At 43.6% G+C, this 90587-nt stretch carries 78 protein-coding genes and 1 pseudogene (1 of these 79 only partly in view); 30 read left to right on the top strand and 49 right to left on the bottom strand.

The features are described from left to right. Positions 1–94: 94 nt before the first annotated feature. The gene (locus R7093_RS03065) at positions 95–1831 is read right to left on the bottom strand and encodes a BCCT family transporter (RefSeq protein ID WP_047102574.1); all 1737 of its coding nucleotides are present in this window, start codon (positions 1829–1831) and stop codon (positions 95–97) included. 319 nt (positions 1832–2150) lie between these two features. On the opposite strand from R7093_RS03065, the gene R7093_RS03060 reads away from it, so the two are divergent. The 6 genes and pseudogenes from R7093_RS03060 to R7093_RS03035 all read left to right on the top strand — a co-directional run bounded on the left by R7093_RS03060 (position 2151) and on the right by R7093_RS03035 (position 8028). Continuing rightward, positions 2151–3338, top strand: coding sequence for an aromatic ring-hydroxylating oxygenase subunit alpha (locus tag R7093_RS03060; RefSeq protein ID WP_017635305.1), 1188 nt, complete (start codon positions 2151–2153; stop codon positions 3336–3338). Position 3339: 1 nt separating this feature from the next. Next, on the top strand, positions 3340–4776 hold the full coding sequence (locus R7093_RS03055) for an aldehyde dehydrogenase family protein (RefSeq protein ID WP_005385881.1): 1437 nt from the start codon (positions 3340–3342) through the stop codon (positions 4774–4776). Between the two features lie 142 nt (positions 4777–4918). Next, a pseudogene (locus R7093_RS03050) lies at positions 4919–5080 on the top strand (rubredoxin); the annotation flags it as partial. Beyond that, positions 5069–6352 carry an NAD(P)/FAD-dependent oxidoreductase gene (locus tag R7093_RS03045; protein ID WP_235429206.1) on the top strand — a complete coding sequence of 428 codons (1284 nt, stop codon included), beginning with the start codon at positions 5069–5071 and terminating at the stop codon, positions 6350–6352. The pseudogene R7093_RS03050 and the gene R7093_RS03045, both read left to right, overlap by 12 nt. Before the next feature lie 12 nt (positions 6353–6364). Beyond that, positions 6365–7681, top strand: a complete 1317-nt coding sequence (locus tag R7093_RS03040) for an NAD(P)/FAD-dependent oxidoreductase (protein ID WP_005385877.1) — start codon at positions 6365–6367, stop codon at positions 7679–7681. Then, entirely contained in the window at positions 7678–8028 is a 351-nt protein-coding gene (locus R7093_RS03035; RefSeq protein WP_017635301.1) for an ethanolamine utilization protein EutQ, read from the top strand. The genes R7093_RS03040 and R7093_RS03035 overlap by 4 nt, the downstream gene beginning before the upstream one ends. Before the next feature lie 226 nt (positions 8029–8254). On the opposite strand, the gene azu is transcribed toward R7093_RS03035, so the two are convergent. The 3 genes from azu to norR form a co-directional block, all read right to left on the bottom strand. Continuing rightward, positions 8255–8707, bottom strand: a complete 453-nt coding sequence (gene azu, locus R7093_RS03030) for an azurin (RefSeq protein ID WP_005375211.1) — start codon at positions 8705–8707, stop codon at positions 8255–8257. A gap of 335 nt (positions 8708–9042) precedes the next feature. Then, positions 9043–9693 carry an HAD family phosphatase gene (locus R7093_RS03025; protein ID WP_318146496.1) on the bottom strand — a complete coding sequence of 217 codons (651 nt, stop codon included), beginning with the start codon at positions 9691–9693 and terminating at the stop codon, positions 9043–9045. A gap of 97 nt (positions 9694–9790) precedes the next feature. Further along, positions 9791–11323, bottom strand: a complete 1533-nt coding sequence (gene norR / locus R7093_RS03020; protein ID WP_047102578.1) for a nitric oxide reductase transcriptional regulator NorR — start codon at positions 11321–11323, stop codon at positions 9791–9793. Between the two features lie 190 nt (positions 11324–11513). Here norR and norV point away from each other — a divergent pair, with 190 nt between their 5' ends. The 4 genes from norV to R7093_RS03000 all read left to right on the top strand — a co-directional run bounded on the left by norV (position 11514) and on the right by R7093_RS03000 (position 15619). Continuing rightward, positions 11514–13016, top strand: a complete 1503-nt coding sequence (norV, locus tag R7093_RS03015) for an anaerobic nitric oxide reductase flavorubredoxin (protein WP_047102579.1) — start codon at positions 11514–11516, stop codon at positions 13014–13016. Between the two features lie 10 nt (positions 13017–13026). Continuing rightward, positions 13027–14175 carry an NADH:flavorubredoxin reductase NorW gene (gene norW / locus R7093_RS03010; RefSeq protein ID WP_047102580.1) on the top strand — a complete coding sequence of 383 codons (1149 nt, stop codon included), beginning with the start codon at positions 13027–13029 and terminating at the stop codon, positions 14173–14175. Between the two features lie 42 nt (positions 14176–14217). Continuing rightward, positions 14218–14556: a DUF1971 domain-containing protein gene (locus R7093_RS03005; protein ID WP_005375231.1), complete on the top strand. Its 339-nt coding sequence runs from the start codon at positions 14218–14220 to the stop codon at positions 14554–14556. A 184-nt stretch (positions 14557–14740) separates the two neighbouring features. After that, positions 14741–15619, top strand: coding sequence for an NAD(P)-dependent oxidoreductase (locus R7093_RS03000; protein ID WP_005375233.1), 879 nt, complete (start codon positions 14741–14743; stop codon positions 15617–15619). A gap of 195 nt (positions 15620–15814) precedes the next feature. Here the strand turns inward: R7093_RS03000 and R7093_RS02995 are convergent, their stop codons facing one another. From R7093_RS02995 to malK, 17 genes are all read right to left on the bottom strand, one after another. Beyond that, the gene (locus tag R7093_RS02995; protein ID WP_033906756.1) at positions 15815–17254 is read right to left on the bottom strand and encodes a catalase; all 1440 of its coding nucleotides are present in this window, start codon (positions 17252–17254) and stop codon (positions 15815–15817) included. 281 nt (positions 17255–17535) lie between these two features. Continuing rightward, entirely contained in the window at positions 17536–18153 is a 618-nt protein-coding gene (locus R7093_RS02990; protein ID WP_005375238.1) for a glutathione S-transferase family protein, read from the bottom strand. A gap of 14 nt (positions 18154–18167) precedes the next feature. Next, a complete protein-coding gene (locus R7093_RS02985) occupies positions 18168–19202 on the bottom strand; it encodes an NADP-dependent oxidoreductase (protein ID WP_005375239.1) in 1035 nt (344 codons plus the stop codon). Positions 19203–19353: 151 nt separating this feature from the next. After that, positions 19354–19953 (bottom strand): TetR/AcrR family transcriptional regulator, encoded by a 600-nt coding sequence (locus R7093_RS02980; RefSeq protein WP_005385858.1) that lies wholly within the window; start codon positions 19951–19953, stop codon positions 19354–19356. A gap of 50 nt (positions 19954–20003) precedes the next feature. After that, positions 20004–20324 carry a N(4)-acetylcytidine aminohydrolase gene (yqfB, locus tag R7093_RS02975; protein WP_005385855.1) on the bottom strand — a complete coding sequence of 107 codons (321 nt, stop codon included), beginning with the start codon at positions 20322–20324 and terminating at the stop codon, positions 20004–20006. A 67-nt stretch (positions 20325–20391) separates the two neighbouring features. Next, on the bottom strand, positions 20392–20787 hold the full coding sequence (locus R7093_RS02970; protein ID WP_053350073.1) for a VanZ family protein: 396 nt from the start codon (positions 20785–20787) through the stop codon (positions 20392–20394). 2 nt (positions 20788–20789) lie between these two features. After that, positions 20790–22097: an oligosaccharide flippase family protein gene (locus R7093_RS02965; protein WP_021707644.1), complete on the bottom strand. Its 1308-nt coding sequence runs from the start codon at positions 22095–22097 to the stop codon at positions 20790–20792. A gap of 8 nt (positions 22098–22105) precedes the next feature. After that, the gene (locus R7093_RS02960) at positions 22106–23137 is read right to left on the bottom strand and encodes a glycosyltransferase family 4 protein (RefSeq protein ID WP_258477454.1); all 1032 of its coding nucleotides are present in this window, start codon (positions 23135–23137) and stop codon (positions 22106–22108) included. After that, a complete protein-coding gene (locus R7093_RS02955) occupies positions 23134–23967 on the bottom strand; it encodes a putative capsular polysaccharide synthesis family protein (RefSeq protein WP_005375258.1) in 834 nt (277 codons plus the stop codon). Before R7093_RS02955 ends, R7093_RS02960 begins: the two co-directional genes overlap by 4 nt. Positions 23968–23982: 15 nt before the next feature. Beyond that, entirely contained in the window at positions 23983–25230 is a 1248-nt protein-coding gene (locus R7093_RS02950; RefSeq protein ID WP_258477456.1) for an O-antigen ligase family protein, read from the bottom strand. Beyond that, positions 25196–26248 carry a glycosyltransferase gene (locus tag R7093_RS02945; RefSeq protein WP_258477457.1) on the bottom strand — a complete coding sequence of 351 codons (1053 nt, stop codon included), beginning with the start codon at positions 26246–26248 and terminating at the stop codon, positions 25196–25198. The genes R7093_RS02950 and R7093_RS02945 overlap by 35 nt, the downstream gene beginning before the upstream one ends. A 2-nt stretch (positions 26249–26250) precedes the next feature. Beyond that, positions 26251–27060, bottom strand: coding sequence for a putative capsular polysaccharide synthesis family protein (locus tag R7093_RS02940; RefSeq protein ID WP_053303826.1), 810 nt, complete (start codon positions 27058–27060; stop codon positions 26251–26253). Then, positions 27038–29218: a GumC family protein gene (locus R7093_RS02935; RefSeq protein WP_171053541.1), complete on the bottom strand. Its 2181-nt coding sequence runs from the start codon at positions 29216–29218 to the stop codon at positions 27038–27040. Before R7093_RS02935 ends, R7093_RS02940 begins: the two co-directional genes overlap by 23 nt. A gap of 15 nt (positions 29219–29233) precedes the next feature. Then, the gene (locus R7093_RS02930) at positions 29234–29767 is read right to left on the bottom strand and encodes a polysaccharide biosynthesis/export family protein (protein ID WP_005375265.1); all 534 of its coding nucleotides are present in this window, start codon (positions 29765–29767) and stop codon (positions 29234–29236) included. Positions 29768–29779: 12 nt separating this feature from the next. Further along, on the bottom strand, positions 29780–30985 hold the full coding sequence (locus R7093_RS02925) for an outer membrane beta-barrel protein (protein WP_017635284.1): 1206 nt from the start codon (positions 30983–30985) through the stop codon (positions 29780–29782). Positions 30986–30995: 10 nt separating this feature from the next. Next, a complete protein-coding gene (locus tag R7093_RS02920; protein ID WP_213907579.1) occupies positions 30996–32396 on the bottom strand; it encodes an undecaprenyl-phosphate glucose phosphotransferase in 1401 nt (466 codons plus the stop codon). 422 nt (positions 32397–32818) lie between these two features. Next, positions 32819–33937 (bottom strand): maltose/maltodextrin ABC transporter ATP-binding protein MalK, encoded by a 1119-nt coding sequence (gene malK, locus R7093_RS02915; RefSeq protein ID WP_005375271.1) that lies wholly within the window; start codon positions 33935–33937, stop codon positions 32819–32821. A 672-nt stretch (positions 33938–34609) separates the two neighbouring features. Between malK and malE the strand changes: the two genes are divergently transcribed. The 3 genes from malE to malG all read left to right on the top strand — a co-directional run bounded on the left by malE (position 34610) and on the right by malG (position 38345). Continuing rightward, positions 34610–35788 (top strand): maltose/maltodextrin ABC transporter substrate-binding protein MalE, encoded by a 1179-nt coding sequence (malE, locus tag R7093_RS02910; RefSeq protein ID WP_005375272.1) that lies wholly within the window; start codon positions 34610–34612, stop codon positions 35786–35788. Between the two features lie 79 nt (positions 35789–35867). Beyond that, positions 35868–37442, top strand: coding sequence for a maltose ABC transporter permease MalF (gene malF, locus R7093_RS02905; protein ID WP_318146495.1), 1575 nt, complete (start codon positions 35868–35870; stop codon positions 37440–37442). Positions 37443–37454: 12 nt separating this feature from the next. Beyond that, positions 37455–38345: a maltose ABC transporter permease MalG gene (gene malG / locus R7093_RS02900; protein ID WP_005375275.1), complete on the top strand. Its 891-nt coding sequence runs from the start codon at positions 37455–37457 to the stop codon at positions 38343–38345. Positions 38346–38712: 367 nt separating this feature from the next. On the opposite strand, the gene R7093_RS02895 is transcribed toward malG, so the two are convergent. From R7093_RS02895 to R7093_RS02885, 3 genes are all read right to left on the bottom strand, one after another. Then, positions 38713–38958, bottom strand: coding sequence for a hypothetical protein (locus R7093_RS02895; RefSeq protein WP_005375277.1), 246 nt, complete (start codon positions 38956–38958; stop codon positions 38713–38715). Between the two features lie 171 nt (positions 38959–39129). Further along, positions 39130–39615: an acyl-CoA thioesterase gene (locus R7093_RS02890; protein ID WP_005375279.1), complete on the bottom strand. Its 486-nt coding sequence runs from the start codon at positions 39613–39615 to the stop codon at positions 39130–39132. Positions 39616–39760: 145 nt separating this feature from the next. After that, positions 39761–40666, bottom strand: a complete 906-nt coding sequence (locus R7093_RS02885; protein ID WP_047101784.1) for a DMT family transporter — start codon at positions 40664–40666, stop codon at positions 39761–39763. A 98-nt stretch (positions 40667–40764) separates the two neighbouring features. On the opposite strand from R7093_RS02885, the gene R7093_RS02880 reads away from it, so the two are divergent. From R7093_RS02880 to R7093_RS02865, 4 genes are all read left to right on the top strand, one after another. After that, positions 40765–41553: an AraC family transcriptional regulator gene (locus R7093_RS02880; RefSeq protein WP_047101782.1), complete on the top strand. Its 789-nt coding sequence runs from the start codon at positions 40765–40767 to the stop codon at positions 41551–41553. 956 nt (positions 41554–42509) lie between these two features. Then, the gene (locus tag R7093_RS02875; protein WP_139831998.1) at positions 42510–42716 is read left to right on the top strand and encodes an MFS transporter; all 207 of its coding nucleotides are present in this window, start codon (positions 42510–42512) and stop codon (positions 42714–42716) included. Positions 42717–42840: 124 nt separating this feature from the next. Beyond that, positions 42841–43182, top strand: coding sequence for an MFS transporter (locus tag R7093_RS02870; protein WP_139831997.1), 342 nt, complete (start codon positions 42841–42843; stop codon positions 43180–43182). Positions 43183–43883: 701 nt separating this feature from the next. Further along, positions 43884–44771 (top strand): isochorismatase family protein, encoded by an 888-nt coding sequence (locus R7093_RS02865; RefSeq protein WP_047101780.1) that lies wholly within the window; start codon positions 43884–43886, stop codon positions 44769–44771. 35 nt (positions 44772–44806) lie between these two features. Here the strand turns inward: R7093_RS02865 and R7093_RS02860 are convergent, their stop codons facing one another. The 6 genes from R7093_RS02860 to R7093_RS02835 form a co-directional block, all read right to left on the bottom strand. Further along, positions 44807–46411 (bottom strand): (2,3-dihydroxybenzoyl)adenylate synthase, encoded by a 1605-nt coding sequence (locus R7093_RS02860; protein ID WP_047101857.1) that lies wholly within the window; start codon positions 46409–46411, stop codon positions 44807–44809. An 18-nt stretch (positions 46412–46429) separates the two neighbouring features. Beyond that, positions 46430–47617, bottom strand: coding sequence for an isochorismate synthase (locus R7093_RS02855; protein WP_171345589.1), 1188 nt, complete (start codon positions 47615–47617; stop codon positions 46430–46432). 395 nt (positions 47618–48012) lie between these two features. Then, complete coding sequence (locus R7093_RS02850) at positions 48013–49089, bottom strand: 3-deoxy-7-phosphoheptulonate synthase (protein ID WP_047101776.1); 1077 nt, start codon at positions 49087–49089, stop codon at positions 48013–48015. Positions 49090–49245: 156 nt separating this feature from the next. Beyond that, on the bottom strand, positions 49246–50919 hold the full coding sequence (locus tag R7093_RS02845) for an ATP-binding cassette domain-containing protein (RefSeq protein WP_047101774.1): 1674 nt from the start codon (positions 50917–50919) through the stop codon (positions 49246–49248). Further along, positions 50916–52526, bottom strand: coding sequence for an ATP-binding cassette domain-containing protein (locus R7093_RS02840; protein WP_047101772.1), 1611 nt, complete (start codon positions 52524–52526; stop codon positions 50916–50918). Before R7093_RS02840 ends, R7093_RS02845 begins: the two co-directional genes overlap by 4 nt. Before the next feature lie 119 nt (positions 52527–52645). Then, complete coding sequence (locus R7093_RS02835) at positions 52646–53806, bottom strand: histidine decarboxylase (protein WP_047101770.1); 1161 nt, start codon at positions 53804–53806, stop codon at positions 52646–52648. 668 nt (positions 53807–54474) lie between these two features. Here R7093_RS02835 and R7093_RS02830 point away from each other — a divergent pair. Continuing rightward, on the top strand, positions 54475–57339 hold the full coding sequence (locus tag R7093_RS02830; RefSeq protein WP_047101768.1) for a condensation domain-containing protein: 2865 nt from the start codon (positions 54475–54477) through the stop codon (positions 57337–57339). Between the two features lie 145 nt (positions 57340–57484). Beyond that, complete coding sequence (gene angU / locus R7093_RS02825) at positions 57485–58810, top strand: anguibactin biosynthesis histamine N-monooxygenase AngU (RefSeq protein WP_047101766.1); 1326 nt, start codon at positions 57485–57487, stop codon at positions 58808–58810. A gap of 89 nt (positions 58811–58899) precedes the next feature. Here angU and R7093_RS02820 read toward each other — a convergent pair whose 3' ends face one another. From R7093_RS02820 to R7093_RS02795, 6 genes are all read right to left on the bottom strand, one after another. Next, complete coding sequence (locus R7093_RS02820) at positions 58900–59658, bottom strand: thioesterase II family protein (RefSeq protein ID WP_235429172.1); 759 nt, start codon at positions 59656–59658, stop codon at positions 58900–58902. Further along, a complete protein-coding gene (locus tag R7093_RS02815; protein WP_047101763.1) occupies positions 59655–62783 on the bottom strand; it encodes a non-ribosomal peptide synthetase in 3129 nt (1042 codons plus the stop codon). The genes R7093_RS02820 and R7093_RS02815 overlap by 4 nt, the downstream gene beginning before the upstream one ends. A gap of 74 nt (positions 62784–62857) precedes the next feature. Further along, positions 62858–65038 carry a TonB-dependent receptor gene (locus R7093_RS02810; protein ID WP_005375288.1) on the bottom strand — a complete coding sequence of 727 codons (2181 nt, stop codon included), beginning with the start codon at positions 65036–65038 and terminating at the stop codon, positions 62858–62860. Between the two features lie 94 nt (positions 65039–65132). After that, positions 65133–66101, bottom strand: a complete 969-nt coding sequence (locus R7093_RS02805) for a siderophore ABC transporter substrate-binding protein (protein WP_031778891.1) — start codon at positions 66099–66101, stop codon at positions 65133–65135. Between the two features lie 53 nt (positions 66102–66154). Then, positions 66155–67108, bottom strand: coding sequence for an iron chelate uptake ABC transporter family permease subunit (locus R7093_RS02800; protein ID WP_047101760.1), 954 nt, complete (start codon positions 67106–67108; stop codon positions 66155–66157). After that, the gene (locus tag R7093_RS02795; RefSeq protein ID WP_047101759.1) at positions 67105–68049 is read right to left on the bottom strand and encodes an iron ABC transporter permease; all 945 of its coding nucleotides are present in this window, start codon (positions 68047–68049) and stop codon (positions 67105–67107) included. Before R7093_RS02795 ends, R7093_RS02800 begins: the two co-directional genes overlap by 4 nt. A gap of 412 nt (positions 68050–68461) precedes the next feature. On the opposite strand from R7093_RS02795, the gene R7093_RS02790 reads away from it, so the two are divergent. From R7093_RS02790 to R7093_RS02780, 3 genes are all read left to right on the top strand, one after another. Continuing rightward, the gene (locus tag R7093_RS02790) at positions 68462–70597 is read left to right on the top strand and encodes a condensation domain-containing protein (RefSeq protein WP_047101757.1); all 2136 of its coding nucleotides are present in this window, start codon (positions 68462–68464) and stop codon (positions 70595–70597) included. A gap of 135 nt (positions 70598–70732) precedes the next feature. Beyond that, positions 70733–71509: a 2,3-dihydro-2,3-dihydroxybenzoate dehydrogenase gene (locus R7093_RS02785; RefSeq protein WP_115386762.1), complete on the top strand. Its 777-nt coding sequence runs from the start codon at positions 70733–70735 to the stop codon at positions 71507–71509. Between the two features lie 99 nt (positions 71510–71608). Beyond that, complete coding sequence (locus tag R7093_RS02780) at positions 71609–72319, top strand: 4'-phosphopantetheinyl transferase (protein WP_052767693.1); 711 nt, start codon at positions 71609–71611, stop codon at positions 72317–72319. A gap of 398 nt (positions 72320–72717) precedes the next feature. Here the strand turns inward: R7093_RS02780 and R7093_RS02775 are convergent, their stop codons facing one another. After that, the gene (locus R7093_RS02775; RefSeq protein WP_047101755.1) at positions 72718–73638 is read right to left on the bottom strand and encodes a M14 family metallocarboxypeptidase; all 921 of its coding nucleotides are present in this window, start codon (positions 73636–73638) and stop codon (positions 72718–72720) included. A gap of 172 nt (positions 73639–73810) precedes the next feature. On the opposite strand from R7093_RS02775, the gene R7093_RS02770 reads away from it, so the two are divergent. Next, positions 73811–74716: a DUF808 domain-containing protein gene (locus tag R7093_RS02770; RefSeq protein WP_047101753.1), complete on the top strand. Its 906-nt coding sequence runs from the start codon at positions 73811–73813 to the stop codon at positions 74714–74716. Between the two features lie 96 nt (positions 74717–74812). Here R7093_RS02770 and pyrC read toward each other — a convergent pair whose 3' ends face one another. Continuing rightward, positions 74813–75841 carry a dihydroorotase gene (gene pyrC / locus R7093_RS02765; RefSeq protein WP_047101751.1) on the bottom strand — a complete coding sequence of 343 codons (1029 nt, stop codon included), beginning with the start codon at positions 75839–75841 and terminating at the stop codon, positions 74813–74815. A gap of 155 nt (positions 75842–75996) precedes the next feature. Then, positions 75997–76161 carry a YqaE/Pmp3 family membrane protein gene (locus R7093_RS02760; RefSeq protein ID WP_005375297.1) on the bottom strand — a complete coding sequence of 55 codons (165 nt, stop codon included), beginning with the start codon at positions 76159–76161 and terminating at the stop codon, positions 75997–75999. Between the two features lie 267 nt (positions 76162–76428). Here R7093_RS02760 and R7093_RS02755 point away from each other — a divergent pair, with 267 nt between their 5' ends. Beyond that, on the top strand, positions 76429–78246 hold the full coding sequence (locus R7093_RS02755; protein WP_047101750.1) for a hybrid-cluster NAD(P)-dependent oxidoreductase: 1818 nt from the start codon (positions 76429–76431) through the stop codon (positions 78244–78246). A gap of 100 nt (positions 78247–78346) precedes the next feature. Here R7093_RS02755 and nadE read toward each other — a convergent pair whose 3' ends face one another. Beyond that, positions 78347–79177 carry an ammonia-dependent NAD(+) synthetase gene (gene nadE, locus R7093_RS02750; RefSeq protein WP_005375299.1) on the bottom strand — a complete coding sequence of 277 codons (831 nt, stop codon included), beginning with the start codon at positions 79175–79177 and terminating at the stop codon, positions 78347–78349. A 178-nt stretch (positions 79178–79355) separates the two neighbouring features. Here nadE and R7093_RS02745 point away from each other — a divergent pair, with 178 nt between their 5' ends. Together R7093_RS02745 and R7093_RS02740 are read left to right on the top strand one after the other, a co-directional pair. Then, entirely contained in the window at positions 79356–79889 is a 534-nt protein-coding gene (locus R7093_RS02745) for a nicotinate-nicotinamide nucleotide adenylyltransferase (protein WP_005375300.1), read from the top strand. Between the two features lie 14 nt (positions 79890–79903). Next, positions 79904–80386: a hypothetical protein gene (locus tag R7093_RS02740; protein ID WP_017635276.1), complete on the top strand. Its 483-nt coding sequence runs from the start codon at positions 79904–79906 to the stop codon at positions 80384–80386. A gap of 127 nt (positions 80387–80513) precedes the next feature. Here the strand turns inward: R7093_RS02740 and R7093_RS02735 are convergent, their stop codons facing one another. Further along, complete coding sequence (locus R7093_RS02735; protein ID WP_005375302.1) at positions 80514–81122, bottom strand: hypothetical protein; 609 nt, start codon at positions 81120–81122, stop codon at positions 80514–80516. Between the two features lie 191 nt (positions 81123–81313). Between R7093_RS02735 and R7093_RS02730 the strand changes: the two genes are divergently transcribed. Next, on the top strand, positions 81314–82423 hold the full coding sequence (locus R7093_RS02730) for a 1-acyl-sn-glycerol-3-phosphate acyltransferase (RefSeq protein ID WP_047101747.1): 1110 nt from the start codon (positions 81314–81316) through the stop codon (positions 82421–82423). Between the two features lie 73 nt (positions 82424–82496). Here the strand turns inward: R7093_RS02730 and R7093_RS02725 are convergent, their stop codons facing one another. Then, positions 82497–83096, bottom strand: coding sequence for a hypothetical protein (locus R7093_RS02725; protein ID WP_047101745.1), 600 nt, complete (start codon positions 83094–83096; stop codon positions 82497–82499). 319 nt (positions 83097–83415) lie between these two features. Between R7093_RS02725 and R7093_RS02720 the strand changes: the two genes are divergently transcribed. Then, on the top strand, positions 83416–83688 hold the full coding sequence (locus R7093_RS02720) for a YnjH family protein (RefSeq protein WP_047101743.1): 273 nt from the start codon (positions 83416–83418) through the stop codon (positions 83686–83688). Between the two features lie 88 nt (positions 83689–83776). Here R7093_RS02720 and R7093_RS02715 read toward each other — a convergent pair whose 3' ends face one another. Then, complete coding sequence (locus tag R7093_RS02715) at positions 83777–84076, bottom strand: YfcZ/YiiS family protein (protein WP_042521564.1); 300 nt, start codon at positions 84074–84076, stop codon at positions 83777–83779. Between the two features lie 607 nt (positions 84077–84683). Here R7093_RS02715 and R7093_RS02710 point away from each other — a divergent pair. After that, complete coding sequence (locus R7093_RS02710; protein ID WP_005385033.1) at positions 84684–85145, top strand: TetR/AcrR family transcriptional regulator; 462 nt, start codon at positions 84684–84686, stop codon at positions 85143–85145. 112 nt (positions 85146–85257) lie between these two features. On the opposite strand, the gene R7093_RS02705 is transcribed toward R7093_RS02710, so the two are convergent. Genes R7093_RS02705 through R7093_RS02680 form a run of 6 tightly spaced genes read right to left on the bottom strand, consistent with a single transcriptional unit; the run spans position 85258 to position 89839 of the window. After that, positions 85258–86040: a heme ABC transporter ATP-binding protein gene (locus R7093_RS02705; RefSeq protein ID WP_005385036.1), complete on the bottom strand. Its 783-nt coding sequence runs from the start codon at positions 86038–86040 to the stop codon at positions 85258–85260. After that, a complete protein-coding gene (locus R7093_RS02700; RefSeq protein ID WP_047101741.1) occupies positions 86040–87077 on the bottom strand; it encodes a FecCD family ABC transporter permease in 1038 nt (345 codons plus the stop codon). Before R7093_RS02700 ends, R7093_RS02705 begins: the two co-directional genes overlap by 1 nt. A 9-nt stretch (positions 87078–87086) precedes the next feature. Beyond that, positions 87087–87956 (bottom strand): hemin ABC transporter substrate-binding protein, encoded by an 870-nt coding sequence (locus tag R7093_RS02695; protein WP_047101739.1) that lies wholly within the window; start codon positions 87954–87956, stop codon positions 87087–87089. 28 nt (positions 87957–87984) lie between these two features. After that, positions 87985–88398: an ExbD/TolR family protein gene (locus R7093_RS02690; protein WP_047101737.1), complete on the bottom strand. Its 414-nt coding sequence runs from the start codon at positions 88396–88398 to the stop codon at positions 87985–87987. Further along, positions 88395–89093 carry a MotA/TolQ/ExbB proton channel family protein gene (locus R7093_RS02685; RefSeq protein WP_005385044.1) on the bottom strand — a complete coding sequence of 233 codons (699 nt, stop codon included), beginning with the start codon at positions 89091–89093 and terminating at the stop codon, positions 88395–88397. Before R7093_RS02685 ends, R7093_RS02690 begins: the two co-directional genes overlap by 4 nt. Next, positions 89093–89839, bottom strand: coding sequence for an energy transducer TonB (locus tag R7093_RS02680; RefSeq protein WP_080960079.1), 747 nt, complete (start codon positions 89837–89839; stop codon positions 89093–89095). Before R7093_RS02680 ends, R7093_RS02685 begins: the two co-directional genes overlap by 1 nt. 160 nt (positions 89840–89999) lie before the next feature. Between R7093_RS02680 and hutW the strand changes: the two genes are divergently transcribed. Continuing rightward, on the top strand, positions 90000–90587 hold the beginning of the coding sequence (gene hutW, locus R7093_RS02675; protein WP_047101735.1) for a heme anaerobic degradation radical SAM methyltransferase ChuW/HutW. 783 nt of this gene lie beyond the right edge of the window; 588 of the gene's 1371 nt are visible here — the first part of the coding sequence; its start codon is at positions 90000–90002; its stop codon lies off the right edge, out of view.

The following is a 90587-nucleotide window of genomic DNA, read 5'->3' as shown; positions in this document are numbered from 1 at the left end:
TTTAAAATACAAAACGCCCGATGAAGTACATCGAGCGTTTTAGTTAAAAAGTGTCAACCCATATCAGGACGGGTCAGATTGATGAAACGACGCACTAACTTAGTACTGGTCCCTGATTGAGTGTGGAATCATCTTTCAGCGAGGATCTTGAAGCGATAGGCTCGGAAGCCACAGTTTTGCTTTCAACAAGCGGTTCAACAGGACCATCAAGTTTCTCTTGTTCTGGGTGAACATGTTCAGGAAGCATTGCCCATGGCTTAGGTTCGCGTCGAATACTATGGAACAGCGTTAAGCTCATCACCGCGATAAAAATCGCGATAGGGAAACCGGCAATAATGGAGGCCGTTTGCATTGCTTTTAACCCTCCTGCGTATAGAAGTACTCCCGCAATGGCTGCGATCATGATCCCCCACAATACGCGTATAGAGGTAGGAGGCTCACTGTGCCCAGCGGCATCGAGGGTACATAGAACTAAGGTACCTGAGTCAGCGGAGGTAATGAAATAAGTACCGAGTAATAAACACGCAAGCACGCTAAGGAGTTTACCAAACATACCTGTATCTAGGTTGTCGAATAGCGTAAACAAAGCGCGTGTCGTATCAGCTTTAGTCGCTTCAAGAATCGGGCCGCCAGAAAAATCCGCAGGTGGTGTCTGTTTGGCTTCTTGTGCCGCAGTGACTTGCTCTTGATGAGCAACACGAGCGTCTTGCTCTACCTTCAACGCTGCACCACCAAATACTGAAATCCATAAAAACGTGATTAGCGTAGGTACGATTAATGCGCCACCGATAAGTTCACGTATTGTGCGTCCTTTAGAGATACGAGCCACAAACATGCCAACGAAAGGTGCCCAAGTCATCCACCAAGGCCAGTAATAAGCCGTCCACCAGTTTTGCCAGCCAGAGTCATTCTGTGCATCGCTCCATAAGCTCATACCGACAATGTTTTGTGCATAAAGCCCCGTACTTTCGAGTAGCGTATTTAAGATATAGCGAGTTGGACCAATGTAAAGTACGACTAGCACGAGTGCGAGTGAGAGCAGCATGTTCCATTCTGATAAACGGCGAATACCTTTTCCTACACCAGATAGCACCGACGCAACCGCACAAGTACAAAGGGAAACGATAATAAAGAGTTGAATCCCCAAACTAATATCTAGACCAAAGGCTTGATTCAAACCAGAGTTTATTTGGATAACTCCCATCCCCAAGGTTTGAGAGATACCGAAAGCAGTCACCGCGACTGTTAGGATATCAACCGTGTGTCCGATAGGCCCATAAATACGATCACCAATCAAAGGGTACAAGATAGAGCGTAGGGTAAAAGGCAGATCTTTACGGTAGGAAAAGTAAGCTAATGCGAGTGCAACAATGATAAAGACAGACCAAGGATGTAGACCCCAGTGAAAGAATGTCAGTTTCATTGATGTTGTTGCGGCTTCATTGGTCAGGCCTTGAGTAAATGGGTTGTCAGCGTAATGCCACATCGGTTCGGCGACCGACCAGAAAATTAAGCCTATCCCCATGCCTCCGGAAAAAAGCATGGATACCCAAGACAAATAACTAAACTCTGGTTTTTCGTTATCTTTACTCAAACGAATATGCCCATATCGACTAACCATAAGGTAAAGAAGAAAACCGACAACGAGTGAAACAAGTCCGATGTAAAACCACTTCATATTCTGTAGCAAAATGCCGGAAATCGTTTCGAAGTATTGGCCCGCTTGATTGGCGAGAATTGCGCAGAAAAGTACAAAACCGATAACGACGATCTTTGATGCGATTGTCACAGTCGGATTGAGTCCTTTCAATATCCCAGATGTTGCTCTCATAGGCATCCCTCACAGTGCGTTTGTTTTAACGTTATTGTTTGTTGCGTTATTGTTAATTTTTGAAAGAGAGTAGAGAGAGGGCTTTTGTGTTTCAACTGATTAATACTCATCGGTTAATGAGTATTAATCATGACAAGAAGATCATTGTTAATTAAAAGGTTATTTTTTTGTTCGAGATCAATGCATGAATGACAAAAACTCATCCAAGCCCGGCGAAAAAGTCGTTTGTTTGTTGCCGGGTTGTTAATCAAAATTATCTCCACTAACACAACACGATGTTGTACGCACTGGATGCAACTCGACTCTCGGAGATAAGAATATGAGCAATGTCAACCAAACCATTATTCCTGTTGAACTTGTTGATAATGTACTGAACCCAATCAGTGAAGCAACAGGAATGCCGAATCAGGCCTACACCAGCGAAGAGTATTTTACTTTTGAGCGTGATCAGGTGTTTGGTAACACTTGGGTATGTATTGGTTTTGCATCAGACCTGCTTAAAAATGGTTATGTAATGCCACTTGATTTCATGAATCTTCCACTACTCATGATGAGAAATCGTCAAGGTGAAGTCCAAGTCTTCCACAACGTGTGTAGCCACCGAGGTATGAAGCTGGTTCATGAGGCAGGCGAAGTTCAAGGCATGATTCGCTGTCCTTACCATTCATGGACGTACGATCTTGACGGCAATCTAAAAGGCACACCACACATCGGTGGTATCGCAAAACACAAAGATGACCGATTTAAGTGTGAAAAGCATGGCCTTAAGCCACTTCGTTCAGCCGTTTGGATGGACATGGTATTCGTCAACTTATCGGGCAAAGCAGAAAGCTTTGAAGAGCATATCGCGCCGCTAGAGCAACGTTGGCAGCAATTCTTAGGTGAAGAAGGATTAGGGCTTCTTCGCCGCGTGAACATGGGTGGCAACTTAGAGATAGAAGTGAAAAGTAACTGGAAGCTTGCCGTAGAAAACTATTGTGAAGCTTACCACTTACCTTGGGTGCATCCGAGTTTGAACAGTTATTCTCGCCTAGAGGATCACTACAACATCATGTTTGCAGAGCGTTTTGCTGGCCAAGGTAGTCTCGCATACAACCTCTCTGATACTGCAGGAACACACTTACCTAAATTTCCAAGCTGGCCAGAAGATAAACTGCGTCATGCAGAATATGTTGCACTCTTTCCAAACGTGTTGCTTGGTATTCAAGCCGATCATGCCTTTGCAATGATGATTGAACCAATCACTGCGAATAAAAGTGTTGAGCACCTACGTGTTTTCTATGTGGGTGATGAAGCAACGAAAGATGAGTTCGCTGCGTGCCGTACTGCTACCGTTGAGTCATGGCGAGTCGTATTCGGCGAAGATATTGGAGCGGTCGAGGGCATGCAGGAAGGTCGTTACTCACCTGGCTTTGGTGGTGGTGTGTTCTCACCAGAAATGGATGTTCCGACGCATTTCTTTCAAACCTGGTTGGCAAAGCAAGTGAAAGCGGCACTGGAGCAGTAATATGATGCATTACCTTAATTATATTGATGGTGAGTGGTGCGATTCAGAGCAAGCGCTGACCGTCATGAACCCTGGCACAGCCGAAGCGTATGCGACGGTTGCAGAAGCCACTATCACCGATGCAGATCGCGCAATGGCAGCGGCACGTCGAGTAGTCAATCAAGGCGTTCTTTCGGACGTTCGTCCAGCCGTCAGAACCGAGTGGATGTTAAAAGCCGCCGCGGCTATTCGTGAAATGGTTGATGAAGGTGGGTTAGTTGCCTGCCGTGAAAATGGGAAATCTTTGCAAGATGCCAAAGATGAGTTTTTAGAATCGGCACGTTACTTCGAATACTACGCTGGCATGGCCGACAAGCTGGAAGGCACGTCAATTCCGTTGGGTAAAGATTATGTCGATTTCACCCAATATGTGCCGTTTGGTGTGTCAGTGCAGATTGTGCCGTGGAATTTCCCAGTTTCTATTTGTGCACGCTCATTAGCACCTGCATTAGCTGCTGGTAACGCAGTGGTGATCAAATCGCCAGAGATTTCCCCACTCGCTATGACGTTGTTGATTAAAGCGATTGAAAAAGCGGGTTTCCCAAAAGGCGCGATTAACTTGCTATGTGGCAAAGGCTCCGTAGTTGGCAGCCACTTGGTGCAGCATCAAGACGTTGATCAAATTGTCTTTACAGGTTCTGTGCCGACCGGCCAACGCATACTGAAAGATTCAGCGCAACGCGCCACACCATCTGTGATGGAGCTGGGTGGTAAATCGGCCGCTATCGCACTGAAAGATGTGAGTCTCGAAACGCTTTTACAAAGCGTTCAAGTCGGTATTTTCTTTAACGCTGGTCAAGTTTGTTCGGCAATGTCTCGTTTGCTAATTCAAAAAGAGCGTTATGAAGAAGTAAAAGCGGCGGTAGTGAAAATGGCGCAAGACCTAACCATTGGTCAAGGTGAAAGCCAGCCGGATATAACACCGTTGGTATCGGCTGATCAACAAGCGCGCGTGCTTGAAATGATAGAACAAGCAAAAGCCGACGGCGCGAACATCCTAACGGGTGGATACGCCCCTGATTTGTCGGGTTACTTTGTGGCACCGACGGTGATTGAAGCCTCACCAGATATGCGTATTGCTCAAGAAGAAGTGTTTGGTCCTGTACTGGTAATTACACCGTTTGAAACCGAGCAAGAGGCCGTTGAAATCGCGAATGGCACCGATTTTGGCCTGGTCGCTGGTGTCTTTGGTGAAAGCCTAAACCAAACATTGCGTGTGGCACAGCAACTGCGTGGTGGACAAGTGTTCATCAATGAATGGTTTGCTGGTGGCATCGAAACACCATTTGGTGGCGTGGGCTTGTCCGGGTTTGGGCGAGAAAAAGGACAAGAAGCGATTTATAGCTACGTCCAGACACGCAATATTGCCATTCGTTTGCAGCAAGACAGCAACGTATAGCTACCGTGTAACTGTATTTTCATCACCTCGTACCGGCTTGGATTTCAGACCACAAGCTAGGGCGAGGTTGATGGAATCACAACAAATCTGACAGCGGTTTGTAAACACGGAAATTCTGAACAAGGTAGTTGGAGTATAAGTGATGAGAAAGTGGCTCTGTATTATTTGCGGCTTAATCTATGATGAAGCACAAGGTTGGCCATCCGATGGCATTGCACCAGGAACAGCATGGGAAGATGTACCGGATGACTGGTTATGTCCTGACTGTTTAGTGGGTAAGGCCGATTTTGAAATGATCGAAATTACCGACGACGCGCCACTAGAAGAGGTTGCAGCGGTGTCTTCGGTGTCGGTAGAAGCGTCTGTTCAGCCAAATACTGCTCAGCCTCTTCCATCTGAAGTTACTCAACCTGTATTCTCAAATGACCCTATCGTTATCATCGGTAGTGGCCACAGTGGTTACCAGTTGGCGGCGGCACTTAGAGCGCAATCTGAGAAGGTTCCGATCACTGTCTTTACCGCTGATGATGGCGCTTTGTACAGCAAACCAGCATTGTCTAATGCACTGGTCATGAATAAAGACGGCGACGCGCTACAAAGTGAGAGCGCGTTGGAGTGGGAAAGCCGTCTCAATATCCGAGTTTACCCGCATACCCGTGTTGAACAGATCGATCGTGCCAATTCAACGTTACATACCTCCATCGGTAAATACGCCTACAGCCGCTTGGTACTGGCAACAGGTGCATCACCGATTGAAATCCCAATTGAGGGCGATCGCTCTTGGGTTATGAGTGTGAACGACTTAGTTGATTACCGCCGTTTCAGAGCGGAGCTGCAAGACAAAAAGCGCATCGCGATCCTAGGTGATGGCTTAATTGGCTGTGAGTTCGCAAATGATCTGATCGAAAGCGGTTATGAAGTAACAGTTATCGGGTTGGGTCAATGGCCAATGGAGCGTTTGATCCCGCAACAGTTGGGTGAATCATTACAAAGCGCACTTGCCGATCGAGGCGTGCAATGGGCTCTACAAGACAGTATCACCAGAATCGAACCAAGGTCGGAATCTAGTGCGGTTTTACATCTAAACAGTGGCAAGCAGATTGAAGCAGATCTAGTGCTGAGCGCGGTTGGACTCAAGCCAAATGTTTCTCTGGCTGAGCGCGCGGGGCTTGAAGTTGGCCGGGGCATTAAAGTGAATCAATTCGGCCAGACGAGTGATGAGAATATTTACTCGCTAGGTGACTGTGTTGAAACTGAGCAAGGTTGGCAGCCCTATATTGCACCGATTAATCAAATGATCCCTTCTGTAGCGAAAAGCTTGCTAGGCGATGTCGCCCCTATCTCGTTAACACCAACTCCAGTGATTGTAAAAACGCCGATTCTTCCACTCACGATTTTCCCGGTAGCCGCTGAAGAACAGGGACAATGGTACATCGAGACCCAAGCAGATGAATTGACCGCTGCGTTTTATTCACCAGAAGGAGCAATGCTCGGTTTTGCGTTGCTAGGAAGAAAAGTACAGTCATTACGCGGCCCTTGGCTAGATCAATTGTCATTGAAACTGTCAGCAGCGTAGCGGAGAAAAAAGATGATTCATTTACCCAATGATGACGTGACGTGTGGTTGGTACCATGCGTTGCCAAGTATTCCAGAAAAATCGGCGTTAAAAGGTAAACAAAGTGCTGACTATGCCGTGTTAGGTGCCGGTTTCGCAGGCCTAGCTATGGCAAGACGTTTAGCTGAACTTATGCCTAATGCACGAATTATACTGATTGATGCGCAACGTATCGGCCAAGGGGCTTCAGGAAGAAATTCGGGCTTTGTTATCGATTTGCCTCATAAGTTTTCACTTGAGCATCCCGACCCTGAGCACAAACAAAAGTTATTGTCGCTCAACCGTTCTGCGATTGCTCAGCTAAACACTTTAGTGTCGAAGCACAGTATTTCTTGTCAGTGGTCAGCAAAGGGCAAATATCAAGGAGCCGTAGGGGCGCGCGGTGAAGCGTATCTCGATCACTTTGAGCACCTAATGAAAGACCTTGGCGAACCATACTTCCATGTTAATGGCAGTGAGCTGGCGAAAGTCTTGGGAACCAACTACTACAGCCGCGCAATTTACACGCCAGGTGGTTATTTAATGCAACCTGCTGCTTTGGTGCGTGGGCTAGGGGAAAGCCTTCCAGAGAACGTCGAGGTGTTAGAGAACTCGCCAATCCGCAAGCTCAGTAAAGAAAACGGTTGCTGGGTATTACATGGAGATAGTGGCTCTGTTGAAACCCCTGAACTGCTGCTTGGGACCAGCATTTTTACTCGGGAGTTTGGTTATCTTAAAAACAGACTACTTCCAGTGATGACGTTTGCAAGCTGGACGCGTCCATTAACCGACGCAGAAATGCAACGATACGGAGGTGAGCTGAATTGGGGGTTAACTCCAGCTGATCATGCGGGAACGACGTTACGTATGACCGCCGATCGACGTATTTTGATCCGCAATACTTACAAACACGTGCCGAAATATGGCTCAAGCATGAACGATAAAGTCAGAGAACAAATTCGCGACGATCATCGTCAGGTCTTTCTGGCGCGTTATCCCGAGCTGGCCGACGTACCATTTACTCACACATGGGGTGGGGTGTATGCAATCTCTCGTAACTTTACTAACTTTTTCGGTCAATTAGATGAAGGTGTTTATGCCAGCGCTTGTGACAATGGTGTTGGTGCTGCGTGGGGAACCATTTCTGGAACACTGTTAGCTGACTATGTCGTTGGTGCGACATCTAAATCATTGGATGACATACAGCAAGTGACAGGAATGCCTTGTTTGAATCCGCCAGAGCCTTTTTTAGGTTTGGGAGTAAAAACGCGTATCCAATTAGCAAAATGGCAAAGCCGGAGTGAATTATGAAGCCAGTCAAACTTGTTGATAGTAAAAGTCTAGATTTCAATGTTCGTGGTGATACGCCAGGAATGGCGTATGTTGCCAGGGCGTTAAGCCCAGAAATTTCACCAAACATAGGCGTAGGCTTTGCTAAATGGGAAGGCGCTAAAGTGGCTTGGACAGTGCTTTATGATGAGGTTATTTTCGTGATTGAAGGCTGTTTCGAGCTGACCGCAAATGGTGAAACACATTTTGTGCACCCAGGTCAGATGCTGTGGATACCGGAAGGGACTGAATTGGTTTATGGTGGGCATGCTCTGTTCGGCTATGTGGTTCATCCAGGAAACTGGAAAGAGTTACATGGTATTGAATGACTTTTATCATTTAGTTGTGTTTCGGAAAGGCAAAATAAAAATCTGATTTTTAACCATAACTTTTCGCAAAAGAACTTAATCTCAATGGAGCAAGGGTTTCATACTTGCTATGTTTCTTGGTCACGTTTCCAGACGTGTTAGACCTTTCTCAATTGCTATTTTATCTATCAAAAAGGGAAGCCTTGGCTTCCCTATAATGAGTCTTCTTTTGGCTTGGCTAAAGCTTTTATTTTAGCTCAAATTTACCCTGCATGATTGCCCAGTGACCCGGGAACGAACAGAAGAATGAATAGTCACCGCCGGCTTTCATTTTCTCAGTACTGAACGTAATGCTGGTGCTTTCACCGCCACCAATTACTTTTGTGTGAGCGTAGACGCGATCATCATTTGGTTTTACGTAGTTATTTTCTGCTCCAGCTGCCATGCCATCAGTACCGACTGCTTGTAGGTTGGCTGTGTCAGAGATGACCACGTTGTGACCCATCGATTGCGCTGGCATCTTACCTGTGTGATTCAGCGTTAGTTTTACCTCTTTACAAGTGGCTGGTACGCTCAATGTTTTAGTAGAAAACTGCATCATATCGTTAGCATCTAATGACACTTCACACTCGGCACTGGCTTGGGCACCAAAGCTCATTCCTACTAATGCGAAGGTTGTTGCTAATAAACGTAAAGACATATAACACTCTCCATTTTGTATTTTAGGCTGACTTGGATTGATCTTATCCAATAGTTCTCATTATCAGCCAATTTTCACTCCAAAAACGTGCTTCAATCGGTATATTGACGTTTTGTTGCAAGCTTGTACTGGTCAGTTCCGCTATTTGATCACTCAAATGCCTTATTTCATGCGATTGCGTGAGTTAAATCAAAAGTCGTGATTAGCCAGAGTTAAGGTGAAAATAATCTCTCTAAACGGGTGGCAGAATTGTTTGGTTTTACGGTATTGGAGAGGTTTCAAGAAAGAAGCTCAGCTAAATTGCTGAGCTTCTAGAGAACAGACGACAAGTAGGCCTAGCGAGTTTGCTTTAACGTGTGCAACACATCATGCAGTGAAGGTGCGACAGTATGGCCTAATTGCTTTATTTCGTCACAAGGCTCAACCAAATCAGGAATTTGATAAGTGATCATGTTCGCTGCTACCGCAGCACGCACGCCATTATTTGAATCTTCAAAGGAGAGACATTTGGTTGGATCTACGCTTAGACGACTTGCTGCAAGCAGGTAGATCTCTGGATCAGGTTTGCCGTGTGACACTTCACAGCCCGTCGTTAAGTTGTCGAAATACTTGCTTAGGCCCGCTAACTCCAACTTCTTCTGTGCCACTTCTTTTGCTGTAGAAGTGGCGACTGCAATTGGCAACCCTTGGCTTTTCAACCACTCAAGCAGCTCAATCACCCCTTCTTTTACTGGTATCGCTTGGTGCTTAACCACAGCGTCGTAACGGTCGCGCCACTCTTCGTGTAAGCGGTCAAGATCATCCCCATAAGCTTTACGAAAAATCACTTCAATGCCCGCTGCATTGCGACCAATGATTGAAAGGTAAACATCTTTATAGAAGGGTAGGTTCTGGGCTTCACATGCCTCTTTGAAGATACGCATACAAACGCGTTCGGTGTCGAGGAGTAACCCATCCATGTCGAAAATAGCTGCTTGATAATTCATTACTTTATGATTTGTCGATTGAGATGGCGCATTTTGACACAAGCAACATCGTTTTTCCTGCGGAATTCCACCATCTCACACGCTTTTTACCCAATCCTTATTTTATCCCTAGGCGTTTTGCCAAGCGGTGTAAGTTGCCGTTGTCCAGTTCCAACTGACGTGCCGTTGCTGCCCAGTTGCCTTGGTTTTCTTCCAGTGCTCGAACAATCATCGCTTTTTGGAAGGCGTCTGTGGCTGGTTTTAATCCGCCTTCTGGTAGATCAAGCCGAGAGTTTTGTTCCCCTTCTTCAGCGTTCTTGATGTTCTGATGCGGCGTTCGGATGTCAAAATCTTGCTCAACTAACTCAATGTCCATGGCGTGGGTACGCGCTTTTGCCAAAACACCAGCACGTTTAATGACATGTTCAAGCTCTCGCACGTTGCCTGGCCATGAATAGTCTTTGAGTGCCTGCACCAAAGTGGGGGACAAACGAATGCTGTTCAATCCCAATTTGCTTCTTAAACGTTCGGCAAAAAAGCCTGCGAGTAACACCACATCGTCTTCACGTTCACGAAGAGGTGGAACATGAAGCGGGAAGACGCTTAGGCGGTGATATAAGTCGGCTCGGAAGCGACCAGCAGTCACTTCTTCATGCAATATACGGTTGGTGGCGGCGACAATGCGTGTATTGACTCGAATATGGCGGTCATCACCCACACGTTGAATGTCGCCGTATTGTAGAGCTCGAAGTAACTTAGCTTGCAGTTCTAACGACAGTTCGCCGACTTCATCTAAAAACAGTGTGCCGCCATCGGCTTGTTCAAACTTACCCTTACGATTGCTGATTGCGCCTGTGAATGCGCCTTTGATATGGCCGAACAACTCGCTTTCCGCGACTGATTCTGGCAGCGCCGCACAGTTGAGGTAAACCAAAGTATTGTTCGATCGGCTAGAACGATGGTGAATAGCGCTGGCAACCAACTCTTTACCTACGCCTGTTTCTCCCATGACCAACACAGACAATTCCGTATCGGCGACGGCATCAATCTGCTCTTGAAGATTCCTCATGCCCTGAGAGTTGCCAATGATTTCGTTACTCAACGTGCGTTTCTCAGCGTAAGAGTCACGTGGCAGGCTCGCTTGAGTTTCTAGTTGCTCTAGCAGAAGTGCAGTGTGCAAGCCACCTGCTGCCAACGCGCTGACAAAACGTAACTCTTGGTTGCGCAGCCCATCAAATTGGTTGGGGTCGAAGGCGTCAATCGTAATGGCACCAATCAGTTGATCGTCGATCAGCAAAGGTAAACCAATGCAGGAATGGACATGCAGTTTGTCATCGTGGTTTGGAATCAAGCCATCGTATGGATCAGGTAAGTCGCTGTCAGAGGGAAAGCGCACGATATCGCCTGCTCGGGCAATGGCTTCTAATCTTGGGTGCTGCTCAATGGAGAAACGGCGTCCAAGCACTTCTTTCGCCAATCCATTGATCGCTAAAGGTTTAAAGTGTTGGTCTTCATACAAAAGAAGGGCAGAAGAGTCACACTTCAATACCTCTCGAATCGTGGTTAACAACGTATCGAAGCGAGCCTGTTGAGTGAGGGCCGAGTTAAGGTCTTGCGTGATGTGTAGCCATTGCGCGATTAAAGAAGTCATAGCCAATACCGATTGTGTCAATATGACTATTGTAGTGTCTTAATGACAATTTTCAACTGTGTCTAAATGACACTCATTAAAGTTGAGTTTTAATTAAGGTGTTGAAATATATAGTAATTAAAAGTTGGCACACCCAGTGCAATACAAGAAGAAATTATTTTTGTTTATCCCGTCATTCAAGGTAGTAATTATGACAATTCACGTAAAAAACAACATTCACTGGGTAGGTCAACGCGATTGGGAAGTTCAAGACTTCCACGGTACAGAATACAAAATGACAAAAGGTACCAGCTACAACAGTTATCTAATTCGTGAAGAGAAAACCGTATTGATTGATACGGTCGATCATCGATTCAGTCAACAATTCATCCAAAATTTAGAAATGGAAATCGACCTTAAGTCTATCGACTTTATCGTAGTAAACCATGCTGAAGAAGATCACTCAGGCGCATTGTCGGCATTGATGGAGAAGATTCCGAACACGCCAATTTACTGTACAGAAGCGGCGATTGATTCGATTGTGGGTCATCATCACCATCCTGAGTGGAACTTCAAAACCGTAAAAACGGGCGACAGCATCGATATTGGTAACGGTAAGCAATTGGTGTTCGTGGAAGCGCCGATGCTGCATTGGCCAGACAGCATGATGACTTACCTAACTGGCGATGCAGTGTTATTCAGTAACGACGCATTTGGTCAGCACTACTGCGATGAACGTCTGTTCAATGATGAAGTGGATCAAAATGAGTTGATGGAACAGTGTTTGCGTTACTACTCAAACATCCTAACGCCATTCAGCAGCTTGGTAACCGCAAAAATCAAAGAAGTGCTGAGTTTCAATTTGCCTGTCGACATGATCGCAACGTCACACGGTATTGTATGGCGCGATAATCCGGTTCAAATCATCGAGCAATACTTGGCGTGGGCAGACAATTATCAAGAAGATCGCATTACGATTTTCTACGATTCTATGTCAAATAACACCCGAATGATGGCCGATGCAATCGCGCAAGGCATTCACGATGTCGATCCTGGTGTGGCGGTTAAAGTCTTTAATGTCTCTAAGCATGATAAGAATGAAATTCTCGCCAATGTATTCCGCTCAAAAGGCATCTTGGTTGGTTCTTCTACCATGAACAACGTCATGATGCCGAAGATCGCAGGCATGCTAGAAGAAATTACCGGTCTGCGCTTTAAGGCGAAGAAAGCCGCTGCATTCGGTAGCTACGGGTGGAACGGTGGCGCGGTGGATCGTATCCATGCTCGATTGACCGACGCAGGTTTTGAAACCGCAGTGAGCTTGAAAACCAAATGGCGACCAGATGGTAAAGCGATGCGTGAATGTCGCGAACATGGTCAAAACATCGCGAAATTGTGGGCAAAGCATGACCTGACTAGTCCTGTTATTTCTCCGGCGATTGCTGCGTCTGCACCACAAGTTCAATCACAACCCGTTGCGCCAGTGACAACACAAGCGGCAGTAGATGCTGCTCCTAGTAACCCTAGTACCGAGGCACATCCCGCAGATTGTCAATGCATGGTTTGTACGGTTTGCAATTGGGTGTACGACCCAGCTAAAGGTGAGCCTAATCAAGGCGTTGAACCGGGTACGGTATGGTCTGAAGTGCCAGATTACTTCTTGTGCCCAGAATGCCACTTGGGTAAAGGCGTCTTTGTCGAATACAACGGGTAAGGGGGCGAATATGCAAGCACCTATTGTGATTATTGGTAGCGGCTTTGCGGCTTACCAATTGGTGAAAACAGTGCGTCGAATGGACGCACATATTCCGCTGCAAGTGTTTACTGCTGATGACGGCGCGGAATACAACAAGCCTGATTTGAGTCATGTATTCAGCAACAAGCAAACCGCCCAAGACTTAGTGGTTAAAAGTGGTGAGGCGTTCGCACAGGAACACAACATCGAACTGTTCGCCCATACCATGATTGAGCATGTCGACGTGCAAGCCCAGCAAGTGGTAGCCAACGGCCAAACCTATTCTTACTCCAAACTGGTGTTTGCGACAGGCGCGAAAGCCTTTGTGCCGCCAATATCTGGCGATGCAGCACCTGAGGTGATAACGCTGAACTCGCTACAAGAATATCAATTAGCGGAAGAGCAAATTAGCCGCGCGGAACGAATTCTAGTAATGGGTGGTGGTTTGATCGGCGTCGAGATCGCCATGGATCTCGCAACCAGTGGTAAAGCCGTTACGGTGGTTGAGCCAAATCCCCGTTTGCTCGCTAACTTGATTCCTGAATTTGTTGCATTGCCGCTGGAGAATCAACTTAAGCAGCAAGGTATTCAACTTGCCTTAGAGACTGGAGTTGTCGCGATCAATCACTCGGATGATTCGCTGGTGGCAAGCTTGAGCAAAGGTAAAGCAATCGAAGCCGATGTAGTGATTTCAGCTGCGGGTTTACGTGCTAACACTTGGTTAGCGAAGGCTTGTGGGTTGAGTGTCAATAAAGGCATCGAGGTGGACGCTCGATTACAGACATCAGCAGCCAATGTGTTCGCATTAGGCGATTGTGCTGAGATCCAAGGTCGAATGATGCCGTACCTCCAACCGATCGTGCTAAGTGCCAATGCTTTGGGCAAACAACTACTGGGGCAAGAAGCAGAGTTGAAACTACCGCCTATGATGGTAAAGGTCAAAACGCCGAGCTACCCAATTCAATTGGCAGGCGATTTTAGTTCGGTGACGAACTGGAGCGTGCAGATTTCTCAAACTGGCATTGCCGCGAAAGCAGAAGATGAAAATAGCCGACTCATGGGCTTCGTCGTGACGGGAGAACAAGTTACGCAAGCATTTCCATTGCTTCGAGAGTTGTCTCAAGCCGGTCAGGCTTAACCGATTTAAACGAAAAGAATTGTAATTAGAGAGGGTATTATTATGTCGCATCTACGAATTCCTAAAGACTGGACTGTTCAACGTTCAACGCCTTTCTTCACTAAAGACAATGTGCCACCAGCGCTACTGACTCATCACAATACCGCTGAGGGTGTGTTTGGGCAGCTGTGCGTCATGGAAGGGCAAGTGACTTACTACGGCTTTGCTGATGAAAATGCCACAGAAGCAGAAGTAGTGGTGGTGATTAATGCAGGCCAGTTTGCTACAAGTCCACCGCAGTACTGGCACCGCATTGAGATGAGCGATGATGCTCAGTTCAACATCAATTTCTGGTCGAACAAGGACAAGAGTGGGCAAGCGATGTTCCACGCTAAGCAGTAGTGAACCTTTGTAAGTGCTTTGACTGTTACGCTAATCGTCAAGTAAAGGGGTGTAGAAGGCGCAATAAACGGACTGCAATGCAGGATCATCGAGACCGAGGAAAGAGAAATCACGAGTAATGATTTCAATTCTTTAGTAGCATGTTACGAAACATTTCAGTCAGGTGAACTAAGGGAAGCGTGCAATGGAAAAACAACGAGTAGCATTTATTGGTCTGGGTGTGATGGGATACCCAATGGCTGGTTACCTAAGTAAAGCGGGCTTTGAAACCAAAGTATACAACCGCACAAAAGCGAAAGCCGACAAATGGGCTGAAGAATACCAAGGCGTAGCTTGTGAAACACCACGTGAAGCGGCAGAAGGCTGTGACATCGTTTTTACCTGTGTGGGTAATGATGATGACGTTCGTAGCGTTGTTTACGGTGAAGAAGGCATTCTGGTCGGTTTGAAAGCAGATGCAGTGTTAGTCGATCACACGACGACTTCTGCAGACCTAGCGGTTGAGCTGGCTGAAGCGTGTGCTAAGTATGGTAATCACTTCATTGATGCGCCAGTTTCTGGTGGTCAAGCGGGCGCAGAAAATGGTGTTCTAACCATCATGTGTGGTGGTGAACAAAGCATTTTTGACCGTGTGTCTCCGGCGATGGATGTGTACGCGAAGCAGATGACGCTACTGGGTGAAAACGGTCAGGGTCAACGCTGTAAGATGGTAAACCAAATCTGTATTGGAGGCGTTTTACAAGGTCTGAGTGAAGCTTTGTTGCTGGCACAAAAATCAGGCTTGGACATCGCTCAAGTTGTAGAAACGCTTAAGCATGGCGCTGCAGGTTCTTGGCAGATGGAAAACCGCGCAAATACAATGGCTGAAGACAAGTTCGATTTTGGCTTCGCTATTGATTGGATGCGCAAAGACTTAGGTTTCTGTCTGCAAGAAGCTGAGCGAGTGGGTCTAGAACTTCCACTGACTAAGAAAGTGGATGAGCAATACGCAGACCTTCAACGTGATGGTTTAGGTCGCATGGATACATCAGTACTGATCAAAGCGGTCGCTAAAAATCAGTAGTTGATGAATCAGTAATAGATAAACAGTTCTTTGGTATTAAAGAGCTTAAAGAAATCTAAGTTAATCATAATGAACCTCCTTGAGCATGGTTTATGACTTGTGATTAAGGATTAGTGATTTGAAATCAGGAGGTGCTGTAGAGCACCTCCTTTTTTTCGTCTTTAAATCACACAGTGTAATGATTACAGCGTTCGCTTACTTGTTTAAGCCTAGTGCAATTTCAAGACCTTTGCCGTACGCTTCGTCCGCTTGGTATGCGTGTTGAACGTGGCGCTGTTGGATGAACTCTGGTACACCGTCCATTGCGCGAGCTGTGTTATCGAGCAGAGTTTGACGTTGCTCTTCGCTCATCAGACGGAATAGGTCACCCGCTTGGCTGAAGTAGTCTTCGTCTACACGATGATCGTAGTGATCAGCGTTGCCGTTGATGCGTAGAGGTGGCTCAGAGTAATCTGGTTGCTCTGCCCATTCTTGTTTGTAGTTTGGTTCGTAACCTAGTGTTGAACCAAAGTTGCCATCAACGCGCATTGCGCCATCGCGGTGGTAGCTGTGAACAGGGCAACGAGGTGCGTTCACTGGGATTTGATGATGGTTCACACCTAGACGGTAACGCTGAGCATCGCCGTAAGCGAACAGACGACCTTGTAGCATCTTATCTGGAGAGAAGCCGATACCAGGTACGACTGCTGCTGGGTTGAACGCTGATTGCTCAACTTCTGCGTAGAAGTTTTCTGGGTTACGGTTCAGTTCGAACTCACCAACAGGGATCAGTGGGTAGTCTTTTTGAGACCATACACGTGTTAGGTCGAATGGGTTGAAGTTGACTTCATCCGCTTCTAGCTCAGGCATGATCTGTACGTACATCTTCCATTTAGGGAAGTCTTGACGTTCAATCGCTTCGTAAAGGTCACGGTGATGGCTTTCGCGGTCTTTACCTACGATTGCTTCTGCTTCTTGGTCAGTCAGGTTCTTGATGCCTTGCTGAGTTTTGAAGTGGAATTTCACCCAGTAACGCTCGTTTTCTGCGTTGATGAAGCTGAATGTGTGGCTACCAAAACCATGCATATGACGGTAAGAAGCGGGGATACCACGGTCACTCATTACGATAGTCACTTGGTGGAATGCTTCTGGTAGTGATGTCCAGAAATCCCAGTTGTTGGTAGAGCTACGCATGTTAGTGCGAGGGTCGCGTTTTACTGCGTGGTTTAGGTCTGGGAATTTTAGTGGGTCACGTAGGAAGAATACTGGTGTGTTGTTACCAACCAAGTCCCAGTTACCTTCTTCAGTGTAGAATTTTAGTGCGAAACCACGGATGTCACGTTCTGCGTCTGCTGCACCGCGCTCACCAGCTACGGTAGTGAAGCGAGCGAATAGTTCTGTTTTTTTGCCGATGTCAGAGAAGATCTTAGCGCGAGTGTATTTTGTGATGTCGTGCGTTACTGTGAACGTACCGTAAGCACCAGAACCTTTTGCGTGCATACGACGCTCAGGGATCACTTCGCGGTCAAAGTGTGCCAATTTTTCAAGGAACCAAACGTCTTGTAATAGTTGAGGGCCACGAGGACCTGCAGTCATAACGTTTTGGTTATGTGCGACAGGGCAACCTGCTGCTGTAGTCAATTTCTTGTTTGTCATTTTTCTTCCCCCTCCAGGGCTCAATACCTTAGAAACTGTAGAGGAGGTTATTACGGAAAAGCTGGGGGAGAAAACTGATATTGCTTATCAATTCAATAGATGGTGACTATGGTCGAAACTATATTAGAATCAGAAATTTACTACATTAGCTTGATTGACATAACAATCGACGTTCTCGAATGCGATTGACTGGGGGGAGCGCTATCCAGTTAGCGTGTCTGCGATGCTAGTAATATCGCCCCTTAAATGAAGTTTTACGTGTCATCAAAGGGGCGAAGTAATTAAGAGTACTTCACTTCAAGTTGTTCAGCTTTTGCAAATGCTGGGTGTGTCGCGAGCTGTTTCCCATAACGTTCAATATTAGGGAAGTGATTAACTAAACCAAACTTTTGAACCAATTCGACAATGAAAGACATCATGATGTCAGCGCCAGTCAGACGCTCTTCTACTAGGTAAGTTTTGCCTTCTAAGGATTGCTCGAAGTAGCCTAGTACATTCATTGCTTCCTTGTCGGCATAGCCTGATAAAAACTGAGTTTCATTTGGCTCTTTGCTTACGAAGATTTTTAGCAGCATAGGTAAAATTGCGGAGCTTTCTGCAAAGTGCATCCATTGCAAATATTCTGTGTGTGCTTTTGTACCGCGCTCAGGAGCAAAGGCTCCGTCACTGTATTTCTCAATCAAATATTCGGTCATTGCACCTGACTCAATGATAATCTCGCCGTTATCTTCAAGAACAGGTGACTTTCCTAATGGGTGAACACTTTTTAGTTCTGGCGGTGCCATGAAGGTCACGGAATCACGGACATAGGGTACAATCTCGTAATTTACATCTAGCTCTTCAAGTAACCAAATGATGCGCTTTGAACGAGACTGATTGAGGTGGTGAAGTTTAATCATTTACATATCCCTTTTTACAATGGGTCGTTAATCTGTACTACAAGCTTGCCGAAATTCTTACCTTCCAACAGACCGATGAATGCTTCTGGCGCATTATCCAGTCCTTGTACTAGATGTTCGCGGTATTGGATCTTTCCTTCTGCCAACCATTGATTAATATCTTGCGCAAATTCACCGTAGCGATGTCCGTAATCATCAAAAATGATGAAGCCTTGCACCTTGATTCGTTTGGTCAGGAGCTTACCCATTAGTAATGGAAGATGGTCGGTACCTTCAGGCAGCTCTGTCGCGTTGTACTGAGAAATCAAACCACAAAGTGGGATACGCGCATTTGTATTCAGAAGTGGCATTACAGCCTCGAATACTTTGCCACCTACGTTTTCGAAGTAAACATCGATACCTTTGTCACAGGCATTTTTCAGTTGTTCTGCAAAGTCTTCAGCTTTGTGATCAATACACTCATCGAAACCAAGCACCTCTTTAGCGTAACGGCATTTTTCTTCTCCGCCTGCTATACCAACAACTCGGCAACCTTTGATTTTACCAATTTGACCAACTGTTGCGCCTACAGGCCCCGTAGCAGCTGCTACCACGATGGTTTCCCCTGGTTTTGGCTGACCAATGTCGAGTAAACCCATGTACGCGGTAAATCCTGGCATACCTGCAACGCCTAACGCGTAAGAAGGGTTTTGCGGTTCTTTACCAAGTTTAATGACCATCTCACCAGTTGAGATAGCGTAGTCTTGCCAGCCAACAGTGTAGGCAAGAACCCATTCACCCGCTTCGTAATCTGGGTGGTTTGATGTTTCTACCTGACAAACTGTACCACCGACCATTACGTCATCAATTGCAACAGGGTCAGCGTATGATTCGGCATCACTCATGCGACCACGCATGTATGGATCTAGAGATAAATAAACCGTTCTCAATAGCATTTCACCCTCTTTCGGAGTCGGTTTCGTTACCTCTTCTAAACGAAAGTTTTCTTGTGTCGGTGCACCATGGGGACGTGACGCGAGTACGATTCTGCGATTTGTTGCGTTAGTCATATCTATCTCACTTGTTGATTAGACCGGTCGTCTAGTATTTATTTCAAAATATCCCGCTTATTTAAAGCGGGAAGGTTTACTGTGTTAACACTGACGCTTTTTCTGACAGTGAAACGTGTGTAGGGTGTTCATTCTGCTTCCACGCCGCCCGTTATGGGCAAGTGCGCGTATTCTGCAGTAAGTGTTGAGTATAGGTCAGACTTTGCGTCAATGCTGCCTGATCTTGATAAAGTTTGTTCAGCAAGCTAGCGCCATTCCAAAGGTAGTATATCTGCCTTGCTAATAACGCACTGTCACCATTGGGGATTGAGCCATCTTGAATGCCGATGTCAATGCAATCCGCTATCGCTTGAATGGTTTTGTCTGCTCCTTGGCGTAATGCCAAGCGCATTGACTCAGAGAGATCGGAGACTTCTGCACTTAACTTAACCAATAAACATTTGTTCGCATTACACACGTCGTCTTCTACTTTGACCATTTCTTCGAAATAGCTCATTAGGCGTTGGTAGCCACTCAGTTCAGTATTGGTAAAGCGTGCGTTTAAACGCTCAAAATACTTAGTAAAGTAGTCTTGAATCATCGCTTCACCAAATTGTTCTTTGGATTTGAAGTAATGATAAAACGAACCTTTTGGCACTGCGGCCTTTTTTAATAGCTCTGAAAGACCAACACTCGTGAACCCTCGGTTTACGATCAACTCGTATCCGACGTCGAGAATATGTTGGCGTGTGTCATTCGTCTTTGCGTTCATGAAGTGTACTATAGGATGAATTAGACCAGTCGTCTAGTATTTGTTGTGGGTTATTTAATCAGCTCATACTCAATAACAAAGAGCGTGTCGGTATTTGGGTAGATTTCTCGAATTAACTGCTTGAGTTTTGGTAGTTCGATGGCTTCTTGTTCTGCATGAAACTCATTAATATCTTCAAAGTGAAGTGGTTCTACAGAACGTATCTTGATATCGCAGACTTTACGATCCGTTTCTAAGGTAAAAACTTCGACTTCTGTATTGGGAACGTAATGGCTTTCTGATTCATCTCGAATCGTTATCGTCTTTTTGCCTGACGTGATCAACGGGGTTAAGAATTCAAAAAAAGTAATCTTGGTTGGATGAGATGGCATGATGTACTCGTTAGTCTGGTTGTTTGGCGTAATTATATACCCAAATCCCCCAGAGATTCCTGTATTACTAGAACGATCGAGTGCGGATGAAGCGAATTAACTTGGCACTAAAGTAACCTGAGATAACGCCTATCCAGTTGGTGCTGAGATCATCAAAACTAAATGATCGATTTGGAATAAAAAGTTGGCTTATTTCTTCCATTGAAACGATAGCCAACAGCAGTAGCAAAAGACGAATCCCAAAAACGTCGGTTTTATTCGAGCTCACCAGAGAAGGGAACGTGAAGACCGATAAAAAGCCGATCAATAAACTGAAAGTAAAGTGAAGCGTACTTGATCCGCCTAAGTAGGTTTCCATTTGCAGGTAAGCAGTATGGTGTAGGTCAGAGCTTTTCCATAAAGAGAGTGAAGCGGTTAGCATCAGGACTAAAACAAAACTCGTGCGTGCCAGTATTAAAGCCATAATTAACCTATTGGAAAGAAGCCTAAGTAACGTTTTACAAAGTACAGTGCAGCTAAATTCTGGATAGCCATGCCAATTGCCATTGCCCACGCTGCACCAATCACCCCAAACATTTGGCAAAGCGTAACAAGTAGGCAGATGGACACCGTACCGGAGGAAATTGTAATGTATTTCATGGTTCTCTCATGACCACTCATTAATAATAAAAAACCTACTGAACCAGTCGCAACATTGACTAACTGCCCCAGAGAAAGGACGACTAATAGTGGCGCCGCGGCGAGAAACTCCTCACCAAAAAACTGCATTACAAACTCGGGGAAGAGGGTGCAAATAATTACGGGTACAATCGCTAAACCAACATTAGCTCGGCACGCCAAGCGGCTCAGGTTCTGCAGTTTGCGCATTTGACGCTCTTTGTAGAGAGAGGCAAACATCGGGGCGACCACAAAGTTAATGGTAATCAGCACGAAGCCAATCAGTAGTGATGTACGTTGGGCTGCGGCTAACAAACCGAGTTCCGCTGTTGAGATAAAAAAGCCCGTAATAACAAGGCTTCCCCATTGAAGAACATTCGTGAAGATACTGCCAACCCAGACTTGCTTGGCAGAAGAGACCATTTTTTTGTTTGGTACGAAAGCCGATGTTTGATATTGATCTGAGCCAAGCCAATTGGCACTAGATATGACCGCGACACCTATGCTCGCTAAAAGCAGTGCGGTCATTAGATTGTTGATATTTTGCTGACCGATATAGTCTAGGGCAAAGACAAAAATGACCATCAACATACTTACCCCAAGCTGCAACGCAAACAGAGATGATACAACTTTTCTACATGCTTGAAGCACCCGACTGTTGGTTTGCGCAAGCACCAAGAAAGGTATGCAAAGCAAGCATAAAGTAATCGCATACATTGGTGATTGAGTCTGGTTTAGCTGTTCTGGAAACAGATTAAACCCTGCCAACAAAACGCCTATGGCGAGCAAGCAAAATGCCATACTTCGATAAAGTGCGGTTTTATAGTTTTGGCTTTGTTCAAGCTTCTCTTTGTTATTAAAAGCGATCGCATTGTAACGAACTAACGAGACATCAAAACCTAGCTGAGAAACGATAGCGAGTAGCGAGACTAGGTTGAATAAAAAGAAAAATTGACCGGCCGTCGAAGCGTCACTGGTCTTCGATACAATCAGAGTCAGTAAAAAAGCAAATAGCGCACTCAACACACGCGTGATTGCGGTTTTTAATCCGGTAGATAACAAGCTTTTTTTACCGCTGGGCATCAACAGTAATTTTTGTTGAACAGTGTGAAACATAGGAGCATTTAACCGTATAGTTTATTGAGTGCTAGGCGCTGTTTTTCTTCACTGAAGGCATCGTTTAATTCTGCTGTATATTGGCGAAAATCGATCTCTTCATAATAATTGACACAATGCGCGATCTGCTTGGCCATTTCTTCAGGTGTGAGCGCTAAAAACGGGTAGTTGAGATCTTTGGTTGCGCCGATGGTCCGAATAACCATAGGAAGATGTAACTTGGATGCTTCTAGAATGGTTAACGGCATCCCTTCCCATGCTGCAGTGTGTAGATAAAGGTCTGAACCCTTGAGCTTTTCAACTACCTCATCGCGAGGCAGCATACCCGTTACATCCACATTTTCAGTACGTAATTTCTGTTCGAGTACTTGGTCACCGCCACCTATCCATGTGATCTCTATCGGGCGGTTAAGCGCATACCGATTAAGGAACTGCAATGTGCTGATAAGAAACTGAGGATCTTTTTGGGGCGCGACACGACCAAGTACAACGAGCTTCAGCGCTTCTTGCTTGTTTCGCTCTATACGATCTTCACTTTGATAAGACACGTAGTTGTTGAGCAGTTCGGCACGTTTCGCACCAATGCTAATGGCTAGGTCACACTCTCGTTGGCTACAGCCTGCAACCACATCAATTTTGCTCAGTTTTACTTTCTCTAGTGCTTTATAGATCTGGCGTGCAAGCTCTGAGATATCTTCACGTTCGAAGGCATAACAGTGCGGTGTGTAAACCAAGCGTGCCTTGCCAAGCTTTAGAAATCGGCCGAGAAATCCTGCTTTACTCGAGTGCAAATGCACGACGTCGGGACCAAGTGATGCAATCATGTGGTTTGCATCGCGAATAAATTGAAGCAAGCCGCCTTCTACCCACTTTGTCTGTACGAAAATGTGGTGGTTGTTCTCATTGGTCAAGTCGTTTTCTCGGGCTCTGGCTAGCAAGAAATGCTGATAAGGCTCGTCTCTGGATGAGTGAACATAACTATAGAGAGCAGTTTGAACGCCACCTCCAAATGCTTCTGTAACATGGAGCACTTTCTTCATGATGATTTTGTCCCTGGTGTTTGCATCCATTTGTGTTTAAAAGCATCACGCTCTTGCTCTGAATAAACGTGGCGATACAAGGGAAGATCGTACATATAGAACAGTTTTGAGAAGTCGTAGTGATTCTTAAAGTGTTGGTGGATATTGGAGTACCACTTGTTTTTCGCTTCGTTGCTGTTTTTCAGCACGAAGTCTTGCAACTCAAGAAACTCACCGATTTCTTTATCAAGAGAACTGAGCTGTTCGCATTTGATTAGCATGACGTTGGCCTGATCGTTCTGGAATGTGAAGAAAGGTTGAGTGTTGTCCAGCTCTTGGCGCATCACATCGATATTGAAATTACGCTTTAACTCGTTGTCGAACCAGTCCGCAAAATAGTTGAGATTGATATAGTTATCAAAACAATGCTCGAGGTGCTGATACGTGACTTCCATATCTCGGTGAATTGCATCGTTCTTTTTGCCTTCGATAAATTGCAAATGGAGATCTTGAAAGAAGCGAGAAAAGACAGTTGCGATTGGATCGCGGACCAGCGTAACGATTTTAATCTGTTCTCGTTTTTGTAAGATACGTTTTCGCTGCTTGAGCACTAAGCGATAGAGTGCGCGGTTTCGGAAGTCGAAGAATTTACTCACGTCTTTTTTATTGTGATACATGTGAAATTCTTCGTGATCATCAAAGGTGTGGATGTGATAGCTCGGGATATTTTTCTCCCCTAGCGTGTGCTCAATTGATGAGGAGCCAACTTTGCCCATTTGGTAAACTAAAACAAAATTATCAGCTTGGAGTTCTCGGTTCTTTTCAAATTGTCGAGAGATTGAATACTTCATCTATCCTATCCTTGATTATTCATATTCGTGGTGATGGTTTACCGGAAAAGTATGAGCAATGGCCCGTGAGTCGTTGCTCATGCTGATCATGACGGGTAACAAGAGTATTAAAATTATGGTGGTGTTTACCGCAACGAAAAACACCATGATGAGGGCGTATATCGCAAGTAATAGGCTTTTTCTGTTTTCATTAAGGCTGCGGAAGCAAAAGCGAATAAAAAGAAAATAACCACCAAACAGCAGACCGATACCAAGCAATCCGTATTCAATTGCGGTATCTAACACAAAGTTGTGGGTGTAGATCGCCAGCTCATCATAGTTAAAGTAACTGATCATAAAGTTGGGTAACATTTTCGCGCCGACACCTAACACCGGGTGTTGAAGTAAAATATCTAGCCCATTGGCAAGTAAAAGTTTTCTATGAAGATTCGATACCCAGCGGGCTTCACTTTGGTTGGCAAATAAGACGTCTTCTTGGGTTATTTCCAATGTGTCTGCTAGCGTTTCAAACCCAACGTAGAGTGTGGTTGTGACGGCAGTAAACACAATGAAGCTCAAGGCTAATAAAATTGTCCACGTGTACGTTTCGCTGAGCGATTTTCTCATTAAGTTTTTTACGAGCAGTTGGTCAAAGAAGAAAAGCAGACAAAAACCAAGTAGCGCTTTTCTTTCTTGTGACAACACCAGTAATACTAAAGCTACGAGCATCAAAAGGTGGAAAGCGCGAATTTTATCTCGATAAAGGTACAGTAGCGAGCACAGTACACCGAACCCGTATTTACTTACCCCGAGTAACTTAAACCCGCTTTGATAGCCCTGAGCAAAGTGCCATAAGGCAACGAGCGTACAGATGAAAAACAACAGATACGTGAAATAAACCATTACCCGTTCGTCATCAAACACGCCATAGGCGTACATTAGGCTCAGTAGGCACAAAATCGCTAACCATTGCACAGTTTCTATAACTAGCGGCATTAAAGGGACGCGATTTAGCAGACCATTTATGAACACATACCCAGTGAACAATAGGAGGAACCCCATACAGGGATGCATGAGTTTTTCAGCTTTTCCTTCCAATACCACTAATGCAGTAAAACCAATAGACAAAAGGCTTGCGATGTCAGATGGGGCTAGCGCTATTCCTCCAGCACGAAACTTCATTGGAATAAAGAACAATACTAATAGGCATGCTGCAAGCAATGAGGCGCGATGGCTCGATGGCGCGGAACTATTTGTTGGCGCAAAGCTGCTGGTAGATTCCATAGTAACCTTCACGAAATTTATCGATGGTGTAGAGAGAGGCCCTATTGACTGAGTATTGACTTGCAGCGTCATACCGCTTAACACTTTCACACAGCTGGAGCACTTTTTGGCTCAGTTCAGTGGCGTTACCAACCTGAAATAAATATTCGGCACGTCCGGTGACGTCATCCAAACCAGGTACGTCCGATGATAATACGGGTAAGCCTGCTGCCATGGCCTCAACCGCCGCCAAGCCAAAGCCTTCGACGTGCGACGATTGCACGTAAATATCCATGTCGTTCAAAAAGGCAGGAATGTCAGAAACTACGCCATGAAAGTGAACACGTTGCGCGACGTTGATTTTTGTTGCCAATGCTTGCAGTGACGATTTTTTTTCTCCATCTCCCGCAAGGTGGAGTTCGTATCGTCTTGGTAAATGGATAAGTGCTTGGATAAGCGTTTCATGATCTTTATGTTGGTGAAGTCGGCCCACCATTCCAATCTTGATAACTGGTTTGTCGATTAGGTGGCTGGCGAATCTTGGCGTCATAGAAAACCTTTTTAAATCAACGCCATTGTGCACCACGTGATATTTGTGTTGGTAGCGAGGCATGAACTTCACCAGTTCATCTTGTACTTTTTCACTAATACTGACCGTCAAGTCGTGGCCCCAATATAAGACGTATTCCATGAACTTAAACAGCGGATAGTCACGTCGACGGTTATAAGAACAGTGCTCAGTCTGGATTCGTTTTTTACCTACCGCCAATAGCGCTAGGTAAATGGAAGGGTAGAGGTGCCCGTGAACGACATCCGGCCAACGCAGCAAAGAGAATTTCTCACTCAATGACAATGTGCGCCAGTTAAAACACTCTACCCCTTGGGCGGATAGCATTGGTAAGTAATCATTTTCATCACACAAGACCAAAATTTTGATTTCGTATTCAGGCTTATGTTCTAAAACAAGGTCGACTAAGAACTTCTGAGCACCGCCGTTCTGAGAAAGATCATTGATAATATGTAGAATCTTGGTTTTCATGATTAATTGGTCAGATATTGCTGTTTAAGGTCGGTGATTTCTGTATTTGAGAAAAAGTGCTTCGTCAATTTAGAATTCAGCATTTCTTCAACGTACTCGGGTGTAGGTTGAAATTGCGTTTTGAATTCTTTCATTAGTGGCGAGTACCATTTGTTGTCTGATTGATTTTCATAAACAACATCCACGGGGTAACCTAAAAAGTCTTCAACTGCGGAGTTAGCCTTCGTTAGCTTGTCACTTCGAATGACCAACAGTGAGAAGTTATTGTTATGGTATGTTTGATAGCCTACTTCGTGATTAAAAGACTCGTTAAACACATCAATCCCTGTTAGTTGTTTGATCTCGTTGTCAAACCACTGCAGCGCATATTGATGATTCATGTGCTTATCAAATGCTTCTTGGAGTAATTGCGGTCGTTCGGTACGTATTGCGCTGTCATCCTTTAGATATTTGTCCGCCATCCAAAAAGGAAGTGCTTGAAAGAACATTGAGACATTTCGTCCGATCGGTTCACGCACCAGCGAGATAATTCGAACTTTTTTCTTACGCTTTAACATGCGGCTCATCGTTATGCGCTTTAGTCGTCGCTTTAACGCATTGATCTGAGGCTTATGCAATTGCGCTCTAACGGGGGATATTTGTTTTTGCGCATCGACGGTCATAAGGTCGTGCAAGTGAATCGAGTCAGGAATGGAATGCTCTAATGCACTCGAACCTACTTTGCCCATTTGATAGATCAATACCGGCTGTTCTTGGCTTTTCAACGTTTGGTACCAAGATAGGTTTACGTTAGTAGGCGTATTTCTGGACATAAAGCGTCTCTCCTTCCTTGGCCTTGGCTTGTGTGATTAAGACGCCAAGAGATGGAACTGAGTGTTGTATTTGTTTAGATAACGCAAGGTTAACCAGTGATGATTTTGTTGATTCTGAGCGAATGACGGTGATCAGACCATTGGCATACTGACCAAGAATAAGTGCGTCACTCACTGACAGTAGGGGTGGTGTATCGATAATGATCCGGTCATACTTATTTTGAAAATGTTCGAGCAACTTTTTAAAGCGATCAGAAGCCAGTAATTCCTGTGGGTTTGGCGGAATTAGGCCGGCCGGTAATACATCTAAGTTGGCTTCTTTTATATGTGTAACACAATCTTTGATTGGCGTATCCATAGTCAGGATATGCGTTAAGCCAGGGCTTGATTCAGCAATACCGAATCGCTTTGCGATGGAAGGTCGACGTAAATCGCAGTCGATGATCAACACCTTTTCCATTTTTGAAAACGACACCGCCATATTGATACTGGTCGATGTTTTTCCTTCTTCTGGAATAGCAGAGGTAAAGGGCAATATCTTTTGCTTCGTGTTGGTTAATCTGAGCAGAAGCGAGGTTCTGACCGAGCGGCAAGCTTCACTAAATAGTTTTTCTTCATCATCTAAATACGCGGTATAACTGACGCCGTTTTTACGCAAATTGCGTTTTTTGACCATAGGAATCACACCTAAACACGTAACACCAAGTTTTTCCTGCACATCGGCTGCGCTTCGGATAACTTCTCGCATCGTTTCTAAGATGATGACTAGAGCGCAAGCAATGGCAAAGCCAAAAAAGGTGGCAATTAGTACCAGTTTGATTCGTTGTGGTGCCACCGGGAATAGAGGAATGATGGCTTTATCAGTAAAGCGAGCAGTGACATTCTTGTAGTCGCTGGTGGCGTTGGTCTCTTTCTCACGATTTAAGAACGCTTCATAGAGTGCCTTATTGGATTCAACCTCGCGTTTTAACTGTTCGTAACGCGCTTTTTGTGACCCTAACGATTGAAAGTCTGACTTTTTGTTATCGAGTTCTGCTCGAAGCATGTCCTCTTGCGCTTTTGCAGCAAGAAGGTCTTGTTGCTTACTGAAGGAAATGTCACGGATGAGTTGCTGGGTTCTTGATTGAATTTCAGCAAGCTGTGCTTTCGCCTGAATCATTCGATCATGCTTAGGTCCGTAGCGCTGTGCCAGTTCAGAGAGATTTTTGGCTGCCTGTGCTTCCGACAATTTTAGATCGCGGATTTGCGCTTGATTAGCGAATTCATCAATTGACAACAAGCTGTCTAAACTTTGCGAAGATTTACGTCGTAACAGTTGGATTAACGTCTGCGCTTCAATACGCTTATTAACAGCGATATTCAGCTTGCGAGTGAGTTCTTCTAGCTCATTTGCGTAAATTTCATCAATACCGTTTATATCGATCAACCCTTCTTTTAACAAGAATTCTTGCAGCGCTTGCTCCGAGTTACGTAATCGCTCCTCCAATTTTTGAGAGTTATTTGTCAACCAAGTAGCCGCATTTTGTGTAACGACCAATTTGGCTTCAAAATTTGCGTCAATATAGGCTTGGCCGACCGCGTTGGCGATTGTCGTAGCAAGCTTAGGATCGGTAGAACGAAAGCGAATTCTGACTAATTGGGTGTTACGTACTGGCTCAATATCGAGTTTACTTCTGAAAGCTTGAAGTGCCTGATAATAGGACTCTGAAAACTGCGCGGTTTCTTTTGGGCTTGGTGCCACATTCAGTAGGTCTTGAACAAAAGGAATCGACTTTATTTGGTCGATTTTTTTATTTAACCCCCCTGAGCTTGTGAATTCAGGTAATTGGGTGAGGTTCAGCTCTCTAATGACCTTATCTGCAATATGATTCGATTTTAAAATGGCGATTTGCGTTTGAAAGTACTCTTTCTTTGTCGTGTCGACGCCATATACTTCCTCGATTGAAAGGGCGCTTTTTTGCTCCTCTTGGATGAGTAGCGTAGCTGTAGCTTGGTATATCGATGCTTTGGAGTAGATATACCAAGTACAAGTTAATGAGAACAGAAGCGTGAATGCTGCGATGCTTAGCCAATTCTTTTTAATCGCTTTGAAGTGATGGCCAAAACGAATCAGTTCTACTTTGTTCATCTGGAGATTATTTGGATGAGTCCCGTTCATTTGATTCCCTGTCACTTAAAAGAAGCTCTGGTCAATAAATACAATGTCACCAGGTTCAACGTTGCGGTGCATACTGACCCCCTCCATCGTTTGACCTGTTTTATGCTTGGTGAGGTTAATGCCTTTGCGTGAGGCTCTGTCGGTCAAGCCACCTGCTAGAGCGATGGCCTTCTCTATGGTTAACCCTGGACGGTACTCAAATCCACCAGGTTTCCTGACTTCTCCATTAACGTAAAACAGACGAAAGTTATTGATGGTGACCATCACTTTTGGATTGATGAGATAATCGCCTTTTAAGCCCGTTTCTATTTCGTACTTGAGTTGTTTTGGTGTTTTTTTGATTGCTTTAATTCGGCCAAGGTAGGGGTAATCAAAGTAGCCATCTGACGTTATTAGAATATTTTTAATCGTAAGATCTTCTTCACCATAGACCTGCACGGAAATGGTATCGCCAGTATCGAGTAAGTAATCTTCCTCGTTTGAGTCAGCGTTGACCAAAGTGCTAAATAGCAACAACGCTACACTCATGAATTTGATGAATGCCTTCATTAATAATCCTTTTTACAGAGAAAACTGTGCGCTTAAAGTCCAAATATTTTGTTCGAAGCTATAATCCGATCGGCTAGAGTTTTTATCTTGGTATTGCCAATCGGCTTGCAGCTGTATCCAACGTTTGATCTGATAATCGATACCAAAAGATAGAGTGTACCGATCGTCGTTTCTGGAGATTCCCGTGTAATCATCTTGTTGATAAACAGCACCTAAGCGAGTTGCAAGGTAACTATTCCAATCGTGCTTCAGGTTCAGTCGGTAACGAGTTTGTAGGTTGTAATCGCCATCTTGATCGGGGTTAACCGCCGCTTGAGTGGTTTTCACGCTGACTAGAGTTTGTTCTTGAGGCAACCATTCAAAGCCGATATCCCAACTAAAGCCTTTAAATGTCTCTCGTTGAGCGCTGTCAAAATCTTTGATTTGATAACCGAGTCGAGCGATGCCTTTGGTTTTTCCTGTGACTTCCCATTCGGCACCGGTGTAATAGAAACTGGTGTTGTTATCTTTCGATGGCTGCGCAGAATTTCGGTGCTGATACTCGGTTACGATTTGGTTTGTTCCGACTAACCAATAGGTTCTTGGCGTCGCTCTTAAATAGAACTCCAAATGTGCATTGGGAGCTCGAAAATCGTTGTATTTAGTTTTAGCGTTTGGGCGCCCAGGCAAGCCGTCACGATAGTTTTGATAGGTTTTATCACTATAGCCTAAACCGAATTCGAGTCTGCCTTTGGCACCGTTAGATCCAAAGACATAATTGGTTTTTACATCGTTACGGTTGAACTCTATTGGTGAGTCGATTGCGCTACCATTACCTTCGGTAATATCTTCTCCTCGAACTTCATGCTGGGCGCGAAAACGGTAATCAACCACTAAACGATGACGATGATTAAATTCGAAAAAGTTGGAAAACTGAAAAGTGTGGTCGTCGAAGTCGTTGCGATCGTCAGATGAAAAGCCCGCTTTTAACTTATATAAAATATCTGCGCGATAGCGATTCCGTTCTATACGTGCTAGTAAGCTTGGTTCTATACCCCAAATATTGACCGATTCTACATTGCCGGATTTTTCCGCTTTATTGATGTTGTCATCTCCCTCGTAGAAAGTTTTTACGAGGGGAATCAACTCTATACCAGACTCGGTTTGGTAAGCCATCGGTTCTGCGAGCAAGTCAGTAGAAAACAGACTCAATGCTATTGCCATTGTCAGTTTCTTCATAATCTCAACCTTAGTAAGCGTTAGCACCAGTGAAGCCTTTGAAAACGGTCATAAAGATGATTTTGATGTCCATCCAAACCGACCAATGGTGGATGTAATCCAAATCAAACTCGACTCTCTTTTCCATTTTTTCTAAGGTGTCGGTTTCGCCGCGATAACCATTAATCTGTGCCCAGCCAGTAATGCCTGGTTTTACTTTGTGACGTAGCATGTAGCGATCCACGATCTGACGGTATTCTTCATTGTGTGCCACGGCATGAGGGCGTGGGCCGACAATAGACATGGTCCCTTGCAGTACATTGATAAATTGAGGTAGTTCGTCCAAAGAGGTGCGACGTAGAAATCCGCCAAAAGGCGTAATACGAGGATCGTTCTTTGTCGCCTGTTTCACGTTCGAACCTTGATCCATGGTTGTCATTGAACGGAACTTCCAGACTTCAATCTTGCGTCCATCAAGACCGTACCGATGTTGTTTAAAGATGACAGGGCCTTTAGACGTTGCCTTAATGCCAATCGCAATGACGAATAGAATAGGGGCGATTAAGACCAAAATAATGCTCGAAAACAAGATGTCTTCAAACCGTTTTACCCAAGAAGAAATTCCAGCAAAAGGTGTATCAAAGACACTTAGTGTTTGAACTTGGCCGATCTGCGCCCAACGAGAATGTAAAAGGTTATAAGTGAAGAAGTCGGGAATCAGATACGTATTTGCGGTGGTATCTGAGAATTGGTTAAGAAGTGACGCAATGCGCTCTTTTGCGTGCATTGGCATCGCGATATAGACGTAATCTACTTCCCCTTTTTTAGCTCGCTCAAGGGCGTGGTCAACAGCTCCTTTAATAGGATAATTAGAATTTGGCAATCTGTCGGAAGATCGTTCGTCGTAAAAGCCATCAAAAAGCACGCCGTGTTCTGTGTGGTTTTGAATTTCGTTAGCTAGGGTAATGCCGTGAGGAGTTTGGCCGATGATGATCGCAGTGCGAGTGTTGAATCCTTTTTTTCTCAAATAGGCTAATCCGGTACGGAATGTTACTCGCCATGCTAAGAGCAGAGCGGGCGTAATCGCAAACCACAGCACTAAAATTGTGTTATCAAATAAGGTATGGACTTCAGAAAAATACAGCACAATAAAGATAAGTGCAGAAGTCACCGCCCAAGAAACACAGACAATAAACATCTGCTCTTTAAACGAACTGGTTCGCCAAGAGCGATACAGATTGCCGCTTTCTGCCATAAATAGAAAAGAGATGCCTCCAACGAAAGCCAATATGACGTAATCTTTCCCCATCGCAGTATTCATGTCTTTGAACACTAAAAGCAGCATAAAAGAGACGATGACAGCAAGATCTGAGATGCGATATAAAAAAGCGAACTCCATCTCATGAGAGCGGATAAGTCCTTTTTGTTTCATGACTCAGTTTCCCTTCTGACACGCTACCGCCCTTGGGTGTCTTCCCCAATTGCCGTGTCGTGAACGTTATTAGTAGTTAGTGCACAGAGCATTCTGTGGAATGCTGCTGAGTTTTTTGTCACGTGTAATTTCGTTGATAAGTGTAAAAATTTGCTTTGTTGAGGTAAGTGGAAATAAGAATGATATTTAGCCCTTTGGCTAAGTTTGGCGGGTTAGGAAAAAGCTGGTACTTACTTATGAGGAATGAGGAAAAGTATTAAAAATGAAGTATCAGTACAAAGACAATGGTTTATGTGAGGGTAGAAGAAACGGGTGATTTGATTCGTTCACGATTAATGATTTAGTATCGAATTGCTGATATTTATTAAGATAAAAAAATCCCTCTCACTTGAGAGGGATTTTTTTGAGTAAGGACGAATGAATTATTCGACTTCTACGCCGTTTTCTTTGTATAGGCGGCGGCATGCGCGACCATCACTGTGGAACAGGTGACAACGATGAGCTGGAATACCGATCTCGATTTTATCGCCAGTGTCGACTGCAAGCGTGTCCGGCTGACGGAAAATAACGTCGGCGTCCGCACCTTCTAGGTTTAGGTATACTTGAGTTTCGTTACCTAGCTTCTCAACAATCATCACTTCACCGTGAATACTTGCATCAGCTTCAGAAGCGGATAATAGGTGCTCAGGGCGAATGCCTAAAGACATTCGGTCGCCGCGGTTAACTGTTGTACCATCCACCGGAATCCAGAAAGATACGCCGTTAGATAGTTGAACTTTGACGCGCTCTGCTTCTACTTCATCAATGAATACGCTCATGAAGTTCATTTTCGGAGAACCGATAAAGCCAGCTACAAAGCGGTTTTGTGGGTAATGGTAAAGCTCAAGCGGCTTACCAACTTGCGATACATAACCGCCGTCTAGTACAACGATTTTATCTGCCATTGTCATCGCTTCTACCTGATCGTGCGTTACGTAGATCATGGTACAACCAAGTTGGCGTTGTAGCTTAGTAATTTGTGCACGCATGTTTACACGCAGTGCCGCATCCAAGTTTGATAGTGGCTCGTCTAGAAGGAATACATTTGGCTGCGATACCAATGTTCGGCCAATCGCCACACGTTGACGCTGTCCACCAGAAAGTGCTTTTGGTTGGCGCTCAAGCAAGTGGCCTAGTTGTAGGATTTCTGCTGCTTGTTCAACACGCTTGTCGATTTCTGCTTTGTCTGCTTTTGCTAGTTTCAAGCCAAATGACATGTTGTCATATAAGTTAAGGTGCGGGTAAAGAGCGTAAGACTGGAATACCATACCAACACCACGTTTGGATGGTTCGACGTCATTCATGCGCTGGTCACCAATATACAAATCACCTGAAGTAATGTCTTCAAGACCGGCAATACAACGTAAAAGGGTAGATTTACCACAACCTGATGGACCTACAAAAACAACAAATTCACCTTCGTTGATTGTTAGGTCTACGTTCTTAGAAATCAGTACGTCGCCATACGCTTTACAAACATTTTTTAACGTGACACTCGCCATGTAGCTCGTCCTCGATCAATTTTTTATTATTCACCGCTCATCATTATATGAATTATCTAGCGAGCAGTAACAGTAGGAATCGGTAAGTTCTTGCGGTTGGTAAGAAAAGTAGGGTAGCACTTCAATAAAATGTCCTGAATAGAAGTGCTACCCATCATAGCCAAGTACGAGTTTCTCTCCCCCACATTATTCGTATTGTCTCCCCCGTGAAATAATTACCACAAACAACACTAATAATGACATTCCACTCGTCTGGCAATGCAAAACCAGCAAATCTTTTTCCTAATACGTAGGCACTGCTGGGAAAGGGTTCTTACCATCCACTCTTGGATGACTGCAGTTTCTAAGATTGTGCGTAGTGCGACATCCTCCTAATAGAAATAATTGTAGGGGGAGTAGAAAGGGAGGAGTAAAAAAGGAGGAGGAAGAAAGCAGTTGGTCGGAAATCACATTATTGCACCACCTAAAGTTGAAACCGATCACAGGAACTATCCATTTTGTGATTTGAGTCTCTTACCCTTGGCGATTTAGATCACGAAAATACGTCATAATTGTAAGGGCGTAGGGATTAGGAGGATGAGACATATTGGATTATTTCAGATGATATATGTCGAAATACGGCTGAACCTCAATGGACTAGCCCTACATCAAAAATATAAAAAGGATACGAACATGAAAAAGTTAAGCGCTGTAGCACTAGGTACTCTTGTTGCTTTGGGTTCTTTTGGTGCTAATGCTGCCATCGAAGAAGGACAACTTACTATCTGGATCAACGGTGATAAAGGCTACAACGGCCTTGCTGAAGTTGGTAAGAAATTTGAAGAAGACACCGGCATTAAAGTGACTGTGGCTCACCCAGATGGCCTTCAAGACAAATTCCCTCAAACTGCAGCGACTGGCGACGGTCCTGATATCGTATTCTGGGCTCACGACCGTTTCGGTGGTTACGCAGAAGCTGGCCTGCTAGCAGAAATTAAACCTTCTAAGAATATTCAAGAAGGTATCGTTGATTTCGCTTGGGATGCAGTACGTTACGACGGCAAATTGATCGGCTATCCAGTTGCGGTTGAGTCTCTATCTCTAATCTACAACAAAGACCTAGTTCCAAACCCACCAAAGTCTTGGGAAGAGGTTGCAGCATTAGATGCAAAACTTAAAAAAGACGGCAAGTCTGCAATCATGTGGAACCTAAAAGAACCGTACTTCACTTGGCCACTAATGGCGGCTGATGGCGGCTACGCGTTTAAATACACTTCTGAAGGTTACGATGTTAAAGACGCAGGTATCGCGAAAGAAGGCGTTAAAGACGCAATGAGCTTCGTAAAAGGCTTAGTTGATAAAGGCGTAATCTCTGCGGATATGGATTACTCCGTGTCTGAGTCTGCGTTCAACCAAGGCAAAACAGCGATGACGATCAACGGTCCATGGTCTTGGGGCAACATTGAGAAGTCTGGCGTTAACTACGGCGTGACTACGCTACCTAAGTTCCAAGGTCAATCTTCTAAGCCATTCGTTGGTGTTCTAACGGCTGGTATCAGCACTGCGTCTCCAAACAAAGACCTAGCAGTTGAGTTCATTGAGAACTATCTACTAACAAACGACGGCCTACGTATGGTTAACAACGATAAGCCTCTAGGTGCGGTAGCACTTAACTCGTTCCAACGTGAGCTAGATTCAGATACTCGTATCGCTGCGACTATGGATAACGCGATGAACGGCGAAATCATGCCAAATATCCCTCAAATGAACGCATTCTGGGGTGCGGCTAAGAACGCAATCATCAACGTAGTTGACGGTCGTCAAACTGTCGATGCAGCTCTTGCAGATGCAGAAAAACAAATGACTAAATAATTAAGTAAGACCTTTTTAAGGAGGAGGCAACTCCTCCTTACTTTTCTATATTTATTCTATATTCGCTAGCAGGTTCCCTATGCAGTCAGTTCAAGGTACAAATGCTATGACAGCACCAGAAGCCAGCCTTCCGAGCAGCAAAAAAGTGTTCATGAAATGGTCACTTTTAGGCACAGTCGGCATCATCAATGGCTACGCAACAATCCTTATGTATTCTCGCGGTGAGATTGCGTTTGCACTACTTACGCTCATTCTTACCGCTTTAGCGTTGTTCATCTTTGGTAGCAAAAAGACGTACGCACACCGTTACATCTACCCTGGTATAGCAGGGATGATCCTTTTCATTCTTTTTCCTTTGGCGTACACCATAGGTTTGGCGTTTACCAACTATAGCGCGAAGAACCAACTCTCTTTTGATCGCGCTCAGAACGTACTTTTGGACCGAACTTACCAAAGTGGTGATAGCTACCCGTTCACTTTGTATAAAACGGATCAAGGCCATCAACTTGTGGTTGAAAAAGATGGTGAGCTACTTGCAAGCCCGACTTTTCAGCTTGATAACCTTTCAGCATCGGAGTTTGATCTTTCACCAATTGAAGAAGTAACGGGTGAAAAAGAATCAATCAAGGCGATTGTTAAGAACCGCAGTGCGTTGAGCAGTGTCGATTTACATTTGCCAAGTGGTGATGATATCCGCATGAGTGGGCTGCGCAAATTTGCTGCAGTTGTGCCTTTGTACACATTACAAGAAGATGGTGAAACGCTTTACAACAACCGGACTGAAGAAACGCTACGTCCAAATATGGAAGTAGGTTACTACCAGCCTGTCGATGAAAACGGTCAATTTGTTGGCAGCACAGTGTCACCAGGTTTCGTGGTGAACATTGGTACCCACAACTTTGAGCGTGTTTGGAAAGATGATGGTATCAAAGAGCCGTTTATCAGTATCTTTATCTGGACCATTGTTTTCTCTGCGCTAACCGTATTGTTTACGCTTGTTATTGGTCTTGTCCTTGCCAGTGTGGTTCAGTGGGAAGCACTTAAAGGTCGCTCAGTTTACCGTTTGTTGCTAATCCTGCCTTATGCAGTTCCGGCGTTTATTTCTATCTTGATCTTTAAAGGTTTGTTTAACCAAAGCTTTGGTGAGATCAACATGTTGTTGGAAGGCTTATTCGGCATTAGCCCGGCTTGGTTCTCAGACCCGTTCATGGCGAAAACCATGATCTTAATTGTTAACACTTGGCTTGGTTTCCCTTACATGATGATTTTGTGTATGGGCTTACTAAAAGCGATTCCAGACGATTTATATGAAGCATCAGCAATTGATGGTGCGAACTTTGTCACGAACTTCACACGTATCACACTACCAATGATGTTGAAGCCGTTAACACCATTGTTGATCGCGAGTTTTGCATTTAACTTCAACAACTTCGTACTTATCCAGTTGTTGACTGGCGGTGGTCCAAACATGATTGGTACATCAGAGCCTGCGGGTTACACCGACCTGCTAGTAAGTTACACCTACCGAATCGCATTCGAAGGTGCTGGTGGTCAAGACTTCGGTCTAGCAAGTGCAGTAGCAACGCTTATCTTCCTATTGGTTGGCGCATTGGCACTTATCAACCTACGCGTAACTAAAGTAGCTCAGGACTAAGGAGAAATTACAATGGCAATGGTACAAGGTAAGTCATTAAAGTATCGTGTTTGGGCTACTCATATTGCAATGTGGGCATTTTTGGCACTGATTATTTTCCCTTTACTGATGATCATCGCGATTTCATTCCGTGAAGGTAACTTTGCAACGGGTAGCCTGATCCCAGACAACCCAACACTTGATCACTGGAAATTGGCATTAGGTTTCTCGGTGACTAATCCAGACGGTACAGTTACACCGCCGCCATTCCCAGTAATGACATGGTTGTGGAACTCGGTAAAAGTGGGTGGTATTTCTGCAATCCTAATCGTGGCGCTATCAACCACATCGGCTTACGCGTTTGCTCGTATGAAGTTCAAAGGTAAGAACACCATTCTTAAAGCGATGATGATCTTCCAGATGTTCCCTGCGGTGTTGGCATTGGTTGCTCTGTACGCGTTGTTCGACAAACTGGGTCAGTACATTCCTTTCCTTGGCCTGAACACGCATGGCGGTCTGATCTTCGCTTACTTAGGTGGTATCGCACTGCACGTTTGGACCATTAAAGGCTACTTCGAAAGTATTGACTCGTCTCTAGAAGAAGCGGCGGCTCTTGATGGTGCTACACCATGGCAAGCATTCCGTTTGGTATTGCTGCCACTGTCTGTGCCAATCCTAGCGGTAGTCTTCATCTTGTCGTTCATCATGGTAATTGGTGAAGTTCCTGTAGCGTCACTACTGCTTTCTGATGTAGACTCGTACACACTTGCAGTGGGTATGCAGCAATACCTATATCCACAAAACTACTTGTGGGGTGACTTTGCCGCAGCTGCTGTACTTTCAGCAGTGCCAATCACTGCCGTATTCTTACTTGCGCAGCGCTGGTTGGTTGGTGGTCTAACCGCTGGTGGTGTGAAAGGATAATCTCTTGTGGTCTGAGATTGATAAGAATAACTAGAAAAGGGCGACCACATGGTCGCCCTTATACTTAGCACGGATATTACAATTTTGGTTTGGCCGCCGATCAGTAATATCTTGGCTTTTATTGGCGTTACGCATAGCTGGCTGTTAGCTTAGTTCCTTACGATTCAATCACTAACAGTTTTTGTAACCATAACCTGAGTTTAGACTCAGGTTTTTTTATGCCTGTTAAAGGCAATTGTGCAATAAGTTGATAGAGATTAGCGGCTTTGCAATGGATTACACAGGGCTTGAATAATGCCCTGCGTAGCACTTCACATAAATAACTAGAGCTTAGTAAAAAGCTAAATTGAGGTAGGGAAGGAAGAGATTAAAACTCTCGGCTGGAAGGTGCGCATCCAACGTATTGAAGCAGCGTGTACAAACTTTCTTGCTGCAGTGCGACGCGACGAAATAAATTAGCAAAGGTAACGTCACCGCCAAAGCAAGTTTGAATGTAATGATTAATTTCTGTTTCGTTATACCCCTCGACGTACATGGTTCTCACCCACTGGTACTCGACCGCTTTTAAATTGGTCAACGTCTCTTCACTTAAGGTCGTTTCTTTTAGTCTCAAGATCCAAACTCTATCCAACTCTAAAATAATGGATGGATTTAAGCAAAGCTAGGTGAAGGATTTATGACAGAGAAGGGCGAGCGTGAAACAAATGGCAAAACCATGATGTTGCTCCACACTCTGGGTCTGGGTAACGTTGAGGTACTTAATAGCGTTCTTAACGGATGCCAGTTACTTGAGATATTTAACGTGTGCTTCCATTTCTTCCCCAATCTCTTTACGCATGTTCATAAGACGGATAGCGGATTGCTCTAAGGCTTTGTCTTCATCTGACTCTGGAATCCATTTCGGTACATCGGTTGGTTTTCCGTTTTCATCTACAGCAACCATGATAACGATACAGTGAGTGGTGAGTCTGTTTTTCATTTGCTTTGGATCACTAGCTTGCACGTCAATCGCAATGTGCATTGAGCTTCGTCCGGTATAAATGACTTTCGCGCTAACTTCGACTAAGTTGCCGACATGAATCGGAGCAACAAACCGAATGCCGCCAGCATATGCGGTAATGCAATATTTACCACTCCACGCTGCAGAACAGGCGTACGCTGCCAAGTCGATCCATTTCATTACGGCGCCGCCGTGCACTTTTCCGCCAAAATTTACGTCGCTGGGTTCTGCTAAAAAGCGAAGGGTAATGTCTCTTTGACCACTGCTCATCTGTCTTTCCTTGATGGGTTATTGTTTTCCCAATTTAGCAGCAAGATGAATTTTCGGGAATAGCGAATGAAACAAAATATTAACTTTTATTCGAACGCTGGAAGTGACAAGCCACAGCGTAGTTCTGTGGCTTGAGGTGTAGATGTTAATTGGCGGTAGAGGCAATCTCAGAATTGGACAATAGTTTTCTCTGTCTTACTTTTATTTGCGACAGGATAACGCCAGAGATGACTAACAACCCACCAATAATATGGTAAGCGTAAATTTTCTCACCAATTAGTGTTGAAGCAAGTATGACGGAAACCACAGGCATTAGGTTCATGAACATAGCACTTGAATCAGCACCAATTGAATCAATCGCTTTGACCCACATCAGCGGCGCGAAAATGGAAGCAGCAATACCAGCATAAGCGATTAATGGTAGCGCGTCTTGGCTTGGTAACAGTTGCTCACTAGAGAGCCAAAGTGGTGTGAGCATCAAAACAGAAAAGAAGCCCTGCATGTAAACCAGAGTCAAACTACTGAATGGCATTTTCCAGCGTTTTAGCAGAACACAATAAGCCGCGTATACCATGGCAGCAACGAGCATTAAGCTGTCACCTTGCGTTAAGTCTTGATGTAAAAAGTAAGTGATATCACCGTGACCAAGCATAAATGCCAAGCCGCCGAGCGAAATGACACCACCGACGATACTTAACATTGATATAGATTTACCGAGCAATGGGACACTTAAAAACACACTGATCAAAGGAACTAAAGAGGTGATCAGGGCCATATTAGAGGCCGTTGTTGTTAAACCGGCATAGTATCCAAGTGACTGGTTGAGAACCATACCAAGTAACGCAAGAAACGCCAACTTAGCTAAGTAAGGTCGAATAATGTGTCGTTGTTTGATGATTGCAGGCAGGCAAAATGGCGTTAGGAGTACCATTGCGACAAACCAACGGTAGAAACTCATCGCACTTGGTTCAATGGCGCTCGCAGCCATCTTGTTCACAATTGAGTTACCACCCCAAATCATAACGGTGAAAAACGGAAGTAAATAAATCATGAGAACCCTATAGCACAATTATTGATGGCGCTAGTCTGGCAGGTCTTTATAATAAAAAGTATCTCTTAAAAGACATCGTAAGCGATAGGAAGACAATTTTGAAAAAGAGCGCCAGAAATCTTCACCCCTCCTTATCAATCGATCGTGCGCCATCAGATGTATTTATGAATTTCGAAGCGTTTCTCTCTAATACAGAAACACGAATTCATAGCCACCCTTGGGGGCAAGTGCAACTGATCAGCGGTGGGATTCTGGAGATGGATGCAGAAGACACAAGATTTCTAGCACCTCCACATCTTGCTATTTGGGTTCCCGCCGGAGTTCGTCACACTAGCTACAACCGTAAGCCAATCGAATATTGTTCTTTGAACATTGCCCCTGAATTGACGGCGCATTTTCCAACTAAAACGAGCTTGATCAAAGTGACTCCAATCGTGTCATCTATTATTGAGGACTTTCGTCAGCGAGACATTAACGTGGCGCAAACTGATGAAGACAAGCGCTTGGTACAAGTGTTATTGGACCAGCTTGCAAAGCAAGAAGTCGAACATCACTTTTTACCGACTACCGACAATAAGTATCTTGAACCGATTTTAAAAGCAGTAGAAGAATCGCCGACGGATGAGATCAGTTTGGCGGAGTGGGCGGCAAAAGTGCATACCACAGAACGCACGTTAGCGAGACATTGCCAGAGTGAGTTAGGAATGAGCTTTACTGAGTGGCGCTTACGTGTGCGATATTTACATTCTATGGAGTTGCTGCGTAAAGGGCAGACCGTAAAAGAAGTCGCTCTGACGTTAGGTTATAACCAAGCTAGCCCTTTTATCGCGATGTTCAAGAAATACTCCGGCATGACACCGGAGCAATACAAGAATCGATTGTTATAGCTGAGCGATTATGTAATTTAAGCCGATACATCAACTGAAATCTAGAGTGATTTTACAATGTTCGACTAAGCTAAGAAATCATCTCGCGAACGCAACAGGGCAAGTTCATGAGTTGGAAAACGATATCATGAATTTTGAGCTATTTAATCTATCTTTCACTTCAAAGATGTTATTTCTCCATCTTTCACTACTTGTTTAACAATGGAAGGCTGACGCTCTCATGATTTGGGTAACAGAACAAAATAACCAGCCTACATTTTTTGAAAATTTATTTACCCCATTCGATGGGACTAATTTAGTGCGTGAAGCTTGGAGCGAATACATTCACTGGTGAACTTAGTTTTATGCCGAAGAGGTCTTAGCCCAGGGCATAAACCTATTACTTAAGTACGCTTAAAGAGGATATAGATATTAGATTATGGTACTTATGACAGAGCAGAGTCTTTAAAGTGTGCTACGACGCTCAGTGATGTGAAGAGAAGGGATAGTCTTTTAGGAAAGTATATATTAATGGCTAATTGTCAAGAATTCTTTAGTTCAAACAAGTACTGGCATAAAGGAGACTTCTACAAAAATTTTTTCAGAGGCCGTTCCATATTGAATTAAAGGCACTAAGTCTGAAAGGTCTAGGCTAAATAAAGGTAGCGAAAATTACGCGATGATAAGGGAATTGAATAAAATCTCGAGATAGATATCGCCTGAAGCTTAATGTGTTGTTTAAGAATCCACTTCGGCTATACAGTTGTGTCCTTTAACTAAATGAAGTTGCAATATACACAATGAAACAACACATAAACTTGATTAAAGATCAACTAAGGGAGGGGGAGTATATACGAATTTATCATCACGGAAATAGATATGATGGATGAACGTGAGGTTGAAAAGACCAGAAAGCTTAATTGAGGTCACTGTTTCCTATTCTTCTTTTTCGCAACATATCTCTGGCCGTAGCAAACGTGGCTTCTTTCGCGTTAGGATTTTCGGCCTATGCAAGTCTTTTCTTTCTGTCACTGTATCTACAACAAGCGCAAGGCGATACGCCACTGGAAGCTGGGTGGCATCTGATGCCTCAATTTGTGGTAATGGGGGTAACATCATTGATCTTCGGCCACATGACACAACGTATTTCACTAGAAAACTATTGGTTGGCGGATACGCTTTAATTGGTATTTCTCTATGCTCAATGTCACTGTTTACTGCCTACACGCCTTACCTTATTGTCGGTAGTATTCTGACTGCTCTTGGCCTCGGGATAGGATCTCTGTTCTTGCGACGGGTATGATGGTCATGGGGTATGCTCCCGCAGAATGTGCCGGGATTGCATCGGCAACCATGAACGCTTTGCGTCAGATAGGCACGACACTGGGTATTACGGTATTAGGTAGTATCATGAGCATCTATGCAATTCAACAGATGTCGGAGGTAGTCAGTTCCAACAATATGCTAAATGCTGTTGGGACTGCTCAAAGTGCAATAGTCAGAAATGAGCTTCCTTCAAATCAAGAAGGGTGGCTCTTAGCTTATCGGAACGTGATGGCAGCTGGATTTGGAATTGTGATGTTCTGTGCTGGTGTGCTCAGTGTGGCAACTACTGTGTTGTTAGTTGTTTTCACGCCAAGTGGTCGCTAGAAGTATCCCTATATAGACAGTCATTACTAGAGTATGAGGTATCTAGCTCACCGTTTATGAGTTTGATAGGTGGAAGTCTATTACTGAGGTTCTTAATTAATGATTATTAATCAACAGGTTATCTGAGTTTAGATACCTTAAATACTTATTGTGTTATACTCGGAATTCTACGTTTATCATTGATGTTTTGGGTCTTTCAGTATCTCCTTCCTTTTAAATCAGCAACTTTTAGCCGCGCATCTTCTTCCAATACTTTGAGTGTATTATCTGGCTAGCCCATATCACTGGACATTTTTCGCCATGTGTAAAATATCACGCCGAAGATACTGTATTATTTATGGCTGACCCTTTAAACGGAATACTAGCATCTTCTGCTTTGAGAATGGCTGTCGGTCACTATTTCCAAAATTACTTTTCTATGTTCATCTTTCTCACTAAACGATGAACATCATTAAGTTAACACTTGATTAGAAGGTGAGGTGGGAGCCTCTTTGCATAATTTTGGTGGAAATGACAACGCAATAACGTTAGCAAAGCTCTTTTTATTGATATAGCTATTCCAAAGAACAGCAACAATCAATTGATTTCATATTCTCATTTGTTTATATTAAATGTTAATGATTTTCATTTTCAATAGATGTTTGAGCTAATATGTAAATGCTCATGGGTTTAATGTGATAATTCTTAATAAGGATAGTGAGATGGCCATTCCCAAGATCGCCCCATACCAAGTACTTCAACCAGAATCATTTCCCGTCAATAAAGTGGATTGGGTGATAGAGCCTAAGAAGTCGGTTGTCTTAGTTCATGATTTACAGGCTTACTTCCTCAACTTTTTTGATACAAGATTGTCTCCTATTCCTGAACTTATACAAAATGTTAAAAAAGTTACAGAGAATGCTAGAGCCGCAGGCATCCCTGTTGTTTATACGGCTCAGCCTGCTAATCAAGACCCAAAAGAAAGGGCACTCCTAACGGATTTTTGGGGCTCAGGCCTAACTCAAGATACGGAGATAGTGCCAGAAGTATCGCCGCAATCTGGTGATATTCAATACACCAAGTGGCGCTATAGCGCGTTTAAGAAAACGCCATTACTTCAATGGATGAGAGAGGAGCAAAGAGACCAACTTATTATTGTTGGGGTTTATGGCCATATCGGAGTCCTCTCAACAGCACTCGATGCCTTTATGCTAGATGTCAAACCATTTGTTATTGGTAACGCGATTGCAGACTTTTCGAAAGAAGATCATATGTACACGCTTAAATACATTTCTGGTCGAAGTGGCTGTATTAAATCTGTCGATGACTTTGTCACAAGCGTCAGTTCAGACATCTCTTTGCCTTCTAGCGCTCTCAGTCTTGAAATAATGAGAAAGGAGGTTGCGGATATTCTTGAAGTTGATTTAGATGAAGTAGATGTAGACGAAAATCTTATCTTTCTCGGGTTAGACTCCATTCGTGTAATGACGTTGCATAGTCGTTGGAAAAAGCAAGGTTTAGATATCGCGCTTTCTGAAATGGTGGCAAAAAATACCATTAGAGACTGGTGGGAAGCAGCTCAAGTTCAAGCTCAAGGTGCAGTAATATAAATGAGATCCCCCTGCAGCGATGCAAGGGGATGCACCTAAGTGCTATATTCTGCTCTTAAAGCCTTTTTATTGATTTTACCGACAGAGGTTTTCGGCAATTGTTGGCAAAACTTGATGTAATCAGGGATTTTATATTCTGCAACTCCTTGTGAGTATAAAAATTTCTTAATCGCAACGGGCTTAAGGTTAGCGCTCGTATTGCAGACGATTACAGCGCAACTTTTTTCTCCTAAACATTTATCAGGAACGCCTATTAAAGCGGCATCATGAATATCATCATGTTTAAGTAATATATTCTCAATTTCTTCAGTGGCGATTTTTTCTCCACCTCTGTTAATTTGATCTTTTTCTCTTCCTGTTACAATGATATTACCTTCGGCGGTTTGGCGGACAAGATCTCCCGTGGCATAAAAACCGTCTACGGTAAACGAGTGTTGGTTATGCTCCGGAGCTTTGTAATAACCTCTTATTGTGTAAGGGCCTCGGGTCATCAATAGTCCTTCTTCTCCGAGTGAAACCGGAGTTCCCTCTTCATCAACGATTAGTATTTCATCATGTTCCGATATAGGACGGCCTTGTGTTCTTGTTATGACGTCGACAGGGTCGTCTAGGCGGGTATAGTTAACTAGTCCTTCGGCCATTCCAAATACTTGCTGCAAATTACATCCAAGAGCAGATGGAAGTTTCCGAGCAGCACTCTCGCTAAGCTTTGCTCCACCTACTTGAATGAGATTTAAACTCGAAATATCTTGTGTCGCACTCTGTGCGTATTGCATCCACAGTAAGGCTAGGGGAGGGACGAGGGCGCATGTATTGACTTTGTGCTGTTCAATCAAAGAAAAGTTGAGTTCAGGTGAGCCATCTAGGCTGAGTATTACGCAACCTCCAGCAAATAGTGTTCCTAAAGCACCGGGAGAGCTTAATGGAAAGTTATGAGCGGCTGGTAGCGTGCACAAATAGCGAGTGTCTTGATTAAATTGACAGATACTGTTACTTCCCAAAATACTATAAGCGTAGTCATTATGGGTTCTTGGAATTAGCTTTGGTGTACCTGTTGTCCCTCCTGACAATTGAAAAAAGGCAACGTTATCTGCAGTAGTAGTTTGCTTTGCACAGGGCTCCGCAATCAAATTTTTAAGTGAGTGAACATGCCCTTTCCCAGCTTCCCCAGTCGTAATTGCGAAGTCTACAGTAGTGCAGTTCTCAAGTAGTTGAGAAGCGATGTTTTGCGCGGTTTCTCCTGATGCATGCTCGGAAAATATATAGGCTCTTGCTCTTGCGTGATCGCAAAAATAGCTCAACTCTAAATAGCGATGTGCAGGCAGAGCGAGAACGGGCTTGATCCCTTTGAAGGTTAGAGCGAAAAACGAGAAATAAAATTCAGCCGTATTATTGATTTGTAAAACGACATTATCGCCAGGCTGAAGACCTAACTTGATGAACCCTCCTGCTAGTTGATGGATTCGTTCCAATAACTCTTTGTAGCTATAGGTGTTGTCTCCACAACAGATTGCAAGCGCGTCGGGTGAAGAAGACGCGATAGTATGGAGATGGTCATACAAAGTTTGATCTTGCCAATATCCTAGGTCTCGATATTTACTGCTTATGTCATCTGGCCAAGGTGTGTATTCATGGTTCATCATTATTTGCCTCTTCCCTTATACTGTGAGTCGGTCATCAACTTGTATTCCTGCAGCGCGTAAAATGGTGTTCATCTTGGCGCCAGTTTCGTCAAGCTCACTTTGCGGGGAGGACTCATGAACTATCCCTGCACCAGCATAAAGCGACATAGCTCGTTGGCTGACTTCAGCACATCGAATAGTTACTACCCATTCACCGTTACCTCTTGCATCACACCATCCGACCATTCCAGTGAAATAGCCTCGCTCGAACTTTTCAATTTCTTTGATAGCAGCATAAGCTGTTTGTCTAGGGTATCCGCATACCGCTGGAGTTGGATGGAGGTCCGCGGCGATTTTTAACGAGTTGACATTAGGTTCGTTAGCTTGCCCTTGTAGCAGAGTAGACAAGTGCAGCATGGTTTCTGTTTCGATTACAGAGGGAACCATAGGGGTGTATAGGTTGTGACAATACTGGTTAAGTACCTTTTCTACTTCTTCAACCACGAAGCTGTGTTCATTGAGATCTTTCTGTGTATCTAACAAAGAAGCATATGCTGCTTTATTTTCGATCTCGCAAGACGATTTAGGTCGCGATCCCGCTAGCGGATTGGACACCACGTGATGCCCTTTTTTAGAGACAAGTAACTCAGGGCTTGCGCCCATCAGTTTAGAACTCTCCGATATTTGGGAGCAAAACGTATAGCCGTCGGTGTTTATGGACAGTAAGTTACGTATAAGCGAACATGGGTTAATGTTTTTATTGGTAGTTATTTTCACCGAGCGAGAAAGCACAACTTTTGACAGCTCAGTGGTGTTAAAAAGCTCAAGTAAATGTGAAACGCCATTTTTATACTCATCCCCAGTTGGTGGTGAGACGACTTTTGCTATTTGTGGTGCACTTTTATCATTGTTCTGGCCGCGGTTACTGCTTGAAACATAAAGCGTTTTAGGAATGCAAAGTTGGGTAGGTGTATTTTCATCGAATGGAACGGTAGCAAATAACACCGGGTTGTCGTTTTCTGGTGTTTTAGCTCTTTCTAGTAATTCTTCAGCGGTGCTTGCCAGTTTCGAGAAAGGTATGGCGCGAGTCAAGCTTGTTTTGATACCGACACAAAGCATCGAGTTTTGTGGAGATGAGAAAAAGAACGGGGAATTTTTGAGTTCTTTATCCAACATCTCGTTGGCCATTTTGGAAAAGCCTACTACTTCTCGTTTCATAAACAGTCCTTATTAATTCACTAATGTAATGGAAGTCATCAACTTGTACCTCTAATTGCCTTTATTAGAACAAGTGTTCCTCTAATAGAGGAATATTTGATTAGGAGTGAGGCTATTGCCCAATAGTCATGACAATGCAGATTGGGTGTCTTTGCCAAATAGAATTAGGGAGCAACTACTTAAGTAAATGAACAGGAAGAAGTATAATTGATATTGATAATCAATATCAAATGATAATTGTTATCATTCTGTCCTTGCATAGCATTATCGTCCTTATTTTAACAATAATTATATCGTTTGCATTTGGTTACATGGGGGGATTTACGGGCAGCGTTTGTGTATGAAACAAGCCAATCAATAACTATTTGTACTATTAACACGTTGCAAATAGTTAATTGAATTTAGGAGTGTTCAGTTTTGGTTAAATGAGAACTTTTATGTTGTAATACAGCGTTATTTAAGTGCTCTAGAAACAGTAAAGAATCCTGCCAGCTTAAGCACTCATCTGTTATGGACTGTCCGTAAGTGAGCAGATCAGCATCGATTGTTTGATTGCCTCCCACCAAGAAGCTTTCGCACATGACCCCCGCGATATTTGTTTCACCCAATGAGATCTGGTTGGCGATGTCCTTCACTACTACCAATTGGTTTTTTGCTATCTTTTCACTGTTTCCATGACTACAGTCAACCACTAGTTTAAGTGGAAGTTTGCTACGCGTAAGTTGAAAAGAGGTCTGCTTTATATGTTGAGTGGAATAGTTCGGAGTAGTCCCTCCGCGAAGTATGACATGGCAATTGTTGTTGCCCCGAGTTTTTATTGCTATTGTTTGGTTGTCAGAGGTTTGTGCAATCACTGAATGGCAATCTTGTGCCGTATGTATCGCATCTATTGATATGTCTATATTTCCATCGGTTCCGTTTTTGAAGCCAATAGGACACAGTAGCCCCGAAGCTAATTGCCGATGAGGTTGCGATTCGGTTGTACGAGCTCCAATGGCTCCCCAGCACACTAAGTCTGCTATGTAGTGTGCGATATTCGGATCGAGAAACTCATGCGCAGTTGGCACTCCAAGCTCAAGAATTGACTGCATAAGTTTGCGACTTTGATTAATACCCTTATGCAAATTAAAATCACCATTGAGATCTGGGTCGACAATAAAACCTTTCCATCCACCTCGAGTCCTAGGTTTTTCAAAATAGGTGCGCATGACAAGCTTCAAGCTGCTTTGATAGCGTTTTTGTTCTTCAGCTAATCGATGTGCGTATTCTATTGCGGCTACCGGATCGTGTATTGAGCATGGTCCCATGATAACGAGCAGCCTAGTATCGCCACCAGAAAGAATATTGGTAATCTCTTGCCTTTGCGTAGTGATGAACTCTTGGAGCTGTAGACTACAGTTTGTTTTATTTAATATTTTTTTTAGGCTTGGTAAAGTTGCCGCTGACTTTATGTTAATGACGTTTCTTAGAGTATTCATAGGTACTATCCGTAAATTTTCAATCACTTATTAAAGTCAAAATGGTTTCATCGTGATGATGCTGACTCCATAGTTGAGCGGAGAGCAGCATCAATCCCGAGAGATAAACTCTATAAGTGTTGGGGAGCGTTATAATGATTTTGATTTTTGGGATGTTTAGGTGTCGATGGCTATACTTAGCCCCTGGTATGCCGATGTATCTTTGCTTGTTAAGGAAGTGGCACAGTTCTTTTTAACCTTGACTCTTCCGTTTTCAATTGTGAGTTCCAATGTCGGCGACCATATATTCTGATCGCTATGCGTCACAATAATCACGGTCGAGTTCAATGTTTGAATATGTTGAGCAATACTTTTTTCGGTTGCTTCGTCTAATGCTGCCGTCGCTTCGTCGAAAATGAGGATTGGCGCCTTTTTAATGAGAGCTCGCGCAATTGCGACTCTCTGTCTTTCACCTCCTGACAACCCTGAGCCTCTTTGTCCTACTGTTTGATGTATTCTTTTAGGAGATGAGTCAATAAGTTCGTCCAATTGTGCGTGTCTTGCAAAGCTCTCAACTTCATAATCACTTGCATTGGGATTACCTAACCGAATGTTATCCGCCAATGTGCCAGTATAAATGACCGGATCTTGAGCAACATAGGCTATATGCTGGGTGAGCACATCATAAGGGATATTCTTTAGATCTATCCCTCCGAGCGAAATAAGACCTTGGTCAGGATCATCAAACCTTAGAAACAGGCCCAGTAAAGTGCTTTTGCCACTGCCACTGACTCCATTAATGACGACGGTATCACCTTGTTTGATCTCCGTGCTAGCATCTTCAAAGAGATCTAAATGGCCCACAAGGTTCAGTTCGAACTTATGGTTTTTGGGGGAGGTTGCAAATTGAGGATTAGGCTCAGGCAGAACAGGGACATTCGTTAACTGAGCGTAATTTTTAATTGAGGATTTTACGTCGTTAATCGCAAAGCCTGCCAACGCGAGTTCACCCAAAGGTGCAGCTGCACGGGTAATCAATATCAATAAAGCCAAGACTAATAAGGGTTGAGTAATCGGCTCTAAGACGAGATAGATGGCGATACCTGCAAGGGGTAAAATCGTTGCCAATCCTGATACTAAGGTTGCGATAGAAGCGTTACGATTAATGGTTGAATGAGCTTCTTCTTGTGCGTGCCAACTCTGTTCAATACGCTCGATTGAGCGCTCAGGCCCCGCTGTTGAGCGAAGTAACTCAAGGTGATCTATGAGTTCAAGTGTTGATTTAGTCGCTTGAAGCTCTGCGTCATGTCGGTCGCTATCTGAGCGACTTAGGTATCTTTGCGCCTTGTACTGAACGAGCACTGCAACTAGTAACAATACGGCACTGAGTAGTGCGATCTCACCTCCTCCAACAACCCCGATACCGATAACTAAAAATATGGGTAACATTGGAGCGTGTAAAAATGTTTGTAGCTGATGAGCAGGAATGGCCATAAAGCCAGGTATTCCTCGTTCTGCTAGTTGAGTGAGCTGAGTTCTATGCTGATCATTAAACCAAGCTAACTTTGCTTTACTGAGCGAATGACCTACTGATGAATAAAGATCCCCAGCCAGTTTCGCACCAGAGAGAAATCCAGAACGAGTTACAATAACGGTAACTATCACAGTTAGAACAGCAGCTATTATGACGTTCATTGGTGGAGCTTGTTCGACAATAGATATTGCAAGAAATGTGTAAGCCGTTGCCTCAAATAATGCAACTAGTCCCCAACCTATAGCGACTCGATATAGACGGTGCTTTGCACTTTGTGGAATTGTCGAATTGGAATAGAGGGTATTGTGAGCCGTCATACTTCTTCATCCTGTCGTTGAGCCTTTCTGTTGAGCATCAATGTAGTGTCTGCAAGTTTCGCGAGTTCTGAGTCGTGAGTAATTATGATCAATATCTTGTCTTGTGCTTTAGCAAACTTCGCGAGATTTCTGATCACAGTGAAGGCCGTATTTTTATCGAGAGCACTGGTTGGTTCATCCAGTAATAGAACGTTGGCTTGAGTTAGAAATGTGTTAGCTATTGCGACACGTTGTTGCTCGCCTCCTGAAAGCACGCTTGCATCAGAATTGAGGTCAATCTTTAATTGAGCTTGTTGCAGTGCTTGGTTCAGCTCGTCGTCACTTGAACTTGGCGTTGATAGTTTCAAATTCTGCCTAATGGTAGTTTTGAGTACACCGATATCTTGAGGTACATAGCGTATGGCGGAGTATCGGGATATCTCAGAGAGTTTAGACAGTTGATGGCCTCCTAAGGTAACGAAGCCTGAAAGAGGTGTTTCTTGACCTGCTAATAGACGTAGTAACGTACTTTTGCCTGCTCCGCTAGGCCCCATGATGGCTGTAAATGAACCCCGTGGGAAGTTGTGGGAGAAGTTATCAATAATATTAACAGTTCCATTAGCCACTACGATATTTGATGCTTGTAGTGATAGCGGTTTTTCTCCCGCGCTCAAACTGCCACTTTCTATTTGTGGTTGCTGTAAAAAGTCGCTGATGTTCTTTGCAGCATTCTTTCCTGCGTTAACGTAGTCCAATCCATGGCCAAGCTTCAGTGCGGGTGATACGACGGCCAAACCAAAAAAGAATAGCGACGCCATTGCCACGGGACTTAATTCATAGCCAATGGTATAGGCAATTGCGAAAGTCGAAACCGCTTGAAGTAATGCGGTAGCAATTGCAGCTGGAAGGGCAACGCTACCAACCCATTTCACTATGCCGTGAGTAAAGCGTCTTGTGGCATCATTATAGCTGTCGAGTGCTCCTGCTTGCGTGCCGTAAATTCGATTTACTCGGATACCTCTTGTGTAGTCGTTTACTGCGGTAACGATATCACCCATTATTGTCATGCGCTCTGTGCCATGTTTAGCGGCGAACCTAGGTAAAAAGAGTAGGTAGTACAATGATGCAATTAGGCCAGGGAGCAGAGTAAGCATCGCTACCGGACCTGTGAGATTCAACATGATAAAAATAGAAGTTGCGGGTACGACAATGAATGTCACGAGTTCTGAAGGCAAATGCGCAACCATGTGGTGAAGCGTGTTGATGTCTTCGGAAACTATGCGACGCAGTTGATTATCACCATATTGAGAGATGGTCTTGCTTGGCAAGCGCGTCAAGTGCTGAGCAACTTGGCGACGTAATCGAGTGGAAAACTGCGACTCGGCCTCATGAACTAACCACGAGCCCACTGATGAGGCAAGTGCGCTAGCCGCCCAAAGTCCTATGGCACCGTAAATCCATTGGTTTGCAAATCTATCGATAAGGTTTATCAAACATAGCAGTGCACCAACTTTTGCCACAGCGGCAAGTACTTCACAAAACGTTCCCAAAGCAAGCTTTTTAATCGATGGCTTTAAGGCTGGCATTAAGCTAGGCGTAACGTAATGTTGGCTGATTTTACTTATCATCTTGTCACCTTACTTAGCCAATCAAGCGAAAATAAGGAGAACGTGGTAGAGCATATTGAGCTCTTATCGTTTTTCATATAAAGCCTATGGAAGTGGACGTTGATGGATTATGTTTTGAACTAATTTTGGCCGCAGGCGTTGCGAATGCCATAGTCAGGTAGCAGATCGAAAATGACGTCTTCAATCAACGTGTCAAGTTTCTCTGTACTATCTAGATGTGGCATGGTGATAATATGAGCGACATCACCAGAATTAGCTAATGAGTGCTTTCGCCAGATGGGCTCTGATGGGCAAGGAAATACAACAGTATTGGAATTTTTGTTACGCCAAGCATTTATCCCTGCTTCTTGGAAGCGCTGCACTGTATATGCAGCCATGTCTAAGCAAAGCTGTACTTTGTCTTGCCAGTCTGAAAATGAATGACTTTTGATTGCAGTCCACATGAATAGGGCACTATGACCGTTTCTTGAGCCGCTGATGGTTTGATCGCGTGAAGAAATGTAATCAACCTCGACTGAAATCTGATCAACCATATGCCGCTTGGCAAGCACGATTCCACATGGGATCGGGGAGCCTATCATCTTATGGCCAGAGACGCTGATTGAATCAATACCATCTTCAAAGGAGTGGGGATGTGGTTTTTCAACAAATGGCATGATCATTCCACTTAATGCGGCATCTGCGTGAATATAGTAGTTCTCTCTCTCTAAACCTATTGCTGCGATATCGTGCTGAATGCGCTTAATATCATCTGTTGCACCACGCATAGTGGTTCCTATATTGGCAAAAATAATAGGGTTATTCTGTTTGTCTTTTTTTATTCGTTTGACAAGTTGATGATAATCTATCTCCCCATTGGACAATGAAGGGATTTTTCTAGATTTAATATTGAGTAATTTAGCGATCTTATCGACCGAGTAATGTGTTTCTTCAGAATAATAAATATAGCCGGTTGGAAATAGCTCGCGAGCTAAATAACATGAAAATAAGTTGCCTTCAGTGCCTCCATTTGAGATATACCCCCAGCTTTCTTGATGAGATATCTTAAATAGTTGGGAAAAAAAACGCATCACATCTTTCTCAAATTCAAATGAATTGAGTTTGTAATTACTCTCTTCCCTCCAATCACCACAGTTATTAATGGAGAATTTCATGAACTTGTCTAGTATCGAGTAATCAAAACTTGCAGATTCAGGATAGCCTACATTAAAGTATTGATTTTCCATGCAGTATAGCCAGAATTCATTGAGCCTATCTAGATCTTCATTGGATAGTTTCATTACGTTGCCTGTTGAGTCTTTTTAATGGGCTAAGGTACAGGTCACTACCATGTACACTTACACTTTGTGAGTAATTCGTACCCTGAGTAGAATCCTTCTCTATTTTATTTTTAAAACTGTCTACCGGGTAATACTTGGAGCTTAGTTGTTTCATGTGTCTAAGCTTGAAACTATTTAAAGTTAGTATTTAGTTTGAAAAATTTCAGTCTAATACCATCGTTTTTTCGGTTTTTATATTACTTTCTGTTATTATTTTCTTTGATAGAAATGTAAATGGCCTTCAAAGAATTATTATATTTTTCGAGTATTTTTCTGATATTTCAAATTTTTCCGTTGAGCTACGTTTTGTCTTTAGAAGTAAGTTTTTCAAGATAACCAACAGCGGTTTCGTTGTATGAGAAAAAGTCTTAGCGAACAGAGGATGGTTGACGTTACGGATACAAACTGGCGTCGACACTTCCCAATTATTTAAAGTCAATGTGTTTATATAAACGTTGCATCTTATGTCACATTGACCAAATTCTTATTGTTTTAGCTTTGCTTGAGAGATAGCCTCAAGTAACGTTTTTAATTTATCTAATTAATAATAATAAGCTTTTTGTTGCAAATGATTATCGTTTGCAAAATAATGGCACCTAACCGATGAATTGTCAACAAAGTGAAAGCTGATGAGTGATTTAACACCAATGCAGGCCGCATGTTGGTTTGGAAGAGAAGCTAATGCCAAACTTGGCGGTGTTGCATCCCACCTTTACACCGAATTCGATGGCGAGAACATCAACTTAGAGAAGCTCAATTTAGCTCTAGTAAGTTTGTACCACAGACATGAAATGCTAAGACTTAAAGTTGATGAATTCGGCCTTGGTTCTATCGTAGATGTGCCCAACCATAGCCTGTTAGAAATCGACGACTTTAGCCTGCTATCTAAAGATGAGCAGAATCAAGCATTGAGTCGTAAGAGAGATAAGTGGGCCCATCAGATGCTTGATTTGACTCAAGGTCAAGCGGCAAAGTTCTCCGTGAGTTTACTATCAGATGGTGCATTTCGATTACATATCGATACCGATATGATTGCTATAGACCCAGATAGCTGTCGTATTTTAATTGAAGATTTTGCAAAGCTTTACGAGGGCGTTCCTTTAAAATTCATCGATCATTTGACCTTTTTCACTTGGCATGATTTAGCGAAAACCGATCCAGACCTAAAGTTACAACGAAAGGCTGATAGGCAGTGGTGGAAATCTCAGTTAGCAAGTATTGCTCCAGCGCCTTCATTGCCACTACCAGACTACAATCCCAGTCAATTTGAAAGCCATCATTATTCAGCTCGGCTTGAACCTGAGCAGCGAAAAGCTCTTTTATCTGTTGCCCGACAACACTTGATAACACCCGCAAATCTGATGCTGGGTTTGTTTGCAAGAGCATTAGGTAAAGCAACCGGAGATACCGCGTTTAGAATTAACGTCCCTACATTTTGGCGTCCCCCAATTGTTGAAGGCACAAATGATTTAGTAGGGGACTTCGTTAATTTTGTCGTTCTCAGTGTAGATATGAATGGTTCTAAAACTCTCATTGATTTTTGCCACCTAGTCGCTATTAAAATGTCGTCGCTACTTGGGCATAGTCGTTATGATGGTGTGAATGTAATGCGAGATCTTTCGGTACATCATGGCAGTGCGCAGCTTGCACCGATCGTTTTTACATCGGCAATTGATTTACCTAGTGGTGACCTATTCTCCCGTCGAGTCCACAAGCATTTTGGCAAGATGAACTGGACTATTTCGCAAGGCTCTCAAGTCGCGCTTGACTCCCAGGTTGTGAGTATTGATGGCGGTATCATGATCAATTGGGATGTTCGGCACGAAGCCTTGCCAAAGGAATGGACGTCGCCGATGTTCGAGCACTTTGTCGCTTTGACGAAAAGTGTTATTTCTGACCCGAGCTTATTGGTTGCCCCGTTGGAAAACTTACAAACGAAACTGATTTGCCAAACGTGTTTAACAGCAGAGCTGACCCCGATGCAGCGAGCCTATTTACTAGGTAGGACGACACAAATGCCTCTTGGAGGCGTTGCAATGCAAGAGATGTTGGAGTACCGAGGTGTGCTTTCAGCAGTGTGTATTCGTCGTCGATTGTCGAAAATGGTGGCCAACTATCCAAGCCTGAGGAAGTTTATTGATAGCAAGTCACTCAAGTTACGTGTAAGTAAATGCCCACAACTTAACTTAAATCATGTGGATTTAAGTCAGTTGAAAACAGATATGGTGGAGGAGGAACTGGGACGTTTTAGATATAGATATAGCCATGAAATCTTTGATTTAGAACAGCCGTTATGGAATATCACGACTTTTACTCTCCCTGACGCTAAAACTCACGTTTTTGCTCGTTTTGATGCATTGATTCTTGATGCTCGCTCTATCGCATCTTTGTTGGTGGAACTATTTGAGGGAGAGGCACCATCCATTCCCCGCATTGATAATGAACCTAACGGTGAAGACGTGATAACTCAACGCGCCAAGGACGAAAAATATTGGATGAATAAACTGTCTACTGTTGAAGGGATAATGCGCTTCCCTTGGCATAAATCGCTCGAGTCGATCTCTTCGTCTAGATATAAGAGGCAGAGTCTCGAAATTGGTAAAGATACAATGGAAAAGCTAGTCCGAGTAGGCGGGAAACACGGGTTATACAAGAATACGGTGATGATGTCAGCTGCGATGGAAGCACTGTCTTCTCTTGTCAGTGATGGCAAGCTGTGTGTGGCCGTTCCAGTATTACCGATGATAAGTACATCTTATGCAAGTGAATCGACTTTTATTGCTTTGCAGTGGGATACTAGTCAAAACGAATTTCTTCAACGAGCACAGGCATTGCAAGCAGATATGTTAGAAGGCCTAGAGCACCTCTCATTTTCTGGTGTGGATTTAGCGCGTACGTTATTTGATAGATGCAGGCCAGGGCCGACACTTCCTATCGTCATCACCAATGGTTTGTCTTGGCCTGCGTTAAGTGACAATGCACCGATGACACTTCAACGTGGTTTAACACAAACTCCCCAAGTAGCTATCGACGTACGCTTTGTCGCACAGGCAGGGGGCTCAATCATGTTTAGTATCGATTATGCCAGTGAAGCGGTTGTGGATGAGTTAGTGAAACTGATATTGGATCGTATTGACATGATTTTTAATCACATGATTCAAACTTCTAAATTTGAAGTCGTATTGAATAAACAATTATCACCTGATGAATCAAGAGTCATAGAACTATTGGACTCACCTCCCAAGGAAGCCAGTACTGTTGATTCAACAAAGCAGATTATTTTTGATATCTACTGCAGAGTTATTGGTCGGAAAGCAGACGACGATATCGATGAAAATATGCTTTTCGCTCAGTTGGGACTTCGGCCTAATCATCTAAAAGAGATCAGTAACGAACTAAAAAAAGCCTTGCCGGTGGAGTTGCCAGTGAAGCAGCTCATACGTTGCAAAGACGCAAACGATGTAACAGCACTCGCTCTGCAACAAGGATTGTAGGCTGCGCTCTGATCGTTTTGTTCAATTATAGACGTGAAATGAGTTTACCAAAGAAAGATGGAGACTAGTAAGAAGAACCTAGTTGAGCCTGCTGCTTAGGTTTTTAGAACGTTAGAATATTTTTATCTCATATCAAGGAGAAAAAGTGAATATAACAATAAAAGATATCGTTGGTGTTGGCATAGGGCCATTTAACCTAGGGCTTGCCGCTTTGAGCTCTCATCATTCTGAGCTCGACGTTGAGTTTATTGAGCGCAGGCAAGAGTTTAATTGGCATAGTGGTATGTTGCTTCCAGGAGCGACCTTACAAGTTCCTTTTTTGGCCGACCTTGTCACTATGGCAGATCCCACTCATCCTCTGAGTTACTTAAACTATCTTAAGCAACACGATCGCTTGTACCAGTTTTACTATTATGAAACTTTTCTTGTTCCACGGAGCGAATACAACCATTATTGCCAATGGGCCGCAGGACAGCTAGAAAACTGCTCATATGGTGAAAATGTGGTGGATGTAAGATACTCAGAAGAGCACGAGTGTTTTGTAATTCAAAGTCAATTGAACAGCGGGCAAGTTAGGACGAGGTATAGTCGAGATTTAGCGATAGGTGTTGGAACTGTTCCTTGGTTGCCCAATTGGGCCAAAAATGCAAATCATACTTTGATTCAACACTCTGCGGAGTTTGCTCATATGCGTGAGCAATTAGCAAAGTTTAATAGTGTTACGGTAGTAGGATCTGGGCAAAGTGCCGCGGAATGCGTACTCAACTTATATCGTGATTTAAGTCCTGAGCAAATTGATGCCGGAGTAAGGATTAACTGGGTCACTCGTTCTGCTGGTTTCCATCCCATGGAAGCGTCTAAGTTGGGACAAGAGTGCTTTACACCAGCATATATGGACTACTTTCAAACTCTTTCTCGCGAAAAACGTCGTCAAATCGTTGAAGGGCAGGGGCAGCTCTATAAAGGCATAAGTGGATACACTATCGCAGAGATTTTTGATCTTCTGTATGAGCGATCCATTGGAGGTCATGAGCCTGGATTAAGCTTGTACTCTAATAGCCAAGTAAATGAGGTCGAAGTAACCGAACGCTCTCAGTCAATCAAAGTGAGGTGTTATCAATCACAGCAAGACCGAGCTTTTTCTCTTGATACTAATGCAGTTATTTGTGCAACTGGGTATGCGCATCAGTGGCCTAAATGGCTGGACGAGTTAAAAGGCTTGGTGCTAGCCACTGATGAATATGGTGATTTGATAGTTGAGCCTAACTTTGTTGCTCAGCGTTGTGACCAAGGTATTGGACGTGTCTTTGTTCAAAACCCGGAGACTTTCCAACATGGTGTTGGTGGACCAGATCTAGGTATTGGCGCATACAGAAATGCTTCAATCGTAAACCAAGCTTTGGGGCAGAACGTTTATCGACTGCCAGAAAAATCTGCTTTCCAGACTTATGGTACTCCAGTGGCAAACTAGCGATCTTTGACAAAAAAGAGGACATGCATTTTAAACGCAGGTCCTCTTTATGGGCCACCTTAAAGATGACCAGTTGGTTAAGTAAACTATTACTCTGCAACTTCAATTGATAAGGCTCTCAAACAATCAAGCATCATTTCTGGGTGCTCAGTAACATAGAAATGGCCTCCTTTGACAACAAGATGCTCAATCACGTTATTGCACCAAAGCTTCCATTCCTCCACTTCTGAATAGTAGGCTTCTTGATCTTTATCTCCCGAAACCAAAAGAGTGGGGACAAAAAGCCGCGCATCTCTATGTGGTGGTGATGAAAAAAGATACTGCTCTGTGGCGGTAAAGTCTGCTCGTAAAGCCGGAAGAAATATTGGCCACCATTGCGGGTTATCAGCAAGACTTATATCGCATCCTCCCATTTCGATTAGATTAGTAATGAAGGTTGTATCATCACATTCGCCGAGTAGTCTTCGACCTTTAATATGAGGTGCTTGGCAACCAGAGATGATAAGACCTCTAGGGGAGTGACCTTGGAGCAAGAGTTTTCTGCTTGCCTCGTAAGCGACTTGCGCTCCCATACTGTGACCAACAATGATTGTGTTTTCTATGGGGATACGGCTTGCCAACAGGGCTTGAACCATTTCTTCGGCTAATGATTCGATACTTTCAAGAGTAGCGTCATCAATTCTGGTTTCTCTGCCAGGGTAAAGCATGATTGATACGGATTCTTTGGATAGATTCAGATTCCGCCAAGCCCTAAAGCTGCCACTGCCACCGCCTGCAAAGGGGCAAACAATATAGTGTGTATCCTGATGCGTGCCAGAAGAAGCAATCGCGATTAATGGACTCATCATGAAATTCCTTGAGGCGTTGTTGATTTACACTTATCCATAATGAGAGCGAGAGTTTCAAGCGAAGGATAGCGATACAATACAGATAATTTGATTGGATAACCCGCTTGGTGGCAATGTTTAAGTACTTCAATTGCTGCGTAGGCGTCTCCTCCCATTTGGAAAAAATCACTCGACTTGCAGAACTCATGCACGCCGAGTACCTTGCGCCAAATTTCGGCTAACTTATGTTCACTGGATGTGACAAGTGGTTGATCTACAGCAGACGATTTGTTCTTTTTACGGCTTGTCATTTGAGAGAGAGTTTTGTGGTCGACTTTGCCGTTTGCCGTTAACGGCAATGCGTCTAGAAACACTATTCTATGAGGAATCATATAGTTAGGTAGTTGATCGCTCAGTAGGTTTTGTACTTCATTTGTGTCTAGTCGCTTGGCGTTTTCTTGTTCAGGATCAAGGACGATAAATGCTGCGAGAGTCTTATCTTGCTTACCTACAGCGATGGCGATCGCACGTTGTACTTGGGGAATGTTGTTGAGTGCAACTTCGATTTCACCCAGTTCAATTCGATATCCACCTATTTTTACCTGTTTATCTCTGCGTCCCAAAAACTCAAGGGTGCCATCAGGCCAATAACAACCCATGTCCCCAGTTCTATACCAAGCACAGCCATCAATATGTAAAAACTGCGCTTGAGTTTTTAGCTTATCGTCAAAATAACCAAGAGCGACGCCATCTCCACCAATCCAAAGTTCTCCAGCAACCCAATCTGGGCAATCGCGTCCGAAGTCATCAACTACACGATATTGTTGTCGCGGAAGAGGGTAGCCATAAGGAATAGAACGCCATTCTGGTGGTACATGTTGGACATCAAAGACATTCGACCATATTGATGCTTCAGTGGCTCCTCCCATCGCGATAAATTTCCCGTCAGGTCGATACTGACGATAGCGGTCTGGTAAGTCTAATCCGATCCAATCTCCAGAAAGCATTGTTAAGCGCAGTTCAGAAGGCGCAGAGGACCTAAAGCTAGACGCATAAGTCAATAACATATCGAAAAGTGCAGGTACGCTGTTCCACATGGTGACGTTATTCTTCTCTATGACTCGACACCAAGCTCTTGGGTCTCTTCTTTCAGACTCATTCACTAGTACTATTGCACCTCCGGCAGAGAGTAGACCAAAAATGTCATATACAGAGAGATCAAAATGGAGAGCAGAAAGAGCTAATACTCGATCATTGCTATTGATTTGGTAACGCTGATTGAGGGCTATACAGGTATTTAGGGCGCCTTGGTGAGAGATGACAACTCCCTTCGGTGTGCCAGTTGAGCCTGAGGTATAGATAATATAAGCAGGCTTATTCGGCTCAATTTCTGGTGAAGCGGTCATTGGTATGCTCTTAATTGTTGCTTGCCAATCTAAATACGATAATTGGCTAGATAGCATTGAGTCCTTTGCATCAGACTTATCTGTAAGAACTACGTTTATACCAGCGCATTGGTAAATACCCTCGCGCCTTTCTTGTGGCTGATCGAGTGAAACTGGCACATAAACAGCACCAGCGTATAATATGCCTAATACAGCGACGATTTGGCCGACTCCTTTGTTCATACTCACAGCAACCCTATCCCCAGGTGCAACTCCAGCCTTTGCTAGCGCCCCTGCGCAGCTTTGCGCATAGCTTGCTAAAGTCTGATAGCTGAGAGACTCATGACCATGAATAACCGCTATTGCGTTTGGGAAGGTCTCAACGTTTTTCCAAAAACCATGATGAAGTAAGCCTTCTGGCAATTTGTGGGCTTCAGATGAGTTGAACGCATTACGAGTAGAAATTTGATTTTCTGGTAGCAAGATTGGTAGGGAGTGTGTCCAATCACTGTCTCTTTGACTGAGAGAGTCAAGGAGACCTGTGTAGCTAACCAACATTTCTTGGATCATATTTTTTGGGAATAGTGCATCATGGCTATCCCAATACAGAACAAGTTCGTCTTTCTTTAACTCCGCATGTAACGATAGCCAAGTATTGGCTGATTGGCGGCACCCCCACAACTCTCTTCGATTGGTTTCTGTAAGCTGGCTAGAGAAAGCGATATTGGCGGGGGCGCGATGAGCGTCTGAAAGCCGAGATAGCTGATGAACAAGTGAAAAAATAGGTTTCAGTTGACGAGGGTACGTGTGTTTGAAGTGTTTTTGGTTTTCTCGAACAAGAGAAAGAAAACTATGACCGAAACCAGATAAGTTGGCAAGTAGAGGCTGCGTGAATTGGCCGATAATCCCCTTTGTTCTATTTTTGGGGCTAGTATCAAACCTTAACATGAAAGTCTCTTGATGCCCCCATTGAGATAAAACTGCAGCAAAAATGGTCGCCAGCGTTAGCTCTGGTGTTACGCTATGATTTTTGCTTCTTGTTGCTAGCTGTTGCCACTTTTCAGACGGAATACTCACAGTTCGTCTGCTTATGCCTGTCTCAGACAATTTGTCTGGTTCACAAACTGTTGGGAGGTTTACGGACTTAGGTAGTTTTAATATATGTTCTTCCCATTCGGAAGAACTAAAAGTCATGCTTGTTAACTCGCTAGTGACCAAATCGTGATGTGCAGTGAGAGCTTCTGTTTGGCAGGAAAATGAGGGTAGGTTTCCTGCTAACATTTGATCCAGTTGTTCAAAAAATATCGAAACACTTTGCGTATCAACAACGACAGAGTTGAAGCGAGCATGAAGCCGAATTCTATTTAGTGGCAATAGACTAATTGAGATGCAGAGAATCGCTTGTGAATTACTTTTGATTAGCGCGGTACGAGTAAGTGCCAGTTGCTTTTCTATTTCTTCTTCCGATACCTCGCTTAACTCGTTCACATTGAACGCTTTAGTGTAGTTATTTTTAGCAATATGTAAGTAAAAATCATCACTGATTCTGGCATGCAGCATAGGGTGATGGTTTATAAGTGTTACGAGACAACGTTCTAGTGCTTCCTTTGATGTATCATTGTATTCGAATTCTTGATAGATAAAGTTGGTGATGGCTTGCTGTTCACTACGTTGCCTTTGGGTCGATAACTGCCAGCTTTGATAAGAAGTTAAGGGCAATATTGTGTTATTGCTAGGAGATAAATACTTGCTTTGGTTCATTGTGAATTCTCGTAAATAGCCAAGTGGAGGAGTGAACCCCCTAAGATGGAAGCCTAAGGGGGCGGTGAGAGGGATTAGAAATCCGCAGTAGCTGACAGCATCACTGTGCGTGGTGCGCCTAGAGCTAGGTCCGCATAGTGGGTGGTTGTCCAGTAATCTTCATCCAGGACATTGTTTACGCTAAGGCGCCAAACCACGCTTGTTTCAGCAATTTTTGAGTTGTAGCGTGCGCCAAGATCAAGAATAGTCTGTGCAGGTAATGCCTGAGTGTTTTGTGCATCAATGTACTGTTCAGACATATAGTTCGCTTGGCCGATAAGCGTGAGATCACGCATCGCAGGGAGGTTCCATTCTAATGCGAGTTTAGCTTGTAAATCGGGTAGCTTAGTTGCTTGTTTCCCCTCCTCTGTCACATCTGTTGCTTTTGTAATCTCTGCATCTGTATAGGCGATACCACCGATGAGCGTATAGTCCTTTGATAGTGTGCCGTAGAACCCCCATTCAATACCGCGATTGCGCTGTTCACCACCGAAAGAAAAAATGTTGGTATCCGGATCTTGGTACCCATTTGGCTTTTTAATCTCAAATAAACTGAACGTATGAGCAAAGCCGTCCAGGTCAAGCTTCACGCCTGCTTCAGTCTGTTTGGTTTTTTGGGGTTCAAAAGCCTCTCCTGCGTTTGCGGCGCTAGAGCCTGCTGTTTTCCCATTCGTTAAGCCTTCGGTGTAGTTACCATAAAGCGAAACTGAGCTCGAAACTTTGTATAATGCTGCAAGTGCGGGAGTGTAAGTACTTTCCTTAAACTTGGTGGTAGGAAGCGACATTCCGTTCATTATTATTCCAGATTCATAATCAATGCTCTGGTAACGCAAGCCGAGCGTGATTTGATATTTCCCATCAACAAAAGATAACGTATCGGCAATGCCATAGCTGACCTGAGTTGAATCGACAGGTAAACCATAGTAGTTGTCGTAAACTGAATTTTCTGGTCCCCAAACAGGATCATAAATATTCGAGTTCCAAGGGGCTGGATTATTATTACCTGTTGGAGAATCATTTTTATCTTCTCTAAAGTAAGTACTATTCAGTACAAGGTGGTGTTCTACTGGGCCAATGTCAAAGTTGCTACGAACACCTATCTCACCTGAAGTTCGTTTGTTCTCAAGCTTAACTGATCCGAGAGATACCTCTAGGTTACCCTCGTTATCGATGATTTTGATTCGTTGCGGTACATTTGAATGAAAATCTGTACGGCTACCACCCAATGCGCTGTATACAGTTACAGAGTCACTAACGTTTAGCTCCCCGCGAATCATCATCCCTTTATCTTCGCTATCATTGTAGGCCCAACTTGGCGTCAATAATGTGTCAGATGGAGGAGGTGATGGGATTTTGAGACCAGAAGCGATGCTTAACCCACGGTTTGCACCTTCAACTCGCTCTGTACTGTAGTAAAAATCTGCTTCAAGGAAAGCAATGTCATTACGCCAATCAAGGCTTAATGATGCAAGTTGAGTTTTTTTGCTTTGGTTGTTTATCGCGGTGTCTCCATCTTTAAATGCACCGTTGAAACGAATACCAAATTCTTCATTTGTACCAAAGCGACGTCCAATATCGATATGTCCTCCGAATTGAGTGTCCGATAAGTAGCTGCCGGTGAAAGATGTGATTGGTGTTTCTTGTGCTCTTTTTGTCACTAAGTTGATGGTGCCACCAACAGATCCATTCGGTGGCATACCGTTGAGCAAAGAAGCAGGACCTTTAAGTACATCAATACGTTGATACATTTCAGGAGAGGTTCGGTAATAAGGAGCGATACCATACAATCCATTAAACATAACGTCGCTAATGTCTGAGTTGAAACCTCTTACTTTGAAACTTTCTTTGTTTAAGCCGGTTTCACCGCTGGTGAAAACAGAGGGATCAGAAGCTGAGATTACATCTGAGATATCGCGTGCTTGTTGGTCTTGAATGTGTTTTTCTGTGTATCCAATCGTATTGAAAGGCGTTTCCATGAAGTTTTTGTCGCCAAGCATTCCCATATTACTCGCGTGAGAAACTTTGCCAGCGGCATAAACTCTGTTTGCTTCACCATAAACTGTCATTGATTCATCTACGACTTCTTCAGCTTGAGCGATACTAATTGGTACGACAAAAGTACTAAATTGAAGTGAAATAAAGAGGGCGATATGACACGGGCTTGGTTTGTTTTTCTGTGAAGAGTCCATCGCTATCTGATGATAGTCATGAGTCATTATAGATTCCTTTTCTTTGTTTGGGCTAGCTCACATCCGTTCTGACGTCGGTTGAGTGTTGAATTACTTAAGATCCAACTCATTGTTATTAGATTTAGCTTTGGTAACCTTTTAGGATGTCATCAATTATGATTTTCAGAGATGTGATGCTTGCTGAAGTGATGTACCAAGCATCGGCATCAACAAAAACGACGTTGTCGTTTTTCCATGCTTTGGTTTGACGGAGTAGCGGGTTTGCTAAGTGTTCCGCATCAATGACAGGCTTTCCTTCCATTACTGCTGTTCGATCAATGATGTAAAGAATGTCTGGATCAGCTTGGCTAATGAACTCGCTAGAAATTGGCTGACCATGCAAACCTGTCTCCACTTTTTCACTCGCTGCTTTTACCCCCAGAACATCGAAAACGAAGCCATAACGAGACTCAACGCCAAATGAGCTGAAAGCACCATTGTTATGCATGACAACCAAAGCTTTTTCTGAACGCTCTTTCGTAACAGCGCGCACTTCTGCGACTTTTGCATCGATTTCGGCAACTTTCTGTTGGGCTAGCTCTTGCTTTTCAAAGATCTCACCAAGCTCTACAAGGTGTTTCTTAATGGTATCGACGTGATGGTCACGACTATTACGGTAGCTGATGTCAAAATGTAAAGTCGGAGCGAGTTGAGAGAGTTCTTCATACTGATTAGCATGTAGCGGAGTCATCAATACGAGATCTGGTTTTAGGGCATAGATCTTTTCCATATTAGGCTGAACTATCGCACCAAGATCCGCTATCTCAGGTGTGTCTTTGTATTTCGCTAGAAAGTGAGGAACAAAGTCTTTCACCATTCCTGAGATTGGAACATTTAGCTGATCTAAAAAGTCCACTTCGTTCATATCTAATGCTGCCACTCGTTGAGGGCGATGAGAAATAGTAGTTGCTCCGAGATTGTGTTCAATCACGATGAGCTTTTCTAATGGCTGAGTATCTTCAATTTTAGTTATTTCCGGCTCGCAACCTGATAAGGTTCCTAGAGCGCAGCAAGCAAGCACGATACTCAAACGTAGGGGGCTCTTAAACATGGGGTATTTCCTTTTTGTCAGTGAGTTGTCTTTAAACAGGCGAGTAACAGTTTTCATATTTGGCTTCTTGCTCTTATCGTGATGGCTAGGAAATATCCCCCACAAAGGACATTCACCAAAATAGAGACGGTGGTTTTAAAGTTAAATAAGTGCTCTACCAGAAGTTGACCAGACAAGAACATGACAATTGCAATAGCACAAGCAACGAGCAATATGTGTCTGTAGTTCGGTGCGCTAGTAATGGAATAAGCAATATTGGCAATAAAAATTCCCATAAAAGCCGTTGGGCCAATCAAGCTCGTCGAAATTGCTACCAAAATGGCGATTACAGCAAAGAACTTTGGTACATATTGCTTATCATTTAGTCCTAATGACATCGCTTGGTCTCGACCTAGACCTATCACATCTAGCTCGCGTGACCATCTGTTAGCAAAGAGTGCCAAAACGCTTAACGCAATACTGGAAAAAAGTAACGTAGAAGGTTTCGCTCGCTCAAACGAGGTATAGCTGAATCCTTGAAGGATAGAGAATTCTCCAGGGCTTATTCTGAGCTGGATAAATTGAGCAAGAGTTGTCAGCACCATTGTCAAAACAAAGCCAATCAGCAGAACTTGGTGCATGTCATGTTTAAATCTATTGAGTACCCAAGATTGAATCGCTAAGGAATACAACAGAATGAGTATTGCAGAGACAGCGAAATTACCGACAACGCCTAATGTAGCGATGCCAGAAGTGCCCGCTAGTAATAAGAGTAGGGTTTGCCAAACCAGATAAACCGACTCATATCCCATAATGGATGGCGTAAGAATACGATTACCAGCCAAAGCTTGGAAAATAACAGCAGAGATGGCCACGCAGCTGCCCCCAATAACTATGGCACCAAGTTTAATCAGTCTCTTGGGGATGACGTAATCAAAATCCCACCCAGAGCTTGTAAAGATAAAGGCGATAGATAGTATGCAAACGAGTATAATGCTCACTCGCATGTTTGAGTAATGTGATCTCATACTCGTGCTCCTTTCAAAAGAAACACAAGAAACATAACTCCCCCGATAGCACTGGCTGTTAATCCAATTGGGACTTCAAAAGGAAAGGCAACAACTCTGCCTATGACATCGCAAAAAATAAGTAACGAAGCGCCGCCTAGTGCAACGATTGGTAGGGTATTTTTAAGGTGATCGCCATATTTTAGTGCGACTAGGTTAGGTATGACTAAACCGATAAAATGAATGGCACCTACGGTCACCACTGTTATAGCAACTGTCACGGAAACTAGCATTAGACCCAAGGCGGCAGTGAACGCAATATTAATTCCTAAGTTGGACGCAACATCTTCGCCCATTCCCATCACAGTAAACTTATGTGCATATAAGTAAGTCAGTAGGGTGATGGGTAAAATCAAGAAAATTATTTCATAGTGTTCTTGGACCACTTTGGAGAGATCTCCCATTAACCAACCGGACATACTCTGTAAGATGTTGTTTTGATAAGCATAAAACTCCGCTATGGCACTTAGTACACTACCAAACATAAGCCCAATCACAGGTATTAACGCAGAGTTACTGAATTTAATTTTTCGTACGATGGCAATGTAGATAAGGCCAGCGGCGAAGCAAAATAGTACGGCGAAGAGCATACGTTCAAGCTTGTCTGAGGATGGAAGCATGACGATAGATACCAAAATACCGAGCTTTGCCGCATCGATACCGCCTGTGGTGCCCGGCTCAACAAAACGATTTCTAACAATATGTTGAAGAATAACACCACATATTGCGAGACCAGATCCGGTAAGAATTAGTGCGATTAGCCTTGGTAATCTGCTAGCAGTAATCGGTAGCCAAGCTTTGTCATCCATGGTCAGCAATAACGACCAATCTAGTTGGTTTGCGCCGACGAAAATTGAAGTTAAGCACAATAAAGTAAATGTGATAATTATCCGAGTATTCATGAAAAACGTGCCCCGAAACAAAAAGGCAAAGAGTTGCAATTAGTTTCTAGTTGGAATAAAAGTGGGGAGGAATACGCATAATGGATACTTTTTACTGAGATGAAGTCCAATTTCAATAAATCATAACCAAGGTTTTCTTTAATAAACAATACGATCACAACTTAATTCTCAAAATGTTGTCAGAGCCACTTTACAACTTAAAATTTAACGGATTAATTCGTCAGTTAACTCGGATTAGCTGACAAAAAACTCCCTTTTCAACTCAATATAATTATTGGCTTGACGTGAAATGCAAATCTAAATGATAATCAATCCTATCACCATTATTGTCGATGTGTAAGCAAATTAACACATAATCCTAAAAAATCAGGTCGCTAACATGTCAAGCGGCCAAGTAAGAGTTAGATTTTATATGAACAACGTCACTAAAGAGCCTAAAGTCCTACTTCCAATCGGCGAATATGAAGAGCAAGTTTGGATGCGACAGCTTCAAGATTCACAGAGTATTGAATGGAGGGTTTTTTGCTATATTATTGATAAAAAAAGCAAAAACGTTCTAATTGAACGAGCGTTACACAAGCTTGTTTTAGTCGATATGCGATTAAACCTTCGATACGGATTATCTGAAGACTTTGAGTTAGAGAAGTGGCATCTATCGGAAGAAAGCCAGTTCATTGACACTTTAGATTTAGCCAGTAAGCAGTTGCCAGAGTTGATCAAAGCAATGAAAATGCGCGAGTGGGACCCAGAGTCTCAGTCGCCATTTAGAGTAGTTATTTTACAAACTGAGCAAGAGAAGTATTTGTTTATTGTTACTCATCCGATATTAGAACCACATATTAACAATACAACTATCATTAATTTATTAAGTGTTAACTACGAAGCTTTGAATAACCACTCTTATTGTGCTGGTTTTAATCCGAAAGGTATAGATATCGCTCAGTTTTATTACCATGATGACTCTGAAAGTAATATTGAAGAAATAATATTAGCTGAATTTAGGGATAGTCTCGATGACCCTGATGTTGAATTAGATGACGACTTTTTTGAAATTGGTGGGCACTCACTGTTGGCAACTAGAATTATTGGGAACCTAATGAATAATCATGGTATCGAAGTTAGCTTTAATGACTTCTTTAAATTTCCGAGCGTGAAAGCTCTTGCTCAGTGTGCTTCGGTGCCTCATCAGTCGCCGCTGTCAACGCCTTCAGAAGAACTCGAAATGCAGGAGGCAACGGTATCAAGTTGCTATCCATTGTCATTCGCACAACAATTCTTATGGGACGCACATGTTGCTACTGGCAAGTGTGCGATTTTTAATTTGCCATTCGCAATGCGATTTGATGGAGAAGTGGACGAGGAGTCATTTGAGCTCGCATTTTCAGATTTATTGATTCGCCACACTGGCCTCAGGAGTTTGTTTGTTGATGACGAGAGTGGCGTAGGGCAGCGTATAATTGATGAGAAAGACTTGCCAAATTACTCTTGGTTTTGGGGAAGCACAGACGCTGGTAATGCGAACTTGGCTTCTGAAGCGGCTTATGTGTTTGATGTATCTAAAGAGCTTCCTCTGCGCGTACGATTCTTTAGAGATAAGCAAACAGGAAAGCAGATATTGTCTTTTCTGATTCATCATATGATCATCGATGAGTGGTCATTAAATAGTTTGATGTCTGAGCTTTCAAATGCATACATGTCGAGAGTTCAAGGCTTAGAACCCGTTTGGACAAAACCGGCGCTTAGCGTCCATGATTATGCTGTCGCGCAGAAGAATCGTGGCGCAAGTCCAGAAGATCTGCGTTACTGGGTGGAGCATTTGCAAGACGCTACTCAAGGCCTCTGCCTGACCGAACATAAACCTGAGCAAAAGGCGTCTGTTATTAATGCAATTGAAGCAAATTGGATAGAAGTCGATTTAGGTTCACTCGCTCGTCAGGCTGTCTCTGCCTTAGCTAGAGAGTGCAACTCGTCTATTTTCAGTGTTATTTATTCTGCTATTGCACATGCTCTGCAGGACGCAGGAGACTTAAAGGACTTGGTGATTGGTACATCTGCATCAGGACGCGATGATGCAAAATACTTCGGCTCAGTCGGCTACTACACCACAATGGTCGCTCACCGAGTGGTATTTGACCCTGAGCAATCTTTTGTGAGGCTGATTGAACATGTAACTGAAATCATCAATGACTCTTTGCCCCACGCAACAGTGCCGATTGATATGGTTCAACGCGAGCTTGGTTTTGAGCCCAACAACGGATTATTGTTTGATGTGTATGCTCAGATTCATGCTGATAATGCATTGTATGGCTCACTACAAAATCCTCAGGGTGAATCGGTTTCGTACCAGCAAATCCTCCCAAATAAAACTGAGTCACTTTTTGGTTTACACTTTGAAATTATGGAAAACGTGGTCAACGAAGCGCGTAGTTTGCGCTTAATTGTTACTTATCAGACTGCTCGTTACAACGCTGAACAGGTTTCTAGCATTGGACAGAAAATGAAAGAAGTCCTCATCAGCCAGGCCGTACTTCAGGCAACACTAACCTAAAACGTATTATTGACAGTATTGCCATAGTAACGGCCAGTGAATGTCACTTGCCTAGTATGTCAATTTTTTAAGTCCCCAACATTAAAAGAGTTTACTTTCTAAGAAGTAGACTCATTGTTTTTAGTGGAAATCATGATGTCATTAGATAATCAAAGAATATTGCTTGTTGGAGCGGCAACTGGCATTGGTTTGTCAACTTTAGAACATTTACTGAACGCAGGTGCTCGAGTGCTCGTGGCAGATAAGCAAATAGACCTCTTGAATAAAAATACGCAAGTTTTGGCTCAAAGATACCCTACGCAGTTTGAATGCCGTTGGTTAGATCTAAACAATCAAAGCGGAATTGTTGAGATAGTGGAGTCTTGGCAGCAACAAGCTGCATTTGACCATTTAGTCTGTTGCGCTGGAGTGCTACATGTTGGAGCTCTCCATGAGTTGTCTATCGATGTGGTGAAGCAGACTTTTGAGATAAATACTTTTGGTGTCCTCGCATTAATGCAAACCCTTGCCAAGGGGATGAAATCTCAAGGCTCTGGAAGCATGGTGATTATTGGTTCTAATGCAGCTAATACACCAAGGAACGCGATTGGTGCTTATGGAGCCTCAAAAGCAGCGCTTCATATGATGGTGAAATGCATGGGAATCGAACTTGCTCAGTTTGGTATTCGCTGCAACATTGTCAGCCCAGGTTCAACAGATACGCCAATGCAAAGACAGTTGTGGACTGAAAATTATGCTGAGGCTGAAGTGATCGCGGGTGATTCAAGTCAGTTTAGGTTGGGCATCCCACTTGCAAAGTTGGCTCGACCAGAGGACATTGCTAACACTATTTTGTTTTTACTTTCGGATGCAGCAAACCATATCACGATGCATGACTTGCGAGTTGATGGAGGGGCAACCTTGGACAACTGAAAGAATACGCATTTCTTATGGTTTGGCGCATTTGGAAAGCTCGTCATGTTAGATATTTATACACCAGTTCTATTATTGAGGTGAGCACTTTTGGTTGAGATGAAATCTACTCTGGCAGCCAACGCACTTAACTTGAAGTTTGAAACGGAATGGATCGCCAAGAACATCGTAAAAGTGTCTTTGAACATTGACTATTCCACCAAGTTTAGAAGTAACTTAATGGCACTAGGTGTGAGTTTGCCTTCGAACTTACACCGAGCCGTTCAGTCTAGGCAGTGTGAGTTTATGGCTGGTCGCGCATGCGTACAAATGGCAATGTGTTTACTTGAGGCGTCAAACGTAGAGCTGCCCCAAATTGGAGCTCATAGAGAGCCTCTATGGCCGGAAGGCTATTATGGTTCCATTAGTCATAGTGCTACATGTGCCGTGGCGATAGTTGCCACCGATGAAAAGGGGTATTTTGGTATTGATAGGCAGGAGTGGTTACCCCATGAAATTGCGCGCTCTATTTCTCCTAATGTTTTGTGTGCGAAGGAGTATGCGTTTTCTACGCTGTTTTCTAATTACGCTGAATTTATAACTACGGTATTCTCTGCTAAAGAGAGTTTATTCAAGGCGATGTTTCCAAGTATAAAAATCTATGTCGACTTTTTCGTTGTTCAGCTTTGTTTTGTCGACTGGCCGCAGGGTAGATTAATATTTGAGGTGACCCAAGATCTTTCGTGTGCCTTTTATAAGGGAAAGAAGGTCGAAGTGTTCTTTAGGCGATTTGTTGATGACGTAGAAACTAGAATTATCGATTGTCTTTGATTAGGTTACTAGAAAAGTGAACGTTCGAGAGTACCTCAACGAACAAGAGTTAAAGAACATCAGGCTTAATATATTGCTATTAATCTGCTTAATCGGTTTTACTAGTTTAGGGTGACCTAAACTAGTAAAACTTCATTAATTTACACTGTAGGTGGCGAGTACAGCTTTAACAGCAGAGGTGCATATTGAGCATGCAGCTTATCCAGTGCTTGCGTTTTAACGCAACTCATATGTAATATCAATCATGCCACATGAAGTCATGGCGTTTTAATCTCTTCAGAAGTAGCCATATTAATGTGGTCATTTGTTAATGTTGAAATGTATCTCATATGAAAGATTGCAAGCTTTTGTGCTAAAAAGTTATACGAACTTATATTGCAAGGCGCTGTTAGTTCGGGTTATACAAGCTTATTTTTTAGGTAATCTAGACCACCCACAATAGCGAAGACTTGCGCATCGTTACATTCTTCGTCGGTCACCGTTGGGCTGTCTGGGTACACTTCCGTTGTCGTGCCGTAAACGCAATTTGTTACGCCGCCACACAGGCCCAGTTTTACCATTGGGTAGTTGATAACGCCAAACTGTACGACGGGTGAACCAATGATTTCGCCGTTTTCATCTGCTGGTGCAATGTGAGTCACTTTTGCAACTGACTCAATGACCGCTTTTTGGAAGTCAGGCTGAGGGTTTTCACTATCTCCCACCGTGTAAAAGCCATCTGGGATCATACCTTCAATGTACTCAATACCATCACGAGCAGCTAAGGCTGGACGGAACTCAGTTTCGTCAGAATCTGTCGTTTCATGTAGATCAATGTGCATTAACACATCGCCTAAAGTTGCAACTAGCTTTATGAGGTTAGCGGACTCTTCGGCAGGGCTATCCTTATAGAAAGAGCGGTTTGGATCAATCGCGTTTGGATTCCAGCGGTTGATCACCTCGTAACCCCAAGGGCTTACGCAGGGTGCAACGACAATATTGAAATGCTCTGCATAGCGCTCTGCTTCTGTTTCTACAAACTTTAATGCGCCATGTACACCGCTGGTTTCGTAACCGTGCACGCCGCCTGTGACCAACACAACAGGTTTAGTTGAATCCCAATTGCGTGTTTTGATACAAAACAGAGGGAAGCGTGCCTCGTTGTATGAGAGCGCACCATATTGTTCAACATCAAAACGCTCGCGTAGGGCATCGATTTTACTGACGACTTCATCTTGGTAGCTACGTTTTACTTCTTGCGTTGCTAACCAAGCTTTACGTTCTTCTTCGTTCCAAGGTTGGCCAGGAGTACCGATCGGGTAAATGTATCCACTTTTCATCTATACTTTTTCTTTTGACTGCTGAAAGGTATCACAAGACTAGACCTGTCTTATCTTTACGGCAATATAAAACACCATTTGGGGTGATATTCTTTGCAAAATCATCACTTTGATGAGTGATTCATTGGTGTTACATTTTGTTACTTACTCAATTTAATATAAGAGACAAAAAATGGCTGGAGCAAGTTTACTCACACTGTTGGATGATATTGCCACGGTGCTTGATGATGTCGCCTTAATGTCAAAAATGGCGGCAAAGAAAACCGCAGGTGTATTGGGAGATGATCTAGCGTTAAACGCTCAACAAGTGTCTGGTGTTGCATCTGAGCGAGAGATTCCAGTGGTTTGGGCGGTTGCAAAAGGCTCATTCAAAAATAAATTGATTTTAGTTCCTTCAGCTTTACTTATTAGCGCGATTATTCCATGGCTTATTATGCCATTATTGCTAATTGGCGGCTTATTTCTCTGCTTTGAAGGGTCAGAGAAAGTACTTGAGAAAGTGTTTCCTCACTCGCATCCGCACGAAGAAAAAGAGGAGCTAGTTAATACTGGCGAGTCGATAGAAGAGTATGAAAAGCGTAAAGTTTCTGGTGCGATTCGAACAGACTTTATCCTTTCAGCAGAGATCATCGTGATTGCGTTAGGTACCGTGACAGGAGCCAGTCTTGTTACGCAAATTTTAGTTGTCAGTTTAATTGCAGTGATTATGACGGTTGGAGTTTATGGACTAGTCGCTGGGATTGTGAAGCTAGATGATTTAGGCCTTTACCTTGAAAGTCGCTCAAACGGTAAAGGTTGGGTGGCGAAAGTCGGAGGGGCCTTGGTCGCTTTTGCACCAAAGTTGATGAAGTTGTTAACCATTGTAGGAACTGCTGCGATGTTTTTGGTGGGTGGAGGAATTGTGGTTCACAACGTGCCCGCCATTCATCACTTTGTAGAGCCGATTATTATGAACTTTAGTGGTTATTCGGTTGCTACAGCCATTTTGCCTATTTTATTGAACGGTATTATCGGCTTTGTGGCGGGGTTGGTTGTGGTTGCGGTATGGACGATGGTTGAAAAGCTTCGTGGTCAATAATCACATCTAAAAACATGAGACGATAATAACAAGGGTCATGACTTCTTTTTACAAAAAGCATGACCCTGTTTTATGGGTGAAATGTCAGTAAAGTACTTACTTCACTTTCCACTCGATCTGTTCATTTGCTCGAATAGGCACAACGATATCATTGCCAAATGGCATCGTTTCTGGCACATCCCAAGCGGATTTTTCTAACGTTACCGTATCTGTGTTACGTGCAATGCCGTAAAAATCAGGACCGTTGAAGCTTGCGAAAGTTTCTAAGTTTTCCAACTTGCCTTCTTTTTCGAAGACTTCTGCATAAAGCTCTAGCGCTGCGTGTGCAGTGTAAGAACCAGCACAACCGCAAGCCGATTCTTTTGCCCCTTTCGCATGTGGCGCTGAGTCTGTACCTAGGAAAAACTTCTTGCTACCACTAGTTGCTGCTTCGATCAGCGCTTGCTGGTGGGTTCCGCGCTTAAGAATTGGCAAACAGTAGAAATGAGGTTTAATACCACCCACAAGCATGTGGTTACGGTTGAAAAGAAGGTGGTGGGCAGTGATGGTAGCCGCTACGTTGTCTGAGGCGTTGCTAACGAAGTTTGCTGCGTCGGCGGTGGTGATATGTTCTAGTACGATTTTAAGATTAGGGAAGTCATTGACGATAGGAGCGAGGACAGTATCAAGGAATTCTTTCTCTCGGTCGAAGATATCAACATCGTGATGTGTTACTTCGCCATGAACCAGAAGTAACATTCCGACTTCTTCCATCGCTTCTAAAACGTGATAAATGTTCTTCGCATTGGTCACACCGGAATCTGAGTTTGTGGTAGCGCCTGCAGGATAAAGCTTGGCAGCAACAATGTTTCCGGTGGCTTTAGCCTTACGTATTTCGTCTGGTGTCGTGTTATCTGTAAGGTAAAGCGCCATTAAAGGCTCAAACTGTTCGCCATGTTGCTCTTTAATAATTCGGTCACGGTAGGCTAGGGCGAGCTCAGTTGTAGTAACAGGTGGGACGGTATTTGGCATAATCAGCGCACGGCCATTGTAGCGGCTGATGTCGCGAACGGTGTCTTTAAGAACTTCCCCATCGCGTAAGTGAACGTGCCAGTCGTCAGGACGAGTGATAGTCAGTGTTGTCATTAATTGCTCCCACCATTGAAAAGTTGTCTGATTGGAGCCTAAGCGCCGTATTTGCTTTTGAGCAAACGCTTGCGCTTAGGCGACAGGATGATAGAGGAATTGCCCTCATATTTCATCCCATTTTTCAATTTTATAAAGAGTGAGAGTGTAAGTGGTTACTTCATTGTTAACCAAAGCGCGTGGATCGTACCTGGTAGAAAGAAGAAACACGTCAATATTAGATTAATCAAAAAGTCTTTATTTAGACCTTTCTCCATAAACACCGCGACAGGCGGAAGAAAGATACATAACAAAATCAGAACCAGTTTTCTTGTATCCATAATTAAGCTCCAAATCGATAAATGGGAGTAGTGATAACTTGGGTGAATTATGTGTGTCGTATCACACTTTATCAAACGGTATTTGGTCAGAACGGTGTTAAAAAACGCGAATATTGAGTGTAGTAAATACTTGTCACTAAAACCAAATTTATAAGAATATGGTTTCGAGAAAGTTGCGATGGATGAAGAGGCAGTAGACTCTGCAACTTAATGTGATTTGAGTATACAATACCGCAACAAATAAAAAACACCCGTAGGAAGAAGGCCATGTCGCAACCCGTTTTATCCCAAATTAATGTTTTTCCGGTTAAGTCAGTTGGCGGATTATCGCTGTCGTCCGTATGGGTTGAGAAGCAAGGATTGAGCTTCGATCGTCGCTTTATGATTGCGAAAGCTGATGGCTCGATGATCACTGCGCGAAAGTATCCGCAAATGGTAACCATTAAGTCTGCCTTATTGTCCGATGGAGTGGTGTTTAGTAGTTTGGGTATGGAGCCACTTAAAATCCGTTACCAAGATTTCAAAATGCAGGAGACACCTGCAACGGTTTGGAAAGATACGTTTACTGCCTATACCACGACAGATGATGCAGATGACTGGTTTAGTCGTGTGTTGGGGCAACGCGTTGAGTTGTTGTTTAGTGGTGAGCAATCGAATCGTGTCCGTGAAAAGCTAGGTCAAAACGTCAGTTTTGCTGATGGTTATCCGGTTTTAGTGATCAGCCAAGCTTCACTTGATGAGCTGAACCGAAGAAGTTCAGAGCTACACTCAATGGATCAGTTTCGTACTAACTTAGTTGTCTCTGATACTAAGCCATTTGAAGAAGATTCATGGAAGCGCATACGAATCGGTGAGGTAGAGTTTGAGTCTCTCAAACCTTGCGAGCGCTGTATCCTGACTACGGTGAATACCCAAAGAGGCACATTCCGTGAGAGCAAAGAGCCGCTCAAAACCTTGCAACAGTTCCGTGCAAACGATGTCGGTGGTGTGTTCTTTGGCCAGAATCTTGTCGCGCGAAATGAAGGCATTATTCGTCAAGGCGATAAAGTTGAAGTATTGGAGTACAAAGAGCCGGAGTTTTACGTAGATAACTCGCCAGTGCGCATGAAGCTTACATGTGTTGAGCGTGAAGAAATTGCCCAAGACTTTGTGACCTTATGGTTAGAGCCAAACAAAGGTTCGTTGCCTAATTACTTGCCAGGACAACACCTGCCAATAGAGGTGAATATTGATGGTAAGAAAGTGGGTCGACGCTATACCTTATCATCCAGTCCTTCTCGCCCGGGTCGTTATGCTATTTCTGTAAAGCGTATCGCGGGTGGAAGAGTCTCTAACTCACTCTTGGACAACTTACAAGTCGGTGATGTTTTAGAGGCAGAACAACCTGACGGTCAGTTCCACCTTAAAACGCATGAAGCGCAGCCTCTGCTGTTACTCTCTGCGGGTAGCGGAGTAACACCAATGTTATCAATGGTGCGTTACTTAGCGGATCACAATCAGTTGGATAATGTGGTTTTCTACCATCAATGTCGCACCGAGAATGATATTCCTTGTCGCTCAGAGTTGGAGCAGTTAAAGCGTGAGCACCCAGGGCTAGAAGTAAAAGTCTGTTTAACGCAACCTGCTGTTGATTGGTTTGGTTTGAAAGGGCGTTTAAGTTTGTCACACATTAAGCAAATCAAAGATGTTGAACAGCGGCAGGTGTTTGTGTGTGGTCCTGATGGTTTTATGGAGAAAGCGAAAAATCTCCTGCTAAGAAAAGGGCTGCCAGAGGAAAACTACCATCAAGAAGCGTTTGGAGTTTCTTCTCTTACGTCAAAGCCAGAGAAAAGTCTCGCTATTGACTTTAATGGAACTAAAGTCGTAGGCAACAACCAAAAAACGTTGTTAGATCAGCTCGAAGATGCTGGGAAGGTCATCAGCAATAGCTGTCGTGCTGGCTTATGCGGCGCGTGTAAAGTTCAGCTTACGTCGGGGCAAGTTCATCATCCGGACGTGCCCGCGTTGACTGATGAGGAACGTGCAATGGGAACCGTATTGGCGTGTTGTGCTGTGCCAGAGACGGACATAACAGTAACCAACTAGGCGAGAGCACCTTTGTCCTTCGACAAAAACTGTTCCTAGACAAAAAAACGCTGCTATTTTTAGCAGCGTTTTGAGTTTTAAAGAGAGCTGAAAATATCGCTTAGTCGTAAATCGTCGGGATTGGCTGGCGTTTGTGCTGCGTTGCTTTGTAAATCGCTACCAGACGGTCACTCACTTGCTGTGGAACAGGTTTGCCCTCTAAGAAGTCGTCGATTTGCTCGTAAGTTAGGCTTAGGGCATCTTCATCTGCTTTTTGTGGAGCAAGCTCTTCTAAGTCTGCTGTTGGCACTTTCTTTACTAGTTGCTCAGGTGCACCCAATGTAGCAGCTACTTCACGAACTTGGCGCTTACTTAATCCGAACAATGGTGCCATGTCACAAGCGCCATCACCAAATTTAGTGTAGAAACCAGTGATGTTTTCTGCTGAGTGATCAGTACCAAGAACAAGGCCGCCTACGTAGCCCGCGATCTCGTATTGAGCAACCATGCGAGCACGCGCTTTTACATTGCCTTTTACGAAGTCGACTTTTGCTGCATCAGTTGGTAGAAGATCTGTGCCTTCTAATGCAACGTGAGAAGCCGAATGAAGCCCGTCAACACCTGCTTTGATGTTCACCGATACAGAATGGGTTGGCTGGATAAAAGACAGAGCGAGCTGAGCCTCATCTTCATCTTTTTGCTCCCCATAAGGCAGGCGAACTGCGATAAATTGGTAGCTATTGTTGCCCGCTTCTTCGTTCAGCTGGTCTACAGCCAACTGAGCTAAACGACCACATGTTGTTGAGTCAACGCCACCGCTGATGCCAAGAACAAGAGACTTACAGCCCGCTTCTTGCAATTTACGCTTAATAAAAGCGACACGGCGTTCAATTTCAAAATGCGGATCAATTGAAGGGAGTACGCGCATTTCGTCACGGATGGATTGTTCCATTTAGGGTTCCTTTTCCTGCAAATATTTCAGACTCTAAAGCGCATTTGCTCAAATGGTGATAAACCATACAGTTGAGGCTCATTAAACGCGACTTTAGGGTCAAAAGCTGTAAAGATTAGTAGTATCATACCGAAATCATCAGATTAGAAAACTCTCTTCAACCAGGTAATCACCGGATATGAAAAAAATCGCCATTTTTGGTAGTGCATTTAACCCACCTAGTTTAGGGCATAAAAGTGTTATTGAGTCTTTGAGCCACTTTGATCTTGTGCTACTTGAGCCAAGCATTGCACACGCTTGGGGCAAGAACATGCTTGATTACCCAACTCGGTGCAAAATGGTTGACGCGTTCATCAAGGATATGGGGCTTTCTAATGTTCAGCGTTCTGATGCAGAGCAAGCTTTATACCAACCTGGACAAAGTGTGACGACCTATGCGTTGTTAGAAAAAATTCAAGAAATTTACCCAACTGCCGATATAACTTTTGTCATTGGTCCTGATAATTTCTTCAAATTTGCTAAATTTAGTAGAGCTGAAGAGATTACGGAACGTTGGACTGTTATGGCATGTCCTGAAAAAGTAAAAGTCAGAAGCACAGATATTCGCAAAGCATTGGCCGAGGGTGAAGAGATCGGCGCCTATACAACACCTTCCGTACGTGATTTATTACTTAGTAAAGGCTTATACAGAGAAACATTGTCTGGGAACTGAGAGGTCAGATTTTCATGGTCAGAGTAGTTTTATTTAGTGCATGTGCGCTGCTTGTGGTGACACAAGCTCATTCCGCGTGTAACTATTTTTCTGATCGTTCCGTGGTGTTTGAAGATAACACGCTTCCAATCTGTGAAGAAATTTTAGATTCCATCGGCGTGTTAAGTACTGAAGCATTGATTTGGTATGCAGCGGAAGCGAAGCTTGAAGGACCAACAGAAAACTATTGGGAGGAGTGGGCGATTAAGCCGGAAGACACCCCACTTCTAACTCAAAACTTAGAAAAGAATTACTTTGGTCTTGGTTTTTGGATGCCGGAAGAGCTTCGAGACGAAGAGAGTAAAATGGATACAGAAGAGTGGCTTCGTAGCCACGGGTTGATGTTCAGCGTTGGTTTTGGTGATAAATCCGACGGACAGCCAAGAATGCGGTTTGATTATCGTTGGCACGAATATTATGACGCTGACTGGATGATGCAAATAGAGGTACCTTTCTAGACACCTCAAGCAAATGAAAAAAGGGCGTACATTATCAATGTACGCCCTTTTTGTTTTTACTTGAATCTCTACTTTCTGTATCCGTAACTCTACGTAATGCTGAACACGTAGCTTGTTGAAGAGCAAATTATAGCGCTTCTCCAAAGACTAAAAAGCAAAGCTGTTCATATTCTTCGGTGTTACCAGCAAAAAGAGAGTCAACAATTTGCTCTTCCTTCTTCCCCGACAGTTTCATTTTTCTTGCTTCACGTAGTGTTAGTACCAAGCAAAGCTCTTTAGAAATATTCATGTCACAGCCAGGAGTCCATTGATTGATGGTTCTCGTTAACGTTGAGTGCGCTAGTTTAGGGGACAGCGTCAATACTTCATGTCTTACTACTGTCAGTAGATCGGTTTGCAGATCCGAGCGTTCGGCAGTTGTTGCTAGCTTCTCGACGAGCGCTTTTAGTAGCGGTGAAGGCTTCACAAAGCCCGCCTGTTGTGAGAAGTCGTCATTTAAACGCACAGAAAAATCACAACGATATACACGAGAATTAGGTAAAAAGGTGAGGGAGCTCAAACATCCTTGAGGAATCCAAAAATATTGGCCTGGTTCAATGGCATACTCCTGCTTACCCAATTTAATGACGGCTAACCCTTCGATGACAGATAGTAGACTGTGCTTCAGTGCTTTTTTACGCGCAGCTACATCAAGAAAGGGGTATTTAGCGTCGTGAAATTCAATTGCGTAGTTCATTATGAGTACCAGTGTTTTTTGGCGCTAAGGGTAACGTTAAACCCATACGATTCCAACCGGCTGAGAGAATTTTTTAGCATGATAAATGGTGGCTTAACTGGTATGACCATGTTAAAAGTATGGGTTGAAATGCTGCTTGTCAGCAAAACTATGCGTAAAATGTGCCAGCTTTTTTTGATATGTAATGAACAATGACAGCCAATACCGATCCTTATATTGAAATTCGTCCTTACAACGACGAAGAAATTCCAGCAGCGCTGGATCGTCTAATCCAAGATGATGAATTTATCACTGCTATCCTAGAACATCGCTTTGCTAATAAAGCAGCGTGGTTCAAAACGCTAATGAGCCCGATCCTGCGCATCTACCTGAAAGCCAAGTGGAGCAAGCTTGATTCTGTCGAAGCAATTCAGATTGAAGTGAAGAAGTATCTGAAAGATACATTGAATAAGACAACGGATGGCGTCACTTTTTCTGGTTTGGATAAGCTGGATAAAAACACGTCATACCTATTCGTTTCTAACCACCGTGATATTGCGATGGACCCTGCGCTCGTAAATTATGGCTTGTACCAAAGTGGGCACCGTACAGTTCGTATAGCGATTGGCGATAACCTGCTGAAGAAGCCATGTGCGACAGAATTGATGCGACTCAATAAGAGCTTCATCGTTAAGCGCTCTGCTAAAGCGCCTAGAGAAATGATGAAAGCATTGGGACAACTGTCAAGCTATATCAAACATTCGCTTGATACTGGCAATTCAATTTGGATTGCCCAAAAGGAAGGTCGTGCTAAAGATGGAAACGACTTTACTGATCCTGCGATTTTAAAAATGTTCCATGTTGAAGGTCGTAAACAAAAGATCAGCTTTGGTGAGTACACGCGTTCTCTGAAAATCGTTCCTGTCTCGATTGCCTATGAAAATGATCCATGTGACATTGCCAAAGCAAAAGAGCTGTACGAAAAAACAGAAAATGGCCGCTATGAAAAAGGCGAATTTGAAGATATCGAAAGCATCATTCAAGGTATCGTTGGCTATAAAGGCCGTGTACATGTTGCGTTTGGTGATGTGATTGAGCAAGAGTTTGAAACGCCGGAATCTCTTGCTGGTGAAATCGACCGCCAAATTCACAACAACTACAAGTTGTACCCAATCAACTTGTTAGCTGCTGGGCATGAAGATTCGAGCATCATTACGGAAGCGGTTAAGCGTCATCTCGCGGATAAGTTGGATCAGCTACCTGAAGGCGCAAGACCTTATTTGGTGGCGAGCTATGCTAATCCTGTGAATAACCAAGAGTAATCTTCGTCACTGAACTCGTTGATTCAGAATGCCTTAAAGCCTCGGTCTGCCGGGGCTTTTGTTTATCTGCTCTTTAAGGTGCGACGGCACCACCAAGGGTTAAATTGCTGGGCCATTTTGTGATCCTGTTACCACCTAAATAGATATTCCCTTTCACCGTCATTGTGTCTGGAAATACTTTCAGCGCTGATCCTCCAATATAGAGATTACCATCAACCACCAATCCTTCAGGAAGATCAGAAATGGGAGTGCGAATAACACTTAGATCACCTTTTACTCGAAGTTTAGCTGGAAGCGATTTTAACGGTGTATCCGTCAGATTTAGGTAACCGCCTAGTTTGATACCTTTAGGCCAGTTTTCGATCTTACTACCTAGTAGGTTTGCATAGCCTTTTATCTTTGTTCCTGAGCGAATAAATTTGAGTGCGCTGTTAGTTGCTTCCAGACTGCCTTCAACATCAAGCCCTTTAGGCAAGGCTTTGATAGGGGTTTGTGAGATGTTTAAGTTGCCCTTTACCACTAGGCCAGAGGGTAGTTGGGTGTAAGGCTTGTTTCTAAGATCAAGATTGCCGTAATTATCGATGTGACCAAACTTAGAATAGTAATCTAGCTCATATGCCAAAGGAGACGAGCAGAGCAGGATTGAAGTAAGGCATAGGGAAACAAAACGCATAGTCAAAGAGTTAGTTAAATACCGAGATCAACAGGTGCTTATCTTATACTTAAATAAACCTATTATGCATTTTTTGCTCACAGTTTTTGATTCATAACTTAAATATTCAAATTAGAGATGCACGCTAAAAGTGTGCGCTTCTTTACTGCGCTAAGTAACTTCAAGCTTACTAAAATGAGATAAATTAAATGATTGAATGTGAAGCAGATTCAAGCGTAGAGGTGAGAAAAATATCAGTAGATATTTGAATAATATGAGATTCTTCCAAGAACTTCACAAGGGTCCTTGTTAGTATTATTGAGGTTTGAGGGAGATTTTCATGAAGTTAAAAAGTGTATCTATTTTTACCGCTGGTGTTTTTGCAGTACTGCTGTCGGGTTCCGTTTTTGCTAAATCATACAGTACACCAGAAAACAAAGCGCTAATAGTTGCTGACGGTAAGGTAGGTCAGCATATCTGTTACTACGATGATAAAGCCTACAGCACAGGGGCCGTGATTAATGTTGAAGGCGTATTACTGATGTGTACCGCTGAGAACGATTTTGAAACCAATGGCTCGTTAAAGTGGGTCGTGTTCAAAAAAGATAAATAAACGCGCCGAAGTTGTCTGTTTCATTTAGAGCGGTTTAAGATTAAGAGATTGGAAAAATAAAAAGCGAGCATCATGCTCGCTTTTTTCATTAACGCGCGAGTGAGCGAGTTTTTAATTCAAAGATAAGTTTTTCAGCACTTACTTCAAATTTGAATCGAGCCGTCGCTTGGTTCGATTCTTCGGTTATTTCTGAAACATTGTATTCAACATCAACACATACTGATTTAGCGAGCTCGATGTATTTTTGTAGTTCAGACTCTAGCTCTGTTTTTGTCTGTGCGAAAACCGTTACGTCGGCAACTTCGTCACCTTCTTTGATGATAAAGCCAATCTCGCCAGCACAGCCGCAGGCCTCACATACTTGGTTTTTTTCTAATTCGACACTCATAACGAATCCTCTTGTAAATACTAAGGGTATTCTATCAGGTATTTGATCTGTATCTACAAAAATGACGACTTTTGTTTAAAAAAGGAACAGAATAGGCACTTGTTAAGTAAGGGTTAAAGATTGGATTACTAAATCATCAAGAACGTTAATGTGATATATATCAACATTTAAAATCAATTAACGAACATAGTGACGAGATTTTGCTCAGTCCAGTTGAACTAATGGTTAATTTATAAGACTATTTCTTGATTGATTATTTTTAATAATTATCATTCTTGGTCTTTGAATAGTTTCGATGAATAATTGGCGCAAGGTTTTGATGAGACTAACTTTTCGCCTTATTTTGAGTAGCATGTATTGACAAAAACATAACTGAAAATTACACATTACGCAGTGTAAAGACGTTATGGTTTGGAACTCGACATGATATTAAATAGTCGCAATACATATACCCAAAGCGCTTTCAAGTGCAGCGCTTAGCAACCTGATTTCTAGGTTTTCGCTAATCGAACCGCATCGGCGAGCCGGGTATAATGCTAAGAATGATTTCATTCTGGCCTCATTTAATAGTGAGTTAGATGGATTTACAAAGAGAAGAGCTTAAAATATGCCAAAGCGTAGTAAAGAAGATACCGAAATCACTATCCAAAAGATCATGGATGCCGTTATTGATCAGCTACTCAGATTAGGTTACGACAAAATGTCGTACACGACGCTAAGCCAGCAGACAGGTATATCGCGTACCGGTATTAGCCATCACTTCCCTAAGAAAACGGACTTCACCGCCGCACTGGATGGCCGTATCTTTAAAATGTTTATTGAACACTTAGAGTTTGATAAAGGATTAAATGCATTTTCACAAAGTTGGATTAAAGCGCTGGAAGATGCTGAGTTCCTCGCGATTTTACGACTGCTATTCCATCACATTGTCACCGCTGAAAATGCGCAAGAATTTGCTGCTAATGGTATTGACCGCTTATACAAAATGGTTGAAAGCCAGTTTGGTGCGGGTGGTGACAAAGAGCTTGAGTGGTTGATTGGTCGTTCATTGATCCAAATGAGCAAGTAATAGCCTTTAAAGCAACAAATTCTGCCACTATCAAAGCAAAGGCCCGCAACTCTCATATTGCGGGCCTTTGTCGTATCAAAGTGTTTTCGAGACGGCTTAGAGGAGATACGCTTTATGCTGCGGCATGCACTTGAGGGAAGTCTAGCGTCGGATGTTTTGTCACAATAGAGCGATAGCCATAAACTTGCTCAATGCGCTCTGACGTTAGTGCATTCCATGGCGTGTCATCACAAACTAGTTTCCCGTTATGCAAGAGTACAAGGCGGTCTGCGTACTGAGAGGCTAGATTCAAGTCATGTAACACCACAACCACCGCAGCGTTCTGTGCTTTTGCCGTTTCACGAGCAATTTTTAACGTGTTGTGTTGATGGGCGAGATCCAACGCTGAGGTAGGTTCATCAAGCATTAAGATTCGTTTTTCGCCAGATTGATGTAGTTGTGTCATCACTCGTGCTAGATGCAGTCGTTGCTTTTCTCCACCAGATAAAGACGGGTACAGGCTTTCTGCTAAATGCAATACGTCGGTTTGTTCCATGTAATGTAAAGCCAGTTTAGTGGTTTCTTTATTGGACAGTGATAGCGGTATTGCCCCCAGCTCTACGACTTCTCTGGCTAGAAATGGGAAGGTTAAGGTGCTGTGCTGCGGGAGCATTGCAATATGTTTGGCGCTTTTTTCAGGCTCCCAATCATGCTTTTGTTTACCGAAGTAGGTGATGTGATGATTCGAAGAGATCTCACCGCATAGAAGCTTGAGCAAAGTACTTTTACCTGCGCCATTGGGGCCGAGTAGGGCGGTCACTTCACCAGCTCGGATATCAATGTTGATGTCATCGAGCACCACACGGTTGCCATACGTCATCGAAATGTTTTTCCCCGATAAAACGATCTGGTTCATTACAAAATCTTCCCTTTTTGCTGGAACAATAAGTAGATGAAAAAGGGCGCGCCAATCAATGCGGTCACGATTCCAACTGGTAATTCAGCTGGTGCCACGGCAACACGAGCAAACATATCTGCGGCAGTAAGAAGCAGTGCTCCCATTAAGGCAGATATTGGTAATAGCGTTCGATGGTCAGGCCCAGCGAGCATGCGCCCTAAGTGAGGAATCACGAGCCCAATAAAGCCAATTGCACCACTGATGCTCACCGTAATACCAACACCCAGTGCAGAAAGTAAAATAAGCTGACGTTTGAGTTTTTGAACCGGAACTCCTAAGTGTCTTGCTTCTGATTCCCCTAACAACAGAGCATTCAGCGCCATCGACTTCTTCTGAAACCAGAGCAATAGGATGATGAGTGTTACAGCAGATAGAGCAATCCCTGACCAATTTGCACCAGCTAATGAGCCCATCGACCAAAGCGTCAAGTCTCGCAGCATCTGATCATCTGCGATAAAGTTCATGTAGCCAATCGCAGCACCCGAGAGCGCGCTGATGGCAACGCCGGCTAACAACATAATTGTAACTGAGGTACCAAACTTACTTGTGCCGAGTTTATAAACGAGAATAGTCGTTAGTGCACCGCCAATGAAAGCAAAAAGAGGCAGAGCCGCTAAGTTCATTAGTTGCGGATAGTTTTGGCTAAATTCAGCAAATACAACAATAGCGAATGCACCACCAAGAGCAGCGCCAGCAGACACACCAATGATACCAGGCTCGGCTAATGGGTTACGGAACAAGCCCTGCATAACCACACCACAAATTGCTAAAATGGCGCCGATGAACATACACAAAATGGTGCGAGGCAATCGGATTTCGTTAATGACCAACTGAATGTGAGGAGCGAGATCAGAACTGCCTCCCGTTAGGCTACGCAAACTGTCAGCAAAGCTAATGTTCATTGGGCCAACGGTAATAGAGGCGATAGCAATAAATGCTAAAAATCCACTAAGCACTGATAACGTCGTTGAAAGGGGGATGCGTCTTAACAACATGTCATGTCTCTATGGGTAAAGCAGTGCATTCAAGCGTTTAGCTTCTGCAAGGCTTTTAAGGCCCAAACCACCTACCAGAGCATGGCCATCAATCGTTATGATGTCTTTGTTCTTTCCAGCGGGTGTTGCAGCAAGAAGCGGCATTGCTTTTAAAATTGCATCGGCACCACCCAACGTTTCATAGCTGCGACCACTAACAAGAATCACGTCAGGCTGCATCTCTACCATCGCTTCTGTGGATAGAGGCTTGTAAGACGAGAGTTGTGTAGCGGCTGGGTTTTGTCCGCCGGCGAGTTGAATAATTGCATCGGGTGTCGTTTGTGAGCCCGCAACATTTGCAGGTCGCCCTTCATGGATCAGCAGAAAGAGCACTTTCTTTTTCTTTGCTTGATTAGGCTGGTTTGCATTGAGTGCTTGTACTTGCGCCTGGACATCTTGCTTTAAGCTTTCAGCTTGAGCCTTGCGATCCATAAGGTTCGCAATTTGATCAATACGTTGATAAAGGCCCTCGACATTTGCATCAGTATTAACAATTTCTACCTCTACGCCAGCCGATTTCAATTGGCTCAATGTTGTTTTCGGCCCCATCTCATCAGAACCAATGACTTTTGTCGGACGTAAGGCGAGCAACCCCTCCGCTGAAAGACGACGATGGTAGCCCACTTTAGGCAGTTCCATCCCTTTTGGTAATTGACTGGTGACGTCGATAGCAACCAAGCTATCTTTAGCGTCGAGTTCAAGCAAGAGTTCAGTGACGGCGCTGCCTGCGCTAACAACGCGCTCTGAGGATGGCGTTTCATTGGCAAAAAGTTGACTACTCGCGAGTAGGGAAATAGCTGCCGTGACAACAGCATGAATAGTGATGCGTGTGTTCTTCATTTTGAAAGGATCTCTATCTTACTTATTTTTATGATGGCTCTTCAGTGAGTAACTGAGTTGCTTGAATTCCGTTTTCTTGTAAAAAGCCGAGAAGTTGTACTAGCGACTGAATATTCGCGGTTTTTTCTGCTCCAATTACAATCGGTTTATCGCTTGACTTACTCTCTTCTAACAGCGCGAGGGTAAAGTTGTCCCAATCGATATATGTCTTGCCGTTAATAGCCCAGTAAGGCTCGTCTTTAAGAATATTTACCGTGATGGATTGCTTATCGACATCTGCAACAGCCTGAGATTCTGTGCTCGGTAAATTGACGTCTAATGAATCGAGTTTGACCGCTGCGGTTAACATCAGGAAAACCATGACGATAAAAATAATGTCTAACAGCGGTGTTAAATCGGGGGCTAAACCGTTACGACTATTTTCTTGTGGTGTTTTAATCATTGAGTTGCAGCCTCAATCTTCTCAGAAGAGCGCAGTGTTACTTTTGAGTGGTCTGGCGAGACATGCTGTAACGAGATACCTTCAAGCCATAAGTTGACGTAGTTTAAAGTGTGCTCAAGCTTGGCGATTACACGATCCGCCCACAAACCAATGATCTGCGCTCCTGAAATGGCAGGAAGTGCGATAATGAGACCCGCGGCAGTGGTGCGCATAGCAAGACCTAGGCCGTCAGCCAAATCATTCGGAGTGATATTCCCCGTTGAAACCGCGATGCCTTTGAACATGTCAATTAAGCCAAGTACCGTACCAAGCAAGCCAATTAAAGGGCTGATGACGCCAATCAGCGTCAGCAAACGAAGGCCGGAATGCAGCTGATGGCGTTTTTCTTGCAGCCAAATACCTGCGGCATCTTCTCTTAAAGATTTCGAGAAAGAATGATGAGCAAGCAACATCGCAACACCACGGTACAGAAGCGGCCGCTTATTCGACAACTCTTCAGCAAGTGCTTCAAGCTCGCTCCCATTTGTTGGGTCTAATCCTGTGAGCTTTTGGCGAATGGCTCGCTTTCCTACACCAAGGCTAATTAACACATGGAATAATCGCTCGGCGATGATCATCACGGTTAGAGCTGAGCAAATGATCAAAGGCCATGTCATCAGCCCAAATTGAGTTTGTAATTCTTGTAGTTGTTCCATTATCCATCCAACTTAAAACGAACAGGTACTTGTACTCGGTGAGCGACTTTTAGCCCACCTGAAATATGTGGTGTAAATTGCCACTGTTTGATCGCACGAAGTGCTGAGGCATCTAGCGACTCTGTGCCGGAAGACTCAATCAAAACCTGTTTAATCTGGTTACCATTCTCATCTAGCCATATCTCATACAAGGCTACACCTTCAATACCGCGTCTTTGTGCAGACCTTGGGTAACGGGGTTGTGTTGGTTGACTCACAAACGTTGGTTTGTCGACCAACACAGGCTGAGACGTTGCCCCTTTGGATTGGCTCGCAGGTGCGGATTGTTGAGCTACCGTCTCTTTCTTCACTGGTTCCGTTTTTTTCTTTGGTTTCGCTTCGGGCTGAACCTTTTGCTTTGTTACGGTTTTGGTGGGCTCGACCGCTTTAGGTTTAGATTGTTTAACCGGTTCAGGTTTTTTCTCTACTACCTTCTTCTTAACAGCGTCTTTCTTGACGACCTGTTTTTTTACAATCTTCTTTTCTGGTTCAGGTTGGTCTTGAGGCTGCTTCTCTTTTGGTGGTGCTACATTTTCTGGTGTAGATTTTTCGACAGCGGGAGGAGCAGACACAAGATTTAGACTTACCGAACTTGCTGGGTTTCCAGCCGGCATCGCGAACACCTTTGTCTCTTGAGAAACAAAAAGAAGTGCGGCATGGATGGCAAGGGAAGCACCTCCTGCAATGACATATCTTTGTACGTTCACGGAATATCTCGGGAAACTATGAAAACTTGGGCAGATTATTACTTACAATGGAAATAAGATCAATTATCAATTGCATTATCATTACGCTCAAATTATGATTCTTGCAGAATTTTCAAGATCAGCTTCCATCCCTTACATGATGGGAGTTAAGCGAGTATATATGAGCGTCGATATCGATAAGCTTGATGAATCAGTGTTGGGCAGTGATAGTCCTGATCCATTGCGATTTGCTTTTGTTAAGAAGCATTCTGCACATGCCGGGGGAGCGAGCGTACCTGTGCCCTCGTCTCAACAACAGGCGATTTTTTCGAGTATTACGGCTAACTCAATTAAAGCGGCCAATAAACGCTGTCTTTATATTCATGTTCCGTTTTGTCGCGTTCGTTGCACTTTTTGTAACTTCTTTCAAAATGCTGCAAGTCGCACACTGGTTGATGAGTACTTTGAAGCATTAATGCAGGAGCTTAGAGATAAAGCGGCATTACCTTGGACACAAAATGGTATTTTTCACGCCGTATATATCGGGGGCGGAACGCCAACGGATTTATCTCTAGTACAGGTTCGTGTGTTAGGCCAGGCTATCCGAGACCACTTTCCTTTGGCTGCAGACTGCGAAATCACCTTAGAAGGCCGCATCAATCGCTTTTCTGATGAGTTGTATCAAGGCGCTTTAGAGGGTGGTTTTAATCGTTTCTCTTTTGGTGTGCAAAGTTTTAATACACAAGTGCGCCGCAGCGCAAAACGTTTA

Source organism: Vibrio sp. 1580, from assembly GCF_033340055.1.
This window is presented reverse-complemented; position numbering and strand designations above follow the sequence as displayed.

Excerpts from the sequence above, each read along its gene's own strand:
- R7093_RS02735 (WP_005375302.1), bottom strand. The coding sequence starts at position 81,122 with ATGAACTACGCAATTGAATTTCACGACGCTAAATACCCCTTTCTTGAT.
- R7093_RS02985 (WP_005375239.1), bottom strand. The coding sequence starts at position 19,202 with ATGACTAACGCAACAAATCGCAGAATCGTACTCGCGTCACGTCCCCAT.
- R7093_RS02770 (WP_047101753.1), top strand. The coding sequence starts at position 73,811 with ATGGCTGGAGCAAGTTTACTCACACTGTTGGATGATATTGCCACGGTG.
- R7093_RS02925 (WP_017635284.1), bottom strand. The coding sequence starts at position 30,985 with ATGAAGAAACTGACAATGGCAATAGCATTGAGTCTGTTTTCTACTGAC.
- azu (WP_005375211.1), bottom strand. The coding sequence starts at position 8,707 with ATGTCTTTACGTTTATTAGCAACAACCTTCGCATTAGTAGGAATGAGC.
- R7093_RS02805 (WP_031778891.1), bottom strand. The coding sequence starts at position 66,101 with ATGTTTAAGAGCCCCCTACGTTTGAGTATCGTGCTTGCTTGCTGCGCT.
- norR (WP_047102578.1), bottom strand. The coding sequence starts at position 11,323 with ATGACTTCTTTAATCGCGCAATGGCTACACATCACGCAAGACCTTAAC.
- R7093_RS02775 (WP_047101755.1), bottom strand. The coding sequence starts at position 73,638 with ATGAAAAGTGGATACATTTACCCGATCGGTACTCCTGGCCAACCTTGG.
- R7093_RS02940 (WP_053303826.1), bottom strand. The coding sequence starts at position 27,060 with ATGTCCAGAAATACGCCTACTAACGTAAACCTATCTTGGTACCAAACG.
- R7093_RS02835 (WP_047101770.1), bottom strand. The coding sequence starts at position 53,806 with ATGAAACTATCCAATGAAGATCTAGATAGGCTCAATGAATTCTGGCTA.
- R7093_RS02700 (WP_047101741.1), bottom strand. The coding sequence starts at position 87,077 with ATGTTGTTAAGACGCATCCCCCTTTCAACGACGTTATCAGTGCTTAGT.
- R7093_RS02935 (WP_171053541.1), bottom strand. The coding sequence starts at position 29,218 with ATGAACGGGACTCATCCAAATAATCTCCAGATGAACAAAGTAGAACTG.
- R7093_RS02850 (WP_047101776.1), bottom strand. The coding sequence starts at position 49,089 with ATGAATACTCTAAGAAACGTCATTAACATAAAGTCAGCGGCAACTTTA.
- R7093_RS02815 (WP_047101763.1), bottom strand. The coding sequence starts at position 62,783 with ATGAACCAAAGCAAGTATTTATCTCCTAGCAATAACACAATATTGCCC.
- malE (WP_005375272.1), top strand. The coding sequence starts at position 34,610 with ATGAAAAAGTTAAGCGCTGTAGCACTAGGTACTCTTGTTGCTTTGGGT.
- R7093_RS03005 (WP_005375231.1), top strand. The coding sequence starts at position 14,218 with ATGTCGCATCTACGAATTCCTAAAGACTGGACTGTTCAACGTTCAACG.
- R7093_RS02945 (WP_258477457.1), bottom strand. The coding sequence starts at position 26,248 with ATGAAAACCAAGATTCTACATATTATCAATGATCTTTCTCAGAACGGC.
- R7093_RS02970 (WP_053350073.1), bottom strand. The coding sequence starts at position 20,787 with ATGGCTTTAATACTGGCACGCACGAGTTTTGTTTTAGTCCTGATGCTA.
- R7093_RS02980 (WP_005385858.1), bottom strand. The coding sequence starts at position 19,953 with ATGAACGCAAAGACGAATGACACACGCCAACATATTCTCGACGTCGGA.
- R7093_RS02705 (WP_005385036.1), bottom strand. The coding sequence starts at position 86,040 with ATGAACCAGATCGTTTTATCGGGGAAAAACATTTCGATGACGTATGGC.
- yqfB (WP_005385855.1), bottom strand. The coding sequence starts at position 20,324 with ATGCCATCTCATCCAACCAAGATTACTTTTTTTGAATTCTTAACCCCG.
- R7093_RS02820 (WP_235429172.1), bottom strand. The coding sequence starts at position 59,658 with ATGATGAGTCCATTAATCGCGATTGCTTCTTCTGGCACGCATCAGGAT.
- nadE (WP_005375299.1), bottom strand. The coding sequence starts at position 79,177 with ATGGAACAATCCATCCGTGACGAAATGCGCGTACTCCCTTCAATTGAT.
- R7093_RS02695 (WP_047101739.1), bottom strand. The coding sequence starts at position 87,956 with ATGAAGAACACACGCATCACTATTCATGCTGTTGTCACGGCAGCTATT.
- pyrC (WP_047101751.1), bottom strand. The coding sequence starts at position 75,841 with ATGACAACACTGACTATCACTCGTCCTGACGACTGGCACGTTCACTTA.
- R7093_RS02780 (WP_052767693.1), top strand. The coding sequence starts at position 71,609 with ATGAAATCTACTCTGGCAGCCAACGCACTTAACTTGAAGTTTGAAACG.
- R7093_RS03060 (WP_017635305.1), top strand. The coding sequence starts at position 2,151 with ATGAGCAATGTCAACCAAACCATTATTCCTGTTGAACTTGTTGATAAT.
- R7093_RS02870 (WP_139831997.1), top strand. The coding sequence starts at position 42,841 with ATGGGGTATGCTCCCGCAGAATGTGCCGGGATTGCATCGGCAACCATG.
- R7093_RS03035 (WP_017635301.1), top strand. The coding sequence starts at position 7,678 with ATGAAGCCAGTCAAACTTGTTGATAGTAAAAGTCTAGATTTCAATGTT.
- R7093_RS02990 (WP_005375238.1), bottom strand. The coding sequence starts at position 18,153 with ATGATTAAACTTCACCACCTCAATCAGTCTCGTTCAAAGCGCATCATT.
- R7093_RS02800 (WP_047101760.1), bottom strand. The coding sequence starts at position 67,108 with ATGAGATCACATTACTCAAACATGCGAGTGAGCATTATACTCGTTTGC.
- R7093_RS03025 (WP_318146496.1), bottom strand. The coding sequence starts at position 9,693 with ATGAATTATCAAGCAGCTATTTTCGACATGGATGGGTTACTCCTCGAC.
- R7093_RS02715 (WP_042521564.1), bottom strand. The coding sequence starts at position 84,076 with ATGAGTGTCGAATTAGAAAAAAACCAAGTATGTGAGGCCTGCGGCTGT.
- R7093_RS03055 (WP_005385881.1), top strand. The coding sequence starts at position 3,340 with ATGATGCATTACCTTAATTATATTGATGGTGAGTGGTGCGATTCAGAG.
- R7093_RS02730 (WP_047101747.1), top strand. The coding sequence starts at position 81,314 with ATGACAGCCAATACCGATCCTTATATTGAAATTCGTCCTTACAACGAC.
- R7093_RS02685 (WP_005385044.1), bottom strand. The coding sequence starts at position 89,093 with ATGGAACAACTACAAGAATTACAAACTCAATTTGGGCTGATGACATGG.
- R7093_RS02965 (WP_021707644.1), bottom strand. The coding sequence starts at position 22,097 with ATGTTTCACACTGTTCAACAAAAATTACTGTTGATGCCCAGCGGTAAA.
- R7093_RS02795 (WP_047101759.1), bottom strand. The coding sequence starts at position 68,049 with ATGAATACTCGGATAATTATCACATTTACTTTATTGTGCTTAACTTCA.
- R7093_RS02920 (WP_213907579.1), bottom strand. The coding sequence starts at position 32,396 with ATGAAACAAAAAGGACTTATCCGCTCTCATGAGATGGAGTTCGCTTTT.
- malF (WP_318146495.1), top strand. The coding sequence starts at position 35,868 with ATGCAGTCAGTTCAAGGTACAAATGCTATGACAGCACCAGAAGCCAGC.
- R7093_RS02690 (WP_047101737.1), bottom strand. The coding sequence starts at position 88,398 with ATGATTAAAACACCACAAGAAAATAGTCGTAACGGTTTAGCCCCCGAT.
- R7093_RS02860 (WP_047101857.1), bottom strand. The coding sequence starts at position 46,411 with ATGAACCATGAATACACACCTTGGCCAGATGACATAAGCAGTAAATAT.
- norV (WP_047102579.1), top strand. The coding sequence starts at position 11,514 with ATGACAATTCACGTAAAAAACAACATTCACTGGGTAGGTCAACGCGAT.
- R7093_RS02830 (WP_047101768.1), top strand. The coding sequence starts at position 54,475 with ATGAGTGATTTAACACCAATGCAGGCCGCATGTTGGTTTGGAAGAGAA.
- malG (WP_005375275.1), top strand. The coding sequence starts at position 37,455 with ATGGCAATGGTACAAGGTAAGTCATTAAAGTATCGTGTTTGGGCTACT.
- R7093_RS02950 (WP_258477456.1), bottom strand. The coding sequence starts at position 25,230 with ATGGAATCTACCAGCAGCTTTGCGCCAACAAATAGTTCCGCGCCATCG.
- R7093_RS02790 (WP_047101757.1), top strand. The coding sequence starts at position 68,462 with ATGAACAACGTCACTAAAGAGCCTAAAGTCCTACTTCCAATCGGCGAA.
- R7093_RS02955 (WP_005375258.1), bottom strand. The coding sequence starts at position 23,967 with ATGAAGTATTCAATCTCTCGACAATTTGAAAAGAACCGAGAACTCCAA.
- R7093_RS02740 (WP_017635276.1), top strand. The coding sequence starts at position 79,904 with ATGGTCAGAGTAGTTTTATTTAGTGCATGTGCGCTGCTTGTGGTGACA.
- R7093_RS02720 (WP_047101743.1), top strand. The coding sequence starts at position 83,416 with ATGAAGTTAAAAAGTGTATCTATTTTTACCGCTGGTGTTTTTGCAGTA.
- R7093_RS02710 (WP_005385033.1), top strand. The coding sequence starts at position 84,684 with ATGCCAAAGCGTAGTAAAGAAGATACCGAAATCACTATCCAAAAGATC.
- R7093_RS02890 (WP_005375279.1), bottom strand. The coding sequence starts at position 39,615 with ATGAGCAGTGGTCAAAGAGACATTACCCTTCGCTTTTTAGCAGAACCC.
- R7093_RS02865 (WP_047101780.1), top strand. The coding sequence starts at position 43,884 with ATGGCCATTCCCAAGATCGCCCCATACCAAGTACTTCAACCAGAATCA.
- R7093_RS02755 (WP_047101750.1), top strand. The coding sequence starts at position 76,429 with ATGTCGCAACCCGTTTTATCCCAAATTAATGTTTTTCCGGTTAAGTCA.
- R7093_RS02725 (WP_047101745.1), bottom strand. The coding sequence starts at position 83,096 with ATGCGTTTTGTTTCCCTATGCCTTACTTCAATCCTGCTCTGCTCGTCT.
- R7093_RS03045 (WP_235429206.1), top strand. The coding sequence starts at position 5,069 with ATGATCGAAATTACCGACGACGCGCCACTAGAAGAGGTTGCAGCGGTG.
- R7093_RS02845 (WP_047101774.1), bottom strand. The coding sequence starts at position 50,919 with ATGACGGCTCACAATACCCTCTATTCCAATTCGACAATTCCACAAAGT.
- R7093_RS03065 (WP_047102574.1), bottom strand. The coding sequence starts at position 1,831 with ATGAGAGCAACATCTGGGATATTGAAAGGACTCAATCCGACTGTGACA.
- R7093_RS02745 (WP_005375300.1), top strand. The coding sequence starts at position 79,356 with ATGAAAAAAATCGCCATTTTTGGTAGTGCATTTAACCCACCTAGTTTA.
- R7093_RS02930 (WP_005375265.1), bottom strand. The coding sequence starts at position 29,767 with ATGAAGGCATTCATCAAATTCATGAGTGTAGCGTTGTTGCTATTTAGC.
- R7093_RS02885 (WP_047101784.1), bottom strand. The coding sequence starts at position 40,666 with ATGATTTATTTACTTCCGTTTTTCACCGTTATGATTTGGGGTGGTAAC.
- R7093_RS02840 (WP_047101772.1), bottom strand. The coding sequence starts at position 52,526 with ATGATAAGTAAAATCAGCCAACATTACGTTACGCCTAGCTTAATGCCA.
- R7093_RS02960 (WP_258477454.1), bottom strand. The coding sequence starts at position 23,137 with ATGAAGAAAGTGCTCCATGTTACAGAAGCATTTGGAGGTGGCGTTCAA.
- R7093_RS03000 (WP_005375233.1), top strand. The coding sequence starts at position 14,741 with ATGGAAAAACAACGAGTAGCATTTATTGGTCTGGGTGTGATGGGATAC.
- norW (WP_047102580.1), top strand. The coding sequence starts at position 13,027 with ATGCAAGCACCTATTGTGATTATTGGTAGCGGCTTTGCGGCTTACCAA.
- R7093_RS03040 (WP_005385877.1), top strand. The coding sequence starts at position 6,365 with ATGATTCATTTACCCAATGATGACGTGACGTGTGGTTGGTACCATGCG.
- R7093_RS02995 (WP_033906756.1), bottom strand. The coding sequence starts at position 17,254 with ATGACAAACAAGAAATTGACTACAGCAGCAGGTTGCCCTGTCGCACAT.
- R7093_RS02760 (WP_005375297.1), bottom strand. The coding sequence starts at position 76,161 with ATGGATACAAGAAAACTGGTTCTGATTTTGTTATGTATCTTTCTTCCG.
- R7093_RS02785 (WP_115386762.1), top strand. The coding sequence starts at position 70,733 with ATGTCATTAGATAATCAAAGAATATTGCTTGTTGGAGCGGCAACTGGC.
- R7093_RS02810 (WP_005375288.1), bottom strand. The coding sequence starts at position 65,038 with ATGACTCATGACTATCATCAGATAGCGATGGACTCTTCACAGAAAAAC.
- malK (WP_005375271.1), bottom strand. The coding sequence starts at position 33,937 with ATGGCGAGTGTCACGTTAAAAAATGTTTGTAAAGCGTATGGCGACGTA.